The following is a 112186-nucleotide window of genomic DNA, read 5'->3' on the forward strand; positions in this document are numbered from 1 at the left end:
GAGCTGTCGGCCTCGGACCTGCTGGGTGCCGTGTCGCACACCGGCACCACCCTCGACACCATCGGCTGCGTCGGTGTCGCGATCCTCGTGATCGTCGGCACGACGGCGGCGATCGACCGCCTGCCGCGCCTGCGCCGCCTGGCGAAACCGGTCATCGCCGTGGGCACCATGTCCCTGACCGCCTACGTAGGCCACTTCCTCGCCCAGTCCGCGTGGCCCGCCTCCGGCGCCGGCACCACGACGTCCTGGGTGCCCGTGCTCACGTACATCCTGACAGCGATCGTGTTCGCCACGATCTGGTCCCGCTTCTTCCGCCGCGGCCCCCTGGAGTACCTCCTCAACACCGCCACCAAACCCGCCAAATACATCCGGTGAGGCCCGGTCGGGGTGGCTCGGCTTCCCGTCCCATCCCGGCCTGCCCGGCGCCCACCGGCCGTCCATGGGCACGTGTGTGGGCAACTGGCGGGACATGTGTGGGCCTGGGCCAGCGCGGCCCGGGGCAAGGGCTAGGCGGGTCAGGACAAGACTGCCACCGGCGCCGCCCTGATGCCCGAGTTCTACGGAGAGTAGTCAGCACCAAGTCAGCACGGGAGAGACGAACACGGGTGATGACGTGGGAATTTAGTCAGCACCGAACCAGCACGGGAGTCAGCACGCCCCCGTCAAATCATCCCCGACTACGCTTCCCGGACAGCACTAATTTCGCCGCTCTCCAAGCCCTTCAGTCGCCCCTCGACGAGCGGGCATGGTGGTCCGATGCATAGCCGCGTCCCGAACTATGTTGGCCCACCACATGTGCGCCTGACCTGCGCCTTTCTACCGTGTGCCGATACCTACCCGTCCCCACCGCACACGAGGAAGTGGCGCCCATGGCCTCCGCATCCACCGCTCCCCCACCCCCCGCCAGCCTCAAGCGCATCGTCACCGCCAGCCTCATCGGCACCACCATCGAGTGGTACGACTTCTTCCTCTACGGCTCCGCCGCCGCGCTCGTGTTCAACAAGCTGTTCTTCCCGGACTCCGACCCGCTCGTCGGCACCCTGCTGTCGTTCCTGACGTACGCGGTCGGGTTCGCCGCCCGGCCGCTGGGCGCGCTGGTCTTCGGGCACTACGGCGACCGGCTCGGGCGCAAGAAGCTGCTGGTGCTGAGTCTGCTGCTGATGGGCGGGGCGACCTTCGCGATCGGGCTGCTGCCGACGCACGCGTCCATCGGGACGGCCGCGCCGGTGCTGCTCACCGTGCTGCGGCTGATCCAGGGGTTCGCGCTGGGCGGTGAGTGGGGCGGTGCCGTGCTGCTGGTGTCGGAGCACGGGGACGCGCGGCGGCGCGGGTTCTGGGCGTCGTGGCCGCAGACCGGCGCGCCGGCGGGGCAGCTTCTCGCCACCGGTGTGCTGTCCCTGCTCACGGCCCTGCTGTCGGACGCCGCGTTCGGCAGCTGGGGCTGGCGGGTGCCGTTCCTGCTCTCGGGTGTGCTGGTGATCGTCGGTTTGTGGATTCGTCTGTCTGTCGATGAATCGCCGGTCTTCAAACAGGCGTTGGAGCAGGCCGAGGCCCGCAAGGCGGACTCCGCGGCGGCGGCCGAGAAGCTGCCGCTCGTCTCGGTGCTGCGGCACCACTGGCGTGACGTCCTGGTCGCGATGGGGGCCCGCATGGCGGAGAACATCAGCTACTACGTGATCACCGCGTTCATCCTCGTCTACGCCACCACCTCGGCCGGCGTCTCCAAGCAGACCGCGCTCAACTCGGTGCTGATCGCCTCGGCCGTGCACTTCGCGGTCATCCCGGCGTGGGGCGCCCTGTCCGACCGGATCGGCCGCCGGCCCGTGTATCTGACGGGTGCGGTCGGGGTCGCGCTGTGGATGTTCCCGTTCTTCTCGCTGATCGACACCGGCGGCTTCGGCAACCTGATCCTCGCCGTCACCGTCGGGCTGGTCCTGCACGGGGCGATGTACGCACCCCAGGCCGCGTTCTTCTCGGAGATGTTCGCGACGCGGATGCGTTACTCCGGTGCGTCGATCGGCGCCCAGACCGCCTCGGTCGCGGCGGGCGCGCCCGCGCCGCTGATCGCCACCGCGCTGCTGGCCGACTACGGCAGCTCCACGCCGATCGCCCTGTACGTCATCGCCGCCGCCGTACTCACGGTCATCGCGGTGGGGGCGGCCAAGGAGACGCGCCACCGGGACCTGGCCGACATCGCACTTCCCACCGGCCAAGAAGCGGACCGGGCGCCCGCCGCCGCGGAGGACGCCCGCACCGCCTGACCCGTCAGGACCCGTGACCTCCGACCCCCGTACGTGCGTGCGTACGGGGGTCAGCGCTGTACCGGCTCCGACAACTGGTGCAGTCGCAGCGCGAGTTGGATCTCCAGGGCCCGGGCCGGGCTCTGCCAGTCATCGCCCAGGAGGCGGCCGACGCGCTCCAGTCGCTGGGCGACCGTGTTCACATGGACGTGCAGTTCGTCCTTGGTGCGGGCGGGGCTCATGCCGCAGGCGAAGTACGCGTCGAGGGTGCGCAGCAGGTCGGTGCCGCGTCGCCGGTCGTAGGCGATGACCTGGCCGATGGTGCGGTCGACGAAGCCCGGGATGTCCCGGTCGCCGGCCAGGAGCAGGCCCAGGAAGCCGAAATCCTCGGCGGCGGCCCCGTCCCCGGAACGTCCGAGGACGCGCAGGGCTTCGAGGCAGCGGCGGGCCTCCGCATAGGCCGTGGCCACGGCCTCGGGGCGGGTGGCGAGGTCCTCGGCGGGTGCGGAAGCGCCGACCGTGACCGGTGCGTGGACCGCTGTACCCAGGTGCCGGGCGGCGCGGCGGGCCAGGCCGGTCGCGGTGTCGCCGGGGCCGAGGGGCAGCAGCAGGACGGTACCCCCGTCGCGCGCGGCGGCCAGGCCGTGCCGGTTCGCGGCCAGGTGGGACGCCGCCGCTGCCAGGCGTCTGCGGGCGTCCGCCTCCTGGTCGGCGTCGGCGGCGCCGCCCTCCAGCCGCGCGGCCAGCACCACATGGAGCGCGTCGAGGTCGGCGCGGAGCCGGACCGCGCGCTCCCGCAGCAGGCGCGGGTCGCGGTCACGGGCGTCGAGCAGGTCGTCCAGCAGCTCACCGCGCACGCGCTGTTCGGCCTCGGCGGCGGATCTGCGAGCCAGGAGCAGCAGGGAGGTGACCATGGCGGCACGCTCCAGGGTGCGCTGGTCGACGGGGTCGAGCCCCGGGTGCCCCCGCAGCACCAGTGCGCCGAGCAGTTCGCCGCCGGCGGCGACGGCGGCGATCCAGTCGTCCTGGTGCAGCACCGCGTGCCCCTCCGCGCCGGACTTCTCCAGGGCGCCGGCGGGCGCGGCGGCGGTCTCGGCGAACTCCACCGTGCCGTCGAGGATCTCGGAGACCGCCGCGGCCACGTCGTGCACCCCGCCGCCGCGCAGGACGAGTTGGGCGAGCCGGTCGTGCACGTCGGAGGCGCGCTCGATGACGCCGCTGCGGTCTCGGATGATCTCGTTCGCCCGCTCCAGGCCGGCGAGAGCCGACCGGGTCTCGGCGAGCAGGTTGGCGGTGTCGATGGCGGCCGCGGCGAGGGCGGCGAAGGAGCCGAGCAGGGCGATCTGCTCCCGCTCGAAGACCCGGGCCCGGCGGTCCGCGGCGAACAGCACGCCGATGACGTGATGCCCGAGCGTCAGCGGCACGCCGAGAATGGCCACCAGCCCCTCGTCCCGCACGCCCGCGTCGATGGTGAGGGTGTGCTGGAAACGGTCGTCCTTGAAGTAGTCGTCGGTGACATAGGGGCGTGCGGTCTGTGCGACGAGACCGCCGAGCCCCTCTCCCATGCCGAGCCGCAGCTGCTGGAACCGGGCCGCGACCGAGCCCTCGGTGACCCGCATGTAGGTGTCGCCGCGCTCCGTGTCGTTCAGGCTGAGGTAGGCGACGTCCGTGCCCAGCAGTGAGCGGGCGCGCTGCACGATCGCCTGGAGGACGGCGTCGAGGTCGCGCAGCCCGGCGAGGTCGTGGGCGGTCTCGAACAGCGCGGACAGCTCGGCCTCGCGCCGCCGTCGTCCCTCCAGCTCGGCGCGCACGCGCAGGGCGAGCGGCTTGGCCTGCCGGAGCGCGGCGATCCACTCCGCCGAGCGCCCTTCGGCACGCGCGAGCAGCTCCGGCTGCTCATAGGCGTCGGCCGACGCGCCCCGGGCCAGCAGCTCGAGGAACGGCATTTCGGCGGACTGCACGTGATCGCTGGACATGCTCACAGGATTCACCATGACCGGGCCGTCCCGTCAGCCCTGTGGACAACTCTCCGGGCCGGACGGGACCGGCTGCTCAGTGGGCGGTCCAGCCGCCGTCGAGCACGAGCGAGGCACCGGTCACGAAGGACGCCTGCGGACTGCACAGATACGCCACCGCCTCGGCGACCTCCTCCGGTTCGATGAGCCGCTTGACGGCGCTGTCCTGCAGCAGCACCTCGGACAGGACCCGCTCCTCGGGGATGCCGTGCGCCTGCGCCTGGTCGGCGAGCTGCTTCTCGACCAGTGGGGTGCGCACATAGGCGGGGTTCACACAGTTCGACGTGACACCGTGGGGCGCGCCTTCGAGGGCGGTGGTCTTGGACAGTCCCTCCAGGCCGTGTTTGGCGGCCACATAGGCCGACTTGTAGGCCGAGGCGCGCAGCCCGTGGACGGACGACACGTTCACGACGCGGCCCCACCCCTGCCCGTACATGTGGGGCAGGGCCCCGCGGATGAGCCGGAACGGTGCCTCCAGCATCACGGCGAGCACCGTGTGGAACACCTCGGGCGGGAACTCCTCGATGGGACGCACCAGTTGGATCCCGGCGTTGTTGACGAGGACGTCGGTGCCCGCGGCGGCGAGTTCGGCGGCGTCCAGGTCGGTGAGGTCGAGGACGTGTGGCTCCACCGTGCCGGCCAGGCCGCGTCCCTGGTCGGCCAGTGCGTCCAGGCCGGCGGCGTCCCGGTCGACGGCTCTCACCTTGGCCCCGGCGGCCGCGAGCCGCAGCGCGCAGGCGCGGCCGATGCCGCCGGCGGCGCCGGTGACGAGCGCGGTGCGGCCGCCCAGGTCGAGCGGGGAGGCGTGCGGGGCCGGGAGGGCACGGGGCGCGGTCATGGTTCGACCCTAGGCAGCGCTCATGCCCCACCCCATGTGGTCACGCCCCATAGTTCAGCCGGAGGCAGTGGGGTCGAACCATGTGGGGGTGTCCGACAGGGCCTGCTTGATCCGGAGCAGCCCGAACTCGTTCAGCTCGGGCAGCGCGTCGATGTCGAACCAGGCCACGTCCAGCGACTCGTCGTCGTTGACCCGCGCCTCGCCGTCGACGGCCCGGCAGCGGAAAGTGATGTCCATGTACTGGCAGGTGTCGCCGTTCTCGTACGTGACGGGCTGCAGGGCCTGGACGAGGACGACCCGTTCGGCGACGCAGCGCACGGCCGTCTCCTCGTAGACCTCCCGCACGGCGCAGGCCGCGGGCTGCTCCCCCGGGTCCGGGATGCCGCCGATCACGGACCACTGGCGGGTGTCGGCCCGGCGGTTGAGCAGCACCCTGCCCTCGTCGTCGAAGACGAGGGCGGTGACCCCGGGAAGCCAGAGCAGCTGATGACCGGCCGAGGCGCGCAGCGTGCGGATGAAGTCGGGAGTAGCCATGCCGCCGACCCTAACGGGCAGCTTCCGGCGTCCCGGCGCGTTTCAGGCGGCGTGCGACCGGCGTACGGCTACACGTCACCGTCGCGTCGCCCGCGCAGCCCGGCGCCGACGGCCCAGCCGAGTCCGCCGGCCGCGACCAGCACGAGGGCGATCTCCGGCAGGATGCCGAGGCGGGTGGCGGGGGTCTGCGAGGACCGCAGCGGCACCTTCTGCACCAGCGAGTCGGCCACGAACATGCCGGTCTTCTGCGTGATCCTGCCGTCCGGCATGATGATCGCGCTGACACCGCTGGTCACCGGTACCGTCACGGTCCGGCTGTGCTCGACCGCGCGCACGCGGGACATGGCGAGCTGCTGGTAGGTCATCTCGCTGCGGTCGAAGGTGGCGTTGTTGCTGGGCACGGAGATCATCTGGGCGCCGTCGGTGACCTCGGAACGCACGGTCCAGTCGAAGGCGGCCTCGTAGCAGGTGACGAGGCCGACCTTGGCGCCGTCCATGGTGAACACGCCCGGCTCGGTGCCCCGGCTGAAGTCCTGGCGGACCATCGCCGTCCAGTTCCCGTTGATCGCGCCGATGAACGAGCGCAGCGGCAGGTACTCGCCGAACGGCTGGATCTGGCGCTTGTCGTAGGTGTCGACGGGGCCCTTCGCCGGGTCCCACAGGATCTGCTCGTTGTACAGCTTGCCGTCCCGCTCGACGACGCCGCCGACCGAGATGGGCACGCCGATGGCCCTGGCCGCCGAGTCGATGACGGCGCGGGCGTCGGGGTTGGCGAAGGGGTCGATGTCGGAGGAGTTCTCCGGCCACAGCACGAAGTCGGGCCGCGCGACCTTGCCGGCCTTGACCTCGGCGGCCAGGCGGTGCGTCTCGCGCGCGTGGTAGTCGAGCACGGCCCGCCGCTGGGAGTTGAAATCGAGCCCGGCGCGGGGCACGTTGCCCTGGATCACCGCGACGGTGGCACTGCCGTCCTCGGCCGTGTCGCCGACCAGCGTCCGGGCCGCTGCGGCGCCCACGACCGGGACGGCCAGGCTCAGCAGACCCACGGCGGCCGCGGCGCGCCGCACCTCACCGGTCCGCCGCCGCTGCACGGCCAGCCGGACGACTTCGTACAGTCCGAAGCCGCACAGCACGACCGCGAAGCCGAGCACCGGGGTGCCGCCCACCGCGGCGAGCGGCAGGAACACACCGTCCGCCTGGCCGAACGCGATCTTTCCCCAAGGGAAGCCGCTGAAGGGCGCACGCGCGCGTGCCGCCTCGCCGGCGATCCACACGGCGGCCGCCCACACCGGCCACCCGGGCAGCTTCGACACGGCCGCGACACCGGCGCCGACCAGGGCGACGAAGAGAGCCTCGATCGCCACCAGGGCGAGCCAGGGGCCCGGCCCGACCTCCACTCCGGTCCACACCAGCAGCGGCAGCAGGAAGCCGAGGCCGAAGAGGTAGCCGAGGCCGAGTGCCGCCTTCCAGCCGCGGCCGCGCAGCACCCAGCCGAAGACGGCGAAGGCCGGCAGAGCCAGCCACCACAGGGTGCGGGGCGGGAAGGAGACATAGAGGAGCAGGCCGGAGAGCGCGGCTGCGGCGGCCGGAACGAGACGTACGAGCCGCCGGGCCCACGTCCGCGCCCCGGGCGCGGTCCGCGGCTCCAGCTGGTCCGACTCGCCGACGGAGGTTGCGGTGACGGTCACTCCCGGAGTGTAAGGCGCGTGACCTTGGGGCCGACAGCGCGGTACGCGTGGCGGACTCCCGGTTCATTTCGTCACGACACATCCCCAAACCGTGCACCAGCCGTTACGGTGTGCCAAGCCTCAGACGTACGGCCGGTGGCGGCCCAGCGGCCGGGGCCATCAGAAGTCGGGGGCGAGGGTGCGCCGGGGGGCGGGCGGGGTGGGTTCCAGCGGGATGACGTCTGCGTCCGGGTCGAATGCGGACGGCGAGAGACGAATCGTTTCTGACGCGGCGGGTGTCGTCGTGCTGGGCGCTTGCGCCGCCTGGTCCCTGATCACGGCGGCCGCGCACGACGGCCGGCCCGAGGGAGTGCTCCTGGCGGTGCTGGCCGTGGCCGCCGGGTACGCCGCCGGGCGGATCAGCGGGGCGCTGCTGCCGGTCGGCGCGCCCCTCGCCGGGGCACTGGCCGGCATCGCGCTGACGGTGGCCGTTCCGCACCTCGCTCCGGGTCCGCAGATCGCCGTACCCCTGGGGCATGCCGGGGCCACCGCCGCCGTACTGACGCTGTCGGCCGGTGCCGCGTGCTGTGCGGCCTGGGCCGCGCCCGCGCCGGCCGTCCGGTTCGCCCTGCGCCTGCTCGCCGCCGGCATCGCGGTGCTGGCGGCCGCGCTCGGCTCGACCAGCGGCTTCGTGACCTGTCTCGCGGTGCTGGTGAGCTCGCTGGCCGCCGGCCGCACCCGTCACCGCGGCGCCGGGATGGCCGTACTGGCCGCGGTCGCCGCCCTGGTGACCGGTCTGATCTGGGCGGTCGCCGCGCGGGCCGTACCGGACGGGCTCGTGGCCGCTCTGGAGGGGCGGCTGACGCCGCACCGCGTGCGGCTGTGGCGGGACGCCTGGCATCTGCTGGGAGACGACGCCGCGCTGGGGGCCGGGCCGGGCCGCTTCGGGGAGCTGAGCACGACGTCGGCCCAGTCACTGCTGTCCGACGGCAAGCCTCACTCGGCGCCCCTGCAGCAGGCGGCGGAACAGGGGATCGTCGGCGTGGTCCTGCTGGCGGCGGCGTTCGGCTGGGTCCTGTACGCGCTGTGGCGCGGCCCGCGCCCGACCCCGGTGGCGCTCACGGCGGGCGCGGCCCTGACGGCGCTCGCCGCCATCGCCGCGATCGGAAACGCGCTGAGCTTCACGGCGGTGTCGGTGGGAGCGGGTCTGCTGGCGGGCATGGCCACGGCGCGCCCCCTGGCCGACGAATCGGCGAGCCGCGCTCCGGAAGCGCAGGCGCGCGGCGCGGGACGCACTCCTGCGTGGTGAGCGGTGACGCGAGGACCCGGCGGATCAGTGCGCGGGAGCGCCCGGCTTGGTGGGCCGCAGCCGTGCCTCGATCACCCGCACGGCCGCCTCCGCGTCGTCCACGGTGACGGTGAAGGTGTGCCCGTCCCACAGCTCCAGCTCGACGCCCTCACCACGTCGTACGACCACCGCGGTGCCCTTCTCGGGCCGCCATCGGTAGCCCCAGCCGCCCCAGTGTCGGGGGGTCACATGGGAGATGTACGTGGCGCCGGCCACGTCGGAGAGCGGGATACGGCGGCGGGGCACGCCGATGTGGCCGCAGCGCACCTCGAGGTGCTCCTCGTCGACCCGCAGGGCGACGTGCACGAAGGCGAGCGTTCCGAAGAGGACCAGCAGCCCGGCGGCGATGCACCCGACGACGGCCATGACCAGCGGGGCGACGCCGGACGTCCAGGCCGAGTCGACGGCCAGCCCGATGCCGAGCGCCAGGCAGGCAGCACCCGCGAGCGCCAGCAACCACTGCACCCGGTTGGTGGCACGGCCGGTCCAGACCTCCGTGTGCGGGTGCGGGGCGTTCTGGCCGTGGCGGTGGTCCCTCATGCCTATGAGGGTACTCAGGTTTCGCTCCGCGGGTACCTCGTGGCGGAGCGTGACTGCGCCGGGTGGACGTAGCGCTGGTCCGGCTCGCCGATGACCGTCGGTGAACCGGTTTCGGGTCAGCCGGCGGGCGTGACCGCCTGGAGCAGGCGCCCTTCGGCGTACGCCAGGGCAGGGGCGGGCAGCGCACCCTCGCGTCCGCTGAGCAGCACGGTGAGCGTGCCGTACGGCGTGGCCCCCGGCGCGGGCTGCCCGCCGAGCCGGCGCAGGGCCTGGGCGGCCACGGCTCCCGCGGAGCCGTGCAGCACGAGGGGTGGGCGGCCGGGGCGCTGGACTGCGGTCCGGATGCGCTCGGCGACCAGTTCGTAGTGGGTGCAGCCCAGCACGACGGTGGTCACGTGGTCCGGGGTGAGGGCGGCGGCCGCGGACACGGCCGCGTCGATCGCCGTCTCGTCCGCGTGTTCCACGGCCTCGGCGAGGCCCCAGCACGGCACCTCGGTGACGGGCACGCCGCCGGCGAAGTCCCGGATCAGGCCCTGCTGGTAGGGGCTGCCGGTGGTGGCCGGGGTGGCCCAGATGGCGAGGTGCCCGCCGCCGGCCGCGGCCGGCTTGATCGCCGGGACGGTACCGATGACCGGGAGTCCCGGTTCGAGGCGGGCGCGCAGGGCGGTGAGCGCGTGCACGGTCGCGGTGTTGCAGCCGACGATCAGGGCGTCGGGACGGCGCGCGGCGGCGGCCTCGGCGACGGCCAGAGCACGCTCGGTGAGGTCTTCCGTGGTGCGCGGGCCCCACGGCATGCCGTCGGGGTCCAGGGAGAGCACGAGATCGGCGTCGGGGCGCAGCCGTCGTACCGCGGCGGTGGCTGCCAGCAGACCGATTCCGGAGTCCATGAGCGCGATCTTCACCCGATCACGATAGACGATGAGCCGTCCAGGGCCGGTCGGGTGGGGCAGACTGCGCGCGTGAGCGCCGTTGTGTGGACTGCCGCTGGATCACTGCTCGCCTGGCTGTGGCTGCTGCTCTGTCAGGGCTTCTTCTGGCGCACCGATGTGCGACTGCCCGCGCGTGCGGAGCCGGACGCGTGGCCGTCCGTGTGCGTCGTCGTCCCCGCCCGCGACGAGGCGGCCGTGCTGCCCGCCGCGCTGCCGTCGCTGCTCCTGCAGGACTATCCGGGGCGGGCGGAGATCTTCCTCGTCGACGACGGCAGTTCGGACGGCACCGGTGATCTGGCGCGTGAGCTGGCGCGCCGGCACGGCGGGCTGCCGCTCACCGTGGGCTCGCCGGGCGAGCCTCCGGCGGGCTGGACCGGCAAGCTGTGGGCGGTGCGCCACGGCATCGGGCTGGCACGCGCGCGTGATCCCGAGTACCTCCTCCTGACGGACGCCGACATCGCGCACGCGCCGGACAGTCTGCGGGAGCTGGTGGCGGCGGCCCGTTCCGGTGGGTTCGACGTCGTCTCCCAGATGGCCCGGCTGCGGGTGGAAAGCGTCTGGGAACGGCTGGTGGTGCCGGCGTTCGTCTACTTCTTCGCGCAGCTCTACCCCTTCCGCCGGATCGCCGCACCGGGGCGGACGGTGGCCGCGGCCGGGGGCTGCGTCCTGCTGCGGGCGGAGGCCGCCGAGCGGGCGCGGATTCCCGACGCGATCCGGCACGCCGTGATCGACGACGTGGCGCTCGCCCGGGCCGTCAAGGGCGGCGGCGGTCGCGTCTGGCTGGGGCTCGCCGAGCGGGTGGACAGCGTGCGGCCGTATCCGCGGCTGCACGACCTGTGGCGCATGGTCTCGCGCAGCGCGTTCGCCCAGCTGCGGCACAACCCTCTCCTGCTGGCCGGGACGGTCGCCGGGCTGGCGCTGGTGTATCTGGTCCCGCCCGTGGCGGTCCTGGCCGGCCTCGCCGCCGGCAGTACGCAGGCGGCGGTCGCCGGCGGTCTCGCGTGGCTCGTCATGGCGGGGACGTACGTCCCGATGCTCCGCTACTACCGGCAGCCGCTGTGGCTCGCTCCCCTGCTGCCGTTCACCGCGTTCCTCTACCTCCTCATGACGGTCGATTCGGCGGTGCAGCACTACCGGGGACGGGGTGCGGCCTGGAAGGGCCGCACCTACGCGCGCCCGGACGCCGTGCCCGACGAGGGCTGACGACCGCCGAAGGCGTCACTTCCGGCCGGGGGTCCAGTTCATGCCCCACCCGTAGGCGTAGTCGACGGTCCGCTGCGGGCTCACCCCGCGCTCGGGCACCAGGTAGCGCGCCTCCCGCTGGACGACCAGGTCGCCGCCGGTGTTGGTGATCAGGGCGAGTGCGCACACGAGTGAGGGGACGGTGCACTCGTCGAGGGAGAAGTCGATCGGCGCCCCGTACTGCGGCTGGAGCGTGACCGAGGCGTGCAAGTCGGCGAAGGAGCGGGCGCCTTCGTAGATGGTGACGAAGACGAGGATGCGCCGGAAGTCGTTCTTGTGGTCGAGGTTGACGGTGAGGTTCTCGCCCGTCGACAGGGCCCCGGTGCGATCGTCGCCGTCGAGGTGGATGTACGGAGGCTGGTGCAGCGCTCCGAAACTGTTGCCGAGGGCCTGCACGACGCCCTTGCTGCCGTCGCTCAGTTCGTACAGCGCGCACAGGTCGAGGTCGAGGTCGGCGTGCATCGCGGTCGGGCGCCCGAACTTGCCGCTCCACCCCGAGAACTGCTTGCGCACCTCCCAGTTGAGGTTCACGTGCAGCGCGCCGGAGGTGCCGCCCTGCTTGGTGAGGGAGACGGAGGGGGCCGCCTTGGTGAGCGTCACCTTGGTGAGACGGACGGGCGCGGGCGGCGCGGCAGGCGGAGGCGGAGCCGCGGGCTGCGGCATCGGCGGGGGCGTGTACGCGGCGGGCGGCGTCGCCATGGGAGGCGCCGGGGCCGGAGCCGGGGCCGCCTGCTGCGGCTCGTCGACCGTGATGCCGTAGTCCGTGGCCAGCCCTTCGAGTCCGCTGCTGTAGCCCTGGCCGACGGCGCGGAACTTCCAGGCACCCTGGCGGCGGTAGAACTCGCCCAGCACGAAAGCGGTTTCGGTGGTGGCGCCGGGATTGTCGAAGCGGGCCACCGGCGTGCCCTGGGCGGCATCCTGGACCTCGATGTACAGGTCGGGGACCTGTCCGAACGTGCCGCCGTCGGAGGAGGCGGCGAGGACGACCGTCTCGATCGCGGGCTCCACGCGCGCGAGGTCGACGAGGAGCGTGTCGGTCACCCGGCCGTCGGTGGTGCGCTTGCCCTCGTGCCGGATCGCCCCGGAGGAGTGCGCGGGCTGGTTGTAGAAGACGAAGTCCGCGTCCGAGCGGACCTTCCCGCCGACGAGCAGCAGAGCGGAGGCGTCGGCGTCGGGTGCGCCCGCTCCTGACCGCCACCCCAATTCCACCCGCAACGCCGCGGTGGGCACCGGAGTATTTGAACCTTTCAGCATTTGCATGTCCGCCCCCATTGCGTGTCACCGCGCCAGGCCCGTCCCGGCCGTCCGTCGAGTTCCGTGCGCACAACCTATTCCTTGCCACGGCGAAGTCCCATGCCCGACCACGTGGAAGACCGGCGGCCAACCGGTGGTAACCCGCCCGGAACTCGGCCTTTACACGATCGCAGCCCCGTTCGGCGCCCCTTTTTGCCGAGTTCGCTCGCATTGGGGATACCGGGTCACTGCGGACACGGAAAACAACCCTCTTATCGGTCTCCCCAACCAGCACATCGTGGGCTTAACTTATGTGCCATGACCTCCCCCCGCTCCACCTATGGCGGCGGCTACTACTCCGCCTCCTTCCCGGACACCCCGATCTACGACAGGCTCGTCGCCGAGCGGGGCACCCCGCAGATCGCCCCGATCCGGGTCCCCGCTCAGTACGACATGCCGGGCAGCAGCCTGCCCGCCCTCCCTTCGGCGCTGCCCGCCCTGCCGGCAGCTCCCTCCCAGCCCGCCTACGGCTATCCGCAGGCCCAACAGCCCGCTCCGCTGCAGCAGGCGCCCGCGGCGTACATCCCGCAGCAGGCCACCGCTCCGCGCGGCTACCCCGGCCCCCAGCCGCAGCAGCCGCGTCCGGCGGCCCCCGCGGGCTACGAGGCGATGCGCCCCGCGGCTCCCCGGCCGGCCCCGGCTCCCTATCAGGACCCGTACAACAACCAGCAGTACCGCGGGTACTGAGCCGCCCTCCGGGGGCTGTCGGTGCCGACTGGCACGATGGCCCCATGGGGAACGCTCACCTGCACTCGATTCACGTCCATCCGGTCAAGGCGGTCCGGGGCCTGGCGCCCCGGGAGGCCGCCGTGGAGCCCTGGGGGCTGGCCGGAGACCGGCGCTGGGTGCTGATCGACGACGGGGGAAAGGTCGTCACCCAACGCCAGCAGCCGCGTCTCGCGCTCGCCGCCGCCGCGCTTCGGCCGGGCGGCGGACTCCGTCTGTCCGCGCCCGGTATGCCGCCGTTGACGGTGCCCGTGCCCCGGCCCGTCGTCACCGTGCCGGTGGAGATCTTCCGCGACAAGGTCGAGGCGATCCCGGCCGAGGACGAGGCCGCGCACGCCTGGTGCAGTTCCTACCTCGGCACCGATGTGCGCCTGGTGTACATGGACGATCCGGCGACCCGCAGGCCGGTCGCCCCGGAGTACGCGCGGCCCGGTGAGACCGTCTCCTTCGCCGACGGCTTTCCGCTGCTGCTCACCACGACGGCCTCGCTCGACGCCCTCAACTCCCTGATCGCGCAGGGCGAGTACGCCGCTGAGGGTCCCCTGCCCATGAACCGCTTCCGGCCGAACGCGGTCGTGGCGGGCACCCCCGCCTGGGCCGAGGACGACTGGTCGCGCCTCGCCATCGGGGAGGTGTTCTTCCGCGTGGCCAAGACCTGCGGCCGGTGCGTGGTGACCACCACCGACCAGGGCACCGGCGAGCGCGGCCGCGAGCCCCTGTTCAGCCTGGGGCGGCACCGCCGGCTCGACGGCAAGCTGGTCTTCGGTCAGAACCTGGTGCCGCTGTCCCCCGGCACGATCCGCGTCGGGGACCCGGTCAGGATCCTCGAATAGCTCTCCGAGCGCGTGGGAACCGGGTCGCGGGCCCAGGCGTTGGGCTTGTGTGAGAAATTCATGAGAGGCCCTGAGGAGAGGTGATGTCGCTCTCTCTTCGACGGGTCTGTACGCGGACGGCTCCGCCGGGGAGTATCACGGAGCCGGAAGGGGGGTGCAGGCGGTGCGAGCGATCAGTGGGCTCTGGCGCTGGCGGCGCAATCCACTGTGCCGCGCGACCGACCTGGCCGAGGCTTGGGTGGCACTGGCCGCCCTGCTGCTGATCCTGCTGGCCGTCCCGGTCGCCGGCTCGCTCGTCGGGGAAACGGCTCAGGACGCGCTCCAGCGCTCCGTCCGGGCGCAGCACGAGGCGCGGCATCTGGTGACGGCCACAGTGGTCCGCACGCTGGACCGCTCCCCGCTGGACGCCGACCCGGAGACCTCGTCGGGCAGGGATCTGCGCAACCGCGTCCTCGCCGACTGGACCGCACCGGACGGCACCGCGCACCAGGGCCCCGTCCTGGCGAGCCTCGAAGGCCCGCAGCAGGGCGACGAGTTCCGGATATGGACCGACCGGCACGGCCGGATGGTGGCCCGTCCGCTCGACTCGGCGACGGCCTCGACGCATGCGGTCCTCGCGGGCTTCGGCGCGGCCCTGGCCACCGGCGGACTCATAGAGGGCGGCAGACGGCTGATCGTCTGGCGCATGGTCCGCCGCCGGTACGCCCGTTGGGACCAGGCATGGGACAAGGCGGGCCCGGACTGGGGCAGGACGGGCACCGGCAGCTGACCGCCTTCCGGCTCTGGTCAACCCACCACCCGCGCGCACGCTACGGTGGTCCGGCCGAACCGTTCGGCACAACCCGCGCGCGAGCGAGTCTCAGGGACGCGCCGGTGTCGATGCCGCGTGCGCGCCCAGGCCCCAGGGCCGGGCTCGGTCGCGGTCGCGACCCCGGCCGGAGCGCCCCGAGGGCGGACGAGCCATCAGTACGACCGAGGTGGGGGCACAGCTACACCATGGCACAGGGCACGGTCCAGGTGACGCACACCGGCACGTCGCGGTGGCGGCGCCGCACGGGTGAGTACGCATCGCTCGCCGCCGCCCTGGAGGCCGCGGCCGACGGAGACGTCCTCACCGTCGCGCCCGGCACCTACCGGGAGAACCTCGTCCTGCAGCGCGCGGTGACCCTGCGCGGTCCCGAGGGCTCCCCCGGCTCGGTGCGGATCGCGCCCGTGGACGGGGTGCCACTGACCGTGGGCGCGTCGGCGGTGGTGCAGGACCTGCATGTGGAGGGCCAGGACGCGGCCGCCCCCGCCGTGCTGGTGGAGGAGGGCACCCCGGAGCTGCGGGACGTGCGGGTCGTGACGCGGTCGGCGGCCGGGATCGAGGTGCGCGGCAGCGCCCGGCCCACGGTGCGGCGCTGCGCGGTCGACAATCCGGCGGGCATCGGCATCGCCGTGGTCGACGGCGCGGGCGGGGTGTTCGAGGAGTGCGAGGTCGTCGCGGCCGGTCAGGCGGGCGTGGCGGTGCGCGGCGGTGCCCACCCCCGCCTGGAGCGCTGCCGGGTGCACCACACCTCGGGATCGGGCCTGTCGGCGACCGGGGAGAACTCGGCGCTGGAGGCGGTGGGCTGCGAGATCTACGAAGTCCGGGGCAGCGGTGTGCAGATCACCGGCCGGGCCACCGCGCACCTCACCGACTGCGATGTGCACCGCACGACGGCCGACGGAGTCACGCTCGACACGGACGCGGTGCTGACGCTCGCCGACTGCCGTATCCACGACATCCCGGAGAACGCGGTCGACCTGCGTTCCCGTTCCGTCCTCACCCTGACCCGCACCACGGTGCGGCAGTTCGGGCGCAACGGCCTGTCGGTGTGGGATCCGGGCACACGGGTGGACGCCAACCAGTGCGAGATCTTCGACAGCACGGGCGACTACCCGGCGGTGTGGGTGAGCGACGGCGCCACCGCCGTACTCGACTCCTGCCGGGTGCACGACGTGCCGGACGCCCTGTTCGTGCTCGACCGGGGCTCGCGCGTGGACGTCGTCGACACCGACCTGTCGCAGGTGCGCAACACGGCCGTGTCGGTGAGCGACGGAGCGACCGCGCAGCTCGACGACTGCCGGATCCGGGACGCGGCGACGGGCGCCTGGTTCCGCGACCACGGCAGCGGCGGCACCCTCAGCAACTGCACGGTGGACGGCACCCAGACCGGTGTGATCGTCACCAAGGGCGCCGACCCCACCGTGGAGCGCTGCACGATCGACTCCCCCGCGGAGGCCGGTGTGTATGTCTCTGCCGGTGGCCGGGGCAGCTTCCTGAACTGCCGGGTCACGGGCAGCGGTGGCTACGGCTTCCATGTGATCGACGGCAGCCGTACGACGCTGCGGAAGTGCCGCACGGAGCGGTGCGCGCGCGGGGGCTACGAGTTCGCGGACAGCGGCGCGGACGCGGCGTCCGGAGCGAGCCCGCTCGTCGAGGACTGCACGAGCGACGAGAGCGCGGGGCTGCGCACGCCCGCGGCGCCGGAGACGGCCGTGCAGACGGTGAGCCACTCCCCCGGCCTGCTGGGTGCGCTCCCGGGGCAGCGCACCGAACCGGGACCCCCGCCACCGGCCCCGGAGCCCGAGCAGCCGGCCCGCTCCTCCAAGGACGTCCTGGGTGAACTCGACGCGCTGGTGGGCCTGGAGAGCGTCAAGCGCGAGGTGCGCGCCCTCACCGACATGATCGAGGTCGGCCGGCGCCGGCAGCAGGCGGGCCTGAAGGCGGCCTCGGTCAAGCGGCACCTGGTCTTCACCGGCTCCCCCGGCACCGGCAAGACGACGGTCGCGCGGCTCTACGGCGAGATCCTCGCCTCCCTCGGCGTACTGGAGAAGGGCCACCTGGTCGAGGTGTCCCGCGTCGACCTGGTCGGTGAGCACATCGGCTCGACGGCGATCCGCACCCAGGAGGCCTTCGAGAAGGCGCGCGGCGGTGTGCTGTTCATCGACGAGGCCTACGCGCTGTCCCCGGAGGACGCGGGGCGCGACTTCGGCAAGGAGGCCATCGACACGCTGGTGAAGCTGATGGAGGACCACCGTGACGCGGTCGTGGTGATCGTCGCGGGCTACACGGCCGAGATGGAGCGCTTCCTGTCGGTCAACCCGGGTGTGGCGTCCCGCTTCTCACGGACCATCACCTTCAGCGACTACGGCCCCGAGGATCTGCTGCGGATCGTGGAGCAGCAGGCCGAGGAGCACGAGTACCGGCTGGCGCCGGGGGCGGCGGAGGCCCTCGGGAAGTACTTCACGGTGCTCCCCAAGGGCCCGGCCTTCGGCAACGGCCGTACCGCACGGCAGACGTTCGAGGCCATGGTCGAGCGGCACGCGAGCCGGGTCGCCCAGCTCCCGGAGCCCAGCACGGACGATCTGACGCTGCTCTACGCCGAGGATCTCCCCGAGCTGCTCTGAGGGTCCGCCTAGGCGGCGGGCGGCTCGGGCTGGTGCCGTGGCGAAGGCACCTCCGGCGCCTCCGGCCGCAGCCGGGCCAGCAGCGTGCGGCGTTCCTCGGCGAAGGCCGGGTCGGCCTGGTAGTCGGAGTGGCCGAGGATCGGCGCGGGCAGCGGCAGGAGAGCGGTGCGGCCGTAGGCGAGGGGGTCCATCAGGGGGGTGTGGTCGACCTGCGCGCCTCCGTCGCCGGGCAGCCGCACCGGGCCGCCGATGGGGTCGGTGAGCCGGTAGAGGTTGCGCCAGCAGTCGACGTCCCGGTGCAGGGAGCCGAGCGCGGCGGGTCCGAAGTGCGCCGGGAACCAGCGGCCGTAGAGACGCTCCAGCGGGGAGCCGTAGGTCAGCAGCGCGACCCGTTTGCGGGCGGACGGGGCGAGTTGCCAGGCCGCGGCGGCGGCGAGCACGCTGCCCTGCGAGTGCCCGGAGATGACCAGCCGTCCGCCGGTGGCGCGGGTCCAGGTCGCCATCCGCCAGGTCAGGTCGGGCACCGCGCGCTCGGCGTAGCAGGGCGGGGCGAAGGGGTGGGAGGCGCGTGGCCAGAAGGTGCCGACGTCCCACAGGATGCCGATGGTGCGGCGGGCCGCGGCGTCCTTGTAGGCGCGCCGTCCCCAGGTGACGAAGAGTATGAAGCCGAGGCCGATCAGCCAGGAGCCGAGGGCCTGGGCGGTCTCGGCGGCGCCGTGGACGACGGGGTAGGTGCCCTGCGCGGCCTCGCCCGGCGTCTCGTCGGTGGCCAGGGCTCCCACGAGGGCTGCGGCGCCGAGCAGCAGGGTGACGCCGGAGGTGACGGCGACGATGCGGGGTCCCCGGTCGGTGAGCGAGGCCATGGCACGGGTGTAGGCGATGCGGCGGGTGCGGGCGGGGTCCAGGGCCTCGTCCGGGTAGTCGAGTGCCACGGCGACGCGCTCGGCGCGGGCCAGCTGCCAGGCGCGATGGGCCAGCCAGCCGAAGAGCCCCAGCAGCACCACGAGCAGCGGCGGGATCACGGACGCCTGCCAGGTCAGCAGCACCGGCGGGCCCTGGATCGACGCCCCGGTGCCGTCCAGCCAGTCGGACACGCGCTGGGACACGCCGCCGGACATCACCCCGCCCAGCGCGCAGGCCAGCATCGCCACGGCCGGTCCGCCCAGGCCCCGCAGCACCGCCCGCCGGTCGGGGTCGGTGCGGTGCAGGGCGTGGGCGACGACGCCGAGGACGATCACGAGCAGGCCCTGGACCAGGGCGATCGCGCCGAAGGTCGTGTCACCCGGCAGCCGGCCTTCCGACGTCCACCCCGGGCGTTCCCAGCCGGCGTACAGCAGGGCGAGGGCGAGCAGCACGAGCGCGGCGAGCGGCAGGCGTCGTACAAAACGCTCGTCCAGGGTGCGGTCCAGCCGTTTCTCGCTGCGGCCGCGGCGGCACACCACCCACACCACGGCGACCGCGCAGGCCGCGAGGGCCGCTTCCAGGATCAGGCCCAGGGTGTCGAGCACGGCGGGGCCGCCGGGGCGGCGGTCGTGGCGGGCGGCGGCGCTGCCGACCGCGGCGGCGACCGTGATCAGGCCGGCCGCGGTGTGCGCGGCGCGCAGCCGGGCCACCAGCCGGCGTCCGTACCAGAACCCGGGCCGGCCGAGTGCGGTCGGGCCGCCGTCCGCTTCGGGCTCGGGGGCGCGTTCGATGGGCTGCTGCGACTCGTAGTCGCTCCATGTACGCCGGGACAGGTACCACAGCAGGACGGTCAGGGCGGTGGGCACGGCGGCGGCGAGGGCGAGCCTGCGGCCGGGGGCACTCCACCAGCCGCCGTCCGAGACGGTGGGTGAGAGGAAGCCCAGCCAGGAGTGCTGGTCGGCGCACGCGGCGGTGCCCGCGCACTGCCAGGCCCCCAGGTCGAGCGCGACCTCGCAGGCCGCGGCGACGAGCAGCACCGTCAGCGTGAGCCCGGCGAGCCTGACCAGGAGGCCGTACAGGCGCACGGTGCGGCGGCGGCCGTGGGCGGTGGGGCGCATCCAGTGGGCGAGGTTGACGACCATGAACGGCAGCAGTAAGAGCCACAGGGCGCGAGTGCCGTTGCCGGAGGTGAGGTTGCACCAGACGTAGGCCTCGGGCACCGGTCCTTCGCGCCGGCGGTCCTCGGGGCTGTGCTCGGCGTCGACGTCGTCGGCGCGCCGGAACACGGCCGCCGTGTCGTCGCCGGTGATCCGCACGGTCCGCGGATCGTTCAGCATCTCCTGTGGCGTGGTGCCGCCCACGCCGTGGACCAGGAGTTCCAGAGCGGTCCCGGTCTCGCCGGGCCGCGCGGCGGGACCGGCCGGTCCGCCGGTCGACGCATGTTCCTGCGCACGTTCCACTGATTCGCACTTCCCCCGTGACACGCCGTCGGCTCTGTCCGTGCGGGCACAAGGATCTCCGTTTCCGCGCCGCCGCACACCTCCTGTCACGGAATCTCCCCGATCCGTGATGTCGCGGCGCGACACGTGAGCCCGCTGTGACGCGTGCGCGACGAGCGGTCGGTGGCGCTGTCCGCGGCGCGACATGCAAGGATGGGGCCGTCCGCGCACCGGAGCCGGGGAATATGTCCTAGTCGGGGAGGGTGTGCAGGGCGTGTCGGACGGCATTGAGGCGAAAGGACCGGAGCGTACGTGAGCGAGAATCAGAACCTCCTCGCGGAGCAGCGGCGATCCCTGATCCTCGACGAGGTCCGCCGCCGGGGTGGTGTCCGGGTCAACGAGCTGACGCGCAAGCTCGGCGTGTCGGACATGACGGTCCGCCGCGACCTCGACGCGCTCGCCCGCCAGGGTGTGCTGGAGAAGGTGCACGGCGGCGCGGTCCCGGTGGTCGAGGCGAGTACGCACGAACCGGGATTCGAGGCCAAGTCCGGCCTGGAGCTGACCGCCAAGGAGGACATCGCACGCGCCGCGGCCAAGCTGGTCGCGCCGGGTGCGGCGATCGCCCTGTCGGGCGGTACGACGACCTTCGCGCTGGCGCAGCAGCTGCTGGACGTGCCGGACCTGACGGTGGTCACCAACTCGGTGCGGGTCGCCGACGTGTTCCACGTGGCACAGCGCACCTCCGGCCCGCGGCAGGGAGCGGCCACGGTCGTGCTGACGGGCGGGGTGCGCACGCCCTCCGACTCGCTGGTGGGGCCGGTGGCCGACCAGGCGATCGCGGCGCTCCACTTCGACCTGCTGTTCCTCGGGGTGCACGGCATATCGGTCGAGGCCGGCCTGTCGACGCCGAACCTCGCGGAGGCGGAGACGAACCGGCGGCTCGTGCAGTCGGCCCGCCGCGTGGTCGTGGTCGCGGACCACACCAAGTGGGGCAAGGTGGGCCTGAGTTCCTTCGCCTCGCTGGAGCGGATCGACACGCTCGTGACGGACGCCGGCCTGCCGGACGAGGCGCGCGGGGTGGTCGCGGAGCACCTGCGGCGGCTGGTCGTGGCCGGGGAGCCCGAGCCCGACGAGAGTGCAGACATCTGACGGGACGCCAGCTAGGGTGACGCCTCCGGTCATCGCCCGCTCCGGCCGAGGAGGGCTCCTGCCATGGCTCACCGACTGCGCCCGGTGGGGCTCGACTTCGTCGGTGTCGCGCCCGTTCGGCACCTCTTCGCGCGGGAGGTCTCCGCTCCGGTGGAGGCGGTCTACCGCGTCCTCCAGGACGTGCCCGGCTGGGCCGAGTGGTTCCCGCGGGTGACGGCTGCCCGGCCGGTCGACGCCGGTGCGGGGCGCGACATCACGCTCACCGGTGGCATCCGGTTCCGCGAGTCGATCATCGCGGCGGAGGAACCCGAGGTGTACGCCTATCGCGTCGACGTCACCAACCTGCCGGGCGTGCGGGCGATAGCCGAGGAGTGGCGGCTCACGCCGGCCGGCACCGGCACGCGGGTGCGGTGGACCTTCGCCACCGACGGGGTGGCCGCGTACCGGCTGGCCATGAAGGCGGCGCGCGGGGGCCAGGCCCGCGCGTTCCGGGACGCCGTGCGGGCGCTGGACCGGCGGCTGACGGCCTGAGGGCCCGGACTCAGCCGGGCCAGACGCCCGTCTGCAGGAGCGAGTCGATCGCGTCCGTGTACGGATCGATGTCCAGCCCCTGGGCGGCCAGCCAGGCGTCCGAGTAGTACTTGTCGAGATACCGGTCCCCCGGGTCGCACAGCAGGGTCACGACGCTGCCCTGCCGGCCCTCGGACACCATCTCGGCGACGATCTTCAGCGCGCTCCACAGCCCCGTGCCGGTCGAGCCGCCGGCCTTGCGGCCGATGGCACGCTCCAGTGCCCGTACGGCGGCGACGCTGGCCGCGTCGGGCACCTTCATCATCCGGTCGATCGCGCCGGGCACGAAGCTCGGTTCCATACGGGGCCGTCCGATGCCCTCGATACGGGAGCCGCAGTCACAGGTGACGTCCGGATCGCCGGTGGTCCAGCCCTCGAAGAAGCACGAGTTCTCGGGGTCGGCCACGCAGACGCGGGTGTCGTACTGCATGTAGTGGACGTAGCGCGCGAGGGTCGCGGAGGTGCCGCCGGTGCCCGCCGTGGCGACGATCCACGCCGGCTCGGGGAAACGCTCCAGGCGCAGCTGGCGGAAGATGGATTCGGCGATGTTGTTGTTTCCGCGCCAGTCCGTGGCCCGTTCCGCGTAGGTGAACTGGTCCATGTAGTGGCCGCCGGTCTCGGCCGCGAGGCGGGCGGACTCCTCGTACATCGTGCGGGGGTCGTCCACGAAGTGACATCGGCCGGAGTGGAACTCGATGAGGCGGATCTTCTCGGCGCTCGTCGTGCGCGGCATGACGGCGATGAACGGCACGCCGATCAGCTTCGCGAAGTACGCCTCGGAGACGGCCGTCGAGCCGCTGGAGGCCTCGATGACGGGCCGGTCCGGCCGGATCCAGCCATTGCACAGGCCGTACAGGAAGAGGGAGCGGGCGAGGCGGTGCTTGAGACTGCCGGTGGGGTGGGTCGACTCGTCCTTCAGATACAGGTCGATGCCCCACCGCTCCGGCAGGGGGAACTGCCACAGGTGGGTGTCGGCCGAGCGGTTGGCGTCGGCCTGGACTCTGCGGACGGCTTCTTTGAGCCATGCCCGGTAGGCGGCGTCGCTGTGGTCGACGTCGAGGGTCACACCGGTCCGGGTCTGCTGGGGAGTACGCACGGGAGCTCCTAACGCTGCGCGCCGACGACGCGTCGCACGGCCGGCACCTCCGATCATAAGCACCTCGCGCACGCTTCTCACCTGCATAAACGCATCTTTGAGCCCCCCAAAGCGCCCCCAGGAGCAGAGCCGGGGCAAGGGGGCGCGCGGTCCCGGGGGCGCATTCGCGAGTGTGCTGCGGGCGCCCCCGGCGAGGGGGTCGCGGACACTGGTGCTCGACGTCGGGCGGGGGCAGACTGCACCGCGGGAACAAGGCCCCGGACGGGGCGACCGCAGGGGACGACCGCCTTCCGGAGGCAGGCTTCCGGGCACGGGCGCCACACCTGCCGGCAGGGCACACCGCACGGCCGGGCCGGGGTACGGACCGGGCGGGACGCACCACCCGGAGGGGACCGTGCGTCCGGACGGGGCACACTGGGGCAGGACACGAGCCCGTACCGGGCATCGCGCAGAGCGGGCCGGTACACCGACACGTACTAGGGGGCGGGTGGCATGGGAGAGCCGGAGTTCACGGCCACGGGCGTGCGGATCGGGAAGCGGCTGCGTTCGCTCACCCGGGCCGGGCAGGTCCGCATCAGCGACGGCCGGGTCGAGCTGCTGACCAGCTACGGCAGTGAGATCGACAGCGCTCCGGTGCAGGCCGTGCGCGCCTCCAAGCCCTGGTTCGGCCCGGATGACCGGGCCACGGCGGATCTCAACGGCAAGCGGTACCTGCTCACCCTGGGCGACCACGACCCCGCCCCCGGAGAGCCGGGCCCGCCGGCCGCGCGGCGCTTCATCGAGGCGGTGCGCAGAGCAGCGGGGCGTGGCGACTGAGATGTCCGCGAGTTGCGGTACCTCATCCCCTGCGTCACTCTGGTCTCACGTCACTCTGGGTTTACCGGCGATAACGCTGCGAACCAGCCCGCCGGCCACGACAGCAGGCGGCAGTGTCACGCAGGCGCCCTGCTGGATCCGAACTCCGTGTTCTTCCGGACCTCACGTCGGGGAGTCGCAGCCGTGATCAGCTACCCAAGCAGACACTGCACGGTGGAGCTCCAAGCCCTGCCGTCGCGGATCGGCCAGGTCCGCAGAATCGTATCTGCGCAATTGCGCTACTGGCATCTGGATCCCCTGATCGACCGGGCCTCGCTCGGCGTGACGGAGCTGTTGTCCAACGTCCACCGGCATGCCCAGCCCGACAAGACGTGCACGGTGGAGATAGAGCTGCTGCTCGACCGGCTCACGGTCTCGGTGCGCGACGGGGATCCTCGGATGCCCGTGGTCGACGACGCCGAGCCACTGGCGACCTGCGGGCGCGGGCTCGCGATGGTGGCCGCCATGAGCGAGAGCTGGGGCGTCCGGCCGGACGGCGAGTCCGGCAAGGTCGTCTGGTTCACCCTGCCGACGTCCGCCCCCGCGGTGACGTCGCCGTCGCTCCGTTCGCTGCGCACGGTCCAGGAGAAACCCCGCAGGTTCGCCGAGGTCGGGGCTTCCACCGACGGGCTCCGGCCCGACCATGCTCCCGCCCGGTCCGCCGTTGCCGGTTGACCGGGCGGTGACCACCGTCCCCTCGGGGGCATCGGGGGCGCACGCCACCGGGTGCGCTCCCGGGGCGTACGTCACCGCGTGGCGACGGCCCGCAGCACGTCCAGGCGTGCCGCGCGCCGGGCCGGGCTCAGCCCCGCGAGGGCGCCGGCCGCGAGACCCACGAGGGCCACGACGCCCAGTTGCACGGGCGGAATCGCGAAGGCGAAGGCACTGTCGCCCGGGTCGTCGGGGCGGTCGTCGTGGTTATGCCGCACCTCCCTCGAGGCCGAACTCCTCGTTCAGCACGGACAGCCGGCGCCCGTACTCGTCCTCGTCGATCTCTCCGGAAGCGAAGCGGTGGCCGAGTACGGCGATGGGCGATTCGTTGCCGCCTGCGGGCTGCCGCCAGGGGCCGCCGCGGCGTCCGCGCCACACCGTGCGGCGCGGCAACACGATGCCGCCGCCCATCACCAGCGCCCAGATCACCGGGAAGAGCAGGATCCACGGGCCGGTCCCGCCGCCGTCGCCGAAGTTCGCCAGGGTCCGCATGTCGTCCAACTCCTCGATCGCGTGATGTCCTGATTCTGTAACTACTGGTATGTACAGTGAGGGCGTGAACACCCCGGAACGGCTGATCGAGTCCACCCGCGAGCTGCTGTGGGAGCGCGGCTACGTGGGCACCAGCCCCAAGGCGATCCTGGAGCGCGCGGACGCCGGGCAGGGCAGCATGTACCACCACTTCAGGGGCAAGCCCGATCTCGCGCTGGCCGCGATCCGGCGGACCGCCGAGGAGATGCGGGCTACGGCCGCGGCAGTACTCGACGGCCCGGGCACTCCGTACGAGCGCATCGAGGCCTACCTGCGGCGCGAGCGGGACGTGCTGCGGGGCTGCCCGGTCGGCCGGCTGACGATGGATCCGGACGTGATCGCGAGCGCCGAGCTGCGCGCACCGGTCGACGAGACGCTCGACTGGCTGCGCGGGCGGATCGCCGCAATCGTCGAAGAGGGCAAGGCGCAGGGCCAGTTCGCGCCCGGCCTGGACGGCGGGGAGATCGCGGCGGCGGTCGTCGCGACCGTCCAGGGCGGTTACGTCCTCGCCCGCGCCTCCGGCTCCCCCGCCGCGTTCGACGCGGGGGTTCGGGGGCTGCTCTCCCTGCTGGCGCCCCGGACCCCCTGAGGAGACTTCCATGCACGCCATGCAGTACGAACTCACCCTGCCCGCCGGCTACGACATGGGCGCCATCCGCGACCGGGTTGCCCGCCGGGGTCACCTGCTCGACGACTGGGACGGGCTCGGCCTCAAGGCCTACCTGATACGCGAGCGCGGCCTGCGCGGCTCGCCGGTCAACCAGTACGCGCCCTTCTACCTCTGGAACACCGTCGACGGGATGAACTCCTTCCTGTGGGGCGGCGGGTTCCAAGGGGTCAGTGACGCCTTCGGGCGGCCGTCGGCGCGGCAGTGGACGGGGCTCGCGTACGAGGAAGGGGAGGGTGCGCACCCGCGGTTCGCACTGCGGCGGCGCCAACCGGTGCCGGACGGCGGGATGTTGGCCGACGTGGTGGAGGAAGCGGCGGGCGAGGCCCGGCGGCTGGCGGAGGACGGGGCCCTGCTCGCCGCCACGGCCGTCGACACGAGCCGCTGGGAGTTCGTGCACTTCTCCCTCTGGGAGCAGGACACGCCCAAGGCCGACGGTGAGGTGTTCGAGGTGCTGCACCTGTCCGCGCCGGGCCGGGACCGGCTGCCCCGGGGACGCCGGTGGTGAGCACGGTCCGCACGGTGCTGGGTGACGTGCCCCCTGAAGACCTGGGGGTGTGCGACGCCCACGACCATCTGTTCCTCGGCAGTCCCCGGCTGCCCGGCCAGGAGCTGCGCAGCGTGGCGGCGGCGCGGGCCGAGCTGGTCGCGTTCCGGGAGCAGGGCGGTGGGGCCGTCGTGCAGTGGACGCCGTACGGGCTCGGGCGGCGGGCCGCCGATCTGCCGCCGCTGTCCCTGGAGACCGGTGTGCACGTGGTGGCCGCTACCGGTCTGCACCAGGCGGTGCACTACGACGAGGACACCCTCGCCGGGCTGCGGAGCCGGCTCGCCGAGGTCTTCGTCTCGGAACTCACCGTGGGCATCGGGACGTCGGGGGTGCGTGCGGGGCTCGTCAAGGTCGCGGGCGGCTTCCACGCCCTGGACGCCCACACCCGCTGGACCATGACGGCGGCGGCCGAGGCGCATCACGCCACGGGCGCGACGATCGCCGTGCACCTGGAGATGGGCACCGGCGCACTGGATGTACTGGACCTGCTGTGCGGGGAGTTGCGGGTGCCGCCGCACCGAGTGGTGCTCGGGCACCTCAATCGCTCCCCCGACCCCGTGGTGCACCGGCAGGCGGCCGAGTCCGGCTGCTATCTGGCCTTCGACTGGCCGTCACTCGCCCACCACGCCACGGACTGGCGGATGCCGGACGCCGTACGGTCCCTCGCCGACGCCGGGTTCGGTGACCGGCTGCTGCTGGGCGCGGACACCACCACGGCCGCCGCCCGCTCGGTGGGCGGCGGCCCCGGGACGCCGTACCTGCTGCGCCGGGTGCGGCCCCGGCTCGTGCACGCCGTGGGCGAGGAACTGGTGGGACGCATCCTCACGGAGAATGCGGGCCGGGCGTTCGGGGCGCAGTGGCGCTGACCGGCCGGGGCTCCGGCCTCAGCCGCCGGCCTGGTCGCTGTCCTTCATCGAGCCCCAGCCGTGCCAGCGCTCGACCTCGATCCAGGCGCTGACCCGGGGGCGGACGCGGTCCGGGTAGGGCTTGCCGGTGTAGTGCCGGGCGAGGAGGTCGATGTCGGCCAGGCCCTCGTCGTCGTACATCTCGGTGACGCGGCCGATGAGGGTGACGTGGGTGTACCACTCGTCACCGTCGAGGACGGTGAGGGTGACGCGCGGGTCGCGGCGCAGGTGCTTCAGGCGGACCCGGCCCTCGTCGAGGTTGATCAGCACACGGCCGTCCTTCCACACGTACCAGGTGGCGGTGGAGACGGGCGCGCCGTCGGAGCGCAGCGTGGCCATGACGCACGGGTTGGGCCGGCTCAGCAGGGCGTCGGCCTCGGGCGGCAGCGGCGGCTTGGACATGTGGGGAACCTCCTAGGAGTCGGTCTTCTCGTCGAAGCTGGCGAAGTAGGCGGCGACCATGTCCTCGTCGGCGTGGCCCCGGGCGGCGGCACGCTCCATGCGGGCGGCGGCCGCTTCGGCGACGTCCAGGCGGACGCCGCTGTCCGCGCCGGCCTGGACGATCAGCCGGGCGTCCTTGGCGGCGGTGCCCACCGCGAACTGGGGCGGCGTGAGCCTGTCTTCGAGAACGAGATCGGATTTGGCGCGCAGATAGCCCATGTCGAGCGGGCCGCCGGCGACGAGGTCGAAGAAGCCGTGCGGGTCGACGCCGAGGGCCTTGGACAGGGCGAGGGCCTCGCCGGCGGCGGCCGTGACGGCGAGGACCCAGCTGTTGGCGACGAGCTTCAGCCGGGTGGCGCCGCCCAGCGCCCCGTCCTCGCCGCTCCACACGGTCCGGGCGCCGACGGCGTCGAACACCGGCGTCACCTTGTCCCGGCCCTCGGTGGGGCCGGCCGCGAGCACCGTCAGTTTCCCGGCCTCGGCGGGCTGGCGGGTGCCCAGGACGGGGGCGTCGTAGAAGACCAGGCCGTGCTCGCGGGCGAGGGCGGCCAGCTCGGCGACGCCCTCGATGCCCGCGGTGGTGGACTGCACCCAGGCGGTGCCGGAGCGCAGGGCGGGGACGGCCTCGCGCATCGTGTCCAGCGTGGCGGGAGCGTCGTAGAGCATGGTCAGGACGACATCGGCGTCCCGGACGGCCTGTGCGAGGGTGTCGGCGATCCGCACGCCCTCGGCGGCCAGCGGCTCGGCCTTGGCCCGGGTGCGGTTCCAGGCGTGGACCGTGTGTCCGGCCCGGGCGAGGTTGCGGGCCATCGCGGCACCCATGATGCCGGTGCCCAGGACGCTCACGGTGAGCTTGTCGGTCATTGCGTCAACTTCCTCGGTGGTGCGGTGCGGGCGGACTGCCTGCGAACCAGCCTGCCCGCTCGGCGGCGAGCCTTCCCGGAAGCGGCGCGGACAAGCCTGACACCAGTGGCCGGATCACGCCCGGCCTCCGGTCACCCCTGCGGGGTCAGCGCTCCCAGCGGGTCGTCCAGGACGGGCTGCCAGGCCAGTTCCGCCGCGCCGACCAGGCTGTTGTGGTCGAGGGTGCAGGGCAGGATGGGGACGCCACCGCTCTGGCCCCACAGGCTGCGGTCGGCCACGACCGCGCGGAGGCGGCCGGGGTCGGCGTCGAGGAGGGTGCGGTGCAGGCCGCCGAGGATGATGCGGTCCGGGTTGAGGATGTTGACCAGACCGGCGAGGCCGAGGCCGAGGCGGTCGATGAGGGCCTCGGCGGCGGTGCGGACGCCCGGGTCGTCGTAGTGGTGGCGGATCAGGTCGATGGACTGCTGGAGCAGGGACACCTCGGGGCCCGGTTCGCGTCCGGCCTCCGTGAGGAAGGCCAGCGGGTCGGTCTCCACGTCGAGGCAGCCGCGGCTGCCGCAGTAGCAAGGGCGGCCCTCGGGGTGCACGGTGAGGTGCCCGACCTCCAGCGCGAGGCCCGAACTGCCCCGGTGCAGACGGCCGTCGAGGACGAGCGCGCCGCCGACGCCCCGGTGGCCGGTGGCCACGCACAGCAGGTCGCGGGCGCCCCGGCCGGCGCCGTGCCGGTGCTCGGCGAGCGCGGCGAGGTTGACGTCGTTCGCGGCGAACGCGGGTCCGTCGAGGCCGGCGGCGCGCACCTGCTCGGCGAAGATGTCCCGGACGGGCGCGCCCGCGGGCCAGGCCAGGTGGAGAGGGTTCAGCGCCAGGCCCTCGGGTTCGGCGACGGCGGAGGGCACGGCGAGGCCCGCGCCCACACACCGCAGTCCGGTCTCGCGCAGCAGCTCGGCGCCCGCCGTGACGACGGAGGCGAGCACCTTGGCCGGGTCCGCGTCGACGACCTCGCAGCCGGGCGCGGTGGCGACGATCCGGCCGCCCAGTCCGACCAGCGCTGCCCGGAACCCGTCGGCGTGCACCTGCGCGGCGAGCGCGACGGGCCCCTTCTCGGCGACGGCCAGTCGGTGGGAGGGTCTGCCCTGTGAGCCGGCTGCCGCGCCGGGCCGGGCGTCGACGCGGATCAGCCCGAGCGCCTCCAGCTCGGCGGCGACCGCGCCGGCCGTCGCGCGCGTCACGCCGAGCTCGGCGGTGAGCACCGCCCGGGTCGGCGCGCGTCCGGTGTGCACGAGCTCCAGCGCGGGTCCGAGCGCACCGCGCCCCCGGTCCAGCCGCGTCCTCGAGGTGGTCCCATCCCCCGCCTGCCGGGGGTCCGCCTTCCCGCTCATGAGGGCGAGTCTCCCATGATCCGCCGGGATGGTGGCCGAGCCTGCCCGCCGGGCCCCGCCGAGCGGCCCGGGTTGCTCTCCGCCGTGCTCTGGAGGCCGCTGACCCGGAGCGTGATGTTGAGCCGGCCGGTCAGCCCGAGGCCGGGCGGTGCCGTGCCCGCGTGGATGCGGGGGACCCCGTGGTAGGCGAGGCGGGAGGGGCCGCCGAAGACGAACAGGTCGCCGCTGCGCAGTTCGACGTCGGTGTAGGGCCGGGTGCGCGTCTCGGTGTTGCCGAAGCGGAAGACGCAGGTGTCGCCGAGGCTCAACGACACCACCGGCGCGTCCGACTTCTCGTCGCCGTCGCGGTGCATGCCCATGCGGGCGTCGGCGTCGTAGAAGTTGATCAGCGCGATGTCGTAGTCCGGTGCCGGTCCTCCGAGGGTGTCGCGGACCGCCCGGCGGCCCAGGTCGCCGAGCCACGGCGGGAAGGGCTTCACCGGAGCGCCGTCCCCGTCGACGACCGTGCGGGCGTAGGCGTACGGGTACCAGTGCCGGCCCAGGCACACCTGGCGGGCGGTCATGGTGCCGCCGCCGGGTGTGCGGACCGTGCGCAGCCCGGCGGGCGGCCGGGCCCAGTCGCGGCAGGCGTCGAGCAACGCGCGCTGATGTTCGGCGTCCAGCCAGTCGGGCAGGTGCACGGCGCCGGGCGCGACCTGGGTACGGGCCCTGGGGAACAGCTCGGCGTCCATGCCCCCATGGTGCCCGACACCCCCTGAGCTGCGGCTCGGCTAGCCTGGTCGCACGATGAACGACCGTATGACGACGCCGTGGGGCGAGCCGGCGCTGACCCGATTTCCCGAGGACCCGCGCGACCGGCTGCGCGCCTGGGACGCCTCGGACGAGTACTTGCTGAGGCACCTGGCCGGCGAGCGGGTGCCGCTGGACGGCACGGTCGTGGTCGTCGGGGACCGCTGGGGCGCGCTGGTCACGGCGCTCGCGGCGCACCGACCGGTGCAGATCACCGACTCCTACCTCGCGCAGGAGGCGACCCGGGCCAACCTGGCGCGGGCGGGTGTCGAGCCGGGTGCGGTGCGGCTGCTCACCACGCAGGATCCGCCGCCGGAGCGGATCGACGTGCTGCTGGTGCGGGTACCGAAGAGCCTGGCGCTGCTGGAGGACCAGTTGCTGCGGCTCGCCCCGGGCGTGCACGCGGGGACGGTCGTCGTCGGTGCGGGCATGGTGAAGGAGATCCACACCTCGACGCTCCAGTTGTTCGAGCGGATCCTCGGCCCGACCCGTACCTCCCTCGCCGAGAAGAAGGCCCGGCTGATCTTCTGCACGCCGGATGCCGCGCTGGAGCGGCCCGCCAACCCGTGGCCGTACGTCTACACGCTGCCGGACGGCATCGGCCCCGCCGCGCACGGCACCGTCGTCAACCACGCCGGGGTCTTCTGCGCCGACCGGCTCGACATCGGGACGCGGTTCTTCCTCCGGCATCTGCCCGACGGCCGGGGCGGCCGGGTGGTGGATCTGGGGTGCGGCAACGGCGTGGTGGGTACGTCGGTGGCACTGGCCGACCCCGGCGCCGAGGTGCTGTTCGTGGACGAGTCGTTCCAGGCCGTGGCCTCGGCGGAGGCCACGTACAAGGCGAACGGGGTGCCGGGGCACGCCGAGTTCCGGGTCGGGGACGGGCTGGCGGGCGTGCCGTCCGGCAGTGTCGATCTGGTCCTGACCAACCCGCCGTTCCACTCCCACCAGGCGACGACGGACGCCACGGCCTGGCGGATGTTCACCGGGGCGCGGCGCACGCTGCGGCCGGGCGGGGAGCTGTGGGTGGTCGGCAACCGGCATCTGGGCTACCACGTCAAGCTGCGCAAGCTGTTCGGCAACAGCCGGCTCGTCGCGAGCGACCCGAAGTTCGTGGTGCTGAAGGCCGTCAAGCGGTAGCGACGCCGAGGGTCTGGAGGGTCCTGGTCACCGCCCGTGTCATCGCCTCCCGGGCGAGGGTCAGGTAGCCGCGCGGGTCGACCGCCTCGGGCCGGTCGGTGAGGAAGTCCCGGATCGCCCCGGTCAGCGCGATGTTCAGGGCCGTGCCGATGTTGACCTTGGTGATGCCGCCCGCGACGGCCGCCGTGAGTTCGTCGTCCGGGACGCCGGAGGAGCCGTGCAGGACGAGCGGGACGTCCAGTGCGGCCGACAGGCGGGTGAGCAGGGCGTGGTCGAGGGCCGCCGTGCGGGTGGTCATGGCGTGGGAGCTGCCGATGGCGACGGCCAGGGCGTCCACGCCCGAATCGGCGACGAAGGCCCGTGCCTCGTCGGGGTCGGTGCGGGCGCCGGGGGCGTGCGCGTCCAGAGGCGGTCTGCCGTTCTTGCCGCCGATCTGGCCCAACTCGGCTTCGATCCACAGCCCTTGGGCGTGTGCCCAGTCGACCGCCGCCCGGGTCGCGGCGAGGTTCTGCGCGTAGGGCAGCCGGGCCGCGTCGTACATCACGGAGCTGAAGCCGGCGTCCGCGGCCTGGCGCAGCAGGGCGTCGCTCTGCACATGGTCTAGGTGCAACGCGACCGGCACGGCGGCCCGTTCGGCCACGGCGACGGCCGCGCGGGCGAGCGGGAGGAGCCGGCCGCCGCGGAACCTGACGGCGTTCTCGCTGACCTGGAGGACCACGGGGGCGCACACCGACTCGGCGCCCGCGACGACGGCCTCCACGTGCTCCAGGGTGATGACGTTGAAGGAGGCGACGGCCGAGCGGGTGGCTGCGGCGGAGGTGACGAGTTCGCCGGTGGTGGTGAGGGGCACGGTGTCTCCAGAGCGTCAGTGGTGGTCTGCGGGGAGGATCACCGAGCGCGTCAGGTGGCGCGGGCTGTCGGGGTCCAGCCCGCGGGACGCGGCGACGGCGACGGCGAGCCGTTGGGCGCGGACGAGTTCGGCGAGCGGGTCCAGGGCTCCGGCGATCCACAACGCGCCCGTGTCGCGCACCTGTTCGGCGAGTCCGTCCGGCGCGTCGCCCAGCATCCAGGTCGCCGTGCCCCGGGTGCTGACGCTGATCGGGCCGTGCCGGTACTCCATCGCCGGGTAGGCCTCCGCCCAGGCCAGCGCGGCCTCGCGCATCTTCAGCCCGGCCTCGTTGGCCAGGCCGACGGTCCAGCCGCGCCCGAGGAAGGTGAACTGGCCGCATTCCACCAGCCCTTCGGTCAGCGGCTCCGTCAGGGCGGTGTGCGCGTCGGTGACGGCGGTGTCGGGGTGAAGGCCGAGGTGGGCGCGGAGCAGGGTGAGGGCCGTGGTCGCGAACCGGGTCTGGACGACGGAGCGTTCGTCCGCGAAGTCCAGGACGGCGAGGTCGTCGGCGGCCGTCATCACGGGCGTGTCCGGGTCGGCCGTGATCGCGGTGGTGCGGGTTTCGCCCTTCAACCGGTGCAGCAGGTGCAGCACTTCGGTCGTGGTGCCGGAGCGGGTGAGGGCGACGACCCGGTCGTACCCACGGCCGTAGGGGAACTCCGAGGCGGCGAAGGCGTCGGTCTCGCCCCGGCCCGCGCCCTCGCGCAGGGCCGCGGCGGCCTGTGCCATGAAGTACGAGGTGCCGCAGCCGACGATCGCGACCCGCTCCCCCGGCGCCGGCAGCACCTTCACCAACTGGGGCGCCTGCGATGCGGCGCGTGCCCAGCACTCGGGCTGGCTGGTCAGCTCGTCCTCGACATGCGTCATACCGCACTCTCCGATCTGATTGTTCCTGCAAGATATAGCCAGCTTTCGAGCAACATCAAGCATTCAGCCGGATCGGGTGCGCTAGGGTCGCCGGAGATCGAGACGTGGAGGTGCGGATGTCGCGCGACGCCCGCTGGAAGGCGCTGCTGGAACTGCTCGTGGAGCGCGGCCGGCTGGACGTCGAGGACGCGGCGGCGGAGCTCGGGGTGTCGGCGGCGACGATCCGCCGTGACTTCGACGGGCTCGCCGAGCAGCAGATGCTGGTGCGCACGCGGGGCGGTGCGGTCGTGCACGGCGTGTCGTACGAGCTGCCGCTGCGCTACAAGACGGCCCGCCATGCCTCCGAGAAGCAGCGCATCGCCAAGGCGGTGGCGGATCTGGTGGCGCCGGGTGAGGCGGTCGGGCTGACCGGCGGGACCACCACGACCGAGGTGGCGCGGGCCCTGGCCGTGCGCGGGGATCTGACGTCCGGGTCGCCCGCGCTGACCGTGGTGACGAACGCGCTGAACATCGCCAACGAGCTGGCCGTTCGGCCCCAGTTCAAGATCGTGCTGACCGGTGGGGTGGCGCGGGCCCAGTCCTACGAGCTGGTCGGGCCGCTCGCGGACGGGGTGCTCGGGCAGATCACCGTCGACGTGGCGGTCCTCGGTGTCGTGGCCTTCGACGTGACGCACGGTGCGGCGGCGCACGACGAGGCCGAGGCGGCGATCAACCGGCTGCTGTGCGAGCGGGCGGAGCGAGTGGTGGTGGCCGCCGACTCCAGCAAGCTCGGGCAACGGGCCTTCGCCCGGATCTGCGCGGCCGAGGCGGTGGACACGCTGGTCACGGACACGGCGGCCGACGCGGAGACCGTACGGCGCTTCGAGGAGGCCGGGCTGCGGGTCGTCACGGTCTGACGGCGATTCCATGGCGGCGACCGTCCGGCGGCGGTCGTGCGGCAGCGACGGTCTCACAGCGGCCGTCGACAGCAGTCGTCCGACAGCGGCCGCCCGTCGGCGGTTCTAGGCTGGGGGCTGAGGCGCCTACCGGGCAGGGAGGCCGTCATGGGCGAAGCCGCACAGGACCGGGGCGTGCCGGGCGGCCGGCGTTATGTGCCGATCGCCGAGCACGGGCTGATCGGCGATCTGCGCAGTGTGGCCCTGGTGGGGACCGACGGGACGATCGACTGGTACTGCTGCCCGGCCTTCGACGCGCCGAGCGTGTTCGCCTCGATCCTGGACGCGGAGCGCGGCGGCTGTTTCGAACTGGCGGCGACGGTGCCGGCCCGGACGAAGCAGTTCTACTTCCCCGACACCAACGTCCTGATCACCCGGTTCTTCACCGAGGACGGGGTCGGGGAGGTGCAGGACTTCATGCCGGTCGGCGGCGGGCCGGCCGAGGCCGAGCGGCACCGGCTGATCCGGCGGGTGGTGTGCGTGCGCGGCTCGATCCCGTTCCGTACGCGGGTGGCGCCCCGGTTCGACTACGGCTCCCTGCCGCACACCGTCCGGCTCACCGGCGACACCGCGCTGTTCGAGACCGAAGGGCTGGCCCTCGCGCTGACGGCGACCGTGCCGATGGAGGCCGACGGGCCGGACGCGCGTGGCGACTTCAAGCTCTCCGAGGGCGAGACCGCGGTGTTCGCACTGGACAAGGTCGGCGGCGATGTGACGCCGCGCCGGTGTGCGCACGCGGACGCGGAGGAGCAGTTCGCGGCGACCGTGGCGTACTGGCGGCGCTGGCTGTCGGCGTCCCGGTACAAGGGCCGCTGGCGGGAGATGGTGCACCGCTCGGCCCTGACGCTGAAGCTGCTCACGTACGCGCCGACCGGGGCGATCGTGGCCGCGCCCACGACGAGTCTGCCCGAGGAGCTCGGCGGCGAGCGCAACTGGGACTACCGGTACGTGTGGGTACGCGACGCGGCCTTCTGCGTCTACGCCCTGCTGCGGCTGGGCTTCACCGGCGAGGCCGAGGCGTTCATGAAGTTCGTGACCCGGCACATCAGCCCGGGCGACGGCAAGACCTCCGGCCCCCTGCAGATCATGTACGGCATCGACGGGCGCACCGAGCTGCCCGAGCGGGAGCTGGACCACCTGGAGGGCCACCACGGCTCCGCGCCGGTCCGGGTCGGCAACGCGGCGGCGGATCAGCTCCAGCTCGACATCTACGGCGCGCTGATCGACTCCATCTACCTCTACGACAAGTGGGCCCAGCCCATCTCCAGCGGCCAGTGGGACGACGTGTGCGCGCTGGTCGACTGGGTGTGCACGCACTGGGACCAGCCCGACGAGGGGATCTGGGAGACGCGGGGCGGGCGCAAGAACTTCCTGTACTCGCGGCTGATGTGCTGGGTGGCGATCGAGCGGGCCATCCGGATGGCCAACCGGCGCGGCCTGCCCGCCGACCTGCCGCGCTGGCGGGAGTGCCGCGACACGATCTACCGGCGGATCATGAGCCGGGGCTGGTCAAAGGAGCGCCGGGCCTTCGTCCAGCACGAGGACGGTGACGTGCTGGACGCGGCGGTGCTGATGATGCCGCTGACGAAGTTCATCGCCCCCACCGATCCGAAGTGGCTGTCGACACTGGACGCGCTCACCGAGGAGCTGGTGTCCGACTCGCTGGTCTACCGCTACGACCCCCGGTCGAGCCCCGACGGGCTGCGCGGCGACGAGGGCACGTTCTCCATCTGCTCGTTCTGGTACGTCGAGGCGATGGTGCACGCCGGCCGGATCGACGAGGCGCGCCTCGCCTTCGAGAAGATGCTGACGTACGCCAACCATCTCGGCCTGTACGCCGAGGAGATCAGCCACACCGGGGAGCAGCAGGGGAACTTCCCGCAGGCGTTCACCCACTTCGCGCTGATCAGCGCGGCCTTCAACCTGGACCGGGCGCTCGGCTGACGCTCAGTGCCCGTGGCCGTCCTCCGCATGCCCCTCGGGGGTACCGGCATCGGCCGCCGCTCCCCCGGCGCGGACGGTGAACGCCGCCGTGTGGACCTTTCCGTCGTGCTTGAAGTCGAGGAACAGACGGTAGGAGCCGGAGCTGGGTGCCGTGGCGGTGAAGGAGATGTCCGGGCCGGGCCTGGTCGTGCCGTCGCCGGGTTCGCCGTTCGGGTGGACATGCAGGTAGGCGAGGTCGCCGGAGCGCAGGGCGACCAGGTGGCCGTACGCGCCGAGGTAGGGCTGGAGGTCGGTGACGGGCTTGCCGTCGCGGGAGACCTTCAGCTTCAGTTCGCCCGCCTTGCCCGGGCGCAGGGCTCCGGCCAGCTTCACCTCGTAGCCGCTGACCCGGGTCGTGGTGTTCGCGGGTGGCAGTTGCCGGGCCTCGTACGGGCCGGAGGCGGCGAGGTCCGCGCCGAGGGTGAGGTTCCCGGCGTCCTTCCCGGCCGGGGTGAAGTCGGCGAAGACGCGGTAGCCGCCCGCGCGGGGCAGGTCCACGGGGGTGCTCCAGGTGCCGTCGGCGGCGCGGGTGGGGTGCAGATGACGGTAGGTGACCAGGTCCCGTGAGGCCACGATGAGGTGGAGTTCCTTGTCGTGCTCGCGCTGGTAGGCGGTGACCGCGCGGCCACCGGCGTCCCGGACGGTGAAGCGCAGGTCGGCCTGCTTGCCCGCGGTGACGCGCGGGGTGTCGAGGTCGAGCGTGTAGCCGCCCTCGGAGATCTGCAGTCCGCCGGCCGGGGGTGTGTCGTGTCCGGCGTGGCCGCCGCCCTCCTTCGGCTCCGGTGTGGGCCGGGTGTGTTCGTCCTCGTGCTTCGGGGGACTGTCGGCGACGACGGGGTCGATGCCCTGTCCGACGCCGTAGGCCGCGCCGAAGGTCGCTGCCAGGGCGGCGGCGAAGGTGGTGATCCTCAGTCCGGTGTTCATGGCCGTCGGCTCCTTCAGATACCGGGCCTCCCGCTCCACTGCGGGGCCTCCATGCAGTTCACCATACCCCTGGGGGGTATCAAGTCAAGTCATTCTCGCGCTTGCATCGTATACCCCTTGGGGGTATATCTGGAATCGGTGAGGGGATACCCCCACCCCCTATTCTCCGTATCTGCTGGATCACCTAGAGGAGGCACCCGATGCCCGCCACCACCTACGCCGTCTCCGGAATGTCCTGCGGCCACTGCAAGGCCACGCTGACCAAGGCCATCGGCGAGCTGGACGGCGTCAGCGGTGTCGAGGTCGACCTCGACAGCGGACATGTCACCGTCACCAGTGCCGCCGAACCCGACGACACCGTGATCGCGGAGGTCGTCGACGAGGCCGGCTACGAGCTGACCGGGAGGGCCTGAGCCATGAGCACCGGTACGACCACCGGCACCGGCGCCGAGGTGGAACTCGCCATCGGCGGCATGACCTGCGCCTCCTGCGCGGCGCGCGTCGAGAAGAAGCTCAACCGCATGGCCGGGGTCACCGCCACCGTCAACTACGCGACGGAGAAGGCCAAGGTCAGCTACTCCGGTGAGGTCTCCGTCGGCGACCTCATCGCCACCGTCGAGGCGACCGGGTACACCGCGCAGGAGCCCACTCCCCCTGCCGAGCAGACCGACGCCGGCGAGGAGACCGACGAACTGCGGCCGCTGCGCGAGCGGTTGATCGCGGCCGTGGTGCTCGCGGTTCCCGTCGCGGCCATGGCGATGATCCCGGCGCTGCAGTTCGAGTACTGGCAGTGGCTGTCGCTCACGCTGGCCGCGCCCGTCGTGACGTACGCGGCGTGGCCCTTCCACAAGGCGGCGTTCACCAACGCTCGGCACGGCGCGGCCACCATGGACACGCTGATCTCGGTGGGCATCTCGGCAGCGTTCCTGTGGTCGCTGTGGGCGCTGTTCTTCGGCACCGCGGGCACACCGGGCATGACGCACCCCTTCGAGCTGACCATCGAGCGCACGGACGGCGCCGGGAACATCTACCTGGAGGCCGCCGCGGGCGTGACCGCCTTCATCCTGGCCGGGCGGTACTTCGAGGCCCGCGCCAAGCGCAAGGCGGGCGCGGCGCTGCGGGCGCTGCTGGAGCTGGGCGCGAAGGACGTCACGGTGCTGCGCGCCGACGGCAGCGAACAGACCGTCCCGGTCGAGGAGTTGAAGGCCGGAGACCGCTTCCTGGTCCGGCCCGGCGAGAAGATCGCGACGGACGGGACCGTCGAAGAGGGTTCCTCCGCCGTGGACGCCTCGATGCTCACCGGTGAATCCGTACCGGTGGAGGTGGGCTCGGGCGACCCGGTCACCGGCGCCACGATCAACGTCGGCGGGCGGCTCGTCGTGCGTGCCACGCGGGTCGGTGCCGACACGCAGCTGGCCCGGATGGCCCGGCTGGTGGAGGACGCGCAGAACGGCAAGGCCGCCGCACAACGGCTCGCGGACCGGATCTCCGCCGTGTTCGTGCCGGTGGTGATCGCCCTCGCGCTGGGCACACTGGGCTTCTGGCTGGGCAACGGCGTCGGTCTGACGGCCGCCTTCACCGCGGCGGTCGCCGTGCTCGTCATCGCCTGCCCCTGCGCCCTGGGTCTGGCGACGCCGACCGCGCTGATGGTGGGCACCGGGCGGGGCGCCCAGCTCGGCATCCTCATCAAGGGCCCGGAGGTCCTGGAGTCCACACGCCGGGTCGACACCGTCGTCCTCGACAAGACCGGCACGGTCACGACCGGCCGTATGACGCTGCTGACCGTGCACCCGGCCGAAGGCACGGACGAGGCCGAAGTGCTGCGGCTGGCCGGGGCGTTGGAGCATGCCTCCGAGCACCCGATCGCCCGGGCGGTCGCCGACGGGGCGCTGGAGAAGCTGGGCGCGCTGCCGACGCCGGAGGACTTCGCCAACGTGCCCGGGCTCGGCGTCCAGGGCGTCGTCGAGGGCCACGCGGTGCTCGTCGGGCGGGAGCGGCTGCTGGCCGACTGGGCGATGGAGCTTCCCGAGGGCCTGGCCCGGGCCAGGGCTGCGGCCGAGGACGCCGGGCGCACGGCCATCGTGGTCGCGTGGGACGGCGAGGCGCGCGCGGTGCTGGAGGTGGCCGACGCGGTGAAGGACACGAGCGCGGAGGCGGTCGGCCGGCTGCGGGCGCTCGGCCTGACGCCGATCCTGCTGACCGGTGACAACGAGGCGGTGGCCCGGTCCGTCGCCCGCGAGGTGGGCATCGAGGAGGTCATCGCCGAGGTGCTCCCGCAGGACAAGGTCGACGTCGTCAAGCGGCTGCAGGCCGAGGGCCGGTCGGTGGCGATGGTCGGCGACGGTGTCAACGACGCGGCGGCCCTCGCCCAGGCCGATCTGGGTCTGGCCATGGGCACCGGCACGGACGCCGCGATCGAGGCCGGCGACCTGACGCTCGTCCGCGGCGATCTGCGGGCCGCGGCGGACGCCATCCGGCTCGCCCGCCGCACGCTCGGCACCATCCGCTCGAACCTCTTCTGGGCCTTCGCCTACAACGTGGCGGCCCTCCCGCTGGCCGCGTCCGGCCTGCTCACCCCGATGATCGCCGGGGCGGCCATGGCCTTCTCGTCGGTCTTCGTGGTCGGCAACTCGCTGCGGCTGCGCACCTTCCGGGCCGCCGGCTGAGGCGCCGGCGGGTCAGGGGCGGCGCCACACCAGCGTGTAGCGCCAGAGCAGACGGCGGCGCAGGCGGACGCCGGGGAGCACCGCCCGGGCCTCGCGCGCGATCTCGGTGAAGGTCAGGTCCGCCGGACGGGTGCGGGCGGTCATCGAGACCGGGCGGGGCGCCGGACGGCCCCGGTTCTTCAGCAACGCCATGACGATGTTGAGCGGGATCGACGCGATGCCGAGCAGACGGTCGACGGGCGTCCGCTCCCGGGCCATGCCGACGATCACCAGGGTGCCGCCGGGGGCCAGATGGTCGCGGAAGGTCGCGAGGGCCCGGGTGAAGGGCAGATGGTGGACGACGGCGACGCAGGTGATGACGTCGTACGACTGATCACCGAGCCCGGTCAGCGCGTCGGCCGCCGTGTACGTCACCGGGGCCGCAGCGGGCGTCAGCTCCCGCGCCCGGGCCGTGATCTCCGGATCGGCGTCGATCCCGTGCACGATCCGGGCCCGGCCGGCCAGCAGCCGGGCCAGGTCGCCGCTGCCGCATCCCACGTCCAGGACGCTGCCCGCCCTCTCGGGGAACTGCCGCAGGATCCAGCGGTGGAAGTGGGCGTTGTGATCCCAGGGGCGGGCGGCGTGGAAACGCTCGAGTGCGCGCAGCACCCGGCGGGGCGGGGGTGACATGCGTTCAGTGTCCCGGCTCACCGGGGTGGCCGTCCGCCGTCCGGGCACTCGGGAGGTACCGGCTCGCAGGGGCGCCGAGCGTGCGCCGGGCGTGAGCCGGTACCGTGCTGGGAAGGCCATTGCGGGGAGAAGCACATGACGGATCCGACGACCACAGACGCGGACGCCCCCCGTCCGCTCCAGAACACCCAGGACTCCGCGGGCGGACGCGGCCGGCTCCTGGGCGCCGTGTTCGGCGATCTCAGGGCCGTGGACGGCGCCCTGTACGCGGCGGTGGCCGCCACCCCGACGCCGACCCTGGACCGGACGCTGCGCCACCTGTCGCACGCGGCCGATCACTCCAAGATCTCGTTCGCCATCGCCGCCGCCCTGGCCCTGAGCGGAAAGCGGCCGCGCAAGGCCGCCCTCGTCGGCGTCGGCGCGATCACCGTGGCGTCGGCCTCCGCCAACCTGCTCGGCAAGCGCCTGGTGCGCCGGGCGCGGCCCGACCGGGAGGCGGCCCGGGTGACGGTGGACCGGCACGTCCGGATGCCGACCTCGGCCTCGTTCCCGTCCGGGCACACGGCGTCGGCGGTCGCCTTCGCCACCGCCGTCGGGGTGGTCCTGCCTCCCGCGGCGGTACCGCTCGGGGCGCTGGCGAGCGCCGTCGGCTACTCCCGTGTCCACACGGGCGTGCACTACCCGGGCGACGTCGCAGCGGGCGCGGTCCTCGGTATCGCGAGCGCCGCGGCGGCCCTGGCGGCGGCAGCGGCCACCCCCTCGGCGAGGACACAGGCCCTCCTCACGGCGGCGCGTTCCTGGCCGCGGATCAGCATCGGCGGCGCCCTGCGCCGGTAGGTCGAAGGCCGGACGGGCGGCGGGGGCTCTCCCCCGCCGCCCGTCCGGCCTTCGCGCTGACAAACCGTCAGCCGAAGACCTTGACGGCCCTGCGCCGGTAGGCCATGGGCCGACCGGGCACGGGGACTCTGTCCCGCCACCCGGCAACCCCCGCACTGACAAACCGTCAGCCGAAGACCTCGGCGGCCCTGCGCCGAACTCCTGGCTAGCGAAGGAGCACGGCAGCGGACCGCCGTACGTCGACGGCGGTGAGCGCCAGGGCCAGCGGCCCGGGGGCGAGGAAGGCCAGCGGCACCAGCATCCAGGCGCACAGCGCGGCCGTCGCCACGGCGAGCAGGACCAGGCCGCTGCCGCCCACGTCGGCCACGGCGTCCCCGCCGGCCCCGCGCACCGCCGCACGCCAGTCGGTGAGCGATTCGGGGCGCCCGCAGGCCCGCAGGCCGACCACCGCCGCGCACACGCCGATCACCGCGGCGGCCACCGCGAACAGCGGCGCCCCCGGCAGCCCGGCCCCGGCCAGCGCCAGGTCGGCCGCGAACAGCAGCAGGCCCGCCAGGGCGACGGCCCCCGCCACCAGGTCGCCGACGCGCAACCGCCTCCGCAGCAGGGCGAAGTACCGCCCCGCCGTGACGGGTTGGTCCTGTCCCGCCCCGCGCAGCACGGCGCACGCCGTCGACAGCGCGGCCGGGGCCGTGACCAGGGGCAGGCAGGCCGCCGCCGTGGCGAGTCCGACGCTCAGCACGTCGGCGAACAGGGACATGCGCGGGCCGAACACCTCACCCGCCTCGCGTGTGGGCATCCCGCTCACCCCTTGAGTCCGGAGCTGGCCATGCCCTCCACCAGGAACCGCTGGAAGGCGAGGAAGAACAGCACGATCGGCAGCAGCGCGATCACCGACAGGGCGAACATCGGGCCGAAGGCGGAGGTGCTGGAGGCGTCCACGAAGGAGCGCAGTGCGAGGGTGAGGGTGAACTTGTCCGGGTCGAAGAGGTAGATGAGCTGGGTGAAGAAGTCGTTCCAGGTCCAGATGAACGTGAAGATGGCCGTGGTGATCAGGGCCGGCCGGGTCAGCGGCAGCACGACCTGGAAGAAGCTGCGGAAGGGCCCGCAGCCGTCGATCCGGGCCGCCTCCTCCAGCTCGCGCGGCAGGCCGCGCATGAACTGCACGATGAGGAAGACGAAGAACGCCTCGGTGGCGAGGAACTTCGGCAGGATCAGCGGCCAGTAGGTGTTCACCAGGCCGAGCTGGTTGAAGATGATGTACTGCGGGATCAGTACCGCGTGGTGCGGCAGCATGATCGTGGCGATCATGAAGGCGAACAACGGCCCGCGGAAGCGGAACCTCAGGCGTGCGAAGGCGTAGGCGGCGAGCGAGCAGCTGATGACGTTGCCGGCCACCGCGCCGCCCGCGATCAGCAGGGAGTTGCCGAGCAGCCGCCAGATGGAGACGTCGTTGACGCCGTCCAGGGCTGTCTTGTAGTTCGACCACTCCAGGTGGCTGGGAAGCAGGTTCAGGCTGGCGATGACCTCGTCGGCGGGCTTGAGCGAGGTGGCCAGCAACCAGGCCAGGGGGTACAGCATGACCAGCAGGGCGGCCAGGCAGCCCGCGTGCAGGGCGATGCGGCCCCACCGAACGGGCTTGTGGGCGACTGTCGTAGAGGTCACCGGTCCCCCTCCGAGGCGTAGAAGACCCAGGACCGCGAGGTGCGGAACAGCACCGCCGTGACGATGCCGATCACGACGAGCAGCACCCAGGCCATGGCGGAGGCGTAGCCCATGTGGGAGGCGACGAAGCCGCGGTCGTAGAGGTACATGGTGTAGACGAGGGTCGAGTCGGCCGGTCCGCCCTTGCCCGCGCTGACCGCGAAGGCGGGGGTGAACACCTGGAAGGCCTGGATGGTCTGCAGGACGAGGTTGAAGAACAGCACCGGGGAGAGCATCGGCACGGTGACGGACAGGAACTGCCGCCACTTCCCGGCCCCGTCGACGGCCGCCGCCTCGTAGAGCTCGGCGGGTATCTGCTGGAGCCCGGCGAGGAAGATGACCATCGGGGCGCCGAACTGCCACACCGTCAGCAGCGCCACGGCCAGCAGGGCCCAGCCGGGCTTGTTGACCCAGCCGCCGGTGCCCAGCAGGCTGTCCACGGTGCCGCCGTCGTTGAAGACCGCCCGCCAGACGAGCGCGATGGACATCGACGCGCCGAGCAGGGACGGTGCGTAGAACGCGGAGCGGTAGAAACCCTTGCCGCGCTTCATGCCCTTCAGGGCCAGCGCGACGACCAGGGCGAGGGCCAGCTGGAGGGGCACGGCGACGACGACGTAGGTCAGGGTCGTCACGACCGAGCGCCAGTAGCGGGGGTCCTCGGTGAACATCTGCACGTAGTTGCGCAGGCCCACCCACTGCGGCGGGTTGAACAGGTCGTAGTCGGTGAACGACAGGTACAGCGACACGACCATCGGCAGCAGTGTCAGGACGATCGCGCCGAGTACCCATGGCGAGAGGAACACCCAGGCGGCACCCTCGCGTTCGCGCTTGGGGCGGCGCTTCGGGGCGGCGGCGGGGGCGCGCCTCGCCTCCGCGGGGATCGCGGTGGTGGTCATGACCTCAGCTCCGCCTTCGCCTCGGTGACGTAGTTCTCGGCCGCCTCGCGGGGCGACATGCGCGCGTAGGACACCTGGTCGTAGTCGCGCTGGAAGGTGCTCTGCAGGGCGTTGTCACCCGAGGGAGGCGCCTGGGGCGGGTCCTTGAGCTTGCCCTCCAGGGATGCCTGGAAGCCGGCGATGGTCTTGTCGAAGTCCTTCAGCTGCGGGCCGATCTCGTCACGGATCGTCTCGTTGACGGGGATGCCGCGGCTCGCGCCGAGGATCTTCGCGGCCTCGCGGTCGTTGATCATGAAGTCGACGAGCTGCGCCGCCTCCTCGGGGTGGCCGGTGTTCGCCGAGACGCCGAGGAACATCGACGGCTTGAAGTACTGGCCGGGTGTGCCGTCCTCGCCGGACGGCATGGGCGCGAGGGCGACGCCGGTCGGTATCAGGGCGAGGAAGCCGCTGGCCGGGGCGTCCCAGTTGGCGTCGGTGACGGACTTGCCGCGTCCGAGTGGGGTGTTCTCCACGGAGCCGTCGAGCTGGGTGGTCTGCTCGGCGGGCGAGACGGCGCCCTCGCGGCGCAGCCGGTCGGTGAAGGTCCACCAGCGCGTGAGGTCGCCGGCGGTGAAGCCCAGCCTCCCGTCCTCGGTGTAGAGGGCCTTGCCCCGGCCGCGCAGCCAGACCTCGAAGGCGTCCTCGCTCTGGCCGGGGTCGGTCGCCCCCGGCTTGCCGGTCTTCTTCGCGAGGGCGCGCATGGTGTCCGCCCACTGGCTCCAGGTCCAGCTCTCGCCGGGCAGGGGCACGCCCGACTTCTTCCAGGTCGCGATGTCGTAGGCGACGGTCTCGGTGCCGCGGCCCTGCGGGATCGCGTACTGGACGTCGTCGACGCGGCCGGTGGCGAGCAGGCCCTGGTCGATCTCGGAGGTGCGCAGGACGGACTTCTGTTTCGCCAGGTCGAGCAGGACTCCGCCGGAGGCGTACTGGTCGATCTGGCGGTAGTCCAGTTGCATCACGTCGGGGGCGTCACCGCCGGCGGCCTGGGTGGCGAGCTTCTGCTTGTAGGCGTCGTAGCCGGAGAACGACGTCGTCACGTCGACGTCCGGGTGCTGTTTCTCGAACAGCGCGACGGCCTGCTCGGTGCGTTCCGCGCGGTCGGGGTTGCCCCACCAGGTGTAGCGCAGCACGACCTTGCCGCCGTCGGCGGATTCCCCGGATCCTCCGCAGCCCGCCAGCACGGCACACAGTGCCAGTGCGGCGGCCGACGCGCAGAACCCCTTTGTCCTGTGTCCGGGCATGCCGAGGTCACTCCTCTCCTCGGAGGTTGGCTGAGACCCCCCGGTCCCCCCTTGCTGCTACTCCTGCCGGTACGGCAGCGTGGTCCCCGGCAGCGCGTACTCGTCGCGCCGGCCGCACATGCCGAAGCCGCCGAGCCGGGTGGGCGCGGCCTCGTGGGCGGTGGCCTCGCCGAGGTAGGCGGGATCGCCGGCGGCCAGGGCGTCGAGCTGGGCGCCGGTGCGCTCCGCGGTGGCCAGGGCGCCCTCCCGCCACAGGACCTGCCAGGTGGGCACCTTGTCGCGCACGATCCGGGCGGCGGCGCTCTGGAACTCCAGGTACGGGCCGTTGTCGCCGGCGACGAGCGCCTCACGCAGCCCGAGGTAGCCCTCGACGGCGAGGTCCCTGCGGCGCCGGGCGGCCGCCGCAGTCTCCGGTCCGGTGCCGGGCGGCAGGGCAGCGGCGGCGGCGTACCGGTCGGGGTCGGCGAGCACCTCGGGCGGGAAGGTGAACACGGCGTCCCCGGCCTCGGGCAGGCCGCTGTTCTGCATCAGCACGGTGATGCGCAGATCGCCGCCCTGCACCATGCGGTGCACGGTGCCCGGTGTGAACCAGGCGATCGAGCCGGCTTCGAGGGGGATGTCCCGGTAGCCGTCCGGGCTCAGCGTCTGGACCGCGCCCCGGCCGCCGGTGACGACGTACGCCTCCGTGCACACCAGATGCAGGTGCGGGCTGCCGCCGCAGACGCCGTCGGCGGCCTCCCAGTCGTAGGCGCTGAGGTGGGACAGGCCGATCGCGCCGGGCAGCGGGTGCGGAAGACCCGCAGGTTTCGGCTCGCTCACCACGGCAGGCCCTCCAGGTGGGTGCCAACCCGGTCTCGGTCCCAGGCACCGTCGGCGACGACGATGCGGTACCGGTACCCGAAGGACTCGCCCGGCGGCAGCTCGAACTCCTCGAAGAACGCCCAGGAGAACGCGACCGTCGGGAAGGGCTCGGAGCGCACGAACCAGTGCGACTCGTGGACCGGGGAGGTCTCGTCGAGGTTCTCGGGCGCGTGCGCGAAGACCAGGGTGGAGTGGCCGTCGACGTCGTCGTGCTCGGTGGTGAAGGCGAGCCACGGGCCCTGGGTGCCCATCAGCTTGCCCGCGTCGGCGTCGGTGTCCGGGGCGAAGACCGTGCCGCCGGTGAAGTCGCGCGGGCCGCGCCACTGGAGTCCGGTGTAGCCGGCCATCGCACGGCCGGCGGTGGTCGGGGAGCCGAAGGCCAGGGGCTCGGAACGGGTGTTGGTGAGGCGGATCGACCAGTCCAGGGCCCAGGAACCGGCCTCCTCGTCCACCGAGTGGACGGTCAGGCCGCGCACCTCGCGCGCCCACTCCTCGCCGCCGTTCTCGATCCAGGTGAGGTTCTCGGTGAAGGCGAGGCGGTCGTCCTCGACGGTGAAGTCCTCGAAGCCGTCGTGCCGCATCGAGCCGACGCGCTCGGGCAGGCGGAGGTAGCCCTGGCCGTGGACGTAGCAGTTGCCGCCCCAGAAGTTCTGGCCGGACAGATGGCTCGCGGTCATCTGCAGGCCCTTGTGCCAGCGGTGGTCGTTCGGGCGGTAGCCGGTGACCGTACGGCCCGAGAGGGTGCGCACCGGGTGGGCGTAGGGCTTGCGGGACTCGAAGGGATCCGGGTCGGGGCGGTAGACGTAGCGGAGGATCTCCGTGCCGTTCGCCGCCGTGACGGCGATGTCCTCGCCGTGCGTGTGGGTGACGCGGATGGTCATGCGCGCTCCTTGGGGGCCCAGTCGGGGTACTCGCCGTGCATGGCCTCGTAGAAGGGATCGCCGGGGCCGATCTCCCCCGCGTGCACCGAGCGGCCGGTGAACGCCGCCTTGTACAGGGCGGCGGCGAACTCCAGGGTGGCGCGGGCGTCTCGGCCGCTGCCCGGTGGCCGGGTGCCGGTGTCGTAGGCGTCGAGGAGTGCGCCCAGTTGGGCGGTGTGCGAGCTGGGCACGTCGCTCGCGGGAGTGCGCCAAGCGGTGGCACGCTCGGAGACGACGTGCGGGGCCGGGGTGTAGGCCCAGCTGTCGTTGCTGTGGCCGTACAGGTGGGTGAGCTCGACGGTGGCGTCCGCGCAGTCGATGCGGATGCGGCTCACCTCGTCCGGGGAGAGCACGCTGTTGACGACGGTGGCGAGGGCGCCGCTCCTGAACCGCACCAGGGCGGTGGAGACGTCCTCGCTCTCGGTGTCGTGGACCAGGCGCGCGGCCATGGCCCGGATCTCCTCCCACTCGCCGAGCAGGTGCAGCAGCAGGTCGTACTGGTGGATGCCGTGGCCCATGGTCGGGCCGCCGCCCTCGCTGGCCCACTTCCCGCGCCACGGCACCGCGTAGTACGCGGCGTCCCGGTGCCAGGTGGTCTGGCAGTGCGCGACGAGCGGGGCTCCCAGCTCGCCGCTGGTGATCAGGTCGCGTGCGTGCACGGCGCCGGAACCGTAGCGGTGCTGGAAGACGACCGCCGCGTACCCGCCGGAGGCCTCCTCGGCGGCGGCGATCTCGTCGTACTCGGCGAGCGACAGGGTGAGCGGCTTCTCGCACAGCACCCAGGCGCCCGCCTTCAGCGCGGCCACCGTCTGCTCCCGGTGCAGGGAGGGCGGCGTCCCGATCAGGACCAGGTCGGGGCGGACGGCGTCCAGCATCGCGTCCACCGAGGTGTACCCGGCGACCTGTTCACCGGCGAGCTCACGGAAGGCGTCGAGGCGCTCCTGGTCCACGTCGACGGCGGCCACCAGTTCCACCCGGTCGGAGTGGGCCCGCAGCGCGGGCAGATGGCTGCCGCCGACGATGGCTCCGGTGCCGACGACGGCCACGCGGCGGCGGGTGGGGGACAAGGACATGCGGCGCTCCTCGGACGGCCGGCGGACACACGCTGGGAAAGCGCTTGCACTCGGAAGGGACCCTAGGCGCGAGAGAATGTCTGGACAACCCCCCTGCAGCGACCTGCACAAGGTCTGCCCGCGCATTGTCCCAGCTTGGGGCGGGAATTCGGGTTGTTGCCCCCGCCATGGAAACGGCATTCCCCCGCCGTCTCCCTGGGGCCGGCCCCACCCCGGGCCGGCTGCCAGCCGGAGTGATCGGGCGGCGGGCCGCTCCTACCGTTCTGTCGCACAACACCCCTCTCGGGCAAGCTCCCGCCAGTCCACCGAGGGGTACCGGCGACAGAGAGGACCACCACGTGTTACCCCGTTCCCCGGGAACCGCGAGAAGAGCCGCCCTCGCCCTGACGGCCGCCGCCCTCGCCTTCACGACACTGCCCGCCAGGGCCGAGGCGGCCCCGGACCCCCTCGCCCGCTACCACCGGCAGCACCTCACCTGGAAGAGCTGCGTGCTCGGGCCGGACGACACGGCCGGCAAGGAACTGGAGCAGGCGGGCGCCCGCTGCGCCGGCGTGACCGTACCGCTGGACTACTCCGATCCCGGCGGCCGGACGATCACCGTCGCGATCTCCCGGATCCGCGCCACCGACTCCGAACGCCGCGTCGGCCCCCTCCTCCTGAACGGCGGCGGCCCCGGCGGGCCCTCGCTCGGCGACCCGCCCGGGGTGCGCGAGGCGATGAAGGGCGTCGCCGCGCGCTACGACGTGGTGGGCGTCGACCCTCGCTTCATCGGCCGCAGCACCCCGCTGGACTGCCGCTGGCCGACCGGCTCGGCCTGGCGCGGGGCGGGCGAGGACCGGGCCGGCTTCGACCGCATGGCGGCCTTCTCGAAGGACCTCGCCGACCGCTGCCGCACCCACGCGGGCGACGTCCTCCCCCACGCCACCACCCGCGACACCGCGCGCGACATGGACGTCGTCCGGGCCGCGCTCGGCGAGCGGCGGATCTCCTACCTGGGCTATTCGTACGGCAGTTACCTCGGCGAGGTGTACACCTCGATGTTCCCGGGCCGTACGGACCGGGTCGTCCTGGACGGTGTGATCGACCCGGCCCGCTACAGCGCCCGGCTGTGGCGAGGCGTCGAGGGGGCCAACCGCCAGGCCCTGAGGGGGTGGGCCTCCTGGGCCGCCGCCCGCGACGCGGCCTACGGGCTGGGCGGGACGCGAGGTGAGGTGCTGGCCACCGTGGAGCGCATCCGGGTCGCCGCCGCCCGCACCCCGCTGCGGCTCGGCGGTCACCGGCTGGACGCGCACGTGATGCCCGTCGTCGCTCTCAACGGTCTCTCGCAGCACAACGACACCGCCTACGGAGACTTCGCCCAGGGCGTGCAGGACATGCTGCGGGCCTCGCGGGGGCAGCGCGTGACTCCGTCCCCGTGGCTCGCCGGGGTGCTCGAGTTCGTGCTCACGGGCACCGACTCCCCCTACGGCAGCGCGCAGGCGGCCATCGTGTGCGGCGACAACGCCGCGCCGCGTGATCCCGAGGTGTACTGGCGCGACGTCCAGCGCACCCGCGCGCAGGACCCGCTCTTCGCGCCCGTCACCAACAACCTCAACCCGTGCGCGTTCTGGGACCGGCCGCGCGAGCGTCCGACCAGGATCCGGGACGACCTCCCGGCTCTGCTGGTGAACGCCACCGGGGACCCGCGCACCTACTACGGCGGCGCCACGACGGTCCGCGCCATGTGGCCCTCCTCGCGCCTGGTCACCCTGAAGGGGTCCGACCAGCACGCGGTGTACGGCGTCTACGGGTCGGCGTGTGTCGACGACGCGGTCAACGCGTACCTCGCGACGGGGCGCGTCCCGGCACGGGACATCGACTGCGCGGCACGCGCGGAAGGCTAGTGCCCCGGCAGGCAACCGGCCCGGAGGGCCACCGCCCGCGGGCGGTGGCCCTCCGGGCCGTCATGCTCGAGTCAGGACGTGACGATCTTGCGCACGTTCTCCACGGAACCGCACCCGGCCTTCAGCTGACGCCCACGCTCCTGCCAGAACGCCCGGCCGAGCTCCTCCCGCCGCTCCATCGCCACGTTCTCCCGCGCGCCGTTGAGGATGGTGCGCTCCTCCTCGTCGGCATGATGGTTGACGGCCTCCACCAGCTCCTCGAGCTTCGAGTCCCACTCCTCGGAGCCGACCTCCTCGACCTCGAGGAGCTCCAGGAGGGCCTCGTTGCCCTCGTCGTGCTCGTGCTCGCCGTGCTCGACCTCTTCGTCGTCGATGTTCTTGTACCGCTTGAGCGCCGGGTAGACCTCGGCCTCCTCGGCCTGCGCGTGTGCGATCAGCAGGTCCGCGAACTCCCGCAACGCACCCGCCCGGTCGTCCTCGACGCTCCGCATCCGACGGAAGAGGTCTTCCATGCGCCGGTGGTCCTGAAGAATGAGCTCTACGACGTCTTTTGTGTCGGCCATGGAAATGGAACGCCTTTCCTGGGAGAGAATCGGGCCACTTTCGTTTACCCCATTCCTGACGTTTCGCTCGCCCTGGGCGGCGTGTGGTCTACCAGCGATACCAGCGGCCTTTTCGGCCACCACTGTCCGCGGTGCGCAGCACGAAGCCGAGCAGCCACAGGACCAGCACGATCACCGCGATCCACCACAGGGCCTTCAGCGCGAAGCCCGCACCGAAAAGGACCAGGGCCAGCAGCAGGACGAGAAGCAGGGGAACCATAGTTATCAACCTCCGCTCCTCCTGGTGCCCCAGCCGCAAGCGAACACACAGTCGAATTTTCGTGTTTCTTCACAAAGAGCACGGGCACTTGGATCGCTTTGGCCGGGCGGGGCCCGGCGCCGGCCCTGTGAGCTGTGGGCTCCGCGCCGGGGCCTCGTCGGCCTTCTCGCCTCGGCCCCTGCCCCTGCCCTGCTCCTGCCTGACACCCGGCCCCCGTCTCAGTCCCTGCCGACGACGATCACCTCGTCGTTTGCCGTCCAGCGGCGGCGCTCGGCCTTGGACGGGTTGATCCGCACGCCGTAGCCGGGGCTCGTCGACGCGTCGTCGTGGCTCCGGTAGCCGATGGCGCATTCGCCGCGCTGACGCGCCGCGGCCACGACGGTGGCGAACGTCGCCTCACCCCCGGGAAGCACGTAGTCGCCGGCCGGCCGCAGCCGGATGCCGGTGCCGTCGGCGGAGAAGAGCTCCTCGAACACCGCTGCGAGGTGCCTGTTCTGGGAGATCCGCGCCATGAGCAGGCCAATGAGCTTGCCGCTGATGATCACGTCGGCTCCGGGGCCGAGGGGGGGCCAGTGGCCGGTTGCGGTCGTCGACCAGTTCGGTGACGACGGGGAGTTCGCGCCCGGAGGCTTCCTCCAGTTGGCTCAGCAGCAGGAGCGTGACGAGTATGCGGTTGTCGGGTTCGTCCGGCGGCTGCCCGGGAGCGGGGTCCTGGCCGAGCACGATCACGCTGTCGTAGGAGTGCGCGTCCAGACGTCGCAGAGTCTCGGGGCGGGTGACGTCACCGCGGTGCAGGGTCAGGGTCAGATGACCGCCCTGGTGCTTGTCGGTCTCGCTCACCTGCCGGGCCGTCGCCGCACCGCCGTCCGCCACCACGTCCACCGCTGATCCGGGCCGGGCGCGGCGGCGCAGCTGATCGACCATGAGCGGCGCTCGGCGGTTCCAGCCCAGCAGGGCGCACCGGCGCCGGGGCCATCTCTGTGTCGCGGTGCGGGTTCGCAGCCGCGCGGTCCTCCCCGTGACCGCAAAGTCCAAAACCTCCGTTGGTTCCGCAAGGGAGACAGCTCGCAGGCACCCGGGCACCATGTGGCCCACGTCACCCTCCCCCACAGGGCCTTTCCCTACCCGCATCGACGAACCGACAGGTGGTGGCACTCGTGCGCCTGCGCACCCCCCTGGCCCTGCTCGGGGCCGCCGTGCTCGTGCTCGTCGGACCGCCGCTGCTGACCACCGGCAGCGGCTCCGAGACCGGCACACAGATCCCGGGCCTGCGTTTCATGGTCCCCAACACGCCCGGCGGCGGCTACGACATCACGGCCCGGACGGCCGCGAAGAACGCCGAGGACGCCGGACTGACCCACAACATCGAGGTGTTCAACCTGCCCGGCGCCGGCGGCACGGTGGGCTTGAGCCGGCTGGTGAGCGAGCACGGCAACGGCAAGCTCGCCATGTCCATGGGCCTCGGGGTCGTGGGCGCCGTCCGTTCCAACGACGCGCCGAAGACGCTCGCAGACACCACGCCGATCGCCCGGCTCACCGAGGAGCAGGACGTGGTGGTCGTGGCGAAGGACTCGCCGTACAAGACGATCGACGACCTGATCGGCGCCTGGAAGGAGAACCCGGGCAAGCTCCCGGTGGGCGGCGGCTCGTCGCCGGGCGGGCCCGACCACCTCGCGCCGATGCTGATGGCCCGGGCCGCCGGGGTCCCCCCTAAGCAGGTCAACTACATCCCCTTCGACGGCGGCGGCGAACTGCTCGCCTCGATCCTCGGCAGCAAGGTCGCCTTCGGTGTCTCCGGGGTCGGCGAGTACCTGGACCAGATCAAGGCGGGCGAGCTGCGCCTCCTCGCGGTCACCGGCCCGAAGCGCGTCGAGGGCCTCGACGCGCCCACGCTGAAGGAGGCGGGTTACGACGTGAACTTCACCAACTGGCGCGGCATCGTGGCCCCGCCCGGCCTGAACGACGGGGAGCGCGACAAGCTCGTGAAGCTGATCCAGGAGCTCCACGACTCGGACGAGTGGCGCAAGTCCCTGAAGCAGAACGGCTGGGACGACGCCTTCCTCACCGGTGACAGGTTCGGCGCGTTCCTCGACGCCGAGGACAAGCGCGTGGTTTCGGTGCTGAAGGAGCTGGGGCTGTGACGACGCAGACCGACATTCCGCCCGCCGAGACCGGCGGCGAACGGCGCTCGTGGCTGCGCGAGCACTCCGAACTCGGCGTGTGCGTACTGCTGCTGGCACTGGGCGTTCTCGTCCTGACCGACGCGCTCACCATGGACGTCGACATCGCCCAGCGCGGTCCCGTCGGCCCGAAGACCGTGCCGGTCGTGGTCGGCGCCGGGCTGCTGGCCATCGCCGCCCTGCTCGCCCTCGACGTGCTGCGCGGCGGCCGGGGCCAGGCCGAGGGCGGTGAGGACATCGACCTTTCCGAGCCCGCCGACTGGCGCACGGTGCTGCTGCTCGCCGGAGTGTTCCTCGGCGCGGCCGTCCTGATCGAGCCGCTCGGCTTCCCCCTAGCGGGCGCGCTGTTGTTCTGGGGTGCGGCGTTCGCGCTCGGCAGCCGCCGGATCGACCGCGATCCGCTCATCGCGGCCGGGCTGTCCCTCGTCACCTACACCGTGTTCAACAATCTGCTCGGAGTGCCCCTGCCCGGCGGTCCGCTGATGGGAGTGCTGTGACATGGATGCCTTCAACTCCCTTCTGGACGGCTTCGGTACGGCCCTCACGCCGATCAATCTCCTCTGGGCCGTCATCGGTGTGCTGCTCGGCACGGCGATCGGCGTACTGCCGGGCATCGGCCCGGCGATGGCGGTCGCGCTGCTGCTGCCGGTGACGTACGGGCTCGACCCGATCGGCGCGTTCATCATGTTCGCCGGCATCTACTACGGCGCGATGTTCGGCGGTTCGACCACCTCCATCCTGCTCAACACGCCCGGTGAGAGCGCGGCGGTGGTGGCGGCCATGGAGGGCAACCCCATGGCCAAGTCCGGGCGCGGCGCCCAAGCCCTCGCGGCGGCCGCCGTCGGGCACTTCGCGGGCGGCCTGATCGGCACGCTCCTTCTCGTGGCGCTCGCGCCGACGGTCGCCAAGCTGGCCGTGGACATCGGCGCGCCGGACTACTTCGCCATCATGGTGCTGGCGTTCATCGCGGTGACCTCGGTGCTCGGCTCGTCCCGCATCCGGGGCCTCGCCTCCCTGCTGATCGGCCTCACCCTGGGCCTGGTGGGCCTGGACCAGATGACCGGCCAGCAGCGCCTGACGTTCGGCTCGCTCCAACTGGCCGACGGCATCGACGTGGTGATCGTCGCGGTCGGGCTCTTCGCGATCGGCGAGGCCCTGTGGGTGGCGGCACACCTGCGGCGCAGTCCGCCCGAGCCGATCCCCGTGGGCCGGCCCTGGCTGGGGCGCGGGGATGTGAACCGGACCTGGAAGTCGTGGCTGCGCGGCCCGTTCATCGGCTTCCCGTTCGGCGCGATCCCGGCCGGCGGCGCGGAGATACCGACCTTCCTGTCGTACGTGACGGAGAAGCGCCTGTCGAAGCACAAGGACGAGTGGGGCAAGGGCGCCATCGAGGGCGTCGCGGGCCCCGAGTCGGCGGCGTCGGCCTCGGCGGCGGGCACCCTGGTGTCGATGCTGACCCTGGGCCTGCCGACCACGGCGGTCGCGGCCGTGATGCTGGCCGCCTTCCAGCAGTACGGCATCCAGCCGGGCCCGCTGCTCTTCGAGCGCGAACCCGACCTGGTGTGGGGCCTGATCGCCTCGCTGTTCGTCGGCATGGTGCTGCTGCTCGCGCTGAACCTGCCGCTGGCGCCGGTGTGGGCGAAGCTGCTGCGCATCCCGCGGCCGTACCTGTACGCCGGGATCATGTTCTTTGCGGCGGTCGGCGCATACGCGGTCGGCGGCGAGGTGATCGACCTGGTGATCCTGCTGATCATCGGCCTGATCGGCTTCGGCATGCGCCGCTACGGGCTGCCGGTGCTGCCCGCCGTGATCGGCGTGATCCTCGGCCCGAACGCCGAGCAGCAGCTGCGGCGCGCCCTGCAGATCAGTGACGGCAGCGTGACGGGGCTGGTCAACACGCCGTTCGCGGTGACCGTGTACGCGGTGATCGTGCTGCTGCTGGCGTGGCCGCTGCTGAGGAAGGCGGTGACCCGCAGCCGCGCCGAGGCGGCCTGACCCGGTCATCGCGGCACCCGCTCCCGGGTGCCGTCCGGGAAGCTGATCTCCACCTCACCGGCCGCGGTGACCCGCACGCGCGTTCCTGAACCTCGCGCGTGCGGGTCGCCGTCCGCTGTCGGGCCACCGTTCACCTCCGGGTCGGCGCTCAGCACGACGAGGGTGACCAGGAGGTGGGTGCCGCCCGGGTGGGCGGGCAGGGTGAGGTACGGGGTCGCCGAGTGGTGGCCGTAGGCGTTGACGCCGACCGCCTGGGCCACCGCCGCCCGGGCGTCCTGCCACCCGTGCAGTCCTGCGATCGTGCTGGTCAGCCCGTCCGCGCGCCGCGCCAGCGCCCGGCCCGGGCCGGTCCCGCCGAGCGGGGGTGCGGTGTCGTCGGCGACGGCCCATGCCCCGACTCTCTGGGCATCCGGTCATGAATGCCTCATGGCCCGGCAAAAGTCCTGATGGCTTCCGGCCAACGGGCGGGGCGTTCTCCCGCGGCTTCCCTGCCGGCGCTTCCGTCGGCGCGGCGGCTGAAACTCCCTTGCGGAGTCGTCCGGGCACCCGGTACCCAGCATCGGGACGACAAGGAGCACAAGATGACGACCCGTCTGGGTTCTTTGAACGAGTTCTGCTGGATGGACCTCAAAACCCGCGACCCGGCCGGCGCAGCCGCCCTCCTGTCCAAGGCGCTCGGCTGGCGCTTCGCGGTGGACGAGAAGGACTGGCGCAAGGCCACCAAGATCACCGTCGATGGCCACCTGATCGGCGGCGTCAGCGACTTGGCGAACCCGGTCTACCCACCGGGAACACCCGCCCACATCGCCTATTACCTGGCGGTCGACGACATCGACCGTCGTGTCGAAGCGGCGACGGCCCATGGCGCTCACCTTGTCGTACCTCCCTTCGACGCGGGCGATCAGGGCCGCATCGCGACACTGATCGATCCGGTGGGCGCCGCCTTCTCCCTCTGGCAGCGGCGCCACTTCCCCGGATGGCGGTTCCCGCCCCGTCTGGCGGGTTCTCCGCATCGCATGGTCCTGACCTGCGATCGGCCCGACGAAGCCCGGCACTTCTACGAGGAGACGACCGGAGCCCCCCTGATCTGCGCCGACTTCGTCGCCGCGGCGGGACCCGGCACATCCGGCCCACGGTGGGAACTCATGGTCGCCGTCGATGATCCGGACAGCGTCGTCCGCGCTCACGATGACGGCCAGGCCCCGGTCAACTGTTCCGAGGAGACCGGCCGTCGTGTGGTGCGGTGGAGCAGCCCGGAGGGACTGTCGTTCCTGGTGCGCCGCAGGGAGCCGTGACTCGATCACCGGCCGTACCTGCGAGAAGCCCGCTGGCCGCAGCGCCTTCCTGGCCCACAGGCATGCCATCAGGACGCCACTCCTCTTGACGCGTCAATGACAACGATGGCTTGATGAGATGGGAGCGCTCCCACCTCATCCATGGGAAGGGACCACCATGCACAGAACCCCCCACTCGTCCCCGCACTTACGCGTCATCTCCGTACTCGGACTCCTGGCCGCCCTGCTCCTCCCCCTCGGCATGGCGCTGGCCCCCCGCGCGACAGCCGCCCCTGCGGCGGATCCCGTCCGCGTCATGCCGCTCGGCGACTCGATCACCGGCTCGCCGGGCTGCTGGCGGGCCGTGCTGTGGAACCGGCTGGCCGACAGCGGATACAAGGACGTCGACTTCGTCGGCACCCTCCCCCCGCAGGGCTGCGGACAGGCCCACGACGGGGACAACGAGGGGCACGGCGGCGAGCTGGTCACGCATGCGGCCGACCAGAACCTGCTGCCCGGCCGGCTGGCCTCCACTCTCCCTGACATCGTTGTCATGCACTTCGGCACGAACGACGTCTGGAGCAGCATCACCCCGGACCGCATCCTCGCCGCCTACACCAAGCTCGTGGCGCAGATGAGGGCCTCGAACCCGGACATGCGGATCCTCGTCGCGCAGCTCATCCCCATGAACCCGAGCAGTTGCGCGGCCTGTGCGCAGCGGGTCGTCGACTTCAACGCGCGGATCCCCGGCTGGGCCCGGGCAACCGGCACCGACCGCTCCCCCGTCACCGTGGTCGACCAGTGGACCGGCTTCAGCACGGCCACCGACACCTACGACGGCGTGCACCCGAACGCCTCCGGCGACAACAAGATCGCCGCTCGCTGGTTCCCTGCCCTGTCCGCGGCCCTCGACGCCGGCGTCCCGCAGGACCCGGGTGATCCGGGTGACCCGGGCGAGGACCCCGCCGCCTGCACCGCGCGTTTCCGGGCCGCCTCCTCCTGGCAGGGCGGCTACCAGGGCGAGGTGACGGTGACGAACACCTCCGCGTCCGCCGTCTCGGGCTGGACCGCGACCGTCGTACCGGCGAACGGCGCGCGTCTCACCCAGCTCTGGAACGGCACCCTCGCCACGGCGGCCGACGGCACGGCCACCGTCCGGAACGCGGCATGGAACGGCACCCTCGCCCCCGGCGCGAGCACCACCTTCGGCTTCGTCGCCACCGCCCCGGCCACGGCCGGCACCCCGGCGGCGAGCGTCACCTGCACGGGGGAGGCACCGGCCGGCTGACAGCCGTGCCGGGCCGGAGACGTCCCGGCACCGGCCCCGCCCGAACCGCGCCCCGACGGCAGGACCCCGTTCAGCACGACTGCGCGACCGACAACGTGCCCCACCCGATCCCCACTTCTGGAGCCGCCATGAGACCCCGCCCCACCCCCACCACGCCACGCCTGGCCACCGTGGCCGCCACCCTTCTCGCTCTCTTCCTGTCCTTCCTCGTCCTCACCCCGCCGGCCCAGGCCGCGCCCACCGGATTCCGGGTGCAGAACGGCCGCCTCCTGGAGGCCGACGGGAACGACTTCGTGATGCGTGGCGTCAACCACGCCCACACCTGGTACCCGAACCAGACCGGCTCCTTCGCCCACATCAAGGCCAAGGGCGCCAACACCGTCCGCGTGGTCCTCGCCAGCGGCGACCGCTGGACGCGCAACGACACCTCCGACGTGGCGAACGTCGTCGCCCAGTGCAAGCAGAACCGGCTGATCTGCGTCCTCGAGGTCCACGACACCACGGGGTACGGCGAGCAGAGCGGAGCGGCGACCCTCTCCCGTGCGGCCGACTACTGGATCAGCGTGCAGAGCGCCCTGGCCGGCCAGGAGGACTACGTCATCGTCAACATCGGCAACGAGCCGTACGGCAACACCAACTACACGGCGTGGACGGCCGACACCAAGGCGGCCGTCCAGAAGCTGCGCAACGCCGGGTTCGACCACACGCTCATGGTCGACGCGCCCAACTGGGGCCAGGACTGGGCGTTCACGATGCGCGACAACGCCGCTTCGGTGTTCGCCTCCGACCCGGACGCCAACACGGTCTTCTCGATCCACATGTACGGCGTCTTCGACACGGCAGCCGAGATCACCGACTACCTGAACCGGTTCGTCACGGCCAAACTCCCCATCGTCGTCGGCGAGTTCGGGCACGACCACTCGGACGGCAACCCCGACGAAGACACCATCCTGGCCGTGGCCCAGCAACTCCGGCTCGGCTACCTCGGCTGGTCGTGGAGCGGGAACGGCGGCGGGGTCGAGTACCTGGACATGGTCACGAACTTCGACCCCGACCAGCTCACCTCCTGGGGGCAGCGCCTCTTCAACGGCGCGAACGGCATCGCCGCCACCGCCAAGGAGGCCGCGATCTACTCCGGCAGCGGCGGTGACACGACTCCCCCGACCGCTCCCGGCACCCCGACCGCCTCCGGGGTGACCTCCTCCTCCGCCACCCTGACCTGGGCCGCCGCCTCCGACGCGACCGGCGTCACCGGCTACGACATCGTGCGGATCAGCGGCGGCACCGAGGCGGCCGTCACCACCAGCACGAGAACCACCGCCACCCTCACCGGCCTGTCCCCCGCCACCTCCCACACCTTCGCCGTCTATGCCCGCGACGCCGCCGGCAACCGCTCGCCCCGCTCGGGCACGGTGACGGTCACGACCTCCCCCGGCGGCTCACCGTCGTCCTGCGGTGTCGGCTACCGGGTGACGGGCAGCTGGTCCGGCGGCTTCCAGGGCGAGATCGTCCTCCGCAACACCGGCACGTCGGCGATCAACGGCTGGACGCTGCGCTGGACCTTCCCGGACAGCCAGCGCATCAGCAACCTGTGGGGCGGTAAGGCGACCCAGAGCGGCTCCGAGGTGAGCGTCGCGGCCGCCTCGTACACCGCGAACATCCCCCCGTCCGGCTCGGTCACCCTCGGCTTCACGGCCACCCGGTCGACCACGAACCCCAGCCCGACGGCCTTCACCCTCAACGGCGCCGAGTGCTCCGTGAGCTGACCACGCCGCCCGTGCGACGGTGCCGCCGCGCTCCCGGCCCGGCGGCACCACCGTTGATGTGAGCCGCGCTACACCCGCACAGGAGGCGGTTTACGCCGCCCCGCAGTGGTCAGGCGGCGGGGATGTCGCACCGGCACCCCACCGCCGTATCTCCGGCAAGACGCGTATCCGCCCGTCCGGGTTCCCCGAACTCCGCGCGGGAGGCGTGATGAGCGAGGACACCCTGCGCATGCGCGCGGTCGCGACCGGCGGGACGGAACGGAAAGCGCCGCCCGCGGCAGAACCTGCCGGCCGGCGGGACGCGTTCTTCGACAACGCCAAGTACCTGGCGATCGTGCTGGTGGCGATCGGGCACTCCTGGGAACCCCTGCGGGACGGCAGCCGGGCGGCGGGCGCGCTCTACATGGTCGTGTACGCCTTCCACATGCCGGCGTTCATCGTGATCTCCGGCTACTTCTCGCGCTCGTTCGACGCGGGCCCGGGGCGGCTCAGGCGACTGATCACCGGGCTCGCCGTGCCGTACGTCGTCTTCGAGACGGCGTACACCCTGTTCACCCGGTGGACCGACCAGGAGCCGGACCGGCCGGTGAGCCTGCTGGACCCCCTCTACCTGACCTGGTTCCTGGCCGCCCTGTTCATCTGGCGGCTGACCACCCCGATCTGGCAGCGCGTGCGGTGGCCGCTGCCGATCGCCCTCGTCGTCGCGATGCTGGCGACGCTCTCGCCGTCCATCGGCAACGACCTCGATCTGCAGCGCACGCTGCAGTTCCTGCCGTACTTCGTCCTCGGTCTGCTGCTGCGGCCCGAGCACTTCCGCCTGGTGCGCCGGCGCGCGGCACGGATCCTCGCCGTACCGGTCTTCGCCGGCGCGCTCGCCGTGGCCTACTGGGCGGTGCCGCGGATGAGCGGCGCCTGGTTCTACCACCGCGACAGCGCCGAGGAGCTCGCCGCCCCCTCCTGGTACGGGCCCGTGATGACGCTGGTGACCTTCGGCTGCTCGATGGTCCTGGTCGCCTGCTTCCTCGCCTGGGTGCCCGGCCGCCGCGCCTGGTTCACCGCACTTGGCGCGGGCACGCTCTACGGCTACCTGCTGCACGGATTCGTCGCGCAGGGGTCCAAGTTCTGGGGCTGGTACGAGCCGGCGTGGGTGCACCGGCCCCTGGGCGAGATCCTCGTGACGGTCGTCGCCGCGGTGCTCGTGACCGCGCTGTGCACCCCGCCGGTGCGGCGGGTGTTCCGCTGGGTGATCGAGCCCGACATGGCGTGGGCGTTCCGCCGGGACGCGCGCGATCAGGCGCGGGAGCGGAACGCCGTGCGCGCGTGAGAGGCCCCTCTCAGAGTTCCTGACCGAGCCGGATGAGCAGCACCCCGGGCGTGCGCGGCACGGACACCGTGAGCGCCTCCCCGTCCCAGACGGCCCGGCCCGCCTCCGCCGACGACGGGTGCAGGACGTCCGCCCGGACGGTCCGGCCCGCCAGGTGCCGGACGGGGACGCGGAGTTCCGCCGGTCCGCCGCGCCGCCAGACGGAGAGGTACGCCGTGCCGTCGCCGGGGGTCCGCAGCCCCAGGGCCAGCCACTCGTCCGTCCAGCCGGGCAGGCCGAGCGGCCAGAACGGCAGGGTCCGGGCGAGATCCCCGCGGATCGACTTGTAGACGTCGACGGCGTCCCGGACGAGAGCGCGCTGGTGGTCCGACATGCGGTTCAGATGGCCGGAGAGGTGGATGCGGCCGAGGAGTGCCCCGCCGAGGGTCCAGGCGATCAGGTCGTCGTCGTACTCGGGCTGCGGGTAGGCCCAGACGGCGCCCTGCTCGGGCGGGACGGCGGTCGGTGCGGCGGCGGCGATGGGCGGGTAGCTCAGCGGGTCCTGCTGGTCGCTGGTGGACTGGAGCTGGGCCACGGCGAGGGTGGCGCCGTCCATGCGCATACCGCCGGAGGCGCAGTTCTCGACGACGAGGCCGGGGTGGCGGTCCAGGACTCCGGAGAGCCAGTCCAGGTAGGCCTGGGCGTGGCCGAGCAGGCCCGCTCCCGGTGCGAGGTCGCCGGGGGCCTGGGTACCGGGGTCGACGACGATGTTGTAGTCCAGCTTCAGGTAGCCCACGCCCCAGTCGCCGGCGATCCGGTCGACCGTCCTGTCGAGGTGGGCGCGGGCGGCCGGATGCCGCAGGTCGAGCTGGTGGCGGCCCTGTTCGGTGAGGCGTACGCCGTCGCGCTGGAAGAACGCCTCGGGCGGCAGCTCGGCCGCGACGGGGCTGCGCACCCCGACGACCTCCGGCTCCAGCCACAGCCCGGGCACCATCCCGCGCTCCCGGATCCGGTCCAGGACGGCCTGGATGCCGCCGTCGGGGAAGCGGCGCGACGAGGGCTGCCACGCGCCGACACTGTCCCACCAGCCGCGGGTGTCGTCGTCGTACCAGCCGGAGTCGATGCAGAAGTACTCGGCGCCGACGTCGGCGGCGGCGTCGATCAGCGGCAGCAGTCTGGCCGTGGTCGGGTCGCCCATGAGGGTGTTCATGTAGTCGTTGAAGACCACGGGGAGGGTGGTGTGGTCCGGGTGGGGGCGGCGGATCGCCCGGCGGTAGGAGGTGAGGGCGCCCACCGCGGCGTCGAGGTCCGGGCCGAGGGCCAGGGCGGCGGGGACGGCGGTGAACTCCTCGCCCGGTTCGAGACGGATCCGCCACTGGTGCTCGGCATCCGTGGGGCCGTTCAGCGCCAGGTAGGTGCCGTGCGCGCGTTCACCGAGGTCCCAGCGCCAGCCGGCCGGGGACTCGACCTGCCACGCCCAGGCCCGGGCGCCGTCCCGCTCGGTCAGCGCGCCCATGGCCAGATGGCCGTCGGTGGGCCAGCTGCCGCGCCCGGTGAGGGCGAGGGCGGCCCGGCTGTCGTGCTCGTGGACGTCCGTGTTGATGTCGGCGACGCACGCGCGCAGCGGCTCGGTGTACCAACGGCATTCGGCGAGCCAGTCGTTGCGTGCCCGATGGACGTCGAGGGCGTCCGGGGCGGGCAGTCCGCCGAGCAGCAGGCTGCTGACGGACTGGACGACCAGCGGCTCGCGGCCGTCGTTGCGCAGCCGGACGCGGGAGCGCAGGACGGGCAGGCCGGCGGGTGAGCCGAGTTCGGCGAAGGCGGTCAACCCGGTGTCAGGGTCGTGGAGTTCGACGGTCAGTCGTTCCCAGCCGTCGCGGCTGCCGGTGCGGTGGGCGCGGTAGGCGAGCCGCGCGCCGAAGGCCGTGCCGGTGAAGCGGGGGCCGGACCAGCCGCTGCCGTGGCCGAGGGCGGTGAGTTCCACCAGCGGCAGCCCGGTCTGCGGGGCGGCTCGGCGGGCGTCGTCGGGGTGTGCCAGCCGGACCAGTCGCGGTGTCCCGTCGGCGGCGACGGCGAACCGGGCGTCGAGCGCCTCGTGCCCCCAAGTGAACTCGCCCTGCCGCCGGTTGGAGGCCATGTGCGCCGCATCCGCCGTGCCGGTCAAGGTGCTCCCCCTCCTGGCCCCGCCCCGTTGCCGGGGAGCGGAGGTCCGCGTGAATCCCTCGTTACGGTCTCTTGACGACCCGAGTGTGACCGGTCACAATCCTGGCATGAATGTGACCGGTCACACAAGACGCCCGGCGAGCATCAGGGACGTCGCCACGGCCGCCGGGGTCTCGTACCAGACGGTCTCGCGGGTGATCAACGGCCATCCCAGCGTCCGGCCGTCCACCCGGGAGCGGGTGCTCGCCGCCATCGAGGAGCTGGGCTTCCGGCGCAACGCCACCGCCCTCGCTCTGGCCAGCGGACGCACCCGCACCGTGACCGTGCTCACCGCGAACACCACCCACTACGGCTACGCCTCGATCCTTCAGGGCATCGAGGAGTCCGCCCGCGCCGCGTCCTACGCCGTGGGGATCGGCGTGCTGGAATCCGCCGAGGACGCGGCCGTCGCCGCCGAGGTGCAGCGAGCGGCGGACACGGGCGGCGGGATCGTCGTGATCGCCTACGATCCGGCCGGTGTGCGGGCGCTGGGAGCCGTGCCCGCCGGGCTGCCGGTCGTGGGCGTGGTCGAGACCCCGGCGAGTCCGCCCGGCGGCGAGAGCCCCTGGGTGTGGACCGACGACCGCGAGGCCGCCTACCAGGCGACCCGCCATCTGCTCTCCCTGGGCCACCGGACCGTGCACTACGTCGCCATCCCCTCCAGCACCCGCCGCACCAGCGCCCGCACCAGCGGCTGGCGGCAGGCACTGAAGGAGGCAGGCGCCCCGGAACCCCGCCCGGTGCAGAGCAGTTGGGGACCGGCGGGCGGTCACGCGGCGGCGCTGGAGCTGGCGCGGGACCCTTCCGTCACCGCGATCCTGTGCGGCAACGACGACCTCGCGCTCGGCGTGCTCCGCGCCCTGCACGAGACGGGCCGCGCGGTGCCGGGCGAGGTCAGCGTGGCCGGGTTCGACGACGCCCCGCACTCCGCCTTCCTCACCCCGTCCCTGACGACCGTACGCCTGGACTTCACCGGCCTCGGCCGGGCCGCGTTCGCCCTGCTGCACGGCGCGCTGGAGGAGTCCGCACCGGTCGCCCCGCACCCCGTGTCCGTACCGGAACTGGTGGTGCGGGAGAGCTCGGGGCCGCCTCCACCTCCCACCCTCGAATGAACAGCCCCTGAGAGCAGAGCAGTTGCGAGTCTCCTTCCTGAACCGAACCCCGCACCCTGCTCGGAAAGGCACGAGTTGACCTCTTCCCCGCTCGTGGACGAGGGGGATTCCTACGGCTCGCGCCGCGGGGTTCCCCCTGGAGCTGGAGGAGGCGGCCCGGATGGACGGGGCGTCACCGGCCCGGGTCTTCCGGCGGATCGTCCTGCCCCTGCTCCGGCCGGTCATCGCCACCGCCACGATCATGGTGATGCTCTACGCCTGGAGCGACGTCTTCTACGCGTTCTTCGTCCTCGGCGGCGGAGACCGGGCGACCCTGCCGCTCAACCTCTACCAGGTCGCCAGCGCCCAAGCTCTACCTCGACAACTGGCATCTCGTCTTCGCGTACGTCGTGGTGATGAGCCTGCCCATGGTCGCCGTGTTCCTCGTCGGCCAGCGAAAGATCGTGTCCGGAATCACCAGTGGAGCCGTCAAGTGACTGGAGGTCCAGCAGCGTGAGCACCCCCACCCGCACGAGATCCCGTACCGGAACCGCCCTGTTCACAGCACTACTTGGAGCAGTCGCCATGGCAGCCACCCTCCCCGCGGCCGGTCCCGCGGCAGCCGCAGCCGCCCCGCAACGCCTCGCCGTCGACCTGGGCGCCTCCGAGGGCCCGGTGATGCTCGGCGCCAACGGCTCCCTGTACGGGCTCAGCGACGACGGGGTGCCCAGTGACGCCGTGATGGAGCCACTGAAGATCACCAGCGTCTCGCAGAAGCCGGAGGGCGGCGCCCAGCACCCCAACGGCGACGCGCTCACGGTCTCCACATCGTTCTTCCGCACCGGCGGCGGCGAGATCAACGTGATGATGCAGGACATCTACGCCAAGTGGCCGTACGAGGACCTCGGCATCGACGACTACCTGCCCAAGGTCGACAAGATCGTCAAGGAGATTTCGGCCGCCCCGAACAGCGACCGCTTCGTCTACATCCCGTTCAACGAGCCCGACCAGATCTGGTACGAACTCGACGTCGCCGACCAGGCCCAGTACGAGAAGAACCGCGACCGGTTCTTCAAGGACTGGAAGACGGTGTACCAGCGCATCCGCGCGATCGACCCGGACGCGCGGATCGCCGGCCCCAACGAGGCCGCCTACCACACCCGCCTGCTGAAGGACTTCCTCGCCTTCGCCAAGCGGGAGAACGTACTGCCCCAGATCATGACCTGGCACGAACTCGGCTCCGGCTCCCTGCGCGACTTCCAGGCGCATCACGACGACTACCGCGCGCTGGAGCGCGAGGCGGGCATCGCCCCGCTGAAGATCAACATCGATGAGTACGCCAACCGCCGCGACCTGTCCGTGCCCGGGCAGCTCGTGCAGTGGGTGTCGATGTTCGAACGCAACAAGGTGTACGCCAACATGGCGTACTGGGACGCCGCCGGGAATCTCAGCGGCCATGTGGTGCGCTCGAACATCCCCAACGGCGGCTGGTGGCTGTTCCGCTGGTACGCGGGCCTGACCGGGAACACCGTGCAGGTGACGCCGCCGCAGCCGAACACCATCGACACCCTCCAGGGTGTCGCCTCCCTGGACACCTCCCGCCGCCAGGCCCAGGTGCTGCTCGGCGGCAGCGACGGCGACTCGGACGTGGTCGTGCGCAACGTCCCGCGATCCGTCTTCGGCCGTACGGTCACCGCGACCGTCGCCGAGGCCGCCTGGTCGGGGTACGAGGGGCAGCACGCGGCTCCGCGGGTCCTGGCGCGCACCAAGGTGAAGGTCGCGGAGGACGGTTCGGCGACCGTACCGCTGCGCGGTCCGCACAAGATGTCGGCGTACCGCATCGTCCTCACCCCCGGCGGCTCGGGCACCCCGTCCGCCGCCTCCGTCCCGTGGTCGGCGTCGTACGAGGCCGAGGACGCGGCCATCACCGACGGCACGGTCTACACCCAGGGCACGGTGAGCAACGCCAACGGCTACGCGGCCTCCGGAACCAAGGACGTCGGCTCCCTCAACCAGCCCGGCAGCAAGATCGCGTTCACGGTGAACGTGCCGAAGGACGGCACCTACGACCTGGCGATCCTCTACGGCAACCAGTCCGGCGGCCCCGCCACGCAGAAGCTGATCGTCGACGGCGCCGACCCGGTGACGGTCACCTACCCCTCCACCGAGAACTGGACCTACCGCGCGAAGAAGGACGTCAGCGTCCGACTGACCGCCGGGACACACCAGTTGGTGCTGTCCAAGGGCGACGCCGAGGTCACGCTCGACCGGATCGGCCTGACGACCCGCACCGGCGCGGCCTCCGCGTCGTACGAGGCCACCCTGGCGGACATCAGCGGCAGGCCGTCGTACGACTACTCGTCCTCGGCCGGCGTGGGCACGGGCGCCCTGGTGCTGCGCCCGGGTGACAAGGCCGTCTTCGACGTCTACGCCCCGCGCGACGGCTACTACACGGTGACCCCGCGGACCTCGGCGGCGGTGAAGCTCGCCCTGCACGGCGAGACGGTCACCGCGGCGCCCGGCCGCCCGCTGCGCCTGTACCTCGTCGCGGGCAACAACCGGGTCGCCATGACGTCGGGCCACGCCGCCGTCCGCTCCCTCGACGTCTCCGGCGACGGCTCGGCCGCGGGCACCCTCTCCTACGAGGGCGCCTCGGCCACGCTCGGGGGCGGCGCCAGGCTCGTCGACTCGCCGCACGCATCCGCCGGCTCGTACATCGGCCGGCTGGGCAACAGCCCCTCCAGCACCGCCGAGTTCACGGTCGACGCACCCAGGTCCGGCCGCTATCTGCTGGTCGTCCACTACGCCCACAACGACCGCCGGGACAACGGCCACGCCTACAACACGGACATCATGTCCCGTACGGCGGACATCGAGGTCGGGGGTGCCGCGGCGCGGAAGGTCACCTTCAAGAACACCTGGAGCTGGGACGACTACTGGACGGTCGGCGTCCCGGTCGACCTGGCGAAGGGCCCGAACAACGTGACGTTCGGCAACGCCGGTGCCTGGGCGCCGAACATCGACCGGATCGAGCTGGGCCGGGTCGTGGGCTGAAAACCCCGTACGCAACTGCTGACATCGGGTCAGCGGGCTCTGGTGCCGCGGTCCGCCGTGGAGGCGGACCGCGGCACTGGGAGGTGGTGCGCAGCGCGCCGCGGTCCCTCAGAGCGGCGTCGCCGCGTGGAGGATGAGGACCATCGTCACCGCCGAGTTCGCGGAGGACATCGCCGAGACGGCCGTTCCCGCGGCCGCGCCCCACGCCGCCAGTCCGACCGCCGTGAAGGCCGGAGGCCACTGGCGCACGGCGGGGGCCGGGCCGAGCAGTGCCGCCACCCGGCGCGGCACCGGACCGGGAGCGGCGAGTCCTGCGAGCGTGGGCAGCGGGGTGCCCCGCGAGACGAGCGCGGCCGTGCCGATCGCCCTCGCCACCGTGCGACGGCTGCCGACCGCCCGGGCCGCCTCCTCGTCCGCCCACCGCTCCGCCGTGTACGCCACGGCGGTGCGCAGCGGCCGCAGGAACGGGTTGGCGCGGGCCGCCAGCTGCACGGCGAGCAGGAAGCGGTCGTGACGTGCGGCGAGGTGCGCCCTCTCGTGGGCGAACAGAGCGCGCCGCTCGGCCGGGCGGAGCCTCTCCAGCAGGGCCGTGGTCACCACGACACGGCCACGCCCCCCGCGCGGGCCCCGGCCGTCGGCCCCGGCTCGCGGCACACCACGGCCGCGGCGCCCCCCGGGCGGCAACGCGTACGCGTAGGGCACGGCGTCGGGCAGCACCGCCACCTCCGTACCGCGCAGCCCGGCCAGCGCGCGATGCGCCCGACGGCGCACCCGGCCGTGCCGCCGCACCGTCCGGGCACAGGCGACAACCACCGCGCACAGCGCGGGAATCGCGGCCTTGCCCACGACCTCGTCGTACGGCACCGCCGCCCGCACCTCGGGGTCGGACCAGCCGTCGGGCAGCGGGTTGCCGGGCAGTTGGGCGGTGCCGACCACCATCACCAGCGCCAGGCACACCGTGCTGCACAGCGCCAGCACCACGGCCAGCACCGTCAGCAGCCGGGTGGCGGTGCGCGGATGCAGATGCTGTTCGGCCAGGCGGGCGACCGGCCAGGCAGTGAGCGGCAGGATCAGTGGCAGAAAGACGAAGACCCCCATGAGGCTTCAGTCTTCCCCTTCGCTCTGGGCCTGATCCAGCAGGTCGCGCAGCAGCTGCTCCTCGTCCGGGCCGAGGCCGGTGACGAAGCTGGCCAGCACGGCCCCGCGGTCGCTCTCGGCGTCCAGCACCTTGCGCATCTTGCGGGCGGCCAGGCCCGCCTGGTCCGAGGACGGCGTCCAGGCGAAGGACCGGCCGACCCGCTCCCGGGTGACCGCGCCCTTGCCCAGCAGCCGGGTCAGGATCGTGATCACCGTCGTGTACGCGAGGTCACCGCCGAGGCGTTCCTGCACCCAGCCGGCCGTCGCCGGGCCGTCCGCCTCCCGCAGCGCCGACAGCACCAGCGCCTCCAGCTCGCCCTGTCCCCGCCGGGGACGCTGCCCGGAATCCGTCACCGTCCTGCCTCCCTTTCGCCGCCCTGCGTTGCCCTTGCGGACATCGTATAGATCCGCCGATCCGATCCCACCTGCTTCTACATTGCTGTAGATTTCAGAATGTCATCCCCTCACACACGTCAAGCGCTCAAGAAGGAGTACCTCGTGGGAGTTTCCCTGTCCAAGGGCGGCAACGTCTCGCTCAGCAAGGAGGCGCCGGGTCTCACCGCCGTCCTGGTCGGTCTGGGCTGGGACGTGCGCACGACCACCGGCACCGACTACGACCTCGACGCCTCCGCCCTGCTCCTCGACGCCTCCGGCAAGGTCCCCTCGGACCAGCACTTCGTCTTCTACAACAACCTCACGAGCCCGGACGGTTCGGTCGAGCACACCGGCGACAACCTCACCGGTGAGGGCGAGGGCGACGACGAGTCCGTCAAGGTGAACCTCGCCGCCGTGCCCGCCGAGATCGACAAGATCGTGTTCCCGGTGTCCATCCACGACGCCGAGAACCGCGGCCAGAGCTTCGGCCAGGTCCGCAACGCCTTCATCCGGGTCGTCAACCAGGCGGGCGGCCAGGAGATCGCCCGCTACGACCTGTCCGAGGACGCCTCCACCGAGACCGCGATGGTCTTCGGAGAGCTCTACCGCAGCGGCGCCGAGTGGAAGTTCCGCGCCGTCGGCCAGGGCTACGCCTCGGGTCTGGCCGGGATCGCCTCCGACTTCGGCGTCAGCGTCTGACACGGACCGACGTGCCGCCGGGCCCGCGTGTGTGGCCGGGCCCGGCGGCCGCACCAGCGACCGAACCGGGAGCCCATGTGACCGACCCGTCCCACCTCCGCCCGGACGACCGCGCGGACTTCGAAGCCGTCCTGCGTCACGCGCCGGGCACCGCGGACATCCGTCGCGCCCTGGGCGCCGACCCGACCGGCCCGGCGGCAGCGCACCTGCGCGCCCACGCCCATGCCGATGACATCGCGGCGGCGGCCGAAGAGCCGTACCGCTCCGGTCTCGCCGTGCGCCGGGCCGCCCGGTACGAGGCGCGGGGTCCGCTCGGCCCGGGCCGTCTACCGCCGGCCCTCGCGGTGCTCACGCCGCTCGTCGCGATCACGTCCGCCGCGGCGCTGCTCCTGACCGGCGGACTGCTGCGCGTCGCCGACGCCGTCGGCCCGTTGCCCGGATCGCTCGTCGCGGCCGGCTGGACCCTGGCGCTCGTGGCGGCGGTGACCGGCCTCGTCCCGCTGGCCGCCCTGCTGCGCACGGCCCTGTGCCGGCACCCGGTGCCGCATCCCGAGACGGCGATCACGCTGCCGTGCTCCCCGCCCGATACGCTCACGCCGTGCCCGGCCCGGGCGAGAGAGGACAGGACACCATGTTCGGACTGAGCGAGCTCGCGATCATTCTCATCGTCGTCATAGCCGTCATCGGGATGAAGAAACTCCCCGAGCTGACCCGCTCGGCCGGCAAGGCGGCCCGCATCCTCAAGGCCGAGGCCCGCGCGGCGAAGGACGAGGAGGCCGGGACGGCCCCCGCGCCGCGGGTGGTCCAGGGCGAGATCATCCCGCCGGGCACCGGCACGACCCCGCCCGGTGCCCGGGCGGAGGGCACCCCGGACCACCCCTGATCCGCCCCGTGACTACAGCGTGCGCTCCAGGCGGCCCGCGACGAGCCTGACGAAGCGCGCCGGGTCCTTGGGCTGGCCGCCCTCGGCGAGCACCGCCAGGGTGTGGAGCAGCTCGGCGGACTCGCCGAGCTCCGTACGGTCCTCGCTCGCCTGGTACGCCTGGTGCAGGCCCTTCACCAGCGGGTGACCGGGGTTGAGCTCCAGGATCCGCTTGGTGCGCGGCACCTCCTGGCCCATCGCCCGGTACATGTTCTCCAGGGCGGGGGTCAGGTCGTGCGCGTCCGAGACGATGCAGGCCGGGGAGACCGTGAGCCGCGTGGAGAGGCGGACCTCCTTGATGTCCTCGTCCAGCTGCTCCCGCATCCAGCCGAGCAGCCCGGCGTACTCCTCGGCCTGCTTCTCCCGCTCCTCGCCGGCCTTCTCCTCGCCCTCGGCGTCGAGGTCGATCTCGCCCTTGGCGACGGACCGCAGCTTCTTGCCCTCGTACTCGCCGACGGCGTCGACCCACACCTCGTCGACGGCGTCGGTGAGCAGCAGGACCTCGACGCCCTTGTCCCGGAACGCCTCCATGTGCGGGGAGTTCTCGATGCTCTGCCGGGACTCGCCGGTGATGAACCAGATGTCGTCCTGGCCGTCCTTCATCCGCTCCACGTACTGCGCGAGCGTGGTGGGCTCGTCGTCGGAGTGCGTGGTCGCGAACGCGGAGACGGCGAGGATGGCGTCGCGGTTGTCGGAGTCGGTGACCAGGCCCTCCTTCAGGGCGGTGCCGAACTCGCGCCAGAACGTGGCGTAGCGCTCGGCGTCCCTGGTCATGAGCTCCTTGACCGTGGACAGCACCTTCTTGGTCAGCCGGCGCTGCATCATCCGGATGTGCCGGTCCTGCTGGAGGATCTCGCGGGAGACGTTGAGCGAAAGGTCCTGCGCGTCGACGACTCCCTTGACGAAGCGCAGGTAGGGCGGCAGCAGCGCCTCGCAGTCGTCCATGATGAAGACGCGCTTCACATACAGCTGGACGCCGCGCTTGAAGTCCCGCGTGAACAGGTCGTGCGGAGCGTGCGAGGGGACGAAGAGCAGGGCCTGGTACTCGAAGGTGCCCTCGGCCTGCAGCCGGATCGTCTCCAGGGGCTCGCGCCAGTCGTGGCTGATGTGCTTGTACAGCTCGTGGTACTCGTCGTCGGAGACCTCGTCGCGCGAGCGCGCCCACAGGGCCTTCATGGAGTTCAGCGTCTCGGGCTCGGGCGCGCCCTCCTCGTCACCCGCCTGAGGGACCATCCGGATCGGCCAGGTGATGAAGTCCGAGTAGCGCTTGACGATCTCCCGGATCGTCCACTCGGAGGTGTAGTCGTGCAGCTGGTTCTCGGGGTCGGCGGGCTTGAGGTGGAGCGTGACGGACGTGCCCTGCGGCGCGTCGTCGACCCTCTCCAGCGTGTACGTGGCCTCGCCGCGCGACGTCCAGCGGGTGCCCTGGCTCTCGCCGGCACGCCGGGTCACCAGGGTCACCTCGTCCGCCGCCATGAAGCCGGAGTAGAAGCCGACGCCGAACTGGCCGATGAGTCCCTCGGCCCCGGCGGCGTCCTTGGCCTCCTTCAGCTCCTCGAGGAACGTGGCGGTGCCCGAGTTGGCGATGGTGCCGATGAGCTGCCCGACCTCGTCGTACGACATGCCGATGCCGTTGTCCCGCACCGTGAGGGTGCGGGCCTCCTTGTCGATGTCGAGCTCGATGTGCAGATCCGACACATCGGCGTCGAGCGAGTCGTCCCGCAGCTTCTCCAGACGCAGCTTGTCGAGCGCGTCGGAGGCATTGGAGACGAGTTCCCGCAGGAAGACATCCTTGTTCGAGTAGACCGAGTGGATCATCAGCTGGAGCAGCTGACGCGCCTCTACCTGGAACTCAAACGTTTCGGTCGTCATGGTTCGCGAATCCCTCACAGGTCCCACAGTCGCCTGAACTGGTGGCAGTCACTGTAAAACACCAAGTCAGGCCGGGACCCCGGAAGTCAGACGAGGTGGGCGAAGACGACCAGATTCTCGGTGTAGTCCCGGGCCTGACGGTCGTAGGAACCCGAGCAGGTGATGAGCCGGACCTGGGCCTCGGGTGTGTCGCCGTACACGCGGTCGCTGGGGAAGGCGTCCTTCTCGAACGACTTTGTGGCGTCGACGACGAAGGTGGCCTTGCTGCCGTCGGCCCGCCGCACCTGGAACCGGTCGCCCTTCTTCAGCTCGCTGAGCCCGGCGAACACGGCCGGGGAGGTCGCGGTGTCCACGTGCCCGGCGATGATGGCGGTACCGGCCTCTCCGGGTGTGTGGCCCTTGGCGTACCAGCCGACGAGGTTGGTGTCGTTCGGCGGCGGGGGCTCCAGCTGCCCGGAAGGGTTGATGGCGAGGTCGGTGAAGGGCGCGTCGACCGAGATCTTGGGGATCAGCAGGCGGACCGGCCGGGACCGCGGCAGCTGCGGGCCGGCTCCGGACGCGGCGGACCGGTGCGGCGTCGCGGACGTGGACGGCCTGTCGGGCACCTCGGGGGCGGCCGAGGCGGCGGCCACGGCGGGCGGCGCGTGCGGCGGGCCGGCATCGTCGGCCGACTCGCCGCCGCCGAACAGATTCACGGTCAGGACGAGGGCGGCCACCGCCCAGAGCACCGTCACGACGGTGCGGAACCGCCGCTTCGGCGGTTCGGGGCCGGGGTCGGGAAGAGCGGGAGGACTGGCTGCCATCAAGGACCACCTCATTCAGGCACGGCAGCGGGCACGGCACGCGGGAGGACGAGCCGGGCCGCCGCGACGCGCTGGGCACGTGCGGCGGCCACGGCCGGCTATGAGGTCAGGCATCGGTCATACGGCGCCCTGCGAGGCCCTCTGGCGACGCAGCGCGTACAGGCCGGTGCCGGCCACCGCCAGCACCGCCAGGCCGCCGGCGGTCACGCCCGGCGCGGAGGCCAGCCCGCCGCCACCGGTGTGCATGCCACCGCGCGGCTTGTCGTGCTTGCCCTTCCAGCCGCCCTTCTCGTGCCCGTCTTCCTTGCCCCCTTCGTCGCGCTTGTCGCCCCAGTCGCCCTCGCCGTCCTTGTAGGTGTCCGGGTCGTACTTGGACTTCTCCCAGTCGTCGCCCGCCGTCACGGACGCCAGCGCTCCGCCACCGGTGTGCATCCCGCCGTGCGGCTTGTCGTGCTTGCCCTTCCAGGAGCCCTTCTCGTGCCCGTCCTCCTTGCCGTGCTCGGAGGAGTCCCAGTCGTCGCCCGCCGTCACGGCCGCCAGCGCTCCGCCACCGGTGTGCATCCCGCCGTGCGGCTTGTCGTGCTTGCCCTTCCAGGAGCCCTTCTCGTGCCCGTCCTCCTTGCCCTGCTCCTCGTGCTTGCCCTCTCCGTCGCGCTTGTCACCGGACGAGCCCTCGTCCTGCTTGGAGGTCTTCCAGTCCTCGTCCGCGTTCACCGCGGACAGCGCTCCGCCGCCCGCGTGTACGCCGCCGCGCGGCGCGTGGTGGTCACCGTCCTTGTGGTGCTCCTTGCTGTAGGAAGTGGTGTCGTGGTCCCAGTCACCCATCGCCTCGGCGTAGGCGGCGGGTGCGGCGATCGCGAGGGCGGCCGTGGCAGTGGCCGTCGCGAGCAGCATGCGGGCAGAGCGCATCGGTGAGTCCTTCCGTCGCGAGCCGGGCAGCTGACGCCTCGCCAGCTCACGAGACCCGGCCTCGACATGAACCAACGTCAGTCATGCCGGGCGGTCCCACCATCCGGAGCGTTCACACGGGTTACAACGGCACTCTGACGGCGGCACGCCCCGGATGTCCGGCCGTCGCCGCAGGGTCCCGGAAGGCCGCCCGCGTCAGCGTCGCCCGAACCCCCGGTGCGTCATCCGGGCCGGGTCCGGATCCGCCAGCTGGGCCGCCATGCCGACGAGGACCAGCCCGCAGGCGATGAGCAGTCCCTGGGCCAGAGCGATGCCGGAGCCCAGCACGGCGACGCCGAGTGCCAGCCCCCACCAGGCTCCGGTGCGCCGGTACTCCCGGGGCCGGGCGGGGCGGCCGGATCTCATGGCCCGGGTGAACCGGGGGTCCTCCCGATCGAGTCGTGCTTCGAGATCGACCAGACGGTGGTCTTCGGACGGGGGCACGGCTTCTCCTTCCCGGAACCCGAGCGCTTCGAGGCAGGGCACGGCCGAGGCCATGACACGTCCTGAGGGGTCGGGTCCTGTGGCAGTGCGGAGGGAGACGGGTCGCCGATGCGGCGGTGCGGCCGGCCGCGGCTGTCTCACCAGGGCTTCAGCGTCTCCCCCCTCCGGCGGCTTCCGCCATCAGGCCCATCCCTCATCCTTCCCGGTGGGCGCGCCCCATGAACACCGAGCCGACGGACGGGTGTTCGGGCCGAGGATGGGTGCTGTCACGGATGGCCGCGCTCTCGGGGCGTACCGAGCCGCGGCCATGACAATCGGCGGCGGCCCGGGCGGTGCTGCCGGCCTCAGACGGGCACCGGTGGCGTCACCGTCGGTGCCGGCGCCCATCTCCGGGCGGGGGCGACACCCATCCGTCCTTTCCGTCCCGGGGAGACGGCCGGGCGGGGCCCGGCTGTGCTGTGCCGGGTGCACCGCGTCTGCCGACACAGGTCGGTGTACCGGGCGATCCGGTCCGTGCCGGAGCCGTCCGGCCGAGGCCTCTCACACCTCCCGGTGGTCGATGCCCAGCAGGCTCGCGGCTGCCCGGAAGTCCGCCGTGTGGTGGCCGACCGCGAGGGACCAGTGGTGGCCGACGCCCGTGGCGCTCCAGGCGTCGACCCATTCGCCGGGGTCGCGGCCGAAGTCGACCCGGCTGGTGGTGTTGCCGATCTCCAGCAGCGGTCCCGGTACGACGGTGCCCTCGGAGGTGACGAAGCACAGGCTGCCATCGGCGTCCTGGCCGAGGCCGAGCAGGGTGACGGGCCCGTGCCGGACGTCGAACTCGACGCTCACGCCCCAGCCGCGTTTGCCGTGGTAGACGCCGAGGCCGCGCAGCAGGGGGTCACGGGCGCCGACGGCGAGGTGCGCGGGGCCGTCGTGGCCCATCTCCACCACACCGTCCTCGAAGTTGAGGGCCTGGATCTCGGTGAAGGAGCCTCCGGCGCCGACGCTCTGGGAGGCGAGCTGCGCGACGGACGTGCGCAGCTCGTACTCGCCGGCCGCGGGCACGCCCCGGGCGGTGAGCAGGGAGGCGCCGAGGATCATGCCGGCGCCGAGCCGCTCGTGCAGTTCGCCGTCGAGGCCGCGGTGGTAGTAGGCGAGGCTGTCGAGCTCGAAGTCGGCCACCAGCCGGTCCAGGGCGACGGACACGGTCGCGCCCCACGCGAAGTCCTCCTCCACGACGCTCTCGTCGAGGGTGAAGAGCTGCCGGGCCAGCGCCATCCGCTCCCTGGTCTCCGCCTCGGTCACCCGTTCCACGCGGTGCCTGAGGTCGTCGAACTCCAGGACCTCCACGTGCGAGCCGAACGTCGTGGCGAGCAAAGTCGGATCGGTCTGCACGTCGAGCATGCCGGGATACACGTGCCCCATGAGGCCGTGCCGGGCGTGCCGGAGCGCGGCACGGATGTGCGCGGCCCGGATCCACTGCTCGATGCGCCGCCAGGCGGACTCCTGCCGCAGCCAGCCCGACACCGACCGGAAGGGGATGCCGGCGCGCCGGAAGACGTTGCCGACCTCGGGGACGGGGCACTGCCCGCAGTAGGCCAGCCAGGCGCCGGTGTCGAAGGCGGCGTGGTCCATCTTCTCGGACGGCTGGAGATCGATGACCAGGACCGGCGTGTGCGAGCGCTGCGCGATCGGCAGCACCATCGAGGAGGTGAGGTACGTCGTCAGGAACAGCACGATCAGGTCGCAGTCGGCCCGCCGCAGTTCCTCGGCGGCGCGGGCACCTTCCTGGGCGTCGGAGACGAACCCGGCGTCGGTCACCTCCGCGTCCATCTCCCGGAAGCGCTCGGCGACATACGCGGCCGACTCCTTCAGCTGCGGGAGGAGGCCGGGGAACTGCGGCCAGTACGTGCCGAGCCCGCCGGCGACCAGCCCGATCCGGGTGCGGCGCCGGGTGACCGGCGGGAGCAGGTCGTGCAGGGCGGCGGTCCGTACGGCCGTGCGGTCCGCGGTCGTTGCCATGGTCGGTGCTCCTTGTCAGGTGTGCTGCGGCTCAGGTGCTGGACACGCGCAGGTCCGCTCTGTCCTGCCCGGCGCTCGTGGACCTCGGGACCAGGACGCGGATGATGAACACGCCCGCGAGCGCCGCCGCCGTCATGCAGGCGGTGATCGTCCAGAGCAGGACGGACGGGCTGTAGTCGGCCAGGGCGGGGGTGAAGAACGCGGCGACCGCGAACACGCCCCGGGACAGGGCATAGGTGAGGCCCTGGGTGGTGCCGCGGGTGTCCGCGGGCAGCGTGAGCTGCGACCACACCTTGTAGTTGGCCTCTCCGGCGAAGGGGTTGGAGAGCTGGTAGAGCACGAAGAAGACGAGCATGCCGACGAGTGCGCCCGCGGTGAGGGACGCGATCACGAAGGCGAGGATCTGCACCACCGCGGCCACGTGGAACAGCCGGTCGCGCCAGGGGCTGTCGGCGACCCGGACGAAGGCGAACGTCAGGAGTACGCCGATCGGGATGAAGGCCAGATTGATTCCGGTGGCCAGGCTCTGCGAGGCGTCGCTGACGGTGACGAGCAGATAGGTGCCGAACTGGCCGAAGGTGTTGGCCCCGAGGCCCCAGGTCACGTAGAAGACGAACGTCGCGGCCATCGGCAGCAGGGCGGCGCGGGTCCATACGCGCTTCAGGGGAATGCCCTCCGGGGCGGTTTCGGGGTCCGTCTCCGACGGTTCGTCGGACAGTTTCAGCCGGGACCGCAGGGCCCAGGTGACGAGTGCGGCGACGGCCAGTTGCCCGGTGATGAGCCGGGCCCCGGTCATGCCGGTGGTGGACAGGACGAAGCCGAGGAAGATGGCGACGGCGATGCCCAGCATCCACATGACCTGCGTGAACGCCACCAGCCTGCCCCGGGCCCAGGAGGGCGCCGCGTCCGACACCACGGCCAGCGACGTCGGCAGGTCGGCGCCGGCCGCGAGCCCCGCGACGAGAACACCGGCCAGCAGGGTGATGTCGTCCGGCGCGAGCGTGATGACGAGGGCGCCGATCGCGAAGCAGAAGATGTCCCAGTTGTAGACGCGGCGGCGGCCGAAGAGGTCGGCGAGCCGTCCGCCGACGAGGGATCCGACGGCGATGCAGCCGGTGACGATGGCGCTGATCGCCCCGGCCATCCACACGCCCATGTCGTAGCTGTCGCGGTAGATGGCCAGGTTGACGGAGATGCTCACGATCAGCCCGGCGTCGAGATAGGAGGCCATGCCCGACAGGGCGGCGGCCTTCCAGAGCGGTGTGGGGATGGGGCGGGTACCGGCCATGATGCGACTCCGTCGTCTGGTGACATCGCGGTTCCGGGGGCCTGGTCGCAGCGAATATAGGGCGAGAAAAACGTTGCAACAAGGTGTCGCGCGCGCATGGGTGACAGGACGCCGTCTTCCGTGGGCCCGTCCAGGGATATGGCGCGGTCGCTCCAGCTCGCCTACGGTGAAGGTGGCCTAAAAACGTTTTAGGGGAAGGACGATGTCCGTGATCTCCCCCGAGCTCCGGCGACTGTTCGACGATCCGCCCCGCGACTTCGGCCCCACTCCCCTGTGGTGGTGGTCGGGTGCGAAGGTCACCAGAGAGCGACTCGCCTGGCAGTTGCGGGCGTTCGCGGAGGGCGGGGTGCACAACCTCGTCGTCATCAATCTGGCCCCGGCCGGCCCGACGTTCGGGGCCCGGGCCGACGATCCGGCGTGGTTCGGCGAGGAGTGGTGGGCGCGCTTCACCGACGCCTGCGAGATCGCCGCGGAGCTGGGCACACGGCTGTGGTTCTACGACCAGATCGGGTTCTCCGGGGCCAATGTGCAGGGCGGCGTGACACGGCGTCATCCCGGGGCGGCCGGACGGGCGCTGCGCTGCCGGGACGTGAGCGTCTGCCGGGGCAGGGTCGCCCTGACGGATGCCGAGACACCGCTGGCGGCGTACTCCCGGCGGGGCGGGCGGCTCGACCTCGACGTGAGCGGGCGCATCGCGGCCCCGGACGGAACCGGGGTGCGGCTCGTCACCGCCGTCCCCACGGCGTTCGACTACCTGGACCCGCACGCCGTGGACCTACTGATGGACACGGTCCACCACGAGTACGACCGCCGCGTACCGGAGTACCTCGGCACCGTCATCGCGGGCAGCTTCCAGGACGAGCTGCCCGGCACCAACGCCTGGAGCCACCGTTTCGCCGACGAGTTCCGCACCCGGCGCGGCTACGACCTCCTCGACCGGCTGCCGGCCCTGTTCGGTACGGACGCCGGCGTGCCGGAGGGGAAGGTCCGCGCCGACTACTACGCGGTCCGCGCGGAGCTGACCGAGGAGGCTCTGTTCCGGCCGCTGGCCGCCTGGCACCGCGAGCGCGGGCTGCTGCTGGGCAGCGACCAGAGCCACCCCGCCCGGGCGGGCTACCCGGCCCAGGCCACGCAGATCTACACCGACTACTTCCGCACCCATCGCTGGTACGGCGCCGCCGGCAGCGACCATCACGGCGACGCCAAGGTGCACTCCTCCATGGCCCACCTCTACGGCCACGAGCGCGTCTGGATCGAGGCGTTCCACTCCTCCGGCTGGGGCGGCACGCTGGAGGACACCTACGACTGGCTGCTGCCGTTCCTGCGCAGCGGCGCCAACCTGTACAACCCGCACGCCAGTTACTTCGGTACCGCGGGCGGCTGGTTCGAGTGGGCCCCGCCGTCCACCGACTGGCGCCAGCCCTACTGGAGGCAGTACCCGGCGTTCTCCCGGGCCGTCGCCCGGATCTGCTCGATCATGTCGTGGGGCGGCTACGCGGCGGATGTGGCGGTGCTGCACCCCACCACCACCGTGCAGGCCCTCGTCCCGCTGGACGCGCCGGTCCGGCACTTCGGCGACGGCCGGCTGGGCGACGGCCACGCCGACGCCGACGAGACCCAGCGGCACTACCTGGACCTGTGCGGCACGAACAACTGGCTCGGGCCGCACGCCGGTGCCCTGGACCGGCACGGGATCTCCTTCGACGTCGTCGACGACGACTCGGTGCAGCGCGCCAAGGCCACCGAAGGCGCCCTGCGGATCCGGGACCTAGCGTACGGCGCGGTGCTGCTGCCCTCGGCGAGCGTGCTGGAGGAGGAGACGGCACGCCGGCTGACGGAACTGCTCGACGCGGGAGGGCGGGTGGTGGTCGTGGGCCGTCCGCCCGGGACGGCCGCGGGCCGGTCCGGTGACGACGCGGTCGTGGCGGCCCTGCTGACCCATCCCCGGCTGGAGCGGGTGCCCGACCCCGAGGCCGCCGCCGAGACGGTGGCCGACGCGGCCGGGCACGCGACGAGCCGTGTGCCGCTGCTCGTCCGGCGCAAGGGGAACGAGGCGGTGGCACTGGTCACGGCGGCCTTCCCGGAGATCGGCGCGCATCCGCTGCGCCCGCCCGGCTCCACGCCCGAGCCGGTCCGCACCTCGTCCGTCACCGTCCGGGCAGGCGTCGCAGAGGCCGAGGTCTGGAACCCGGCGACCGGATCCCGCAGCCCCGCCCGCGTGTCGGTCTCCGACGACGGCGCCCTCTCGAGCATCGAGGTGCCGCTGGACGGCGCCCCTGCGGCCTTGGTCGTCTGGCGTGAGGGCCGTCAGGCACCGGCGCCTTCCCCGGGCGGGACGGCGGTGCGGGTGCTCGACCTCTCGGGCGGCTGGCACGGCCGGCTGGCCCCCACGATGGACAACACCTGGGGCGATCTGGCGCTGCCCCCGGGAGCGTCCGTGGAAGAGCCGCAGATCTGGACCATGGAGTGGACCGAGGGGACGGTGTGGGAGCGGATCCGGGTCACCTACGGCAACCGGGTCCGGGTCCTGCCCCCGGTGCCGCTCGACCAGGCTCCCGAGCCTCTGGACGCCGCGTGCGCGGAGCGGATCCTGGCCGGCGAACTGCCCCTCGTGCCACCGGACTCGGACTGGGAGGCCGCGGTGTACTCGTCGAGCCGTGGCATCCCGGACCAGGGCGGGCTGCTGGGTACCAAGGGGCTGGTGAACGAGGAGTTCGTACGCGTCCCCGTGCCGGTGGGCGCAACGGCCGCCCGGGTCCGGGCGATCGTGGAGACCGGCCGCCGGGGGCCCGCCGAGCTGCACGTCGGCGCGGAGGCGGTCAAGCGGGTGTGGTGGAACGGGGAGCCGCTGGGCCCGTACGGCGACGGCTACCTGGCCTCCGCCCCGGTCACCGTGGCCCGCGAGCGCAACGTGCTCGAGTACGAACTGGCGGACGCCCAGGACCGCCCCTCGACGATCTCGGCCGCCGCCGGCGCACCGCTCGGCAGCTTCTTCTGCCTGTCCGAGCCGGGCGGGCTCGGGCCACGGCCGCGGTTCATGCGCCCGCCCGACGGGGTCCGGCCCGACGGCCGGGTCGCCCATCGCGCACGGCTGCGGGTCCCGGGCGGCGGCGGGCGGGCGGTGCTCGTCGTGGGTGCCGCCTCGGCGGTGACCGTGCTGCTCGACGGGGACGTGGTGGCGCGGCAGGAGAAGGTGGAGTACTACGAGGCGGACTGGGGCGCCGTGCCGATGTTCTTCCGTCACGAGCTCGAACTCGGGGCCGGCGAGCACACGCTGGAGGTCGTGGCCGACACCGCCGATGTCCGGGACGCGGTGTTCGTCGACCTGGTGGCACGTTCGGGGTCCGAGGTGACGGCCCTGGTCAGCGGCGCCGGCTGGGAGGCCGAGGCCGGCGCCTGGCGGGGCCGGACCGTCGAGGACGCGCGCAGGCGGGGCGAGTTGCAGCACTGCCATGCCGCCGTGCGGCCGCACCCGCTGCCGGACACCGTGTGGCTCAACGGCCGTCCGGTGCTCGGCGGTGCCGTGTGGCCGTCGCGCTCCACCGACGGCGTCCGGGCGTCGCCGCAGCGCTTCCGGTTCACCGTGCCGGCGGGAACGGTGTCGCTGGAGCTGCCGTTGGCACCGCACGCGCGTGTACGGATCGGCGACGGAGCGGAACTGGCCTTGGCGGGCGAGCGGCTGACGCTTCGTGTGCCGCTCCCGGCACCCACCCGGGTCGAGGTGGTCACCGAGCCCACGGCGGTTCTGCGGGGCGGCTCCGCCTGGCGGGGGCCGGTGCGGGTGCGGACGGTGCCGGCTCCGCTGGCGCTGGGCGACTGGCGCGAGCAGGGTCTGGGCAGTTGGAGCGGCGGCGTGACGTATGCGCGTGCGCTGGACGTGCCGCCCGGGCCCGACCCCGTGCTGGATCTCGGGAGGGTGCGGGGCAGCGTGGAGGTGTCGGTCGACGGGGAGTTCGCCGGTGAGGCGTTCTGTCCGCCGTACCGCTTCCCGTTGCGCGGTGCCGCGGGGCGGACCGTCCGGCTGGAGGTGACGGTCCGGGGCACGCTGGCGCCGTATCTCGCGGAGGCCACGCCGACCGCCTGGGCCTTCGCTTCCCAGCTGTCGTCGGGGCTGTGGGGGCCGGTGACGCTGCGGATTCCGTCCGACAGGCCCTAGGTGTATTGATCACCAGCGTTGTTGACAGCCACAGGGCTTGATCCACGCTCGGAGAGCGGTCGGGTGGAGTCGCGCAGGACCAGGCCGGGGGCGAAGACGCGGGTCTCGTGGAGGTGGTCCGCGCGAGCCTCGATCTCGTCGAGCAGCATCTCCACGGCCGCCCGGCCGAGGTCCTCCACCGGCTGCCGGACCGTCGTCAGGGTCGTCGCCCCGAAGGTCGCGACGTCGAGGTCGCCGTAGCCGACGACCTGTACGTCCTCGGGGACGCGCACGCCCCGATCGGCCAGGCCCCAGCACAGGCCGGCGGCGAGGAAGTCGTTGGTGCAGAACACCCCGTCGGGCAGGTCCTTCAGCCCGCGGGCGATCTCCGTGCCGTACGCGACGGTCATCCGCTCGGCGACGACCTGGTCGAGCCGTGCCTCGCGGCGGCTGCGGACGGCCTGCCGGGCGCCCTGGTAGCGGTCGGCGCACTGGCGTATGCCGCGCTCGCCGTTGACGACGAGGATGTCGCGGGCACCGCTGTCGAGGAGGTGCTGTACGGCGATGCGGCCGCCGGCGATGTCGTCGACGGAGGCCGAGCAGCCCTCCCGGTCGGGCATCGCGCGGTCGGCCAGGACGAGCGGGATGCCCCGCTCGCGCAGCCGGGCCAGCCGGCCCGGGTCGGCGCTCAGCGGCACGACGACGACTCCGACGGCCCGCTGCTCGACGAGCATGCTGAAGTAGCCCTGCTCCCGTTCCGGGGCGTCCCCGCTGTGGCACAGGACGAGGGAGTAGCCGTGGTCGTAGGCCGCGTCGGCGGCGCCTCGCGCGATGCGCGCGTAGAAGGAGTTGGTGACGTCGGGCAGGACCAGCCCGATCGCGGAGGAGTGACCGGTACGCAGGCCCGCGGCGCCCGGATGCGGGACGTAGTCGAGCGCGGCGACGGCGACACGGACGCGCTCGGCGGTCCGGGCGTTGACCCGCTCGGGCCGGTTGAGCACGTTCGACACCGTGGACACCGAGACGCCGGCGGCGGCAGCGACGTCCTGGATGCGGGCGGGGCGTGCCGGAATGGCGTCCACCCCCTCGCTGTTGCAGCCGCGCGACCAGGCACGACGATGGCCTTCATGGGCGCCGCAAGTATAACGCGACCGGGCGTGGAACGTTTTTCGTCGCCCGGTCTCCAGCGGCCCGTCAACGGCGTTCGGGGGGCTGCCGTCCCGGCGTCGCGACACCGCCGGACGCCGCCGCGTCGATCAGGCGGCGGAAGGTGGCGCACTCCAGGTGGCTGGGCGCGGGGCAGGCGGCGGCATGCCGCAGGGAGTCCCGCAGGACGCCCAGTTCGCGGATCCTGTGGTCGAGTTCCTCCGCCTTGGCCGACAGCATCCGCCGGTCGATCCGCGGCTGCCCGTCCGGCGCGAACATCCGCGCGATCTCGTCGAGCGAGAACCCGGCCGTCCGCCCCAGCGCGATCAGCGCCAGCCGCTCCAGCACCCCGGTGTCGTACTGGCGTCGCAGGCCGCGCCGGCCGGTCGAGGCGATCAGCCCCTTCTCCTCGTAGAACCGCAGCGTCGAGGCGGGCACTCCGGCGCGGTGCGCCACTTCTGCGATGTCCAGGTCTGTCATTGTCTTGACCTCAAGTCGACTTGAAGTAGAACGCTGTCATCCCGTCCCGACGAAGGCAAGCAGAGGGAGAGACGACGATGGATGCCTCACGCAGGTCCCACGACGAGCAGGCCGCCCGCTGGAACGGGCCCTCCGGCCACGCCTGGGTTGATCTCCAGGGGGTGCTGAACGAGATGTTCAGGCCCATCGAGGAACTGCTCGTCGACGCCGTGTCCGCCGAACACGCGACGCGGGTGCTCGATGTCGGCTGCGGGACGGGCGGTATCACCCGGGCCGTCGCCCGCAGGGTCGGTCACTGCGTCGGGGTCGACATCTCCGGCCCGATGCTCGAGACGGCCCGGGCGCGCGCCGAGCAGGAGGGCGTACCGGCGTCCTTCATCCAGGCCGACGCGCAGGAGTACGCGCTCGAACCCGGCGCCTTCGACGCCGTCATCTCGCGCTTCGGCGTCATGTTCTTCAACGACCCCGTGCGGGCCTTCACCAATCTGCGGAGCACGGTGAGGGACGGGGCCGGGCTGTGGTGCGTCGTGTGGCGCGGCCCGGAGGAGAACCCGTTCATGACGACGGCGGAACGCGCCGCGGCCCCGTTCCTGCCGGAGCTTCCCGCCCGCCGGCCGGACCAGCCGGGCCAGTTCGCCTTCGCGGACCCGGAGCGGGTCCACCGCATCCTGGCGGAGAGCGGCTGGGCAGGGATCGACATCCAGCCGGTCGACGTGGTCTGCGCCCTGCCCGAGAAGGAACTCGTCACCTACTTCACCCGGCTCGGTCCGCTGGGCACGGTCCTGCCCGGGGCCGACGAGCGGACCCGGGCAGAGATCGTCGAGGCGGTCCGCCCCGCCTTCGACCCCTTCGTGCAGGGCGCGGAGGTCCGCTACACCGCGGCCTGCTGGATGGTCTCGGCGCGGGCCGCCGATGCGAAAGTTTCGTGAGGTCCGGCCCTCTTCTCCGAGCGCGGGCGACCGGCGCACACTGAGATCACGATGACGCAGAAGAGAGCCTTGGTGGTCCGAGGCGGCTGGGAAGGGCATCAGCCGGTCGAGGCCACGGAACTGTTCCTGCCCTTCCTCCGGAACAACGGGTACGCCGTCCGGGTCGAGGAGTCGACCGAGGTCTACGCGGACGGCGCCGAGATGGCCGGCACCGACCTGGTCGTGCAGTGCGTGACGATGTCGGAGATCACACACGAGCAGGTGGCGGGGCTGAGCTCCGCGGTCGTGGCCGGTACCGGCTTCACCGGCTGGCACGGCGGCATCGCCGACTCGTTCCGTGCCTCCTCGGACTATCTCCACCTGGTGGGCGGCCAGTTCGCCACGCACCCCGGCAAGGAACCGTGCGAGCGCCGGGGTGAGGCGGCGGACCACTTCCTGCCGCACACCATCACCCTCACCGAGGCGGGTCGCGAGCACCCGATCACGGCGGGCATCGAGGACTTCGCGCTGGACACCGAGCAGTACTGGGTGCTCCACGACGACCTCATCGACGTCCTGGCCACCACCACGCATCCCACCCGGCCGTGGCAGCCCTGGCACCGGCCGGTCACCTCACCGGCGATCTGGACCCGCCGGTGGGGTGCCGGGCGGGTCGTGGTGACGACGCCGGGGCACAGCGTCGACGTGCTGGAGCACCCCCGCGTCCGCACCGTCATCGAGAGGGGCATGCTGTGGGCGACGCGCACCGCGTCGGGGTCGTAGGGCTCGGCGTCATCTCCCGCGCGTACCTGGACACGCTCGTCGGCCATCCCGGCGTGCGCGTCACCGCGGTCGCCGACCTCGACGCCTCCCGGTCGGCCGCGGCCGCCGCCGAACTGCCCGGCGCCCGGGCGCTCACGGTCGAGGAGCTGCTGAGCAGCCCGGACGTGGACACCGTGCTGAACCTGACCACCCCGGCAGCGCACGCCGAGATCGCCCTCGGGGCGATCCGCCACGGCAAGAACGTCTACGGGGAGAAGCCTCTGGCGGCGGGCCTGGAGGACGCCCGGGCCGTCCTGGAAGCCGCCGCGAAGGCGGGCACCGGTGTGGGCTGCGCCCCGGACACCGTCCTGGGCACGGGAGTTCAGACCGCGCGGGCGGCCGTGGAGGCGGGGAGCATCGGACGCCCCCAGTTCGCCTCGGCCGTGATGGTCACCGCGGGGCACGAACGCTGGCATCCCCACCCCGACTTCTACTACACCGCCGGCGGCGGCCCGCTGCTGGACATGGGGCCGTACTACCTCTCGTCCCTGGTCCATCTGCTCGGGCCGGTGCGTGCCGTGACCGGGGCGGCCGGGAGGCTGCGCGCCGAGCGCGTCATCGGTTCCGGCCCGCGCGCGGGCGAGCGCATCCCGGTCGAGGTGGACAGCCATGTCTCAGGAGTGCTGGAGCACATGAACGGGACGCTGACGACGCTCACGACGAGCTTCGACGGCGTGGCCACCACGGCCGCGCCGATCGAGGTCCACGGCGAGAGCGGCACCCTCTCGGTCCCCGACCCGAACCGCTTCGACGGCGAGGTACGCCTTCACGCGCTCGGCGACACCCGGTGGCGCGCCCTGCCGACGTCGGCGGGCTACGAGGACGGCGCACGCGGTGTCGGACTGCTGGACTTCCTCACCGCCGACGAACAGCGGGCACCGCGCGCTAACGGCGAACTCGCCCTGCACGTGTTGGAGACGATGACCGCTCTGCTGCGGTCGGCGGCCGAGGGGCGGCGGATCGAGCTGGCGACATCGGCGCGGGTGCCCGCGCCCGTGCCCCTGACGGCTGCGGCGCGGTGGCACGGCCGGCCCGCCTGAGGTCAGTCCACGGGCCAGGTGTGGGCGGGCGCGTTCATGTGCATGTAGTCCATGTACGTCCTGGTCATCTGCCGCAGTGCCTCGCGCCGGTCGGAGATGCCGGCCTTCTCCAGGTGGTGCACCATCTCCGCCTGCCACAGGGCGCCGTTGCGGGCGGTGACGCAGCGCTGCTCGATGATGCCCAGCAGGGGTTCGCGCCACGCGGCGTCCATGCCGGTCAGCTCCAGACCCCGGTGGGCCAGGGGCAGCAGACGCCGCAACACCAGTTCCGTGACGGGCACTTCGCCCACGCCGGGCCAGTACAGGCGGGCGTCGATGCCGTCGCGGGCCGCGGTGTGCAGGTTCTCCTCGGCGACCGAGAAGGACATCCGCGTCCACACCGGCCGGTCCTCGTCGACCAGGGCGCGGGTCAGGCCGTAGTAGAAGGCGCCGTTGGCGATGATGTCGGCCACGGTGGGGCCGGCGGGCAGCACCCGGTTCTCGATGCGCAGGTGCGGGCCGCTTTCGGTGACCGCGTAGATGGGGCGGTTCCAGCGGTAGATGGTGCCGTTGTGAAGGGTCAGTTCGCCCAGCTGGGGGACGCCCCCGCCGTCCAGCTCCTTCTGCGGGTCCTCGTCCTCGCACAACGGCAGCAGGGCCGGGAAGTAGCGGACGTTCTCCTCGAAGAGGTCGAAGACGCTGGTGATCCAGCGTTCCCCGAACCACACCCGGGGCCGCACGCCCTGGGCCTTGATCTCCTCGGGTCGGGTGTCGGTGGCCTGCTCGAACAGGGGGATGCGGGTCTCACGCCACAGCTCCTTGCCGAACAGGAAGGGCGAGTTCGCCGCGAGGGCGATCTGCACGCCCGCGATGGCCTGGGCCGCGTTCCAGTACTGCGAGAACTCCTTCGGGTCGACCTGGAGATGGAACTGGGTGCTGGTGCAGGCGGCCTCGGGGGTGATCGTGTCGGCGTATGTCGACAGGCGCTCCACGCCGTCGACCTTGATCCGCAGGTCCTCGCCCCGGGCCGCGAAGATCTGCTCGTTGAGCAGCCGGTACCGCGGGTCGCCGGAGAGCGCGGACTCGCTGACGTCCGACTCGTCCAGGGTCGGCAGGATGCCGACCATGATCAGATGGGCGCCCACCGCCGCGGCGCGGTCCTCGGCGTGGTTGAGGGCGTCCCGGATCGCCTGCTCCCAGGACCCGGGGCCGCCGGCCGTCAGCTGCCGGGGCGGGATGTTGATCTCCAGGTTGAAGCGGCCCAGCTCGCTCGACCAGGCGGGATCGGCGATCGCCTGGAGCACGTCGGTGCTGCGCATCGCGGGCAGCCCGGCGTCGTCCACCAGGTTGAGCTCGATCTCCAGTCCGACCTGGGGGCGCTCGCTCTCGAACCCCGACTCGTGGAGCATCCGGGCCAGCACCTCGAGGTCGGTATGCATCTTCTCCCGGTACCGACGGCGGTCCTCCCGTGTGAACACCAGGGCCGGCACGTCACGTCCCATGTGCCCTCCTGCGCTCCTTCGGCGGGTACGTCCGCACCCTCGGCGGTTTCGTCTCGTCCCAGAGTCGCACCTTGTCCTCGCCCCCGCACCCACCTAGCCTGAGTTTGTGCCGCAAATAAACAAATCCCGAACGCACAGTGACGTGCCGGGCAACGGCAGCTCCCTGTCCCGACTCCGGATCGCCCTCACCGTCTTCTTCGCCCTCGACGGCTTCGTCTTCGCCGGCTGGGTCGTGCGCATCCCCGCCATCAAGGCGCAGACCGGCGCCTCCGCCAGCGCCCTCGGCCTCGCCCTCCTGGGCGTCTCCGCCGGGGCCGTCATCACCATGACCCTCACCGGACGCCTGTGCCGCCGCTACGGCAACCACCGGGTCACCGTCGTCTGCGCGGTCCTGCTCTCCCTCAGCGTCGCCCTGCCCCCGCTGACCCACTCGGCGCTCGCGCTGGGCCTCGTCCTGCTGCTCTTCGGGGCCGCGTACGGCGGGATCAACGTCGCCTTCAACAGCGCGGCCGTCGAACTCGTGGCCGCGCTGCGGCGGCCGATCATGCCGAGCTTCCACGCGGCGTTCAGCCTGGGCGGCATGGTCGGAGCAGGGCTGGGCGGGCTGGTCGCGGGGGTCCTCTCCCCCACGCGGCACCTGTTGCTGCTCACGCTCGTCGGCCTGCTCGTCACCGCCGCGGCAGGCCCCACGCTCCTGCGGCACGAGCCGCCTGCACTCCCGGAGCGGGAGCTTCCCGCCGAGGGCGCCCCGCGCCGCCTGGACGCCCGCACCCGGGGGCTGGTGATCGTCTTCGGCCTCATCGCGGGGTGCACCGCGTACGGCGAGGGGGCGCTGGCCGACTGGGGCGCCCTGCACCTCGAACAGGACCTGCACGCCTCGGCGGGCGCCGCGGCCGCGGGCTACTCCTGCTTCGCGCTGGCCATGACGGTGGGGCGGCTGTCCGGCACGACGCTCCTGGAACGCCTGGGCCGGACCCCGACCGTCGTCGCCGGCGGCACCACCGCGGCGGCCGGAATGCTGCTCGGCTCCCTCGCCCCGTCCCTCTGGGCGGCCCTCCTCGGCTACGCGGTCACGGGTATCGGCCTCGCGAACCTCTTCCCCGTGGCCGTGGAACGCGCGGGTGCCCTCGCCGGGCCCAGCGGTGTCGCCACGGCCTCCACCCTGGGCTACGGCGGCATGCTCCTCGGCCCGCCCGCGATCGGCTTCATGGCGGACTGGTTCACCCTGCCGACCGCACTGACCAGCGTGGCGGTGCTGGCCGCGGTGGCGGCACTCGTCGGAGCGCTGGTGGGGGCGGCCGCGCGGCGGGCGGCCGGGGGCTGAACGGCTCAAGCCGCCGGGGGGGGGGGACGCCGGTGATCCTGGGTACCCGTCGCCACGCCCGTTGTGATCACCGGGCCGTACGTTCAGGTACAAGGAGGCAGACCCGTGACCGGACAGCAGCACCCCGCAGAGCAGCACCCGACCCCGGAGTTTCCCTCCCAGGACCAGCCGCACCCCGGGTGGACGGGGCCGATGGACCCGCCCCCGGACCACGGCGAGGAGTCCTACCGGGGCAGTGGCCGGCTGGCCGATCGCAAGGCCGTGATCACCGGTGGGGACTCCGGTATCGGCCGCGCGGTCGCCCTGGCGTTCGCCCGCGAGGGAGCCGACGTGCTGTTCACCCATCTGGATGACGAGAAGGACGACGCCGCCGAGACGGCCCGGCTCGTCGAGGAGGCCGGCCGGCGTGCCGTGCCCGTCTCGTGCGACGTGCGGGAGGAGGAGAACTGCCGGGCGCTGATCGACCGCGCCGTGGACGAGTTCGGCCGGATCGACGTCCTCGTGAACAACGCCGCGTACCAGATGTCGCAGCCCGACGGCATCGAGGCGATCACCACCGAGCAGTTCGACCGGGTGCTGCGCACCAACCTGTACGGCATGTTCTGGCTGTGCAAGCTGGCCCTGCCGCACATCCCGGAGGGCGGCAGCATCATCAACTCCACGTCCGTGCAGGCGTACAAGCCCAGTCCGCACCTGCTGGACTACGCGACGACGAAGGGCGCGATCGTCACGTTCACGCAGGGGCTGGCGCAGATGCTGATCGAGAGGGGCATCCGCGTCAACGCGGTGGCGCCGGGCCCGGTGTGGACGCCGCTGATCCCGGCGACCCTGCCGGACACGCAGACGTTCGGCAAGCAGGCCCCCATCGGGCGGCCCGCACAGCCTGCCGAAATGGCTCCGGCGTACGTCTTCCTCGCCTCGCAGGAGGCGTCGTACATCACCGCCGAGATCGTCAACGCGACGGGCGGGACGCCGCTGCCGTAGCCACCGCGGCCGGCCGCCCGAAATCCCCGGGCCTGGAGGGCGCTTCATGCGGCAGACTCGGCGCCATGGAGACCGCCGAGTTCCTTCAAGCACTGGAGACGGAAGGCCGGCTGCTGGCCGCGGCCGCCGAGGAGGCCGGGACCGACGCGAAGGTGCCGACGTGCCCCGAGTGGCAGGTGAGCGACCTGTTGCGGCACACGGGCGCCGTGCACCGCTGGGCCGCCGCCTACGTCGCCGAGCGGCTCGCCGAACGCCGCCCGCTGGTCGAACCCACCGACCTCGACGGCGCGGAGCTCGTGGCCTGGTACCGCGACAGCCACCGGCATCTCGTCGACACGCTGGCGGGCGCCTCGCCCGACGTGGAGTGCTTCGCCTTCCTGCCCGCTCCGTCCCCGCTGGCCTTCTGGGCCCGGCGGCAGGCGCACGAGACGGCCGTGCACCGGGTCGACGCGGAATCCGCGCGCGGCGGCGGCCCGGCCGGCGTCAGCCCCGATTTCGCGACCGACGGCATCGACGAGCTGCTGCGCGGCTTCCACGCCCGCGCCAAGAGCCGCGTGCGCACCCCCGGACCGCGCGTCCTGCGGGTCCGCACGCAGGACACCGGCGCGGTGTGGACGGTACGGCTGTCACCGGAGCCGCCCGTGACCACGCGGGACGCGTCCGGGGCGGCCGAGTGCGAACTGTCCGGCCCGGCCGAGCAGTTGTATCTGGCGCTGTGGAACCGGGCGCCCCTGCCGAGCGCCACGGGCGACCAGGCGCTCGCCACGCTGTGGCGGGAGGCGTCGGCGATCTGAGCGGCCGTCGGCGCGCGATCAGCCGTCGGTGAGCATCCGCGCGAGTACCGCGCGCTGCACGGGAAGCACCTCGCCGTGCAGCGCGCGTCCCTTTGCCGTGAGGCAGACCTTCACGCCGCGCCGGTCCTCGGGGCACATGCCGCGCTCGACGAGTCCCTCCTTCTCCAGCCGGGCGATCAGCCGCGACAGCGCGCTCTGGCTGAGATGGACCCGCTCGGAGATCTCCTGGACGCGATAGGACGGCGTGCCCTTGGGTGTCCGGCACCCGGCGAGGACGTCGAGCACCTCGAAGTCGCTGGCGCACAGGCCGTGGCCGTGCAGCGCCCGGTCCAGTTCGCACTGCGTCCGCGCGTGCAGCGCCAGAATGTCCCGCCACCGTGCCACGAGCGTCTGCTCGGCCTGCTGAGCCGCCATGCGCCGCACCGTAACAGAGAACCGTGATGGTTGCGCCAGAATTAACTGCACTTACATTTAATGCATGCGCATGCAGCACTCCGGGCGTGACCTCTCCGCCCATCTCCCCCACGCCCGAGGGGCGTTGGACTCCACGGCTCTATCGCCTTCGCCGGCCTGCTGACCACAAGAGACCCTGCGTGACCCGCGAAGGAGACGCAGGGCCGAGGCGAGAAGCACGATCAATCGAAAAAGTGCACATACTATACTTTTCCGGACTTCGAATCAGTTCTACGCTCGTGTACAGATGGCAGGCGGAGGGCCGGCCAGTCGACCTCCGCGGCCTGTAACGAGCGGAGGCGGAGATGAAAGCGTCGATACGGCGGTCCGCGATCTTCGCAAGCGCGGCTGCTCTTGCGATAGCCGTCTGCGGTACGACGGGCACTGCCCAGGCCGAGCCGGGCGACGGCGAGCTCCAGTTCGGCTACGTCCTGCCGGAGACCGGACAACTGGCCTACCTCGGCCCACCCCAGATCGAGTCGCTGAAGTTCGCGATACAGAAGATCAACGACGCCGGCGGAGTCCTGGGCAAGTCCGTGCCCAAGGTGGTCTCCAGTGACGAGGCGGGCCAGGAGGCCGTTGCCGCGCAGTCGGCGGACCGGGTCCTCGCGGCAGGCGTGGACGCGATCGTCGGCGCCGCGGCGTCCGGCATGTCGCTGGCGTTCATCGACCGGGTGACCGGAGCGGGCGTCGTGCAGTGTTCGGGTTCGAACACCGCTCCCACCTTCACCGACTACGAGGACGAGGGCTTCTACTTCCGTACCGTCCCGAGCGACGCCTTGCAGGGGCCCATCCTGGCGGATGTCGTCCGCGACGACGGCCACGACCGGGTCGCCCTGGTCGCACGGGCGGACGACTACGGGCGCGGCCTGATGGAGGCCACCCGCAAGACGCTGGAGGAGCGCGGCGCGACGGTGACGCTCGCCGAGACCTACGACCCGAAGGCGACCAACTTCGACCAGGTCGTCCAGCAGGTGGAGAACTCCAGGCCGGACGCCGCCGTGGTGATCGCCTTCGAGGAGGGCACCCAGATCCTGCAGGGCATGATCGAGTCCGGACTCGGGCCCGACCAGATCGGCGTCTACGGCGCCGACGGACTGCGCAGCGAGGAACTGCCGTCGCTGGTCGCCCCGGGCCAGCCGGAGAGGCTCTCCGGGATGAAGGGGACCGCGCCGGCCTCGGCGGAGAACGAGCAGTACGTGAAGGAGCTGAAGGAGTTCGCGCCGGACCTGAAGGAGCTGCAGTTCGCACCGCAGGTGTTCGACTGCACGACGACGATCGCGCTCGCCGCCGAGAAGGCGGGGTCCGACGACCCGGGCGAGTACGTGAAGGAGATGAACGGGATCACCAAGGACGGCGAGAAGTGCAACTCGTTCGCCGCCTGCAAGGAACTGCTCGCCGACGGCAAGGACATCGACTACGACGGTGTGAGCGGGCCGCTCGACTTCACCGACAAGGGCGAACCCGGCCAGGCGACGATCGAGGTGTACGGCTACGACGACGAGGGGAAGTTGCAGACCCTGCGCACCGAGACCAGCGAGGCCGAGGAGTGACCGGGAAGACCGACAGCGGGAGTCAACGGACGCGGGCGAGCGTGCCGAGGTAGAGCTCGATCACCTTCTTGTCGTGCAGCAGGGCCGTACCCGTGCCGGTGTACGCGTTGCGGCCCTGGTCGAGGACGTAGCCGCGGTCGCACAGCTGAAGGCACCTGCGGGCGTTCTGCTCGACCATGAGCACCGCGACGCCCGCGCTGTTGATCATTCTGCACCGGTCGAAGACGTGGTCCTGGTGGAGCGGTGACAGGCCGGCCGACGGCTCGTCGAGCAGCAGCAGCTGCGGCTCCATCATCAGGGCGCGGGCCATCGCGAGCATCTGGCGTTCGCCGCCGGACATCGCGCCGGCCTTCTGCCTGCGCCGGTCGGCCAGCACGGGGAAGAGGTCCTCGATCGCCGTGACCCGCCGCGCGTGGTCCTTGGGCCGCAGATACACGCCCATCCGCAGGTTCTCCTCGACTGTCAGCGTGGGGAACACGTTCTGCAGCTGCGGTACGTAGCCCACGCCCCGCCGCACCAGTTCGTGCGCGGGCCGGCCCGTCACGTCCTCGCCGCGCAGCCGCACGGTCCCGCCGCGCACCCGCAGCAACCCGAAGACGGCCTTGACCAGCGTCGACTTGCCCGCGCCGTTGGGGCCGATCACGCCGACCACCTCGCCCGGCCGCACCTCGATGCTGCATCCGCGCAGCACATCGACACCGGGGATGTAACCGGCGACGATGTCATCGGCCGCCAGCACCGGTGCCTGCTCCTCAGCGGACATCGCTACTCCTCCTTCCCCTTCTCCCTCCCCTTCTCCTCGGCCGCCTCCGGCTCGTCGTGCCGCTTGCCCAGGTAGGCGTCCACGACGGCGGCGTTCCGGCCGATCGTGTGCGGTGGGCCCTCGGCCACCAGGCGGCCGTCGGCCATGACGGCCACCCAGTCGCTGATGCCCATCACCACGTCCATGTCGTGCTCGACGAAGCACACCGTCAGCCCCTCGTCCCGCAGCCGCGTGATGTGTCCGAGCAGCGACTGGGTCAGCGCGGGGTTCACCCCGGCCATCGGCTCGTCGAGCAGGAGCATGACCGGCCGGGTCATCAGCGCGCGGGCCAGTTCCAGCAGTTTGCGCTGGCCACCGGAGAGCGTGCCGGCATGGTCGTCGCGCAGGGGCCCGAGCCGGAACCGGTCCAGCAGTTCGTCGGCCCGGCGCTCGAACTCCCGCTCCTGCCCGCGCCACAGCGGTCGCAGCAGCGCGGGCAGCACCCGCTCGCCGCGCTGCCCGGGCGCGGCGAGCAGCAGGTTCTCCAGCACCGTGAGCCGGGCGACCGCCCTGGAGAGCTGGAACGTGCGGACCATTCCGCGCCGCGCCACCCGGTGCGCCGGGGCGCCGGTGAGCGGCTGTCCGTCGAACGACCACCGGCCGCCGTCGGCCCGGTCGAACCCGCTCACCACGTTGAACAACGTGGTCTTGCCGGCGCCGTTGGGCCCGATGAGCGCCGTGATGACCCCGCGCTGCACCTCCAGGTGCTCGACCCGCACGGCGACGAGGCCGCCGAAGGTGCGGGTCACCTGGTCCAGGACCAGCAGGGGATCGGGCTTGCGCACCCCCGGCTCGGGATCGATCGCGGAGAGCCGGCCCGAGTGGGACGCGGCAGGGTCAGCGGCCACTGAGCAACATCTCCTTCCGGCTGCCGAGGATGCCCTGCGGCCGGAACGCGACCAGCAGGATCAGGGCGACCCCGACCAGGGCGAAGCGCACCGCGCCGACCTCCGACGTGCTGATGAGGTCCGGCGAGATGTACTCGGCGTCGATGGCCTGGCGGAGCGCGCTGTCGAGGAAGCTGAGGACGAACCAGAACAGGATCGCGCCGACGACCGGGCCGAGGATCCGCCCGGCGCCTCCGAGCACCAGCAGCGTGTACAGGAAGAACGTGACGGCCGGGTCGTAGTTGTCCGGGTTCACGGACTGCACCTGGATCGCCTGCATCATGCCCGCCACCGCCCCGATGACGCCGCCGAGCACGAGGCTCTGCATCTTGTACGCGTAGACGTTCTTGCCGAGGCTGCGCGCGGCGACCTCGTCATCACGGATCGACCGGATGACACGGCCCCACGGGCTGTGGATCAGCAGGGCGAGCAGACTTCCGACCACGAGCACCAGCGCCCATCCGACGATCATCACCCAGAGGTCGCGGGCACTGAACCTCACGAGCCACACGCCGTAGGTGCCGGGCTCGATGGGGCTGAGCGCGTAGAAGTCGTTCGCGAACCGCTGCAGCCCGAACACCCCGCCGGTCACCGGCTCGGCCCAGCTGGAACGGTAGAACAGCCGAAGCGTCTCCCCCGCCGCGATGGTGGTGATCGCGAGATAGTCGGCGCGCAGCCGCAGGGTGGGCAGGCCGAGGAGCAGGGCCAGCACGATCGCGCAGGCGACGCCGCCCAGGACGCCGAGCCACATCGGGCCGTCGTACGTGGACACCGTGATGGCGAGCCCGTAACCGCCGACCAGCATGAATCCGACCTGGCCGAAGTTCAGCAGCCCCGTGTAGCCGAAGTGCAGGTTCAGCCCCATCGCGGCGAGGGCGTAGACGGCGGCGATGGGACCGATGCCCGAACGCAGGGCGTCGGAGACGATGGCCTCGAAGTCCATGGCACACCCCCTCACCCGACACGTTCGGCCCGGCCGAGGATGCCCTGCGGCCGGACGAGGAGGACGAGGATGAGGACGAGCAGCGCCCAGGCGTACTGGAGGTCGACCGGGAACCACAGGGTGGACATCTGGGCGACGACGCCGATGACGAGGCTGCCGACCATCGCACCGTAGGCGGAGCCGAGGCCGCCCAGGATGATCCCCGCGAACATGAGCAGAAGGAGCTTGAAGCCCATGTCCCAGGTGACGATCTCGACCAGGCCGAAGAAGACCCCGCCGAGCGCGGCCAGCCCGCCCCCGAGCATCCACACGAACAGCACGACCCGCTGCACGTCGATGCCCGACGCCTCCGCGAGGTCACGGTTGGCGGAGACGGCCCGGACGGCCGTGCCGATCCGCGTCTTCTGCAGGAGCGCGGCGATGCCGAGCAGCACCAGGACGGAGAGCAGGGTGACGGTGAGGTCCCGCGGGGTGATGCCGGCCGACCCGAGGCCGATCGTGTTCTGGATGTCGTACTGGGCGTAGGAGGCGGGCCGGGTTCCGTACAGCACGAGTACGACGTGGCGCAGCAGCAGCGAGAGCCCGATGGTGACGATGAACATGTTGATCAGCCCGGTGCCCCGGGCCCGCAGCGGCCGCCAGACGCCGCGGTCGACCGCCCAGCCCAGCAGGGCGCCGAAGACCACCGCTGCGGCAGCGGAGGGGATCAGGTGCCAGCCCGGGCCGCCGGCGGAGACGTTGAGGAAGAACGCGAAGGTGGCGCCGATCGTGACGAACTCGCCGTGCGCGAAGTTGATCAGGTGGATGGTGCCGAAGATCAGCGAGAGCCCGACCGAGGTGATCGCGATGATCACCCCGAACTGGATACCGTCGATCAGCGCCTGCAGAGCGCGCGCGGCGAACGTGGGGCCGCGCGGGACTTCCTCACCCTGTGCCCGCGCGGAGATCACGGGCACCGTGACGAGGGCCAGGGCGAGGACCGGTACGAGCATCCGCTGACAGCGCATGGCGATTCCGGTAAGTCAAGAACATCCTCTATGGGATCAGTGTAGGTGCAGGTCGGGACGGTGACACGGGTAGCGCACCACAGATGTGCCCTCGGACAGCGGAGGATGCGGAATGGATGACAGCGGGGACCTCGCGCGTGCGTACAACGACGACAGTGTGCTCTTCCGGGTGCTGCGGCACCTCGGTTGGGACAGCCTGGTCGACATCGGCTACTTCACGCTGCCCACCCTGCCGCTCGTGGTCCTGGCCGGGCCGGTGCCCTTTCAGCGCCGCCTGGCCCGCCGGTCGCTGGCGTTGCTGGACGCCCGGCCCGGACAGCTCGTCCTGGATGCCGGATGCGGTCGCGGTGACACCACGGCCCGCTTGGGCGCCGCGGGATGCCGGGCACTGGGAGTGGACGTCCAGCCCGCGCAGATCGACCAGGCACGTCGCCGCTTCGGCGGCTGTTCCGGCGCGCGCTTCGCCGTCGCCGACGCCACGGCTCTGCCGCGGCAGGCAGCGGAGATCCCGCTGACGGATGGTTCCTTCGACCGAGTGCACTGCCTGGAGGCCGCCTTCCACTTCGGCCATGAGGGCCGCAGGTCATTCCTGAGCGAAAGCTTCCGGCTGCTCCGCCCAGGAGGCCGGCTCGTCCTCGTGGATGTCACCTCCCGTACGGATCAGCCGATCGGGACCCTCGACCCGGACGGCCTCGTACGCGGGACCTGGCGCTTCGACGACCTCGAACCGCACGAGCGGTACCCGCTGACGGCTTCCGCCGCCGGCTTCACCACGCGCCGGATCCTCGACTGGACCACCCCCGTACTCCACCGGGCGGCCCAACTCTGTGCCCTGTTCGTCGGCGCGGCGTCCACCCGGGCCGGCCGACAGGCGCTGTGCGTGCGGTGGCCCGGCCTCAGAACACTCGACGCACAGGACTGGGACGAGGTCATCACCGTCGTCCGGGCCCATCGGGCCATCGGGCGCGTCACTCGCTACACGGCGTACGTCCTCGACAAACCCGCGCTCGACGAACACGCCTCCTGAGGGCGCCCCGCGGGACGCTTGCCCGCCGGGCGCCCTCCTGTTTGACTCGCCGTATGACCAGTCACGGGGGACGGCGCACGCAGGCCGAACGGGACGCGATCACCGTCGAGACCGGGTACGCGCTGTGCAGTGCGGCCTTCGCCGCGGCGGTCGTCTTCGGGGCCCTGGCCGGCCCCGCGCTGCTCTTCGACCTCCCGGACACGGCGGAGCGTCTGCTGCTGCGCACCGGGATGGTGCTCGCGCCCGTCCTCTTCGTCGCCCGGGTCGTCAGTGTGCTGGTCCGGTTCCAGTCAGCGGATCAGCCCAGCCGGCCCGGCCGCAGCAGCCCCGACTCGTAGGCGAGCACGACCAGTTGGGCCCGGTCGCGGGCGCCGAGCCTCACCATCGTGCGGCTGACGTGGGTCTTCGCGGTGAGCGGGCTGACGACGAGGCGGCGCGCGATCTCCTCGTCGGACAGGCCGATCCCGACCAGCGCCATCACCTCCCGCTCGCGCTCGGTGAGCCGGCGGCCCAGGGCGCCGGCCGCCGCCGGTTCCTTGGAGCGGGAGGCGAACTCGGAGATCAGCCGCCGCGTCACGCCCGGTGACAGCAGCGCGTCGCCCGCTGCCACCGCCCGTACGAACACCACTGCCACCGATACCGCTTCCGCCACAGCAGCAGCCCCCCGGCCACCCGCAGCACCCGTGCGAAGAGGTCCGGCTCCGCCCGCCGGCCCCACCACGCGGGCCCGTGCCGCCACCACCGCGGCGCACCGCCCCGCGCACGCTGCTCGTCCATACCGGCCACGCCAGACGCCGCCCTCCCGCAGCGGCGTCACCCCGGCGTGGTGCTCACGCGTACTCCCCGGGAAGCAGGCCCGTCCACCGGGCCGGTGGCATTACGCGGACTCGGGCGCCAGCCCCACCCCCCGGGCGAGTTGCCCCACCGCGTGCCGGAAGAACCTCTCCCGGTCCTCCACCACCCGGTGGAACTGGCCGAACAGCTCGAAGCCGACCAGTCCGTACAGCTGCGCCCAGGACGCGACGAGTGCTGTGACGACCTCCGGGGGAAGGTCCGGGGCGAGGTCGGCGGTCATCCGTTCCGCCTCCGGGCGCAGGTCGGCCGGCAGCACGGGGCGGGCAAGACCCCCGCCCTGGTGGGCATCGCGGGCGATGCCGATGAGCAGGAGGCCGACACGGGCGGCGGGCGGGACGGTGGCGTCGGGGGCGGTGTAGCCGGGAACGGGCGATCCGTAGATCAGCGCGTACTCGTGCGGGTGGTCCAGCGCCCAGCGGCGCACCGCCGCGCAGACAGTGATCCAGCGTTCGTAGGGGCCGGCCGCTTCCTCGTGGGCCGCCTCGGCGCTCTCGCCGAGGGAGTCGTAGGCGTCGATGATGAGTGCGGTCAGCAGGTCGTCACGGCTGGGGAAGTAGCGGTACAGGGCGGAGGAGACCATGCCGAGCTCGCGGGCCACGGCGCGCAGGGAGAGCCGGGCGGCGCCCTCCGCCGCGAGCTGTCTGCGGGCCTCGTCCTTGATGGCCGCGGTGACTTCGATCCTGGCCCGGGCACGGGCGCCGTGTGCGGTGCTCATGCCGGGCAGTCTCCCATGGAAGCAGAGCAGTGCACACAAACGAGAGCGGCGAACCAAAAAGAGAGCACTGCTCTTGCATGGGTGTGACGGCCTCGTGCAGACTGGCACCAGAGAGCGAGAGCAGTGCTCACAGAAGAGAGCGCCGCTTCGCCGCAACGCGAGGGGACCCCATGTCCACGCACGTCCAAAAGCCCGGCTGGTTCACCGTCAACGTCCTCAACCGCTTCGTGGCCTGGCTGACCCGCCGCGGCATCAGCGTCTGGGGCTCCCGGGTCCTCGCCGTCCGCGGCCGCAAGAGCGGCCAGTGGCGCACCACCCCGGTCAACCTGCTGCCCCTGGACGGCAAGCAGTACCTGGTCGCCCCGCGCGGCCACGTCCAGTGGACGCACAACATGCGCGCCGCGGGCGGCGGCGAGCTGCACCTCGGCAAGCGCGTGGACACCTTCACCGCGGCCGAGGTGAGCGACGACGACAAGACCCCGATCCTGCGCGCCTACCTCAAGCGCTGGAAGGCGGAGGTGGGGGTCTTCTTCAACGGAGTCGGCCCCGACTCCCCGGACGACCAGCTACGCCGCATCGCCCCCGACCACCCGGTCTTCGAGATCACTCCGACGAGCTGACCTCGCCGCCCGTCACGGGACGGCGGTCCAGTGCGGTCAGGGCCCGCTGGGCCACCGGATACGTGCGGACGATCTCGCCCAGCGACGTCGAGCCCTGCGTGATCTCCTTGAACGCCTTCCAGGCCGGGCGGAAGCTCGTCAGCGCCGCGTGGAACAGCCCGGGACGGCGCTCGAACACCGTCAGCAGCCGCTTGCCGACGCTCATCTCCACTCCGAGCCCGGCCTTGACCGCGAACGCGTAGTTGAGAGCCTGCCGGCGCGTGTCCACCGCGTCGTGCGCCTCGGCGATCCGCACCGCCCACTCCCCCGCGAGCCGGCCGGACCGCAGCGCGAACGAGATGCCTTCACGGGTCCACGGCTCCAGCAGCCCCGCGGCGTCCCCGCACACGAGCACCCGCCCGCGCGAGAGCGGCGAGTCGTCGGCGCGGCAGCGGGTCAAGTGCCCCGAGGAGATGCTCGGTTCGAAACCGGCGAGGCCCAGTCGGCCGATGAACTCCTCCAAGTACCGCTTCGTCGCGGCCCCTTCGCCACGGGCCGAGATCACCCCGACCGTCAGGGTGTCGCCCTTGGGGAAGACCCAGCCGTAACTGCCGGGCAAGGGGCCCCAGTCGATGAGCACCCGGCCCTTCCAGTCCTCGGCGACCGTCTCCGGCACCGGGATCTCCGCCTCCAGGCCGAGGTCCGCCTGGGCGACCTTGACCCCGACATGCGCCCCTATGCGGCTGGCGCTGCCGTCCGCCCCGACGACGGCCCGCGCGAGCAGGACCTCGCCGCCCTGCAGGACCACGGCGACCGTGCGCCGGTCCGGCACCGCCGAGCCGTGCTGCTCGACCCGCTGGACGGTGACTCCCGTACGCAGCTCGGCGCCCGCCTTCTGCGCGTGCTCGACGAGCTGCTGGTCGAACTCGGGCCGGTTGATCAGCCCGAACAGCATCTGCTTGGAGCGGCGCGTGCGCGTGAAGCGGCCGTTGCTCGAGAACGTCACCGCGTGCACCCGGTCCCTGAGCGGCAGCTCGAAGCCGGGCGGCAGGGCGTCGCGCGAGGGACCGATGATGCCGCCGCCGCACGTCTTGTACCGCGGCAGTTCGGCCTTCTCCAGCAACAGCACGCGTCTGCCGGCCACTGCCGCCGCGTACGCGGCCGAAGCGCCCGCGGGTCCCGCGCCCACCACGACGACGTCCCACACCTGCCGCGCGTCGTCCGCCGAAGAGTTCTCGCTGCTCACGATGGTCTACTGCTCCCGATCAAGCCGCCTGCCGCTGTCTCCCGCATCCTACGGCGGCGGTCACCGCAGGCCGCTGTGGGAGGATCGGCGACGTGGGTGGCCCCTACACGGGGCGCGCGTCCACACCACACGATCACCGCGTACCGGGAGGTACGCATCCGTACAACGTCGCACCCACGAGGAGCGTGCCCATGTCGTCGAATCCGGTCGCCGAGACCGTCGCCTCGCTGATGCCCAGGGCGAAGGAGGAACTCACCGAACTGGTGGCCTTCCAGTCGGTGGCGGACTTCGACCAGTTCCCGAGGAGCGAGAGCGAGCGCGCCGCCCGCTGGGTCGCCGACGCGCTCGCCGCCGAGGGGTTCGAGGACGTGGCCCTGCTCGACACCCCCGACGGCACGCAGTCGGTCTACGGCTTCCTGCCCGGCCCGGCGGGTGCGAAGACCGTCCTGCTCTACGCCCACTACGACGTGCAGCCGCCGCTGGACGAGGCCGCCTGGACGACCCCGCCGTTCGAGCTGACCGAGCGGGACGGGCGCTGGTACGGGCGCGGGGCCGCCGACTGCAAGGGCGGCCTGGTCATGCACCTGCTGGCACTGCGCGCGCTGAAGGCGAACGGCGGGGTCCCCGTCCATGTGAAGGTGATCGCCGAGGGCTCTGAGGAGATGGGCACGGGCGGTCTGGAGCGGTACGCCGAGGAGCACCCCGGCCTGCTGGAGGCGGACACGATCGTCATCGGCGACGCGGGCAACTTCCGTGCCGGCCTGCCGACCGTCACCTCCACCCTGCGCGGCATGACGATGGTGCGGGTGCAGGTCGACACGCTCGCGGGCAATCTGCACTCGGGCCAGTTCGGCGGTGCCGCGCCCGACGCGCTGGCCGCGCTGATCCGCGTGCTGGACTCGCTGCGCGCCGAGGACGGTTCGACGACCGTCGAGGGGCTCTCCGGGGGCGCGGCCTGGGAGGGACTGGAGTACGAGGAGGAGCAGTTCCGCCAGGACGCCAAGGTCCTGGACGGCGTGGAGCTGATCGGGTCCGGGACGGTCGCCGACCGCATCTGGGCGCGCCCCGCCGTCACGGTCATCGGCATCGACTGCCCGCCCGTGGTCGGCGCCACGCCGTCCGTGCAGGCGAGCGCCCGTGCGCTGATCAACCTGCGGGTGCCGCCGGGGGTGGACGCGGGCGCGGCGACCAAGCTGCTCCAGGCGCACCTGGAGGCGCACACGCCGTGGGGTGCGCGGGTGAGCACCGAGCAGATCGGCGAGGGCCAGCCGTTCCGCGCCGACACCACCAGCCCGGCCTACCAGGCCATGGCGGCCGCGATGGCGGTGGCCTACCCGGGGCAGGAGATGCAGTACGCGGGGCAGGGCGGCTCCATCCCGCTGTGCAACACGCTGGCCGCCCTCTATCCGCGTGCGGAGATCCTGCTGATCGGGCTGAGCGAGCCGGAGGCCCAGATCCACGCGGTGAACGAGAGCGTGTCCCCCGAGGAGCTGGAGCGGCTGTCGGTGGCGGAGGCGCTGTTCCTTCGGAACTACGCGGCGAGCTGACCGCGCTGCCCACAGCTGGCTAGTCCAGCACGATGTCCTCCTCGCGTGCGGTGACGGACGGCTCCTCGGGGAAGTGGCAGGCGGTCAGATGGCCCGAGGGGCTGCCCTCGACGCGCACCAGGGGCGGTTCCTCCAGGGCGCACTTCTCCTGTGCCTTCCAGCAGCGGGTGCGGAAGCGGCAGCCGGAGGGCGGGTCGATCGGGGAGGGCACGTCCCCGGCCAGCCGGATGCGTTCGCGCCGCTCGACGGCGTCCGGGTCGGCCTCGGGTACGGCGGACAGCAGCGCGTGGGTGTAGGGGTGCCGGGGCCGGGTGTAGAGCGACTCCCGCTCGGCGACCTCGACGATCTTGCCCAGGTACATCACGGCGACCCGCTCGGAGAAGTGCCGTACGACGGCCAGGTCGTGGGCGATGAAGAGGAAGGCGATGCCGAACTCCCGCTGGAGGTCCTGGAGCAGGTTGACGACCTGCGCCTGGATGGAGACGTCCAGCGCCGAGACGGGTTCGTCGGCCACGATCAGCTTCGGCCGCAGGGCGAGGGCGCGGGCGATACCGATGCGCTGGCGCTGGCCGCCGGAGAACTCGTTCGGGTAGCGGTTGTAGTGCTCGGGGTTGAGCCCGACGGTCTCCAGGAGTTCCTGGGCGCGCTTCTTGTGGCCCTGGGGCGGGTTGATGCCGTTGAGCCGCATCGGTGTCTCGATGATGGTGCCGACGGTGTGCCTGGGGTTCAGCGACGCGTACGGGTCCTGGAAGATCATCTGGAGGTTGCGGCGGGCCTCCCGCATCCGCGCGGGCGACTGGTGCGTGATGTCCTCGCCGTCGAACACGACGGAGCCGCCGGTGGGTTCGAGCAGCCGGGTGATCAGGCGGCCCGTGGTCGACTTGCCGCATCCGGACTCGCCGACCAGGCCCAGCGACTCACCGGGCCCGACCGCGAAGTCGATGCCGTCGACGGCTCGGACGGCGCCGATCTGCCGCTGGAAGATGATGCCCTGCCGGATCGGGAAGTGCTTCCGCAGACCGCGTACGTCGAGGAGGTTCTCGCCGGCTGGGCGGTCGGTGCTCTGCCCCGTGAGGGGCTGGGTGGTGCTCACGGCTTGCTCCCTTTCGTCCGCCGCCGTCACTGCGCGTCCCGTGCGGCTGCGGCGCCCCGGTCGTTTGGACCGGCCCCGCCGCGGATCTCCTGCTTGGCGTCGTCGCTGAGATGGCACGCGGCGAGGTGCCGTTCACTGCCGGAGACGAGACGCAGTTCGGGCCGCTGGGCCGTGCAACGGCCCTCCGAAACCCAGCCCTTGTAGGCGCAGCGGGGGTGGAAGGAGCAGCCGTCCGGCAGGTTGATCAGGCTGGGCGGGGTGCCGGGGATGGGGTCGAGCCGTTCGCCGACGTCGCCGCTGAGGTGCGGCATCGACCGCAACAGGCCCCAGGTGTAGGGGTGCTGGGGCTGTTTGAGCACGTCGCGGGTGGTGCCGTACTCGATGCGGCGGCCGCCGTACATCACCAGGATGTCGTCGGCGACGTCGGAGACCACGCCGAGGTCGTGCGTGATGATGACGACGGCGGAGCCGAACTCCTCCTGGAGGTCGCGGATCAGGTCCAGGATCTGCGCCTGGACGGTGACGTCCAGGGCGGTGGTGGGTTCGTCGGCGATCAGCAGGGCCGGGTCGCACACCAGCGACATGGCGATCATGGCGCGCTGGCGCATACCGCCGGAGAACTGGTGCGGGTAGTCCCTGACCCGGCGCTCGGGCTGCGGGATGCCGACCCGCTTCAGCATCTCCACCGCGCGGTCCTTCGCCTCCTTCTTGGAGACCTTGTGGTGCACCCGGTAGGCCTCTGCGATCTGGGAGCCGACGGTGAAGAAGGGGTGCAGCGCGGACAGCGGGTCCTGGAAGATCATGGAGACCGTGCGGCCGCGCAGGGCGCGCATCCCGGCCTCGGGCAGGGCGACGAGTTCCCTGCCCTCCAGCCAGATCTCGCCGGAGACCTGGGCACGGGTGCCCTTGTGCAGTCCGAGCAGGGCCAGTGAGGTCACCGACTTGCCGGAGCCGGACTCGCCGACGATGCCGAGGGTCCTGGCCTTCTCCAGGGTGAAGGAGACGCCGTCGACCGACTTGACGAGGCCGTCCTCGGTCGGGAAGTGCACCCTCAGATCACGTACGTCGAGGAAGGGTGCGGGCGCGGGTGTGACGTCCGCGGGCTGCGGTGAGATCTGAACGGACACGGGTGTTCCTAAGGACGAAGAAGGGCTCAGGCGAGGCGGACGCGCGGGTCGACGAGGCCGTACACCAGGTCGACGACGACGTTGGCCAGGACGACGAACGTCGCGGCGAAGAGCGTGGTGCCGAGGATGACCGGCAGGTCGGAGTTCTGGACGGAGTCGACCGCGAGCTTGCCGATGCCGTTGATGCCGAACACCGACTCGGTGATGACCGCGGAGCCGCCGATCAGGGAGCCGACGTCCATGCCGAAGATGGTGATGACCGGGGAGATGGCGGCCCGCAGTCCGTGCTTGAGGACGACGGTGGCGGCCGGCAGGCCCTTGGCACGGGCGGTGCGCATGTAGTCCTCGGCGAGGACCTCCAGCATGGAGGAGCGGGTGAGCCGGGTGTACATCGCGAGGTAGACGATGACCAGGGTGGCCCAGGGCAGGATCAGGCCCTTGAACCAGCCGGCCGGGTCCTCGGTGATCGAGGTGTAGCCGGAGGTCGGCAGGATCTGGAACGTGTCGACGAAGAGGTAGAGCAGGAGCAGACCGATGAAGTAGATCTGCACCGACACGCCGAACAGGGCCACTCCGACCGCCGCCTTGTCGGCGGCCCTGCCCCGGCGCACCGCGGCGAGAGTGCCGAGGCCGACGCCCAGGATCAGGAAGGCGAGCGCGGCACCGAGGCCGAGGGAGAGGTCCGCCGGGAAGTCCGACAGGAGGGTGGTCAGAACGGGGGTGTCGGTCTGGAAGGACACACCGAGGCAGGGCGCGCCGCAGTGGATGCGGACGCTCTGGTCGCCGAAGTCACGGCCGACGAACAACCCCTTGAGGAACTCCCAGTACTGCGTGAGATAGCTCTGGTCCAGGCCCAGCGAGTGCTTGATCTCCGCGAGGCGCGAGGGCGAGCAGGTCTTTCCGCAGGCCAGGAGTGCGGGATCGGACGGCAGCGCGAAGAAGATGAAGAAGGTGATCGTGGTGATCACCAGCATGATCACGGCCGCTGCCAGCAGGCGTCTGATGAGGTAACGAAACATGGGGTGCCGGGACCTGACGTGAGTGGGATGCCCGCCGGCGGCCCAGGCCGCCGGCGGGGTTCGGTGGAGACGGTTCCGTCAGTGCTTGATGTAGACGTGGACCAGGCTCGGCTCGGCCAGGATCGTGTCGGGGATGACCCCGCCGACCTTGGAGCCGGACATGTCGCTGAAGTTCATGTACGTCAGGGGGACCACGGCGGCGTCCTTCAGGATCTGCTCGTCCAGCCGACCGTAGGTCGCGTTGCGCTGCCCGACGTCGGTCATCTTGGCGGCCTTGTCGATCAGGGCGTTGACCTTCGGGTCGTTCAAGTAGGAAAGGTCCTGGTTCGACTGCGGGTTCTTCTTGATCAGCCGGCCGTCGAAGAGGGTGGGCAGCACGGTGGAGGCGTTGGGCCAGTCGGCGATCCAGTCGCCCCAGGTCAGGTCGTACTGGTTCTTCGTGTTGTTGACGGTGCTGAAGTAGTTCGACGCGTCGATCGGGGAGATGTTGACGTGGATGCCGATGTGCTCCAGCGCGGTCTTCACGGCGTCGGCGAAGTGCTCCTGGGTGGGAGTGTTCTCGACGGCGATCGACATGGTGGGCTTCGGATTGCCCGCCTGCTTCATCAGCGCCTTCGCCTTGGCGAGGTTCCCCGCCGGGTTGGAGCCGTACAGGTTGAACTTCTCGTAGCCGCCGATGCCGGGGCTCAGCATGGTGGTGGCGTAGTCGCCGTACGCCGAGCCGCCGAAGGCGCCCCGGACGGTGGTCTTGTCGATGGCGTACTCGATCGCCTCGCGGACGCGGATGTCCTTGACGCGAGTGGTGTTGATCGCGAGGTAGTTGATGCCGGGCGCGGGAATCTTGTAGTAACGGCTCTTCAGGGACGGGTCGTTGGCGAGCTGCGCCAGGTCGGATCCGGCGATGGGCCACTGCTGGATCGAGGTCTGGGCGGTGCCGGCGTCGGCCTTGATCTGCTGGTCGATGGCGGACTCGTCCTGGCCGAACTTGACGTCCATCTCGTCGACGTTCTGCTGCCTGATCGGGTCGGTCGACTGGGACCAGTACGTGTTCCTGGTGAGGACGAGCTCCTTGTTCTTGGTGTACGACTTGATCATGTACGGGCCGTCGGACCAGACCTTGGTGTCGTAGGTCGAGCCGGTGTCATGGGCCTTGGGCACGGCGGCCCAGCCGGTCATCGAGGTGGTCTCGTTGAAGTCGGCCACCGGCTGGTCGAGGTGGAAGACGACCGTGTACTTGTCCGGCGTCTGGATGGAGTCGAGTTCCTTGCCCTGGTACGGGCCCTTGTAGTCGGCGCCGCCGACGAGCCACTGGGCCGCGTAGGGCGGGCCGCCGTTGATGTCGGAGGAGAAGAACCGCTCGACGCCGTACTTGACATCCGGTGCGGTGACCTCGGTGCCGTCCTGGTACTTGACGCCGTGCCGCAGGTGGAAGGTCCAGACGGTGGCGCCCTCGGAGGGCGTGCCGGTGTCGGTGGCCAGGTCGCCGACCAGCTTCGGCTTCGAGCCGGTCTCGTCCCAGCCCGTGAGGTCCCGGACGATCTCCTGGTCCATGCTCGAACCCTCGGTCGTGTAGACGCGCTGGGGGTCGAGGTGGTCGAAGTCGGCCTTGTTCAGGACGGTCAGGGTGCCGCCCTTTCCGGGGGAGCCGCCGGCGCTGTTTCCGGAGGACCCTCCGCATGCGGTGGCTCCGAGGGCGATCACGACGGCGGTTGCCGTGAGAGCGACCGTGCGCGATCTGCGCGTGCTGCGCGTCATTGAGGAAACTCCGTTCTTGCTACGGGCTCGGCGGCCGTTCGTGGGACCGCCGGCCGAAACTCGGGGGGCTGGTCGGTCAGCCGCGGCGGGCGCGGGGGTCCAGGGCGTCCCGGACGCCGTCCCCGAGCAGGTTGAGCGCCAGGACCAGGAGGAGGAGCAGGACGCCGGGCACGAAGAGGTACATCGGGTCCCGAAGGAAGAACTGGGAGGCGTCCGACAGCACGGCTCCCCAGTCGGGGTTGGGCGGGATGACACCTACCCCCAGGTACGACAGCGCCGCCTCGGTGGTGATGTTCTGCGGGACGGCGAGCGCGAAGGAGATCAGGATCGGCGCCCACAGGTTGGGCAGCAGCTGCCGGAAGAGGATGTGCCGGCGGCCGGCGCTCATCAGCCGTGCCGCGTCGACGAACTCCCGCTCGCGCAGGGACAGTACCTGCCCGCGCACCAGGCGGGCGGTGTACGCCCAGGCGAAGACCGCGATGTTGAGGACCAGGACGAGCAGCCGGAGGTTCTCGTCGGTGCCGCCGTGACTGTCGGTCTGCAACGCGTTCTGCATCACCGGGGTGAGCGCGATGATGAACAGCAGCTGCGGGAACGCCAGCATCACGTCCATGATCCGGGACAGCAGGGAGTCGACCCAGCCGCCGAAGTAGCCGGCGGCGAGCCCGGCCACGACACCGACCGTGGTGGACAGTACGGCCGAGGCGAGTCCCACGTAGAGGGAGGTGCGCAGGCCGTAGACGATGCGGGCGAACAGGTCGTAGCCGGTGCCCGGTTCGACGCCGAGGAGGTGCTGGGGGCTGATGCCGCCCAGCGATCCGTAGGGGAAGTTGCCCGTGTCCGGATTGATCGCCTTGGTGTCGGGGGTGATCGGCCCCCAGCCGGTCAGTGCGGTGAGTACCGGCGCGAGGAGGGCGATCGCGATGAACAGGAGGGTGGCCGCCAGGGCGGCCGTGGTGACCTTGTCCCGCCTGATCCGCCGCCAGGCCATCCGGGCCGGTGAGCGGCCGGCGACAACCGTGCCGCCGGGTCTGGAGTCCTGCGTCGACGGCTCGGTCAGCAGCGCGGTGCCGCCGCCGGCGTCGACCGGCTGGTGTTGCGTGGTCATCGTACGGACATCCCGGATCTGCCCCTGGGGCAAGGAAATTGAGTGGCGGTCGTTGATTCCGCCGTGAGACTCTGCGGACTTTCGCAATGGCGTGCGAGCCCGGTCAAGCCGCGCAGGGGCGAGAAAAGGGATTGTTTGCGGACATGGCGAAGTGTTGGCAAGAGCGGGGAATGTGATTACCCACCGCGTGAGTGTTTGCGGGAGATTCCTTGGGAAGCGATTGACAGTGGGTCCGGTGCCGTTTCCTTTTGCTTTTCCCCAGGAATCCCCCGTGCCGGGTAAAGGGCGCGGGCAGCGAGCCCGGCGTCAGCCGACCGGGACCCCGGCTTCCAGATAGAGCGCCGCTCCGCGTTCGCGTGCCCGCAGGGCCCAGCGCAGCCGCTCGTAGCGCACCGGGGGCAGCAGGCCGGCGGCTTCCTCCTCGGTGACGAACCGCCAGGCGCGCAGCTCCGGGCCGGGCAGCAGCAGCCGCCCGGCTTCCGCGGAGTGCAGGAGACCGCCGTCGAACAGCAGGCGCAGGCCGCCGAACCCGGGGGGCGCGGGGCGCTCCCAGTCGACGACGAGCAGGCTCGGCACCTCGTCGAGGCTGATGCCGGTCTCCTCGGCGACCTCCCGCATCCCGGCCCGCGCGGGCGCCTCGCCGGGTTCGACGACACCGCCGGGGAACTCCCAGCCGGCCTTGTACGTGGGGTCGACGAGCAGCACCCGGTCCTGCTCGTCGAAGAGGAGCACTCCGGCGGCGACGGTCTCGGCCGTGGGCTCGGGCGTCTGCACGATGTCGCAGACGGGCACGGAGCCGCTGGTGACGGCCTCGGCGATCCGGACGGCCGTCTCGTACGGCGTGAGATCGCCGGTGTCGACCGGATGGGCATCGGCGGTGAGCCAGGAGGCGAGGGCGGCCCGGTACGGCTCGATGTGGTCGGAGGACCACTGGCGTATGCGTATCTCGCCGTCGGGTAGGTCCTGCGGGACCTCACGGCCCGCTATGCGCTCCCGCAGTATCGTTTCGGCCGGAGCGAGCAGGATGTGGCTGACCGGAATCCTGCGCGCGGCGAGGCCGCCGAAGATCTCGTCGCGGTACTCCTGGCGCAGCAGGGTCATGGGGACGACGAGGGTCCCGCCGAGCTCGGCGAGCATCGCGGCCGCCGTATCGATCACGAGCCGCCGCCAGATCGGCAGGTCCTGGAAGTCGCCGGCCTCGGCGAGGCGCTTGGGTGGCAGCAGGTGGGCGAGCGCGCCGCCGATGACCTCCGGGTCGAAGAGCGTGCTGTTCGGGATCAGTTCGATCAGCTCCCGTGCGGTGGTGGTCTTCCCCGCACCGAACGCGCCGTTGATCCAGACGACGGTCACAGGTCCCCCTCTTCTGTTGGCCCCCTGAGGCTTGCCCGCTCCACCCTGCCACGGAAACCAGCCGCAGTTGAGGGCGCATGACGACGGCGCCGGCGCCCCCTCACGCGGGAGCGACGGCGCCGTGGCGGCGGGGCCGTGCGGCTCGTCAGCCCTTCTTCTTCGCCTGGGCGCCGTCCTCCCGGTCCAGGGAGAGGCTGTCCTTGGCGACGGTCTCGTCGAGCGTCTTGAGGGTCTCGTCGACGCTCAGGGTGCCGAGGCTGTCCCCGAGGGCGTGGGACGGGGTGACCGCCGCGACGACGAAGCCGGTGGCGAGGGAGGCGATGGCGAGCATGCTGCGCTTCTTCATGCCCGACTCAACTGCCGGACCCGCTCCGGGGTCACGCGGCCGCGTGCGACCGGGCGAAGCGGGCGCTACGCGGAGTCGCCGTCCCGGTCGGTCGCCCACACTCCCGGCCCGCCGCCGCGCCACTCGATGAGCCCCGTGACGGCCACGTACACCTCGTCCGCGTCATCGATCCCGGCGCGCCGCAGGAACTCGGCGATGTCGAGCGGCCCGTACGCGATGCCGAGGAACTGGCCGTCCACACGGACCCGCCGGCCGCCGTCCACGGCGGGCGGGTAGACCACGACGGGTTTCACGGACGCCATGGCACCAGGGTGCGCGGGGACGGCGCCCGCCGCGCGCCGGGATGGGCCGTTCAGCCCGCTTTCCGCGTCGGCCGGAACTCGTGGACGTCGGCGGTGAGGGTGCCGTCCTGCTGCTCGTAGTGGGACAGGGCGAGGCCCAGGCCGAAGAAGGTGGGGGCCCATTCGCCGACGAAGATGCCCCAGCGGTCGGCACGGGCGATGCCGGTGCCGGATTCCATCTTCAGGGAGCCCACCCAGGCGACGACACTGAGGCCGATGGAGGCCATGCCGGCCATGTAGGCGTGCTCGCTGCGGACACCCATCTCATGCATCTTCTTGATGATCATCAGCGGCTCCGTTCCGTGGGGGATTCAGGAGACGGAGTGCCCTCGACCGGCGCCGATATTCGCCTGATTTGTACTTTATGTCTGACATGGTGGCCGTGAGGCGAGCCCTCGAATGCTCGCCTCACGGCCACCAAGGCCTCCGTCAGGCGCCCACGTAGGCCGCCAGGTGCTCCCCGGTCAGCGTGGAGCGGGCCTCGACGAGGTCGGCCGGGGTGCCCTCGAAGACGATCCGGCCGCCGTCGTGGCCCGCACCGGGGCCGAGGTCGATGATCCAGTCGGCGTGTGCCATGACCGCCTGGTGGTGCTCGATCACGATGACCGACTTGCCGGCGTCGACGAGCCGGTCGAGCAGGCCGAGCAGCTGCTCCACGTCCGCGAGGTGGAGACCGGTGGTCGGCTCGTCGAGGACGTACACGCCGCCCTTCTCGCCCAGGTGCGTGGCCAGCTTCAGCCGCTGCCGCTCGCCGCCGGACAGCGTGGTGAGCGGCTGGCCGAGGGTGAGGTAGCCGAGCCCGACGTCCGCGAGCCGCTCCAGGATCTTGTGCGCGGCGGGCGTGCGGGCCTCTCCGCTGCCGAAGAACTCCTCGGCCTCGGTCACCGGCATCGCCAGCACCTCGCTGATGTCACGGCCGCCGAGGCGGTACTCCAGCACCGACGCCTCGAACCGCCTGCCCTCGCACTCCTCGCACGGGGTGGCGACGCTCTGCATGATCGCCAGGTCGGTGTAGATGACACCGGCGCCGTTGCAGGTGGGACAGGCACCCTCGGAGTTGGCGCTGAACAGCGCCGGCTTCACCCCGTTGGCCTTGGCGAAGGCCTTGCGGATCGGGTCGGCCAGCCCGGTGTACGTCGCCGGGTTGCTGCGCCGGGAGCCACGGATCGGGGTCTGGTCGATCGCCACCACGCCCTCGGCCGCTGCCTGCCGGGCCATCGAGCCGTGCACCAGCGAGCTCTTGCCGGAGCCCGCGACGCCGGTGATGACGGTGAGGACGCCGAGCGGGATGTCGACGTCGACGCTGCGCAGGTTGTTCGCCGAGGCGCCCCGGACCTCCAGCGCACCGGTGGGCTTGCGGACCGTCGCCTTGATCTTGGCCCGGTCGTCGAGGTGGCGGCCGGTGACGGTGTCGCTGCCGCGCAGCCCCTCCAGGGTGCCCTCGAAGCAGACCGTGCCGCCCGCCGTCCCGGCACCGGGGCCGAGGTCCACGACGTGGTCGGCGATGGCGATCGTCTCCGGCTTGTGCTCCACGACCAGCACGGTGTTGCCCTTGTCGCGCAGGCGCAGGAGCAGGTTGTTCATCCGCTGGATGTCATGGGGGTGCAGCCCGATGGAGGGCTCGTCGAAGACGTAGGTGACGTCGGTGAGCGAGGACCCGAGGTGGCGGATCATCTTGGTGCGCTGCGCCTCGCCGCCGGAGAGCGTGCCCGACGCCCGGTCGAGCGAGAGGTAGCCGAGGCCGATCTCCACGAACGAGTCGAGGGTGTGCTGGAGCTTGGCGAGCAGGGGCGCCACCGACGGCTCCTCGAGCCCGCGCACCCAC

104 protein-coding genes and 3 pseudogenes (1 of these 107 cut by a window edge) are annotated in these 112186 nt (G+C 72.1%); 47 read left to right on the top strand and 60 right to left on the bottom strand.

All coding sequences use genetic code 11. From position 1 onward, the window contains the following. On the top strand, positions 1-375 hold a 375-nt coding region (locus G3I77_RS31395; protein WP_248508971.1), incomplete at its 5' end, for a DUF418 domain-containing protein. A 494-nt stretch (positions 376-869) separates the two neighbouring features. After that, a complete protein-coding gene (locus G3I77_RS31400; RefSeq protein WP_248508973.1) occupies positions 870-2261 on the top strand; it encodes an MFS transporter in 1392 nt (463 codons plus the stop codon). 50 nt (positions 2262-2311) lie between these two features. Here the strand turns inward: G3I77_RS31400 and G3I77_RS31405 are convergent, their stop codons facing one another. The 4 genes from G3I77_RS31405 to lnt form a co-directional block, all read right to left on the bottom strand. Next, complete coding sequence (locus G3I77_RS31405) at positions 2312-4216, bottom strand: GAF domain-containing protein (RefSeq protein WP_248508975.1); 1905 nt, start codon at positions 4214-4216, stop codon at positions 2312-2314. Between the two features lie 76 nt (positions 4217-4292). Further along, a complete protein-coding gene (locus G3I77_RS31410) occupies positions 4293-5093 on the bottom strand; it encodes a 3-hydroxybutyrate dehydrogenase (protein WP_248508976.1) in 801 nt (266 codons plus the stop codon). Positions 5094-5147: 54 nt separating this feature from the next. Further along, complete coding sequence (locus tag G3I77_RS31415; protein ID WP_248508977.1) at positions 5148-5627, bottom strand: NUDIX domain-containing protein; 480 nt, start codon at positions 5625-5627, stop codon at positions 5148-5150. 68 nt (positions 5628-5695) lie between these two features. Then, positions 5696-7312 (bottom strand): apolipoprotein N-acyltransferase, encoded by a 1617-nt coding sequence (gene lnt, locus G3I77_RS31420; protein ID WP_248508980.1) that lies wholly within the window; start codon positions 7310-7312, stop codon positions 5696-5698. Between the two features lie 214 nt (positions 7313-7526). On the opposite strand from lnt, the gene G3I77_RS31425 reads away from it, so the two are divergent. Next, entirely contained in the window at positions 7527-8600 is a 1074-nt protein-coding gene (locus tag G3I77_RS31425; RefSeq protein WP_248508987.1) for an O-antigen ligase, read from the top strand. Positions 8601-8624: 24 nt separating this feature from the next. On the opposite strand, the gene G3I77_RS31430 is transcribed toward G3I77_RS31425, so the two are convergent. Then, positions 8625-9179: a hypothetical protein gene (locus G3I77_RS31430; RefSeq protein WP_248508989.1), complete on the bottom strand. Its 555-nt coding sequence runs from the start codon at positions 9177-9179 to the stop codon at positions 8625-8627. Positions 9180-9295: 116 nt separating this feature from the next. Continuing rightward, on the bottom strand, positions 9296-10081 hold the full coding sequence (locus G3I77_RS31435) for a glutamate racemase (RefSeq protein ID WP_248508997.1): 786 nt from the start codon (positions 10079-10081) through the stop codon (positions 9296-9298). Between the two features lie 39 nt (positions 10082-10120). Here G3I77_RS31435 and G3I77_RS31440 point away from each other — a divergent pair, with 39 nt between their 5' ends. Then, positions 10121-11311 (top strand): glycosyltransferase, encoded by a 1191-nt coding sequence (locus tag G3I77_RS31440; RefSeq protein WP_248508999.1) that lies wholly within the window; start codon positions 10121-10123, stop codon positions 11309-11311. A gap of 15 nt (positions 11312-11326) precedes the next feature. Here the strand turns inward: G3I77_RS31440 and G3I77_RS31445 are convergent, their stop codons facing one another. Next, positions 11327-12604, bottom strand: a complete 1278-nt coding sequence (locus G3I77_RS31445) for a TerD family protein (protein ID WP_248509327.1) — start codon at positions 12602-12604, stop codon at positions 11327-11329. 297 nt (positions 12605-12901) lie between these two features. Here G3I77_RS31445 and G3I77_RS31450 point away from each other — a divergent pair, with 297 nt between their 5' ends. From G3I77_RS31450 to G3I77_RS31465, 4 genes are all read left to right on the top strand, one after another. Beyond that, positions 12902-13330, top strand: coding sequence for a DUF6643 family protein (locus G3I77_RS31450; RefSeq protein WP_248509001.1), 429 nt, complete (start codon positions 12902-12904; stop codon positions 13328-13330). 44 nt (positions 13331-13374) lie between these two features. Further along, positions 13375-14202: an MOSC domain-containing protein gene (locus G3I77_RS31455; RefSeq protein ID WP_248509003.1), complete on the top strand. Its 828-nt coding sequence runs from the start codon at positions 13375-13377 to the stop codon at positions 14200-14202. A gap of 163 nt (positions 14203-14365) precedes the next feature. After that, complete coding sequence (locus G3I77_RS31460; RefSeq protein WP_248509005.1) at positions 14366-14971, top strand: hypothetical protein; 606 nt, start codon at positions 14366-14368, stop codon at positions 14969-14971. A gap of 227 nt (positions 14972-15198) precedes the next feature. After that, positions 15199-17634, top strand: a complete 2436-nt coding sequence (locus tag G3I77_RS31465; protein WP_248509007.1) for a right-handed parallel beta-helix repeat-containing protein — start codon at positions 15199-15201, stop codon at positions 17632-17634. 8 nt (positions 17635-17642) lie between these two features. On the opposite strand, the gene G3I77_RS31470 is transcribed toward G3I77_RS31465, so the two are convergent. Further along, a complete protein-coding gene (locus G3I77_RS31470; RefSeq protein ID WP_248509009.1) occupies positions 17643-19997 on the bottom strand; it encodes a hypothetical protein in 2355 nt (784 codons plus the stop codon). 291 nt (positions 19998-20288) lie between these two features. On the opposite strand from G3I77_RS31470, the gene G3I77_RS31475 reads away from it, so the two are divergent. Then, positions 20289-21125, top strand: coding sequence for a DeoR/GlpR family DNA-binding transcription regulator (locus tag G3I77_RS31475; RefSeq protein WP_248509011.1), 837 nt, complete (start codon positions 20289-20291; stop codon positions 21123-21125). Positions 21126-21188: 63 nt separating this feature from the next. Next, the gene (locus tag G3I77_RS31480) at positions 21189-21656 is read left to right on the top strand and encodes an SRPBCC family protein (protein ID WP_248509013.1); all 468 of its coding nucleotides are present in this window, start codon (positions 21189-21191) and stop codon (positions 21654-21656) included. A gap of 10 nt (positions 21657-21666) precedes the next feature. Here G3I77_RS31480 and G3I77_RS31485 read toward each other — a convergent pair whose 3' ends face one another. Further along, positions 21667-22791 carry a PLP-dependent cysteine synthase family protein gene (locus tag G3I77_RS31485; protein ID WP_248509015.1) on the bottom strand — a complete coding sequence of 375 codons (1125 nt, stop codon included), beginning with the start codon at positions 22789-22791 and terminating at the stop codon, positions 21667-21669. A 492-nt stretch (positions 22792-23283) separates the two neighbouring features. On the opposite strand from G3I77_RS31485, the gene G3I77_RS31490 reads away from it, so the two are divergent. Together G3I77_RS31490 and G3I77_RS31495 are read left to right on the top strand one after the other, a co-directional pair. After that, on the top strand, positions 23284-23607 hold the full coding sequence (locus tag G3I77_RS31490; RefSeq protein ID WP_248509025.1) for a hypothetical protein: 324 nt from the start codon (positions 23284-23286) through the stop codon (positions 23605-23607). Positions 23608-23790: 183 nt separating this feature from the next. Then, positions 23791-24321, top strand: coding sequence for an ATP-binding protein (locus tag G3I77_RS31495; protein WP_248509026.1), 531 nt, complete (start codon positions 23791-23793; stop codon positions 24319-24321). Between the two features lie 71 nt (positions 24322-24392). On the opposite strand, the gene G3I77_RS31500 is transcribed toward G3I77_RS31495, so the two are convergent. Together G3I77_RS31500 and G3I77_RS31505 are read right to left on the bottom strand one after the other, a co-directional pair. Then, positions 24393-24575 (bottom strand): hypothetical protein, encoded by a 183-nt coding sequence (locus G3I77_RS31500; protein ID WP_248509333.1) that lies wholly within the window; start codon positions 24573-24575, stop codon positions 24393-24395. Beyond that, positions 24565-24849 (bottom strand): SHOCT domain-containing protein, encoded by a 285-nt coding sequence (locus G3I77_RS31505; RefSeq protein WP_248509027.1) that lies wholly within the window; start codon positions 24847-24849, stop codon positions 24565-24567. The genes G3I77_RS31500 and G3I77_RS31505 overlap by 11 nt, the downstream gene beginning before the upstream one ends. Before the next feature lie 49 nt (positions 24850-24898). Between G3I77_RS31505 and G3I77_RS31510 the strand changes: the two genes are divergently transcribed. The 3 genes from G3I77_RS31510 to G3I77_RS31520 are packed head-to-tail and all read left to right on the top strand — an operon-like array spanning position 24899 to position 26968. Next, positions 24899-25477 (top strand): TetR/AcrR family transcriptional regulator, encoded by a 579-nt coding sequence (locus tag G3I77_RS31510; protein ID WP_248509028.1) that lies wholly within the window; start codon positions 24899-24901, stop codon positions 25475-25477. 10 nt (positions 25478-25487) lie between these two features. After that, positions 25488-26063 (top strand): DUF4865 family protein, encoded by a 576-nt coding sequence (locus G3I77_RS31515; RefSeq protein WP_248509029.1) that lies wholly within the window; start codon positions 25488-25490, stop codon positions 26061-26063. Then, positions 26060-26968, top strand: coding sequence for a phosphotriesterase (locus G3I77_RS31520; protein WP_248509030.1), 909 nt, complete (start codon positions 26060-26062; stop codon positions 26966-26968). Before G3I77_RS31515 ends, G3I77_RS31520 begins: the two co-directional genes overlap by 4 nt. A gap of 18 nt (positions 26969-26986) precedes the next feature. Here G3I77_RS31520 and G3I77_RS31525 read toward each other — a convergent pair whose 3' ends face one another. From G3I77_RS31525 to G3I77_RS31540, 4 genes are all read right to left on the bottom strand, one after another. After that, positions 26987-27409: a PPOX class F420-dependent oxidoreductase gene (locus tag G3I77_RS31525; protein ID WP_248509031.1), complete on the bottom strand. Its 423-nt coding sequence runs from the start codon at positions 27407-27409 to the stop codon at positions 26987-26989. A 12-nt stretch (positions 27410-27421) separates the two neighbouring features. After that, complete coding sequence (locus tag G3I77_RS31530; RefSeq protein ID WP_248509032.1) at positions 27422-28312, bottom strand: NAD(P)-dependent oxidoreductase; 891 nt, start codon at positions 28310-28312, stop codon at positions 27422-27424. A 131-nt stretch (positions 28313-28443) separates the two neighbouring features. Beyond that, a complete protein-coding gene (locus G3I77_RS31535) occupies positions 28444-29691 on the bottom strand; it encodes an ROK family protein (protein WP_248509033.1) in 1248 nt (415 codons plus the stop codon). After that, positions 29688-30422 (bottom strand): alpha-ketoglutarate-dependent dioxygenase AlkB, encoded by a 735-nt coding sequence (locus tag G3I77_RS31540; RefSeq protein ID WP_248509035.1) that lies wholly within the window; start codon positions 30420-30422, stop codon positions 29688-29690. The genes G3I77_RS31535 and G3I77_RS31540 overlap by 4 nt, the downstream gene beginning before the upstream one ends. Before the next feature lie 67 nt (positions 30423-30489). Here G3I77_RS31540 and G3I77_RS31545 point away from each other — a divergent pair, with 67 nt between their 5' ends. Next, entirely contained in the window at positions 30490-31620 is a 1131-nt protein-coding gene (locus G3I77_RS31545) for a methyltransferase (RefSeq protein WP_248509037.1), read from the top strand. Here the strand turns inward: G3I77_RS31545 and G3I77_RS31550 are convergent. Further along, positions 31610-32470, bottom strand: a complete 861-nt coding sequence (locus tag G3I77_RS31550) for a class II fructose-bisphosphate aldolase (RefSeq protein ID WP_248509039.1) — start codon at positions 32468-32470, stop codon at positions 31610-31612. The genes G3I77_RS31545 and G3I77_RS31550 overlap by 11 nt on opposite strands. A gap of 15 nt (positions 32471-32485) precedes the next feature. Further along, the gene (locus G3I77_RS31555; RefSeq protein WP_248509042.1) at positions 32486-33376 is read right to left on the bottom strand and encodes an SIS domain-containing protein; all 891 of its coding nucleotides are present in this window, start codon (positions 33374-33376) and stop codon (positions 32486-32488) included. A 116-nt stretch (positions 33377-33492) separates the two neighbouring features. On the opposite strand from G3I77_RS31555, the gene G3I77_RS31560 reads away from it, so the two are divergent. Together G3I77_RS31560 and G3I77_RS31565 are read left to right on the top strand one after the other, a co-directional pair. Then, complete coding sequence (locus G3I77_RS31560) at positions 33493-34272, top strand: DeoR/GlpR family DNA-binding transcription regulator (RefSeq protein WP_248509044.1); 780 nt, start codon at positions 33493-33495, stop codon at positions 34270-34272. Between the two features lie 147 nt (positions 34273-34419). Then, entirely contained in the window at positions 34420-36255 is a 1836-nt protein-coding gene (locus G3I77_RS31565) for a glycoside hydrolase family 15 protein (RefSeq protein ID WP_248509046.1), read from the top strand. 3 nt (positions 36256-36258) lie between these two features. Here G3I77_RS31565 and G3I77_RS31570 read toward each other — a convergent pair whose 3' ends face one another. Next, positions 36259-37218, bottom strand: coding sequence for a hypothetical protein (locus G3I77_RS31570; protein WP_248509048.1), 960 nt, complete (start codon positions 37216-37218; stop codon positions 36259-36261). 200 nt (positions 37219-37418) lie between these two features. On the opposite strand from G3I77_RS31570, the gene G3I77_RS31575 reads away from it, so the two are divergent. Next, positions 37419-37631, top strand: a complete 213-nt coding sequence (locus G3I77_RS31575) for a heavy-metal-associated domain-containing protein (protein ID WP_248509049.1) — start codon at positions 37419-37421, stop codon at positions 37629-37631. Between the two features lie 3 nt (positions 37632-37634). Further along, positions 37635-39884, top strand: coding sequence for a cation-translocating P-type ATPase (locus G3I77_RS31580; RefSeq protein WP_248509050.1), 2250 nt, complete (start codon positions 37635-37637; stop codon positions 39882-39884). A 12-nt stretch (positions 39885-39896) separates the two neighbouring features. Here G3I77_RS31580 and G3I77_RS31585 read toward each other — a convergent pair whose 3' ends face one another. Further along, positions 39897-40553, bottom strand: coding sequence for a bifunctional 2-polyprenyl-6-hydroxyphenol methylase/3-demethylubiquinol 3-O-methyltransferase UbiG (locus G3I77_RS31585; RefSeq protein WP_248509051.1), 657 nt, complete (start codon positions 40551-40553; stop codon positions 39897-39899). Positions 40554-40688: 135 nt separating this feature from the next. Between G3I77_RS31585 and G3I77_RS31590 the strand changes: the two genes are divergently transcribed. Then, positions 40689-41390 carry a phosphatase PAP2 family protein gene (locus tag G3I77_RS31590; RefSeq protein WP_248509056.1) on the top strand — a complete coding sequence of 234 codons (702 nt, stop codon included), beginning with the start codon at positions 40689-40691 and terminating at the stop codon, positions 41388-41390. Positions 41391-41595: 205 nt separating this feature from the next. Here G3I77_RS31590 and G3I77_RS31595 read toward each other — a convergent pair whose 3' ends face one another. The 7 genes from G3I77_RS31595 to G3I77_RS31625 are packed head-to-tail and all read right to left on the bottom strand — an operon-like array spanning position 41596 to position 48124. Next, positions 41596-42189, bottom strand: a complete 594-nt coding sequence (locus G3I77_RS31595) for a hypothetical protein (protein WP_248509057.1) — start codon at positions 42187-42189, stop codon at positions 41596-41598. 5 nt (positions 42190-42194) lie between these two features. Next, complete coding sequence (locus tag G3I77_RS31600; protein WP_248509058.1) at positions 42195-43055, bottom strand: carbohydrate ABC transporter permease; 861 nt, start codon at positions 43053-43055, stop codon at positions 42195-42197. Next, positions 43052-43990, bottom strand: a complete 939-nt coding sequence (locus tag G3I77_RS31605; RefSeq protein ID WP_248509064.1) for a carbohydrate ABC transporter permease — start codon at positions 43988-43990, stop codon at positions 43052-43054. The genes G3I77_RS31600 and G3I77_RS31605 overlap by 4 nt, the downstream gene beginning before the upstream one ends. Beyond that, positions 43987-45270: an ABC transporter substrate-binding protein gene (locus G3I77_RS31610; protein ID WP_248509066.1), complete on the bottom strand. Its 1284-nt coding sequence runs from the start codon at positions 45268-45270 to the stop codon at positions 43987-43989. Before G3I77_RS31610 ends, G3I77_RS31605 begins: the two co-directional genes overlap by 4 nt. 57 nt (positions 45271-45327) lie before the next feature. Further along, positions 45328-46092: a cupin gene (locus G3I77_RS31615; RefSeq protein WP_248509068.1), complete on the bottom strand. Its 765-nt coding sequence runs from the start codon at positions 46090-46092 to the stop codon at positions 45328-45330. Next, complete coding sequence (locus G3I77_RS31620) at positions 46086-47012, bottom strand: PmoA family protein (protein WP_248509069.1); 927 nt, start codon at positions 47010-47012, stop codon at positions 46086-46088. Before G3I77_RS31620 ends, G3I77_RS31615 begins: the two co-directional genes overlap by 7 nt. After that, on the bottom strand, positions 47009-48124 hold the full coding sequence (locus tag G3I77_RS31625) for a Gfo/Idh/MocA family protein (protein ID WP_248509070.1): 1116 nt from the start codon (positions 48122-48124) through the stop codon (positions 47009-47011). Before G3I77_RS31625 ends, G3I77_RS31620 begins: the two co-directional genes overlap by 4 nt. A gap of 338 nt (positions 48125-48462) precedes the next feature. Between G3I77_RS31625 and G3I77_RS31630 the strand changes: the two genes are divergently transcribed. Beyond that, a complete protein-coding gene (locus G3I77_RS31630; protein WP_248509071.1) occupies positions 48463-50007 on the top strand; it encodes an alpha/beta hydrolase in 1545 nt (514 codons plus the stop codon). A 71-nt stretch (positions 50008-50078) separates the two neighbouring features. On the opposite strand, the gene G3I77_RS31635 is transcribed toward G3I77_RS31630, so the two are convergent. From G3I77_RS31635 to G3I77_RS31645, 3 genes and pseudogenes are all read right to left on the bottom strand, one after another. After that, positions 50079-50570, bottom strand: a complete 492-nt coding sequence (locus G3I77_RS31635) for a hemerythrin domain-containing protein (RefSeq protein WP_248509074.1) — start codon at positions 50568-50570, stop codon at positions 50079-50081. 88 nt (positions 50571-50658) lie between these two features. Next, entirely contained in the window at positions 50659-50829 is a 171-nt protein-coding gene (locus G3I77_RS31640) for a DUF5670 family protein (RefSeq protein ID WP_184567467.1), read from the bottom strand. A gap of 218 nt (positions 50830-51047) precedes the next feature. After that, positions 51048-51792 (bottom strand): annotated as a pseudogene (locus tag G3I77_RS31645) (NAD-binding lipoprotein); the annotation flags it as partial. 194 nt (positions 51793-51986) lie between these two features. On the opposite strand from G3I77_RS31645, the gene G3I77_RS31650 reads away from it, so the two are divergent. From G3I77_RS31650 to G3I77_RS31660, 3 genes are read left to right on the top strand one after another with little or no spacing between them, the layout of a single operon-like run. Further along, positions 51987-52970 carry a tripartite tricarboxylate transporter substrate binding protein gene (locus G3I77_RS31650; protein ID WP_248509328.1) on the top strand — a complete coding sequence of 328 codons (984 nt, stop codon included), beginning with the start codon at positions 51987-51989 and terminating at the stop codon, positions 52968-52970. Then, positions 52967-53506, top strand: a complete 540-nt coding sequence (locus tag G3I77_RS31655; RefSeq protein ID WP_248509076.1) for a tripartite tricarboxylate transporter TctB family protein — start codon at positions 52967-52969, stop codon at positions 53504-53506. Before G3I77_RS31650 ends, G3I77_RS31655 begins: the two co-directional genes overlap by 4 nt. Position 53507: 1 nt before the next feature. Beyond that, positions 53508-55004, top strand: a complete 1497-nt coding sequence (locus G3I77_RS31660) for a tripartite tricarboxylate transporter permease (protein WP_248509078.1) — start codon at positions 53508-53510, stop codon at positions 55002-55004. A gap of 5 nt (positions 55005-55009) precedes the next feature. Here the strand turns inward: G3I77_RS31660 and G3I77_RS31665 are convergent, their stop codons facing one another. Beyond that, a complete protein-coding gene (locus tag G3I77_RS31665; RefSeq protein WP_248509079.1) occupies positions 55010-55264 on the bottom strand; it encodes a T-complex 10 C-terminal domain-containing protein in 255 nt (84 codons plus the stop codon). A 321-nt stretch (positions 55265-55585) separates the two neighbouring features. Here G3I77_RS31665 and G3I77_RS31670 point away from each other — a divergent pair, with 321 nt between their 5' ends. The 4 genes from G3I77_RS31670 to G3I77_RS31685 all read left to right on the top strand — a co-directional run bounded on the left by G3I77_RS31670 (position 55586) and on the right by G3I77_RS31685 (position 60656). After that, positions 55586-56299, top strand: a complete 714-nt coding sequence (locus G3I77_RS31670; RefSeq protein ID WP_248509080.1) for a VOC family protein — start codon at positions 55586-55588, stop codon at positions 56297-56299. 157 nt (positions 56300-56456) lie between these two features. Beyond that, positions 56457-57566, top strand: coding sequence for a GDSL-type esterase/lipase family protein (locus tag G3I77_RS31675; RefSeq protein ID WP_248509081.1), 1110 nt, complete (start codon positions 56457-56459; stop codon positions 57564-57566). Between the two features lie 128 nt (positions 57567-57694). Next, on the top strand, positions 57695-59332 hold the full coding sequence (locus G3I77_RS31680) for a cellulase family glycosylhydrolase (protein WP_248509082.1): 1638 nt from the start codon (positions 57695-57697) through the stop codon (positions 59330-59332). 208 nt (positions 59333-59540) lie between these two features. Then, positions 59541-60656: an acyltransferase family protein gene (locus G3I77_RS31685; protein WP_248509083.1), complete on the top strand. Its 1116-nt coding sequence runs from the start codon at positions 59541-59543 to the stop codon at positions 60654-60656. 10 nt (positions 60657-60666) lie between these two features. Here the strand turns inward: G3I77_RS31685 and G3I77_RS31690 are convergent, their stop codons facing one another. After that, complete coding sequence (locus G3I77_RS31690; protein ID WP_248509329.1) at positions 60667-62772, bottom strand: glycoside hydrolase family 36 protein; 2106 nt, start codon at positions 62770-62772, stop codon at positions 60667-60669. A 133-nt stretch (positions 62773-62905) separates the two neighbouring features. On the opposite strand from G3I77_RS31690, the gene G3I77_RS31695 reads away from it, so the two are divergent. The 3 genes and pseudogenes from G3I77_RS31695 to G3I77_RS31705 all read left to right on the top strand — a co-directional run bounded on the left by G3I77_RS31695 (position 62906) and on the right by G3I77_RS31705 (position 66982). Next, entirely contained in the window at positions 62906-63949 is a 1044-nt protein-coding gene (locus G3I77_RS31695) for a LacI family DNA-binding transcriptional regulator (protein WP_248509084.1), read from the top strand. Between the two features lie 133 nt (positions 63950-64082). Further along, positions 64083-64425, top strand: a pseudogene (locus tag G3I77_RS31700) (carbohydrate ABC transporter permease); the annotation flags it as partial. Between the two features lie 88 nt (positions 64426-64513). Then, positions 64514-66982 carry a CBM35 domain-containing protein gene (locus G3I77_RS31705; RefSeq protein WP_248509086.1) on the top strand — a complete coding sequence of 823 codons (2469 nt, stop codon included), beginning with the start codon at positions 64514-64516 and terminating at the stop codon, positions 66980-66982. A gap of 108 nt (positions 66983-67090) precedes the next feature. Here G3I77_RS31705 and G3I77_RS31710 read toward each other — a convergent pair whose 3' ends face one another. Beyond that, positions 67091-68080: a M56 family metallopeptidase gene (locus G3I77_RS31710; protein WP_248509087.1), complete on the bottom strand. Its 990-nt coding sequence runs from the start codon at positions 68078-68080 to the stop codon at positions 67091-67093. 6 nt (positions 68081-68086) lie between these two features. Continuing rightward, the gene (locus G3I77_RS31715) at positions 68087-68473 is read right to left on the bottom strand and encodes a BlaI/MecI/CopY family transcriptional regulator (RefSeq protein WP_248509088.1); all 387 of its coding nucleotides are present in this window, start codon (positions 68471-68473) and stop codon (positions 68087-68089) included. 144 nt (positions 68474-68617) lie between these two features. Between G3I77_RS31715 and G3I77_RS31720 the strand changes: the two genes are divergently transcribed. The 3 genes from G3I77_RS31720 to G3I77_RS31730 all read left to right on the top strand — a co-directional run bounded on the left by G3I77_RS31720 (position 68618) and on the right by G3I77_RS31730 (position 70076). Beyond that, positions 68618-69193: a TerD family protein gene (locus G3I77_RS31720; RefSeq protein ID WP_248509097.1), complete on the top strand. Its 576-nt coding sequence runs from the start codon at positions 68618-68620 to the stop codon at positions 69191-69193. A gap of 77 nt (positions 69194-69270) precedes the next feature. Further along, the gene (locus G3I77_RS31725) at positions 69271-69837 is read left to right on the top strand and encodes a hypothetical protein (protein WP_248509098.1); all 567 of its coding nucleotides are present in this window, start codon (positions 69271-69273) and stop codon (positions 69835-69837) included. Beyond that, entirely contained in the window at positions 69825-70076 is a 252-nt protein-coding gene (locus G3I77_RS31730) for a twin-arginine translocase TatA/TatE family subunit (RefSeq protein WP_248509101.1), read from the top strand. The genes G3I77_RS31725 and G3I77_RS31730 overlap by 13 nt, the downstream gene beginning before the upstream one ends. Before the next feature lie 12 nt (positions 70077-70088). Here the strand turns inward: G3I77_RS31730 and htpG are convergent, their stop codons facing one another. The 6 genes from htpG to G3I77_RS31760 all read right to left on the bottom strand — a co-directional run bounded on the left by htpG (position 70089) and on the right by G3I77_RS31760 (position 77474). After that, positions 70089-71987, bottom strand: coding sequence for a molecular chaperone HtpG (gene htpG / locus G3I77_RS31735; protein ID WP_248509103.1), 1899 nt, complete (start codon positions 71985-71987; stop codon positions 70089-70091). 86 nt (positions 71988-72073) lie between these two features. Then, positions 72074-72790, bottom strand: a complete 717-nt coding sequence (locus G3I77_RS31740; RefSeq protein WP_248509105.1) for a class F sortase — start codon at positions 72788-72790, stop codon at positions 72074-72076. A gap of 117 nt (positions 72791-72907) precedes the next feature. Continuing rightward, positions 72908-73699 carry a hypothetical protein gene (locus G3I77_RS31745; protein WP_248509107.1) on the bottom strand — a complete coding sequence of 264 codons (792 nt, stop codon included), beginning with the start codon at positions 73697-73699 and terminating at the stop codon, positions 72908-72910. A gap of 195 nt (positions 73700-73894) precedes the next feature. Then, positions 73895-74182 (bottom strand): DUF3040 domain-containing protein, encoded by a 288-nt coding sequence (locus G3I77_RS31750; protein WP_248509109.1) that lies wholly within the window; start codon positions 74180-74182, stop codon positions 73895-73897. Between the two features lie 540 nt (positions 74183-74722). Beyond that, entirely contained in the window at positions 74723-76186 is a 1464-nt protein-coding gene (locus G3I77_RS31755; protein WP_248509115.1) for an L-fucose/L-arabinose isomerase family protein, read from the bottom strand. Positions 76187-76217: 31 nt separating this feature from the next. Then, a complete protein-coding gene (locus G3I77_RS31760; protein WP_248509116.1) occupies positions 76218-77474 on the bottom strand; it encodes an MFS transporter in 1257 nt (418 codons plus the stop codon). Positions 77475-77682: 208 nt separating this feature from the next. Between G3I77_RS31760 and G3I77_RS31765 the strand changes: the two genes are divergently transcribed. Further along, complete coding sequence (locus tag G3I77_RS31765; RefSeq protein ID WP_248509330.1) at positions 77683-81630, top strand: glycosyl hydrolase; 3948 nt, start codon at positions 77683-77685, stop codon at positions 81628-81630. Here the strand turns inward: G3I77_RS31765 and G3I77_RS31770 are convergent. Both G3I77_RS31770 and G3I77_RS31775 read right to left on the bottom strand, forming a co-directional pair. Next, positions 81627-82691 carry a LacI family DNA-binding transcriptional regulator gene (locus G3I77_RS31770; protein WP_248509117.1) on the bottom strand — a complete coding sequence of 355 codons (1065 nt, stop codon included), beginning with the start codon at positions 82689-82691 and terminating at the stop codon, positions 81627-81629. The two genes, G3I77_RS31765 and G3I77_RS31770, sit on opposite strands and share 4 nt — an antisense overlap. 112 nt (positions 82692-82803) lie before the next feature. Beyond that, the gene (locus tag G3I77_RS31775; protein WP_248509118.1) at positions 82804-83235 is read right to left on the bottom strand and encodes a helix-turn-helix domain-containing protein; all 432 of its coding nucleotides are present in this window, start codon (positions 83233-83235) and stop codon (positions 82804-82806) included. A gap of 77 nt (positions 83236-83312) precedes the next feature. Between G3I77_RS31775 and G3I77_RS31780 the strand changes: the two genes are divergently transcribed. Genes G3I77_RS31780 through G3I77_RS31790 form a run of 3 tightly spaced genes read left to right on the top strand, consistent with a single transcriptional unit; the run spans position 83313 to position 86005 of the window. Further along, positions 83313-84164, top strand: a complete 852-nt coding sequence (locus G3I77_RS31780) for a class I SAM-dependent methyltransferase (RefSeq protein WP_248509119.1) — start codon at positions 83313-83315, stop codon at positions 84162-84164. Positions 84165-84215: 51 nt separating this feature from the next. Continuing rightward, the gene (locus G3I77_RS31785; protein WP_248509125.1) at positions 84216-84926 is read left to right on the top strand and encodes a ThuA domain-containing protein; all 711 of its coding nucleotides are present in this window, start codon (positions 84216-84218) and stop codon (positions 84924-84926) included. Then, positions 84896-86005, top strand: coding sequence for a Gfo/Idh/MocA family protein (locus G3I77_RS31790; protein WP_248509126.1), 1110 nt, complete (start codon positions 84896-84898; stop codon positions 86003-86005). The genes G3I77_RS31785 and G3I77_RS31790 overlap by 31 nt, the downstream gene beginning before the upstream one ends. Before the next feature lie 2 nt (positions 86006-86007). Here G3I77_RS31790 and G3I77_RS31795 read toward each other — a convergent pair whose 3' ends face one another. Further along, entirely contained in the window at positions 86008-87486 is a 1479-nt protein-coding gene (locus G3I77_RS31795) for a glutamate-cysteine ligase family protein (protein ID WP_248509129.1), read from the bottom strand. A gap of 142 nt (positions 87487-87628) precedes the next feature. Between G3I77_RS31795 and G3I77_RS31800 the strand changes: the two genes are divergently transcribed. The 3 genes from G3I77_RS31800 (at position 87629) to G3I77_RS31810 (ending at position 90588) form a co-directional block, all read left to right on the top strand. Next, positions 87629-88810 (top strand): MFS transporter, encoded by a 1182-nt coding sequence (locus tag G3I77_RS31800; RefSeq protein ID WP_248509130.1) that lies wholly within the window; start codon positions 87629-87631, stop codon positions 88808-88810. Positions 88811-88915: 105 nt separating this feature from the next. Beyond that, on the top strand, positions 88916-89794 hold the full coding sequence (locus G3I77_RS31805; protein ID WP_248509131.1) for an SDR family oxidoreductase: 879 nt from the start codon (positions 88916-88918) through the stop codon (positions 89792-89794). Positions 89795-89859: 65 nt separating this feature from the next. Beyond that, positions 89860-90588 carry a maleylpyruvate isomerase family mycothiol-dependent enzyme gene (locus G3I77_RS31810; protein WP_248509132.1) on the top strand — a complete coding sequence of 243 codons (729 nt, stop codon included), beginning with the start codon at positions 89860-89862 and terminating at the stop codon, positions 90586-90588. An 18-nt stretch (positions 90589-90606) separates the two neighbouring features. On the opposite strand, the gene G3I77_RS31815 is transcribed toward G3I77_RS31810, so the two are convergent. Then, positions 90607-91002: a MarR family winged helix-turn-helix transcriptional regulator gene (locus G3I77_RS31815; protein ID WP_248509136.1), complete on the bottom strand. Its 396-nt coding sequence runs from the start codon at positions 91000-91002 to the stop codon at positions 90607-90609. 344 nt (positions 91003-91346) lie between these two features. Here G3I77_RS31815 and G3I77_RS31820 point away from each other — a divergent pair, with 344 nt between their 5' ends. After that, a complete protein-coding gene (locus G3I77_RS31820; RefSeq protein ID WP_248509138.1) occupies positions 91347-92594 on the top strand; it encodes an ABC transporter substrate-binding protein in 1248 nt (415 codons plus the stop codon). Between the two features lie 22 nt (positions 92595-92616). On the opposite strand, the gene G3I77_RS31825 is transcribed toward G3I77_RS31820, so the two are convergent. From G3I77_RS31825 to G3I77_RS31840, 4 genes are read right to left on the bottom strand one after another with little or no spacing between them, the layout of a single operon-like run. Continuing rightward, a complete protein-coding gene (locus G3I77_RS31825) occupies positions 92617-93357 on the bottom strand; it encodes an ABC transporter ATP-binding protein (RefSeq protein ID WP_248509140.1) in 741 nt (246 codons plus the stop codon). Between the two features lie 2 nt (positions 93358-93359). After that, on the bottom strand, positions 93360-94244 hold the full coding sequence (locus G3I77_RS31830) for an ABC transporter ATP-binding protein (protein ID WP_248509142.1): 885 nt from the start codon (positions 94242-94244) through the stop codon (positions 93360-93362). Further along, positions 94234-95226 (bottom strand): branched-chain amino acid ABC transporter permease, encoded by a 993-nt coding sequence (locus G3I77_RS31835; protein ID WP_248509144.1) that lies wholly within the window; start codon positions 95224-95226, stop codon positions 94234-94236. The genes G3I77_RS31830 and G3I77_RS31835 overlap by 11 nt, the downstream gene beginning before the upstream one ends. Positions 95227-95237: 11 nt before the next feature. Continuing rightward, complete coding sequence (locus tag G3I77_RS31840; RefSeq protein ID WP_248509145.1) at positions 95238-96233, bottom strand: branched-chain amino acid ABC transporter permease; 996 nt, start codon at positions 96231-96233, stop codon at positions 95238-95240. A 112-nt stretch (positions 96234-96345) separates the two neighbouring features. Here G3I77_RS31840 and G3I77_RS31845 point away from each other — a divergent pair, with 112 nt between their 5' ends. Both G3I77_RS31845 and G3I77_RS31850 read left to right on the top strand, forming a co-directional pair. After that, the gene (locus G3I77_RS31845; protein ID WP_248509146.1) at positions 96346-97260 is read left to right on the top strand and encodes a class I SAM-dependent methyltransferase; all 915 of its coding nucleotides are present in this window, start codon (positions 96346-96348) and stop codon (positions 97258-97260) included. A gap of 53 nt (positions 97261-97313) precedes the next feature. Further along, positions 97314-97598 carry a DUF6332 family protein gene (locus tag G3I77_RS31850; protein ID WP_248509151.1) on the top strand — a complete coding sequence of 95 codons (285 nt, stop codon included), beginning with the start codon at positions 97314-97316 and terminating at the stop codon, positions 97596-97598. On the opposite strand, the pseudogene G3I77_RS31855 reads toward G3I77_RS31850, so the two are convergent. Further along, a pseudogene (locus G3I77_RS31855) lies at positions 97559-97879 on the bottom strand (response regulator transcription factor); the annotation flags it as partial. The gene G3I77_RS31850 and the pseudogene G3I77_RS31855 sit on opposite strands and share 40 nt — an antisense overlap. 258 nt (positions 97880-98137) lie before the next feature. After that, complete coding sequence (locus G3I77_RS31860; RefSeq protein WP_248509153.1) at positions 98138-98830, bottom strand: TetR/AcrR family transcriptional regulator; 693 nt, start codon at positions 98828-98830, stop codon at positions 98138-98140. A 170-nt stretch (positions 98831-99000) separates the two neighbouring features. Between G3I77_RS31860 and G3I77_RS31865 the strand changes: the two genes are divergently transcribed. Then, positions 99001-99450 carry a nitroreductase family deazaflavin-dependent oxidoreductase gene (locus tag G3I77_RS31865; protein WP_248509155.1) on the top strand — a complete coding sequence of 150 codons (450 nt, stop codon included), beginning with the start codon at positions 99001-99003 and terminating at the stop codon, positions 99448-99450. Here the strand turns inward: G3I77_RS31865 and G3I77_RS31870 are convergent. Next, positions 99434-100675, bottom strand: a complete 1242-nt coding sequence (locus G3I77_RS31870) for a geranylgeranyl reductase family protein (protein ID WP_248509156.1) — start codon at positions 100673-100675, stop codon at positions 99434-99436. The genes G3I77_RS31865 and G3I77_RS31870 overlap by 17 nt on opposite strands. 191 nt (positions 100676-100866) lie before the next feature. On the opposite strand from G3I77_RS31870, the gene G3I77_RS31875 reads away from it, so the two are divergent. Next, entirely contained in the window at positions 100867-102222 is a 1356-nt protein-coding gene (locus tag G3I77_RS31875) for a dipeptidase (protein ID WP_248509157.1), read from the top strand. A 19-nt stretch (positions 102223-102241) separates the two neighbouring features. Here the strand turns inward: G3I77_RS31875 and G3I77_RS31880 are convergent, their stop codons facing one another. The 10 genes from G3I77_RS31880 to G3I77_RS31925 all read right to left on the bottom strand — a co-directional run. Continuing rightward, entirely contained in the window at positions 102242-103315 is a 1074-nt protein-coding gene (locus tag G3I77_RS31880) for a dipeptide ABC transporter ATP-binding protein (RefSeq protein ID WP_248509158.1), read from the bottom strand. A gap of 26 nt (positions 103316-103341) precedes the next feature. Continuing rightward, positions 103342-104442, bottom strand: coding sequence for an ABC transporter ATP-binding protein (locus G3I77_RS31885; protein ID WP_248509160.1), 1101 nt, complete (start codon positions 104440-104442; stop codon positions 103342-103344). Positions 104443-104468: 26 nt separating this feature from the next. Beyond that, positions 104469-105461, bottom strand: coding sequence for an ABC transporter permease (locus G3I77_RS31890; protein ID WP_248509162.1), 993 nt, complete (start codon positions 105459-105461; stop codon positions 104469-104471). A 78-nt stretch (positions 105462-105539) separates the two neighbouring features. Next, positions 105540-107216 (bottom strand): ABC transporter substrate-binding protein, encoded by a 1677-nt coding sequence (locus G3I77_RS31895; protein WP_248509163.1) that lies wholly within the window; start codon positions 107214-107216, stop codon positions 105540-105542. Between the two features lie 76 nt (positions 107217-107292). Next, the gene (locus tag G3I77_RS31900; RefSeq protein ID WP_248509164.1) at positions 107293-108324 is read right to left on the bottom strand and encodes an ABC transporter permease; all 1032 of its coding nucleotides are present in this window, start codon (positions 108322-108324) and stop codon (positions 107293-107295) included. 306 nt (positions 108325-108630) lie between these two features. Continuing rightward, complete coding sequence (locus G3I77_RS31905) at positions 108631-109674, bottom strand: NUDIX hydrolase (protein ID WP_248509165.1); 1044 nt, start codon at positions 109672-109674, stop codon at positions 108631-108633. A 145-nt stretch (positions 109675-109819) separates the two neighbouring features. Further along, on the bottom strand, positions 109820-110020 hold the full coding sequence (locus tag G3I77_RS31910; RefSeq protein ID WP_248509168.1) for a hypothetical protein: 201 nt from the start codon (positions 110018-110020) through the stop codon (positions 109820-109822). A 65-nt stretch (positions 110021-110085) separates the two neighbouring features. Beyond that, positions 110086-110322, bottom strand: coding sequence for a hypothetical protein (locus G3I77_RS31915; RefSeq protein ID WP_248509170.1), 237 nt, complete (start codon positions 110320-110322; stop codon positions 110086-110088). A gap of 50 nt (positions 110323-110372) precedes the next feature. After that, a complete protein-coding gene (locus tag G3I77_RS31920; RefSeq protein ID WP_248509172.1) occupies positions 110373-110648 on the bottom strand; it encodes a hypothetical protein in 276 nt (91 codons plus the stop codon). A gap of 142 nt (positions 110649-110790) precedes the next feature. Continuing rightward, on the bottom strand, positions 110791-112186 hold the 3' portion of the coding sequence (locus G3I77_RS31925; RefSeq protein WP_248509176.1) for an excinuclease ABC subunit UvrA. Its footprint extends 1007 nt past the window's final position; only the last 1396 of its 2403 coding nucleotides appear in the window; its start codon lies beyond the right edge, outside the window; the stop codon is at positions 110791-110793.

This window comes from Streptomyces sp. D2-8 (assembly GCF_023184515.1).
Lineage (GTDB): Bacteria > Actinomycetota > Actinomycetes > Streptomycetales > Streptomycetaceae > Streptomyces.

Excerpts from the sequence above, each read along its gene's own strand:
- G3I77_RS31545 (WP_248509037.1), top strand. The coding sequence starts at position 30,490 with ATGACGACGCCGTGGGGCGAGCCGGCGCTGACCCGATTTCCCGAGGAC.
- G3I77_RS31660 (WP_248509078.1), top strand. The coding sequence starts at position 53,508 with ATGGATGCCTTCAACTCCCTTCTGGACGGCTTCGGTACGGCCCTCACG.
- G3I77_RS31780 (WP_248509119.1), top strand. The coding sequence starts at position 83,313 with ATGGATGCCTCACGCAGGTCCCACGACGAGCAGGCCGCCCGCTGGAAC.
- G3I77_RS31815 (WP_248509136.1), bottom strand. The coding sequence starts at position 91,002 with ATGGCGGCTCAGCAGGCCGAGCAGACGCTCGTGGCACGGTGGCGGGAC.
- G3I77_RS31605 (WP_248509064.1), bottom strand. The coding sequence starts at position 43,990 with ATGACCACCACCGCGATCCCCGCGGAGGCGAGGCGCGCCCCCGCCGCC.
- G3I77_RS31410 (WP_248508976.1), bottom strand. The coding sequence starts at position 5,093 with ATGACCGCGCCCCGTGCCCTCCCGGCCCCGCACGCCTCCCCGCTCGAC.
- G3I77_RS31845 (WP_248509146.1), top strand. The coding sequence starts at position 96,346 with ATGGATGACAGCGGGGACCTCGCGCGTGCGTACAACGACGACAGTGTG.
- G3I77_RS31910 (WP_248509168.1), bottom strand. The coding sequence starts at position 110,020 with ATGAAGAAGCGCAGCATGCTCGCCATCGCCTCCCTCGCCACCGGCTTC.
- G3I77_RS31585 (WP_248509051.1), bottom strand. The coding sequence starts at position 40,553 with ATGTCACCCCCGCCCCGCCGGGTGCTGCGCGCACTCGAGCGTTTCCAC.
- G3I77_RS31415 (WP_248508977.1), bottom strand. The coding sequence starts at position 5,627 with ATGGCTACTCCCGACTTCATCCGCACGCTGCGCGCCTCGGCCGGTCAT.
- G3I77_RS31675 (WP_248509081.1), top strand. The coding sequence starts at position 56,457 with ATGCACAGAACCCCCCACTCGTCCCCGCACTTACGCGTCATCTCCGTA.
- G3I77_RS31515 (WP_248509029.1), top strand. The coding sequence starts at position 25,488 with ATGCACGCCATGCAGTACGAACTCACCCTGCCCGCCGGCTACGACATG.
- G3I77_RS31900 (WP_248509164.1), bottom strand. The coding sequence starts at position 108,324 with ATGACCACGCAACACCAGCCGGTCGACGCCGGCGGCGGCACCGCGCTG.
- G3I77_RS31505 (WP_248509027.1), bottom strand. The coding sequence starts at position 24,849 with ATGCGGACCCTGGCGAACTTCGGCGACGGCGGCGGGACCGGCCCGTGG.
- G3I77_RS31860 (WP_248509153.1), bottom strand. The coding sequence starts at position 98,830 with ATGAGCACCGCACACGGCGCCCGTGCCCGGGCCAGGATCGAAGTCACC.
- G3I77_RS31740 (WP_248509105.1), bottom strand. The coding sequence starts at position 72,790 with ATGGCAGCCAGTCCTCCCGCTCTTCCCGACCCCGGCCCCGAACCGCCG.
- G3I77_RS31835 (WP_248509144.1), bottom strand. The coding sequence starts at position 95,226 with ATGGACTTCGAGGCCATCGTCTCCGACGCCCTGCGTTCGGGCATCGGT.
- G3I77_RS31710 (WP_248509087.1), bottom strand. The coding sequence starts at position 68,080 with ATGGGGGTCTTCGTCTTTCTGCCACTGATCCTGCCGCTCACTGCCTGG.
- G3I77_RS31560 (WP_248509044.1), top strand. The coding sequence starts at position 33,493 with ATGTCGCGCGACGCCCGCTGGAAGGCGCTGCTGGAACTGCTCGTGGAG.
- G3I77_RS31820 (WP_248509138.1), top strand. The coding sequence starts at position 91,347 with ATGAAAGCGTCGATACGGCGGTCCGCGATCTTCGCAAGCGCGGCTGCT.
- G3I77_RS31575 (WP_248509049.1), top strand. The coding sequence starts at position 37,419 with ATGCCCGCCACCACCTACGCCGTCTCCGGAATGTCCTGCGGCCACTGC.
- G3I77_RS31745 (WP_248509107.1), bottom strand. The coding sequence starts at position 73,699 with ATGCGCTCTGCCCGCATGCTGCTCGCGACGGCCACTGCCACGGCCGCC.
- G3I77_RS31590 (WP_248509056.1), top strand. The coding sequence starts at position 40,689 with ATGACGGATCCGACGACCACAGACGCGGACGCCCCCCGTCCGCTCCAG.
- G3I77_RS31555 (WP_248509042.1), bottom strand. The coding sequence starts at position 33,376 with ATGACGCATGTCGAGGACGAGCTGACCAGCCAGCCCGAGTGCTGGGCA.
- G3I77_RS31730 (WP_248509101.1), top strand. The coding sequence starts at position 69,825 with ATGTTCGGACTGAGCGAGCTCGCGATCATTCTCATCGTCGTCATAGCC.
- G3I77_RS31595 (WP_248509057.1), bottom strand. The coding sequence starts at position 42,189 with ATGCCCACACGCGAGGCGGGTGAGGTGTTCGGCCCGCGCATGTCCCTG.
- G3I77_RS31400 (WP_248508973.1), top strand. The coding sequence starts at position 870 with ATGGCCTCCGCATCCACCGCTCCCCCACCCCCCGCCAGCCTCAAGCGC.
- G3I77_RS31580 (WP_248509050.1), top strand. The coding sequence starts at position 37,635 with ATGAGCACCGGTACGACCACCGGCACCGGCGCCGAGGTGGAACTCGCC.
- G3I77_RS31875 (WP_248509157.1), top strand. The coding sequence starts at position 100,867 with ATGTCGTCGAATCCGGTCGCCGAGACCGTCGCCTCGCTGATGCCCAGG.
- G3I77_RS31425 (WP_248508987.1), top strand. The coding sequence starts at position 7,527 with ATGACGTCTGCGTCCGGGTCGAATGCGGACGGCGAGAGACGAATCGTT.
- G3I77_RS31490 (WP_248509025.1), top strand. The coding sequence starts at position 23,284 with ATGGGAGAGCCGGAGTTCACGGCCACGGGCGTGCGGATCGGGAAGCGG.
- G3I77_RS31430 (WP_248508989.1), bottom strand. The coding sequence starts at position 9,179 with ATGAGGGACCACCGCCACGGCCAGAACGCCCCGCACCCGCACACGGAG.
- G3I77_RS31695 (WP_248509084.1), top strand. The coding sequence starts at position 62,906 with ATGAATGTGACCGGTCACACAAGACGCCCGGCGAGCATCAGGGACGTC.
- G3I77_RS31705 (WP_248509086.1), top strand. The coding sequence starts at position 64,514 with ATGGCAGCCACCCTCCCCGCGGCCGGTCCCGCGGCAGCCGCAGCCGCC.
- G3I77_RS31625 (WP_248509070.1), bottom strand. The coding sequence starts at position 48,124 with ATGTCCTTGTCCCCCACCCGCCGCCGCGTGGCCGTCGTCGGCACCGGA.
- G3I77_RS31920 (WP_248509172.1), bottom strand. The coding sequence starts at position 110,648 with ATGATCATCAAGAAGATGCATGAGATGGGTGTCCGCAGCGAGCACGCC.
- G3I77_RS31825 (WP_248509140.1), bottom strand. The coding sequence starts at position 93,357 with ATGTCCGCTGAGGAGCAGGCACCGGTGCTGGCGGCCGATGACATCGTC.
- G3I77_RS31775 (WP_248509118.1), bottom strand. The coding sequence starts at position 83,235 with ATGACAGACCTGGACATCGCAGAAGTGGCGCACCGCGCCGGAGTGCCC.
- G3I77_RS31685 (WP_248509083.1), top strand. The coding sequence starts at position 59,541 with ATGAGCGAGGACACCCTGCGCATGCGCGCGGTCGCGACCGGCGGGACG.
- G3I77_RS31890 (WP_248509162.1), bottom strand. The coding sequence starts at position 105,461 with ATGTTTCGTTACCTCATCAGACGCCTGCTGGCAGCGGCCGTGATCATG.
- G3I77_RS31530 (WP_248509032.1), bottom strand. The coding sequence starts at position 28,312 with ATGACCGACAAGCTCACCGTGAGCGTCCTGGGCACCGGCATCATGGGT.
- G3I77_RS31405 (WP_248508975.1), bottom strand. The coding sequence starts at position 4,216 with ATGTCCAGCGATCACGTGCAGTCCGCCGAAATGCCGTTCCTCGAGCTG.
- G3I77_RS31635 (WP_248509074.1), bottom strand. The coding sequence starts at position 50,570 with ATGGCCGACACAAAAGACGTCGTAGAGCTCATTCTTCAGGACCACCGG.
- G3I77_RS31510 (WP_248509028.1), top strand. The coding sequence starts at position 24,899 with ATGTACAGTGAGGGCGTGAACACCCCGGAACGGCTGATCGAGTCCACC.
- G3I77_RS31850 (WP_248509151.1), top strand. The coding sequence starts at position 97,314 with ATGACCAGTCACGGGGGACGGCGCACGCAGGCCGAACGGGACGCGATC.
- G3I77_RS31840 (WP_248509145.1), bottom strand. The coding sequence starts at position 96,233 with ATGCGCTGTCAGCGGATGCTCGTACCGGTCCTCGCCCTGGCCCTCGTC.
- G3I77_RS31565 (WP_248509046.1), top strand. The coding sequence starts at position 34,420 with ATGGGCGAAGCCGCACAGGACCGGGGCGTGCCGGGCGGCCGGCGTTAT.
- G3I77_RS31810 (WP_248509132.1), top strand. The coding sequence starts at position 89,860 with ATGGAGACCGCCGAGTTCCTTCAAGCACTGGAGACGGAAGGCCGGCTG.
- htpG (WP_248509103.1), bottom strand. The coding sequence starts at position 71,987 with ATGACGACCGAAACGTTTGAGTTCCAGGTAGAGGCGCGTCAGCTGCTC.
- G3I77_RS31610 (WP_248509066.1), bottom strand. The coding sequence starts at position 45,270 with ATGCCCGGACACAGGACAAAGGGGTTCTGCGCGTCGGCCGCCGCACTG.
- G3I77_RS31455 (WP_248509003.1), top strand. The coding sequence starts at position 13,375 with ATGGGGAACGCTCACCTGCACTCGATTCACGTCCATCCGGTCAAGGCG.
- G3I77_RS31570 (WP_248509048.1), bottom strand. The coding sequence starts at position 37,218 with ATGAACACCGGACTGAGGATCACCACCTTCGCCGCCGCCCTGGCAGCG.
- G3I77_RS31895 (WP_248509163.1), bottom strand. The coding sequence starts at position 107,216 with ATGACGCGCAGCACGCGCAGATCGCGCACGGTCGCTCTCACGGCAACC.
- G3I77_RS31670 (WP_248509080.1), top strand. The coding sequence starts at position 55,586 with ATGACGACCCGTCTGGGTTCTTTGAACGAGTTCTGCTGGATGGACCTC.
- G3I77_RS31480 (WP_248509013.1), top strand. The coding sequence starts at position 21,189 with ATGGCTCACCGACTGCGCCCGGTGGGGCTCGACTTCGTCGGTGTCGCG.
- G3I77_RS31755 (WP_248509115.1), bottom strand. The coding sequence starts at position 76,186 with ATGGCAACGACCGCGGACCGCACGGCCGTACGGACCGCCGCCCTGCAC.
- G3I77_RS31525 (WP_248509031.1), bottom strand. The coding sequence starts at position 27,409 with ATGTCCAAGCCGCCGCTGCCGCCCGAGGCCGACGCCCTGCTGAGCCGG.
- G3I77_RS31465 (WP_248509007.1), top strand. The coding sequence starts at position 15,199 with ATGGCACAGGGCACGGTCCAGGTGACGCACACCGGCACGTCGCGGTGG.
- G3I77_RS31640 (WP_184567467.1), bottom strand. The coding sequence starts at position 50,829 with ATGGTTCCCCTGCTTCTCGTCCTGCTGCTGGCCCTGGTCCTTTTCGGT.
- G3I77_RS31450 (WP_248509001.1), top strand. The coding sequence starts at position 12,902 with ATGACCTCCCCCCGCTCCACCTATGGCGGCGGCTACTACTCCGCCTCC.
- G3I77_RS31795 (WP_248509129.1), bottom strand. The coding sequence starts at position 87,486 with ATGGGACGTGACGTGCCGGCCCTGGTGTTCACACGGGAGGACCGCCGT.
- G3I77_RS31620 (WP_248509069.1), bottom strand. The coding sequence starts at position 47,012 with ATGACCATCCGCGTCACCCACACGCACGGCGAGGACATCGCCGTCACG.
- G3I77_RS31445 (WP_248509327.1), bottom strand. The coding sequence starts at position 12,604 with ATGCTGAAAGGTTCAAATACTCCGGTGCCCACCGCGGCGTTGCGGGTG.
- G3I77_RS31865 (WP_248509155.1), top strand. The coding sequence starts at position 99,001 with ATGTCCACGCACGTCCAAAAGCCCGGCTGGTTCACCGTCAACGTCCTC.
- G3I77_RS31535 (WP_248509033.1), bottom strand. The coding sequence starts at position 29,691 with ATGAGCGGGAAGGCGGACCCCCGGCAGGCGGGGGATGGGACCACCTCG.
- G3I77_RS31690 (WP_248509329.1), bottom strand. The coding sequence starts at position 62,772 with ATGGCCTCCAACCGGCGGCAGGGCGAGTTCACTTGGGGGCACGAGGCG.
- G3I77_RS31760 (WP_248509116.1), bottom strand. The coding sequence starts at position 77,474 with ATGGCCGGTACCCGCCCCATCCCCACACCGCTCTGGAAGGCCGCCGCC.
- G3I77_RS31540 (WP_248509035.1), bottom strand. The coding sequence starts at position 30,422 with ATGGACGCCGAGCTGTTCCCCAGGGCCCGTACCCAGGTCGCGCCCGGC.
- G3I77_RS31915 (WP_248509170.1), bottom strand. The coding sequence starts at position 110,322 with ATGGCGTCCGTGAAACCCGTCGTGGTCTACCCGCCCGCCGTGGACGGC.
- G3I77_RS31785 (WP_248509125.1), top strand. The coding sequence starts at position 84,216 with ATGACGCAGAAGAGAGCCTTGGTGGTCCGAGGCGGCTGGGAAGGGCAT.
- G3I77_RS31680 (WP_248509082.1), top strand. The coding sequence starts at position 57,695 with ATGAGACCCCGCCCCACCCCCACCACGCCACGCCTGGCCACCGTGGCC.